The 108,316-nt window shown below is 60.0% G+C and carries 89 protein-coding genes and 1 tRNA gene; 48 read left to right on the top strand and 42 right to left on the bottom strand.

Going from position 1 to position 108,316, the window contains the following annotated elements:
- The 13 genes from ACIPZE_RS18670 to ACIPZE_RS18610 form a co-directional block, all read left to right on the top strand.
- On the top strand, positions 1-434 hold a 434-nt coding region (locus tag ACIPZE_RS18670; RefSeq protein WP_400774485.1), incomplete at its 5' end, for a sigma-70 family RNA polymerase sigma factor.
- A 126-nt stretch (positions 435-560) separates the two neighbouring features.
- The gene (locus tag ACIPZE_RS18665) at positions 561-4,307 is read left to right on the top strand and encodes a bifunctional diguanylate cyclase/phosphodiesterase (protein WP_129395772.1); all 3,747 of its coding nucleotides are present in this window, start codon (positions 561-563) and stop codon (positions 4,305-4,307) included.
- 15 nt (positions 4,308-4,322) lie between these two features.
- Positions 4,323-4,399, top strand: a tRNA-Ile gene (locus ACIPZE_RS18660).
- A 572-nt stretch (positions 4,400-4,971) separates the two neighbouring features.
- Positions 4,972-5,433 carry an Lrp/AsnC family transcriptional regulator gene (locus ACIPZE_RS18655; RefSeq protein WP_400774483.1) on the top strand — a complete coding sequence of 154 codons (462 nt, stop codon included), beginning with the start codon at positions 4,972-4,974 and terminating at the stop codon, positions 5,431-5,433.
- 403 nt (positions 5,434-5,836) lie between these two features.
- The gene (locus ACIPZE_RS18650; protein WP_283438569.1) at positions 5,837-7,519 is read left to right on the top strand and encodes an NAD(P)/FAD-dependent oxidoreductase; all 1,683 of its coding nucleotides are present in this window, start codon (positions 5,837-5,839) and stop codon (positions 7,517-7,519) included.
- A gap of 12 nt (positions 7,520-7,531) precedes the next feature.
- Positions 7,532-8,326, top strand: coding sequence for a carbon-nitrogen hydrolase family protein (locus ACIPZE_RS18645; protein WP_400774481.1), 795 nt, complete (start codon positions 7,532-7,534; stop codon positions 8,324-8,326).
- A 38-nt stretch (positions 8,327-8,364) separates the two neighbouring features.
- Complete coding sequence (pqqF, locus tag ACIPZE_RS18640; RefSeq protein WP_400774478.1) at positions 8,365-10,779, top strand: pyrroloquinoline quinone biosynthesis protein PqqF; 2,415 nt, start codon at positions 8,365-8,367, stop codon at positions 10,777-10,779.
- Positions 10,780-10,935: 156 nt separating this feature from the next.
- Positions 10,936-11,010, top strand: a complete 75-nt coding sequence (pqqA, locus tag ACIPZE_RS18635; RefSeq protein ID WP_003422658.1) for a pyrroloquinoline quinone precursor peptide PqqA — start codon at positions 10,936-10,938, stop codon at positions 11,008-11,010.
- An 81-nt stretch (positions 11,011-11,091) separates the two neighbouring features.
- Positions 11,092-12,003, top strand: a complete 912-nt coding sequence (gene pqqB / locus ACIPZE_RS18630; RefSeq protein WP_283438566.1) for a pyrroloquinoline quinone biosynthesis protein PqqB — start codon at positions 11,092-11,094, stop codon at positions 12,001-12,003.
- Between the two features lie 140 nt (positions 12,004-12,143).
- The gene (gene pqqC / locus ACIPZE_RS18625; protein WP_283438565.1) at positions 12,144-12,896 is read left to right on the top strand and encodes a pyrroloquinoline-quinone synthase PqqC; all 753 of its coding nucleotides are present in this window, start codon (positions 12,144-12,146) and stop codon (positions 12,894-12,896) included.
- On the top strand, positions 12,893-13,168 hold the full coding sequence (pqqD, locus tag ACIPZE_RS18620) for a pyrroloquinoline quinone biosynthesis peptide chaperone PqqD (RefSeq protein WP_129395779.1): 276 nt from the start codon (positions 12,893-12,895) through the stop codon (positions 13,166-13,168). The genes pqqC and pqqD overlap by 4 nt, the downstream gene beginning before the upstream one ends.
- On the top strand, positions 13,161-14,300 hold the full coding sequence (gene pqqE, locus ACIPZE_RS18615; protein ID WP_283438676.1) for a pyrroloquinoline quinone biosynthesis protein PqqE: 1,140 nt from the start codon (positions 13,161-13,163) through the stop codon (positions 14,298-14,300). Before pqqD ends, pqqE begins: the two co-directional genes overlap by 8 nt.
- Positions 14,266-16,077, top strand: a complete 1,812-nt coding sequence (locus tag ACIPZE_RS18610) for a S9 family peptidase (protein WP_400774475.1) — start codon at positions 14,266-14,268, stop codon at positions 16,075-16,077. The genes pqqE and ACIPZE_RS18610 overlap by 35 nt, the downstream gene beginning before the upstream one ends.
- Before the next feature lie 100 nt (positions 16,078-16,177).
- Here ACIPZE_RS18610 and ACIPZE_RS18605 read toward each other — a convergent pair whose 3' ends face one another.
- Both ACIPZE_RS18605 and ACIPZE_RS18600 read right to left on the bottom strand, forming a co-directional pair.
- Positions 16,178-16,336 carry a YqaE/Pmp3 family membrane protein gene (locus ACIPZE_RS18605; RefSeq protein ID WP_003228885.1) on the bottom strand — a complete coding sequence of 53 codons (159 nt, stop codon included), beginning with the start codon at positions 16,334-16,336 and terminating at the stop codon, positions 16,178-16,180.
- Between the two features lie 193 nt (positions 16,337-16,529).
- Positions 16,530-17,813 carry an aspartate aminotransferase family protein gene (locus tag ACIPZE_RS18600; protein WP_400774473.1) on the bottom strand — a complete coding sequence of 428 codons (1,284 nt, stop codon included), beginning with the start codon at positions 17,811-17,813 and terminating at the stop codon, positions 16,530-16,532.
- Between the two features lie 169 nt (positions 17,814-17,982).
- Between ACIPZE_RS18600 and ACIPZE_RS18595 the strand changes: the two genes are divergently transcribed.
- A complete protein-coding gene (locus tag ACIPZE_RS18595) occupies positions 17,983-18,897 on the top strand; it encodes a LysR family transcriptional regulator (protein ID WP_283438562.1) in 915 nt (304 codons plus the stop codon).
- A 227-nt stretch (positions 18,898-19,124) separates the two neighbouring features.
- Here the strand turns inward: ACIPZE_RS18595 and ACIPZE_RS18590 are convergent, their stop codons facing one another.
- The 11 genes from ACIPZE_RS18590 to bioB form a co-directional block, all read right to left on the bottom strand.
- Entirely contained in the window at positions 19,125-20,903 is a 1,779-nt protein-coding gene (locus tag ACIPZE_RS18590) for an acyl-CoA dehydrogenase C-terminal domain-containing protein (RefSeq protein ID WP_400774470.1), read from the bottom strand.
- 178 nt (positions 20,904-21,081) lie between these two features.
- Positions 21,082-22,878 carry an acyl-CoA dehydrogenase C-terminal domain-containing protein gene (locus ACIPZE_RS18585; RefSeq protein WP_400774467.1) on the bottom strand — a complete coding sequence of 599 codons (1,797 nt, stop codon included), beginning with the start codon at positions 22,876-22,878 and terminating at the stop codon, positions 21,082-21,084.
- A 90-nt stretch (positions 22,879-22,968) separates the two neighbouring features.
- On the bottom strand, positions 22,969-24,258 hold the full coding sequence (locus ACIPZE_RS18580) for a GGDEF domain-containing protein (RefSeq protein WP_129395786.1): 1,290 nt from the start codon (positions 24,256-24,258) through the stop codon (positions 22,969-22,971).
- A gap of 198 nt (positions 24,259-24,456) precedes the next feature.
- Positions 24,457-26,559 carry a cytochrome-c peroxidase gene (locus ACIPZE_RS18575; protein WP_400774465.1) on the bottom strand — a complete coding sequence of 701 codons (2,103 nt, stop codon included), beginning with the start codon at positions 26,557-26,559 and terminating at the stop codon, positions 24,457-24,459.
- A gap of 272 nt (positions 26,560-26,831) precedes the next feature.
- Positions 26,832-28,637: a phenylacyl-CoA dehydrogenase gene (locus ACIPZE_RS18570; protein WP_283438558.1), complete on the bottom strand. Its 1,806-nt coding sequence runs from the start codon at positions 28,635-28,637 to the stop codon at positions 26,832-26,834.
- 275 nt (positions 28,638-28,912) lie between these two features.
- Positions 28,913-29,209, bottom strand: a complete 297-nt coding sequence (locus ACIPZE_RS18565; protein ID WP_400774462.1) for a pyrroloquinoline quinone biosynthesis protein PqqE — start codon at positions 29,207-29,209, stop codon at positions 28,913-28,915.
- 108 nt (positions 29,210-29,317) lie between these two features.
- Positions 29,318-29,998, bottom strand: coding sequence for a dethiobiotin synthase (bioD, locus tag ACIPZE_RS18560; protein WP_038363263.1), 681 nt, complete (start codon positions 29,996-29,998; stop codon positions 29,318-29,320).
- Complete coding sequence (gene bioC / locus ACIPZE_RS18555) at positions 29,995-30,807, bottom strand: malonyl-ACP O-methyltransferase BioC (RefSeq protein ID WP_400774461.1); 813 nt, start codon at positions 30,805-30,807, stop codon at positions 29,995-29,997. The genes bioD and bioC overlap by 4 nt, the downstream gene beginning before the upstream one ends.
- Complete coding sequence (locus ACIPZE_RS18550; RefSeq protein ID WP_400774460.1) at positions 30,800-31,531, bottom strand: alpha/beta fold hydrolase; 732 nt, start codon at positions 31,529-31,531, stop codon at positions 30,800-30,802. The genes bioC and ACIPZE_RS18550 overlap by 8 nt, the downstream gene beginning before the upstream one ends.
- Complete coding sequence (bioF, locus tag ACIPZE_RS18545) at positions 31,524-32,702, bottom strand: 8-amino-7-oxononanoate synthase (RefSeq protein ID WP_400774457.1); 1,179 nt, start codon at positions 32,700-32,702, stop codon at positions 31,524-31,526. The genes ACIPZE_RS18550 and bioF overlap by 8 nt, the downstream gene beginning before the upstream one ends.
- 130 nt (positions 32,703-32,832) lie before the next feature.
- Positions 32,833-33,888, bottom strand: coding sequence for a biotin synthase BioB (bioB, locus tag ACIPZE_RS18540; protein WP_129395794.1), 1,056 nt, complete (start codon positions 33,886-33,888; stop codon positions 32,833-32,835).
- A 91-nt stretch (positions 33,889-33,979) separates the two neighbouring features.
- Here bioB and ACIPZE_RS18535 point away from each other — a divergent pair, with 91 nt between their 5' ends.
- The 5 genes from ACIPZE_RS18535 to rarD all read left to right on the top strand — a co-directional run bounded on the left by ACIPZE_RS18535 (position 33,980) and on the right by rarD (position 39,889).
- Positions 33,980-34,714, top strand: coding sequence for a ComF family protein (locus ACIPZE_RS18535; RefSeq protein WP_283438553.1), 735 nt, complete (start codon positions 33,980-33,982; stop codon positions 34,712-34,714).
- 175 nt (positions 34,715-34,889) lie between these two features.
- A complete protein-coding gene (locus ACIPZE_RS18530; protein WP_400774455.1) occupies positions 34,890-35,654 on the top strand; it encodes a TOBE domain-containing protein in 765 nt (254 codons plus the stop codon).
- Positions 35,655-35,724: 70 nt separating this feature from the next.
- Positions 35,725-37,626, top strand: coding sequence for a PhoX family protein (locus ACIPZE_RS18525; protein ID WP_400774452.1), 1,902 nt, complete (start codon positions 35,725-35,727; stop codon positions 37,624-37,626).
- Positions 37,627-37,819: 193 nt separating this feature from the next.
- Positions 37,820-38,794, top strand: a complete 975-nt coding sequence (locus tag ACIPZE_RS18520; RefSeq protein WP_008083831.1) for a serine/threonine protein kinase — start codon at positions 37,820-37,822, stop codon at positions 38,792-38,794.
- Between the two features lie 207 nt (positions 38,795-39,001).
- Positions 39,002-39,889, top strand: coding sequence for an EamA family transporter RarD (rarD, locus tag ACIPZE_RS18515; RefSeq protein ID WP_400774449.1), 888 nt, complete (start codon positions 39,002-39,004; stop codon positions 39,887-39,889).
- A 223-nt stretch (positions 39,890-40,112) separates the two neighbouring features.
- On the opposite strand, the gene ACIPZE_RS18510 is transcribed toward rarD, so the two are convergent.
- Positions 40,113-40,631, bottom strand: coding sequence for a glycine cleavage system protein R (locus ACIPZE_RS18510; RefSeq protein ID WP_129395799.1), 519 nt, complete (start codon positions 40,629-40,631; stop codon positions 40,113-40,115).
- 702 nt (positions 40,632-41,333) lie between these two features.
- Between ACIPZE_RS18510 and ACIPZE_RS18505 the strand changes: the two genes are divergently transcribed.
- Positions 41,334-43,511 carry a malate synthase G gene (locus ACIPZE_RS18505; RefSeq protein ID WP_283438550.1) on the top strand — a complete coding sequence of 726 codons (2,178 nt, stop codon included), beginning with the start codon at positions 41,334-41,336 and terminating at the stop codon, positions 43,509-43,511.
- Positions 43,512-43,923: 412 nt separating this feature from the next.
- Here the strand turns inward: ACIPZE_RS18505 and ACIPZE_RS18500 are convergent, their stop codons facing one another.
- Positions 43,924-44,370 carry a response regulator gene (locus ACIPZE_RS18500; protein WP_129395801.1) on the bottom strand — a complete coding sequence of 149 codons (447 nt, stop codon included), beginning with the start codon at positions 44,368-44,370 and terminating at the stop codon, positions 43,924-43,926.
- A gap of 252 nt (positions 44,371-44,622) precedes the next feature.
- Here ACIPZE_RS18500 and ACIPZE_RS18495 point away from each other — a divergent pair, with 252 nt between their 5' ends.
- The 8 genes from ACIPZE_RS18495 to ACIPZE_RS18460 all read left to right on the top strand — a co-directional run bounded on the left by ACIPZE_RS18495 (position 44,623) and on the right by ACIPZE_RS18460 (position 53,795).
- Positions 44,623-46,563, top strand: coding sequence for a DUF294 nucleotidyltransferase-like domain-containing protein (locus ACIPZE_RS18495; RefSeq protein ID WP_400774445.1), 1,941 nt, complete (start codon positions 44,623-44,625; stop codon positions 46,561-46,563).
- Positions 46,560-47,267 carry a PolC-type DNA polymerase III gene (locus tag ACIPZE_RS18490; protein ID WP_283438547.1) on the top strand — a complete coding sequence of 236 codons (708 nt, stop codon included), beginning with the start codon at positions 46,560-46,562 and terminating at the stop codon, positions 47,265-47,267. The genes ACIPZE_RS18495 and ACIPZE_RS18490 overlap by 4 nt, the downstream gene beginning before the upstream one ends.
- 246 nt (positions 47,268-47,513) lie before the next feature.
- Positions 47,514-47,990, top strand: a complete 477-nt coding sequence (locus ACIPZE_RS18485; protein ID WP_256661316.1) for an RNA polymerase sigma factor — start codon at positions 47,514-47,516, stop codon at positions 47,988-47,990.
- A complete protein-coding gene (locus ACIPZE_RS18480) occupies positions 47,987-48,961 on the top strand; it encodes a FecR domain-containing protein (RefSeq protein ID WP_283438546.1) in 975 nt (324 codons plus the stop codon). The genes ACIPZE_RS18485 and ACIPZE_RS18480 overlap by 4 nt, the downstream gene beginning before the upstream one ends.
- Positions 48,962-49,169: 208 nt before the next feature.
- Positions 49,170-51,608: a TonB-dependent siderophore receptor gene (locus ACIPZE_RS18475; RefSeq protein ID WP_400774442.1), complete on the top strand. Its 2,439-nt coding sequence runs from the start codon at positions 49,170-49,172 to the stop codon at positions 51,606-51,608.
- 74 nt (positions 51,609-51,682) lie between these two features.
- The gene (locus tag ACIPZE_RS18470) at positions 51,683-52,813 is read left to right on the top strand and encodes a PepSY-associated TM helix domain-containing protein (protein ID WP_400774439.1); all 1,131 of its coding nucleotides are present in this window, start codon (positions 51,683-51,685) and stop codon (positions 52,811-52,813) included.
- Positions 52,810-52,989 carry a hypothetical protein gene (locus ACIPZE_RS18465; RefSeq protein ID WP_283438543.1) on the top strand — a complete coding sequence of 60 codons (180 nt, stop codon included), beginning with the start codon at positions 52,810-52,812 and terminating at the stop codon, positions 52,987-52,989. The genes ACIPZE_RS18470 and ACIPZE_RS18465 overlap by 4 nt, the downstream gene beginning before the upstream one ends.
- A 176-nt stretch (positions 52,990-53,165) precedes the next feature.
- Positions 53,166-53,795 carry a glutathione S-transferase gene (locus tag ACIPZE_RS18460; protein WP_400774435.1) on the top strand — a complete coding sequence of 210 codons (630 nt, stop codon included), beginning with the start codon at positions 53,166-53,168 and terminating at the stop codon, positions 53,793-53,795.
- A gap of 181 nt (positions 53,796-53,976) precedes the next feature.
- Here the strand turns inward: ACIPZE_RS18460 and creD are convergent, their stop codons facing one another.
- The 4 genes from creD to ACIPZE_RS18440 all read right to left on the bottom strand — a co-directional run bounded on the left by creD (position 53,977) and on the right by ACIPZE_RS18440 (position 58,190).
- Complete coding sequence (gene creD / locus ACIPZE_RS18455; RefSeq protein WP_400774432.1) at positions 53,977-55,344, bottom strand: cell envelope integrity protein CreD; 1,368 nt, start codon at positions 55,342-55,344, stop codon at positions 53,977-53,979.
- A 171-nt stretch (positions 55,345-55,515) separates the two neighbouring features.
- Complete coding sequence (gene creC, locus ACIPZE_RS18450) at positions 55,516-56,934, bottom strand: two-component system sensor histidine kinase CreC (protein ID WP_283438540.1); 1,419 nt, start codon at positions 56,932-56,934, stop codon at positions 55,516-55,518.
- Entirely contained in the window at positions 56,934-57,614 is a 681-nt protein-coding gene (gene creB, locus ACIPZE_RS18445; protein WP_129395813.1) for a two-component system response regulator CreB, read from the bottom strand. The genes creC and creB overlap by 1 nt, the downstream gene beginning before the upstream one ends.
- 72 nt (positions 57,615-57,686) lie before the next feature.
- On the bottom strand, positions 57,687-58,190 hold the full coding sequence (locus tag ACIPZE_RS18440) for an ATP-dependent zinc protease (protein WP_053124525.1): 504 nt from the start codon (positions 58,188-58,190) through the stop codon (positions 57,687-57,689).
- Between the two features lie 257 nt (positions 58,191-58,447).
- Here ACIPZE_RS18440 and ACIPZE_RS18435 point away from each other — a divergent pair, with 257 nt between their 5' ends.
- Complete coding sequence (locus tag ACIPZE_RS18435) at positions 58,448-59,335, top strand: acyltransferase (RefSeq protein ID WP_400774429.1); 888 nt, start codon at positions 58,448-58,450, stop codon at positions 59,333-59,335.
- A 1-nt stretch (position 59,336) separates the two neighbouring features.
- Here the strand turns inward: ACIPZE_RS18435 and ACIPZE_RS18430 are convergent, their stop codons facing one another.
- Positions 59,337-59,894 (bottom strand): DUF2780 domain-containing protein, encoded by a 558-nt coding sequence (locus ACIPZE_RS18430; RefSeq protein ID WP_129395815.1) that lies wholly within the window; start codon positions 59,892-59,894, stop codon positions 59,337-59,339.
- A gap of 148 nt (positions 59,895-60,042) precedes the next feature.
- Between ACIPZE_RS18430 and ACIPZE_RS18425 the strand changes: the two genes are divergently transcribed.
- From ACIPZE_RS18425 to ACIPZE_RS18415, 3 genes are all read left to right on the top strand, one after another.
- Complete coding sequence (locus tag ACIPZE_RS18425) at positions 60,043-60,678, top strand: RNA polymerase sigma factor (protein WP_400774427.1); 636 nt, start codon at positions 60,043-60,045, stop codon at positions 60,676-60,678.
- Positions 60,675-61,349: an anti-sigma factor domain-containing protein gene (locus ACIPZE_RS18420; protein WP_400774424.1), complete on the top strand. Its 675-nt coding sequence runs from the start codon at positions 60,675-60,677 to the stop codon at positions 61,347-61,349. Before ACIPZE_RS18425 ends, ACIPZE_RS18420 begins: the two co-directional genes overlap by 4 nt.
- A 211-nt stretch (positions 61,350-61,560) precedes the next feature.
- Entirely contained in the window at positions 61,561-61,872 is a 312-nt protein-coding gene (locus ACIPZE_RS18415; RefSeq protein WP_283438537.1) for a hypothetical protein, read from the top strand.
- A gap of 57 nt (positions 61,873-61,929) precedes the next feature.
- On the opposite strand, the gene fdhA is transcribed toward ACIPZE_RS18415, so the two are convergent.
- The 8 genes from fdhA to ACIPZE_RS18375 all read right to left on the bottom strand — a co-directional run bounded on the left by fdhA (position 61,930) and on the right by ACIPZE_RS18375 (position 71,977).
- A complete protein-coding gene (gene fdhA, locus ACIPZE_RS18410; protein WP_008086916.1) occupies positions 61,930-63,129 on the bottom strand; it encodes a formaldehyde dehydrogenase, glutathione-independent in 1,200 nt (399 codons plus the stop codon).
- Between the two features lie 153 nt (positions 63,130-63,282).
- The gene (gene purU, locus ACIPZE_RS18405; protein ID WP_025108559.1) at positions 63,283-64,140 is read right to left on the bottom strand and encodes a formyltetrahydrofolate deformylase; all 858 of its coding nucleotides are present in this window, start codon (positions 64,138-64,140) and stop codon (positions 63,283-63,285) included.
- A 218-nt stretch (positions 64,141-64,358) separates the two neighbouring features.
- Complete coding sequence (locus tag ACIPZE_RS18400) at positions 64,359-64,991, bottom strand: sarcosine oxidase subunit gamma (protein ID WP_283438535.1); 633 nt, start codon at positions 64,989-64,991, stop codon at positions 64,359-64,361.
- A gap of 132 nt (positions 64,992-65,123) precedes the next feature.
- Positions 65,124-68,141 carry a sarcosine oxidase subunit alpha gene (locus tag ACIPZE_RS18395; protein ID WP_283438534.1) on the bottom strand — a complete coding sequence of 1,006 codons (3,018 nt, stop codon included), beginning with the start codon at positions 68,139-68,141 and terminating at the stop codon, positions 65,124-65,126.
- Complete coding sequence (locus ACIPZE_RS18390; RefSeq protein ID WP_400774420.1) at positions 68,138-68,467, bottom strand: sarcosine oxidase subunit delta; 330 nt, start codon at positions 68,465-68,467, stop codon at positions 68,138-68,140. The genes ACIPZE_RS18395 and ACIPZE_RS18390 overlap by 4 nt, the downstream gene beginning before the upstream one ends.
- A gap of 14 nt (positions 68,468-68,481) precedes the next feature.
- Positions 68,482-69,732: a sarcosine oxidase subunit beta gene (locus ACIPZE_RS18385; RefSeq protein ID WP_129395820.1), complete on the bottom strand. Its 1,251-nt coding sequence runs from the start codon at positions 69,730-69,732 to the stop codon at positions 68,482-68,484.
- A 20-nt stretch (positions 69,733-69,752) separates the two neighbouring features.
- The gene (locus tag ACIPZE_RS18380) at positions 69,753-71,006 is read right to left on the bottom strand and encodes a serine hydroxymethyltransferase (RefSeq protein ID WP_400774417.1); all 1,254 of its coding nucleotides are present in this window, start codon (positions 71,004-71,006) and stop codon (positions 69,753-69,755) included.
- A 260-nt stretch (positions 71,007-71,266) separates the two neighbouring features.
- Positions 71,267-71,977 (bottom strand): TraX family protein, encoded by a 711-nt coding sequence (locus ACIPZE_RS18375; protein WP_400774414.1) that lies wholly within the window; start codon positions 71,975-71,977, stop codon positions 71,267-71,269.
- 126 nt (positions 71,978-72,103) lie between these two features.
- On the opposite strand from ACIPZE_RS18375, the gene ACIPZE_RS18370 reads away from it, so the two are divergent.
- The 3 genes from ACIPZE_RS18370 (at position 72,104) to ACIPZE_RS18360 (ending at position 74,958) form a co-directional block, all read left to right on the top strand.
- Positions 72,104-73,144, top strand: coding sequence for a low specificity L-threonine aldolase (locus ACIPZE_RS18370; RefSeq protein ID WP_064119210.1), 1,041 nt, complete (start codon positions 72,104-72,106; stop codon positions 73,142-73,144).
- A 314-nt stretch (positions 73,145-73,458) separates the two neighbouring features.
- Positions 73,459-73,992: an REP-associated tyrosine transposase gene (locus ACIPZE_RS18365; RefSeq protein ID WP_102359030.1), complete on the top strand. Its 534-nt coding sequence runs from the start codon at positions 73,459-73,461 to the stop codon at positions 73,990-73,992.
- A 141-nt stretch (positions 73,993-74,133) separates the two neighbouring features.
- Positions 74,134-74,958 (top strand): SDR family oxidoreductase, encoded by an 825-nt coding sequence (locus tag ACIPZE_RS18360; protein WP_400774411.1) that lies wholly within the window; start codon positions 74,134-74,136, stop codon positions 74,956-74,958.
- Between the two features lie 205 nt (positions 74,959-75,163).
- On the opposite strand, the gene gbcB is transcribed toward ACIPZE_RS18360, so the two are convergent.
- Positions 75,164-76,264, bottom strand: a complete 1,101-nt coding sequence (gbcB, locus tag ACIPZE_RS18355) for a glycine-betaine demethylase subunit GbcB (RefSeq protein ID WP_283438530.1) — start codon at positions 76,262-76,264, stop codon at positions 75,164-75,166.
- 295 nt (positions 76,265-76,559) lie between these two features.
- Between gbcB and gbcA the strand changes: the two genes are divergently transcribed.
- Positions 76,560-77,855, top strand: coding sequence for a glycine-betaine demethylase subunit GbcA (gbcA, locus tag ACIPZE_RS18350; protein WP_008083155.1), 1,296 nt, complete (start codon positions 76,560-76,562; stop codon positions 77,853-77,855).
- A 96-nt stretch (positions 77,856-77,951) separates the two neighbouring features.
- Here gbcA and ACIPZE_RS18345 read toward each other — a convergent pair whose 3' ends face one another.
- From ACIPZE_RS18345 to ACIPZE_RS18300, 10 genes are all read right to left on the bottom strand, one after another.
- The gene (locus ACIPZE_RS18345; RefSeq protein WP_400774408.1) at positions 77,952-79,196 is read right to left on the bottom strand and encodes a metallophosphoesterase family protein; all 1,245 of its coding nucleotides are present in this window, start codon (positions 79,194-79,196) and stop codon (positions 77,952-77,954) included.
- Between the two features lie 24 nt (positions 79,197-79,220).
- Positions 79,221-81,089 carry a hypothetical protein gene (locus ACIPZE_RS18340; protein ID WP_400774405.1) on the bottom strand — a complete coding sequence of 623 codons (1,869 nt, stop codon included), beginning with the start codon at positions 81,087-81,089 and terminating at the stop codon, positions 79,221-79,223.
- A 131-nt stretch (positions 81,090-81,220) separates the two neighbouring features.
- Positions 81,221-84,673 carry an alpha/beta fold hydrolase gene (locus ACIPZE_RS18335; protein ID WP_400774401.1) on the bottom strand — a complete coding sequence of 1,151 codons (3,453 nt, stop codon included), beginning with the start codon at positions 84,671-84,673 and terminating at the stop codon, positions 81,221-81,223.
- A gap of 949 nt (positions 84,674-85,622) precedes the next feature.
- Complete coding sequence (locus ACIPZE_RS18330) at positions 85,623-86,189, bottom strand: GNAT family N-acetyltransferase (RefSeq protein WP_283438526.1); 567 nt, start codon at positions 86,187-86,189, stop codon at positions 85,623-85,625.
- A gap of 153 nt (positions 86,190-86,342) precedes the next feature.
- Positions 86,343-87,113 (bottom strand): electron transfer flavoprotein subunit beta, encoded by a 771-nt coding sequence (locus ACIPZE_RS18325; RefSeq protein WP_129395831.1) that lies wholly within the window; start codon positions 87,111-87,113, stop codon positions 86,343-86,345.
- Between the two features lie 9 nt (positions 87,114-87,122).
- On the bottom strand, positions 87,123-88,343 hold the full coding sequence (locus ACIPZE_RS18320; protein ID WP_283438525.1) for an electron transfer flavoprotein subunit alpha/FixB family protein: 1,221 nt from the start codon (positions 88,341-88,343) through the stop codon (positions 87,123-87,125).
- Positions 88,343-90,292, bottom strand: a complete 1,950-nt coding sequence (gene dgcB / locus ACIPZE_RS18315; RefSeq protein WP_283438524.1) for a dimethylglycine demethylation protein DgcB — start codon at positions 90,290-90,292, stop codon at positions 88,343-88,345. The genes ACIPZE_RS18320 and dgcB overlap by 1 nt, the downstream gene beginning before the upstream one ends.
- A gap of 164 nt (positions 90,293-90,456) precedes the next feature.
- Positions 90,457-92,517, bottom strand: coding sequence for a dimethylglycine demethylation protein DgcA (dgcA, locus tag ACIPZE_RS18310; RefSeq protein ID WP_129395834.1), 2,061 nt, complete (start codon positions 92,515-92,517; stop codon positions 90,457-90,459).
- A 15-nt stretch (positions 92,518-92,532) separates the two neighbouring features.
- A complete protein-coding gene (locus tag ACIPZE_RS18305) occupies positions 92,533-93,063 on the bottom strand; it encodes a DUF5943 domain-containing protein (protein ID WP_015886256.1) in 531 nt (176 codons plus the stop codon).
- Between the two features lie 106 nt (positions 93,064-93,169).
- The gene (locus ACIPZE_RS18300; RefSeq protein ID WP_400774396.1) at positions 93,170-94,147 is read right to left on the bottom strand and encodes a dipeptidase; all 978 of its coding nucleotides are present in this window, start codon (positions 94,145-94,147) and stop codon (positions 93,170-93,172) included.
- A 234-nt stretch (positions 94,148-94,381) separates the two neighbouring features.
- Between ACIPZE_RS18300 and ACIPZE_RS18295 the strand changes: the two genes are divergently transcribed.
- From ACIPZE_RS18295 to ACIPZE_RS18280, 4 genes are all read left to right on the top strand, one after another.
- Entirely contained in the window at positions 94,382-94,783 is a 402-nt protein-coding gene (locus ACIPZE_RS18295) for a lysozyme inhibitor LprI family protein (RefSeq protein WP_400774395.1), read from the top strand.
- Between the two features lie 212 nt (positions 94,784-94,995).
- Positions 94,996-95,250: a type II toxin-antitoxin system RelE/ParE family toxin gene (locus tag ACIPZE_RS18290; protein WP_400774393.1), complete on the top strand. Its 255-nt coding sequence runs from the start codon at positions 94,996-94,998 to the stop codon at positions 95,248-95,250.
- A complete protein-coding gene (locus ACIPZE_RS18285) occupies positions 95,234-95,557 on the top strand; it encodes a helix-turn-helix domain-containing protein (RefSeq protein WP_222834145.1) in 324 nt (107 codons plus the stop codon). The genes ACIPZE_RS18290 and ACIPZE_RS18285 overlap by 17 nt, the downstream gene beginning before the upstream one ends.
- A 29-nt stretch (positions 95,558-95,586) precedes the next feature.
- Entirely contained in the window at positions 95,587-96,003 is a 417-nt protein-coding gene (locus ACIPZE_RS18280) for a DUF3010 family protein (RefSeq protein WP_400774391.1), read from the top strand.
- Positions 96,004-96,119: 116 nt separating this feature from the next.
- Here ACIPZE_RS18280 and ACIPZE_RS18275 read toward each other — a convergent pair whose 3' ends face one another.
- A complete protein-coding gene (locus ACIPZE_RS18275) occupies positions 96,120-97,064 on the bottom strand; it encodes a GlxA family transcriptional regulator (RefSeq protein WP_400774389.1) in 945 nt (314 codons plus the stop codon).
- 207 nt (positions 97,065-97,271) lie between these two features.
- Here ACIPZE_RS18275 and ACIPZE_RS18270 point away from each other — a divergent pair, with 207 nt between their 5' ends.
- The 6 genes from ACIPZE_RS18270 to ACIPZE_RS18245 all read left to right on the top strand — a co-directional run bounded on the left by ACIPZE_RS18270 (position 97,272) and on the right by ACIPZE_RS18245 (position 103,042).
- On the top strand, positions 97,272-98,216 hold the full coding sequence (locus ACIPZE_RS18270; RefSeq protein WP_397482265.1) for a choline ABC transporter substrate-binding protein: 945 nt from the start codon (positions 97,272-97,274) through the stop codon (positions 98,214-98,216).
- Between the two features lie 120 nt (positions 98,217-98,336).
- Entirely contained in the window at positions 98,337-99,224 is an 888-nt protein-coding gene (locus ACIPZE_RS18265) for a 3-keto-5-aminohexanoate cleavage protein (RefSeq protein WP_090286996.1), read from the top strand.
- Positions 99,225-99,397: 173 nt separating this feature from the next.
- Complete coding sequence (locus tag ACIPZE_RS18260; RefSeq protein WP_400774386.1) at positions 99,398-100,363, top strand: L-carnitine dehydrogenase; 966 nt, start codon at positions 99,398-99,400, stop codon at positions 100,361-100,363.
- 340 nt (positions 100,364-100,703) lie between these two features.
- The gene (locus tag ACIPZE_RS18255) at positions 100,704-101,180 is read left to right on the top strand and encodes a thioesterase family protein (protein WP_400774383.1); all 477 of its coding nucleotides are present in this window, start codon (positions 100,704-100,706) and stop codon (positions 101,178-101,180) included.
- A 23-nt stretch (positions 101,181-101,203) separates the two neighbouring features.
- A complete protein-coding gene (locus ACIPZE_RS18250; RefSeq protein ID WP_400774380.1) occupies positions 101,204-102,367 on the top strand; it encodes a gamma-butyrobetaine dioxygenase in 1,164 nt (387 codons plus the stop codon).
- A 411-nt stretch (positions 102,368-102,778) separates the two neighbouring features.
- A complete protein-coding gene (locus tag ACIPZE_RS18245; RefSeq protein ID WP_400774377.1) occupies positions 102,779-103,042 on the top strand; it encodes a hypothetical protein in 264 nt (87 codons plus the stop codon).
- 163 nt (positions 103,043-103,205) lie between these two features.
- Here ACIPZE_RS18245 and ACIPZE_RS18240 read toward each other — a convergent pair whose 3' ends face one another.
- Together ACIPZE_RS18240 and ACIPZE_RS18235 are read right to left on the bottom strand one after the other, a co-directional pair.
- Complete coding sequence (locus tag ACIPZE_RS18240; RefSeq protein ID WP_007949927.1) at positions 103,206-104,309, bottom strand: GlxA family transcriptional regulator; 1,104 nt, start codon at positions 104,307-104,309, stop codon at positions 103,206-103,208.
- 513 nt (positions 104,310-104,822) lie between these two features.
- Complete coding sequence (locus ACIPZE_RS18235) at positions 104,823-106,199, bottom strand: L-serine ammonia-lyase (protein ID WP_400774374.1); 1,377 nt, start codon at positions 106,197-106,199, stop codon at positions 104,823-104,825.
- A 437-nt stretch (positions 106,200-106,636) separates the two neighbouring features.
- Between ACIPZE_RS18235 and ACIPZE_RS18230 the strand changes: the two genes are divergently transcribed.
- Positions 106,637-107,584: a choline ABC transporter substrate-binding protein gene (locus ACIPZE_RS18230; protein WP_129395845.1), complete on the top strand. Its 948-nt coding sequence runs from the start codon at positions 106,637-106,639 to the stop codon at positions 107,582-107,584.
- A 66-nt stretch (positions 107,585-107,650) separates the two neighbouring features.
- Positions 107,651-108,316, top strand: a 666-nt coding sequence (locus tag ACIPZE_RS18225; protein WP_400774371.1) for an ABC transporter permease subunit, incomplete at its 3' end; no start/stop codon positions are given.

Below are 108,316 nucleotides of genomic sequence, written 5' to 3'. Positions count from 1 at the left end.
TGTTGCAGGAAATGGGTCGCGAACCGACCCCGGAAGAGCTGGGCGAACGCATGGACATGCCTGAGGACAAGATCCGCACGGTATTGAAGATCGCTAAAGAGCCGATCTCCATGGAAACGCCGATCGGTGATGACGAAGACTCCCATCTGGGTGACTTCATCGAAGACTCGACCATGCAGTCGCCAATCGATGTCGCCACTGTTGAGAGCCTGAAAGAAGCGACTCGCGAAGTACTGTCCGGCCTCACTGCCCGTGAAGCTAAAGTACTGCGCATGCGCTTCGGTATCGACATGAACACCGACCATACACTCGAAGAAGTGGGCAAACAGTTTGACGTAACGCGTGAGCGGATCCGTCAGATCGAAGCCAAGGCGCTGCGCAAGCTGCGCCACCCGACGCGAAGCGAGCATCTGCGCTCCTTCCTCGACGAGTGATACCAGAACCCCCGGCCCAGGCCGGGGGTTTTGTTTATATGGCAGATTAAATTCCTCGCACCACCCCTCCCCCGCATACCCCGTCTACACTCGAAACAATCATCCCCGAGCCATAACGAGAGCGTTATGCCCAGACTGGCGTCCGTGCTTTTTTTGCTGTCACTGATGATCTGGACCGCAACGGCTGACGCGCTGACTCTGACCGATGAAGAACGTAGCTGGCTGGCGGCTCACCCGGATTTGCACCTTGGTGTGGACGCGTCGTGGCCGCCGTTCGAGTTCCGCGACGACCAAAACCGCTACCAAGGGCTGGCAGCCGACTATATCGACGTTATTCGTCAACGCCTCGCGATCAAACTCACGCCCATCGAACCCGTGAGCTGGACAGAAGTGCTGGAGCAGGTCAAACAAGGCAAGATCGATCTGTTGCCAGGGATCATGTCGACCCCGGAACGCCAGACCTACCTGTCATTCACCCGGCCTTACCTCGACTTCCCGATTGTCATCCTCGCCCACGTCGGAGGCGCGCAGCCGCGCAAACTCGAAGACCTCTACGGTCTGAAAATCGCCGTGGTGGAAAACTACGCGCCGCATGAGCTTTTGCGCACGCACCACCCGGATCTGAATCTGGTGGCCATGCCCAATGTCAGTTCCGCCTTGCAGGCCCTGGCCACCGACGAGGTCGACGCGGTGGTCGGCGACCTCGCTTCCAGCGTCTGGAGCCTGCGCCAGCTCAAACTCGACGGTTTGTACGTCAGCGGCGAAACCCCTTATCGCTATCAATTGGCGATGGCCGTACCCCGCGACAACAAAATGCTGGTGGGCATTCTGGATAAAGTCCTGGCCGACATGAGTCCGGACGAAATCAGCAGCATTCAGGAGCACTGGGTCGGCAACGTTCTCGATCATCGGACATTCTGGTCAGATCTATTGGTTTACGGCCTGCCCGGCTTGCTCCTGCTGGTGATCGTGCTGGCCGTGGTGATCCGCATCAACCGGCGCCTGAGTTCGGAAATCGCCCGGCGAATCGACCTCGAGCAGGAGTTGCGCAGCAGCGAGTATCACTATCGCGGGCTGGTGGAGAGCCTGTCGGCCATCGCCTGGGAAGCGCGGATGAGCGACTTCACCTACAGCTATGTGTCCCCGCACGCCGAAGATCTGCTCGGTTATCCACAATCGCACTGGCTGATTCCGGGTTTCTGGCGAAATATCATTCATCCGGCAGATCTGACCCGAGCTCAGGCCATCTGTGATGACGCCGTACGCGAGGGTCGCGATCACACGCTCGACTATCGGGTAATCACCGCCGATGGGCGCTGCCTGTGGGTGCGCGACATTGTCAGCCTGATCGAACACGGTCATGAGCCGGTGATGCGCGGCTTGATGATCGACATCAGTGAGACCAAGCGCACCGAAGAGGCTTTGCGCCTGTCCGAGCAGAAATTTGCTTCGGTATTCCAGCAATGCCCGGACATTCTGGTAATCGCGCGGCTGTCCGATGGCTGTTTGCTGGAGGTCAACGAAGCGTTTGAGGAACAGATCGGACTGAAGGCCGAAGAAGTCATTGGCCAGACCGCCACCGATCTGAATATCTGGGGCATTCCCGGGGTCGGTCCGGGACTGTTGCAGCGCTTGCAGGCCGGCAGCATCCGCAACCTGGAAATGCCCTTTCGCCGCAACAACGGCCAAGTATTTACCGGCCTGATTTCCGCCGAGCCGTTCGACCTCGACACCACTCCGGCACTGGTGGTGGTGGTGCGCGACATTACTCAGCTCAAGGAAACCCAGCAGCAACTGCAAACCTCGGAAGAGAAGTTCGCCAAGGCGTTTCATGCCTCGCCCGATGGCTTGCTGTTGTCACGCCAGAGCGATGGCCTGCTGCTGGAGGTCAACGAAGGCTTCAGCCGCATCACCGGTTTCAACAGCGCGATGTCGGTGGATCGCTCGGCGCTGGATCTGGGCATCTGGGTCAATCTCAACGAACGCAAACAGATGCTCGATCTGCTGCATCGTGACGGTTTTGTACGTGACTTCACCTGCCATATCCGCCGCAGCGACGGGCTGATCCGCCTTTGCGAAGTCTCCAGCCGACCTCTGCCAATCGGCGAAGAAGACTGCATGCTGACCATCGCCCGGGACATTACCGAACGCCATCTGATGCAGGAAAAATTGCAGCAGGCGGCTACCGTATTCGAGAGCACCGCCGAAGGCGTATTGATCACCGACACCCAGCAGCACATCAGCGCGGTCAATCGGGCCTTCACCGAAATCACCGGTTACAGCGAAAGCGAGGCGCTCGGCCACACGCCGCGTCTGCTCGCCTCCGGCCTGCATGACAGCGCGTTCTACGCGGCGATGTGGCATCAGTTGACCGACGAGGGGCATTGGCAAGGCGAAATTTCCAACCGACGCAAGAACGGCGAGTTGTACCCGAGCTGGCTGACCATCAGCGCCGTGCGTAACCGCGACAAATTCATTACCCACTTTGTCGCCGTGTTCGCCGACATCTCCAGTCTCAAGCATGCGCAGGCCAAGCTCGACTATCAGGCACACCACGACCCACTGACCGGCCTGCCGAACCGCACGCTGTTCGAAAGTCGTCTGCTCATGGCACTGAACAATCAGCAGGAAAACGGTGGTCAGGGCGCTGTGCTGTTCCTCGATCTTGATCGCTTCAAACACATCAACGACAGCCTCGGCCACCCGGTCGGCGACCTGCTGCTCAAGGGCATCGCCGTGCGCCTCAAAGAGCAACTGCGCGACATCGATACCGTGGCGCGACTGGGCGGCGATGAATTCATCATCCTGCTGCCCGGCCTGCAGCAGGCCAGCGACGCCGACAACATCGCCACCAAGCTGCTCAACTGCTTCGGCGCGCCGTTCCAGGCCGGTGAGCATGAGTTCTTCATCAGCGCGAGCATCGGCACCAGCTTGTACCCACGTGACGGTTGCGACGTCGCTACGCTGGTGAAAAACGCCGACGCGGCGATGTACCGCTCCAAAGCCAAGGGCCGCAACCGCGTCGAGAGCTATACCCGCGACCTCACCGCCCAAGCCAGTGAGCGTGTGGCGCTGGAGCACGAACTGCGCCGAGCCATCGAGCGCGATGAGTTGCACCTCTATTACCAGCCAAAAATCAGCCTCGACGACCACCGTCTGGTCGGCGCTGAAGCACTGATCCGCTGGCGGCACCCGACCTTCGGCGAAGTACCACCTGAGCACTTCATCCCGCTCGCCGAAGAGAACGGCATGATTCTGCAGATCGGCGACTGGGTGCTGGAGACCGCGTGCCGACAGATGTTCGAATGGAACCAAGTCTATGACAGCCTCGGTCCTCTGTCGGTGAACCTCGCCGGCGCACAATTGCGTCAGCCGAACCTGCTTGGCCGCATCGAACAACTGCTCAACGACAACGGCCTGATGCCGGATTTACTGCAACTGGAAATTACCGAGAATTTCATCATGAGTCAGGCCGAAGAGGCGCTGGCCGTGCTGCACCAACTCAAACACCTCGGCGTGCAACTGGCGATCGATGACTTCGGCACCGGCTATTCCTCGCTCAGCTACCTCAAGCGCTTGCCGCTGGACATCCTTAAAATTGACCAGTCCTTCGTCCGCGGACTGCCCGATGACCCCCACGATGCGGCGATTGTCCGGGCCATCATCGCACTGGGCCGCAGCATGCAATTCACCGTCATCGCCGAGGGTGTGGAAACCCAGGCACAGCAGCAATTCCTCGCCGCCGAAGGCTGCGAACAGATCCAAGGCTACATCGTCAGCCTGCCGCTGCCACCGGAAGAATTCGCGGCAACGTTTCTTCGTGTAACCGTATCGGATTATTCGGATAGCACAGCCGAGAAACCGTCGCTATAATCCGCGACCTACTGAGGGCCTATAGCTCAGTTGGTTAGAGCAGAGGACTCATAATCCTTTGGTCCACGGTTCAAGTCCGTGTGGGCCCACCAAATTGAAAGCCGCGCTAAATGCGCGGCTTTTTCTTGGGCGGTCGATCGGTAAACGTCAAAAAACATCAGTTATCCGAAACCGCGCAACTCACACCATTTTTCTCCTTCAGCCTTTTAACTTTTGGAAGCACTGGAAAGCAGAAAGCCCCGACGCTTTCGCATCAGGGCTTTCTGTGAATCTCTATCGGCTTGTTCTTTCACGGCTACCCGCATATCCCGCTCACTGGCTGGGAGTGACTTGCGCCACCGAAATCAACACCCCTTGCTACCAAGGTTCCGGTCAGTGCTGAGGTGGCGATGATAGTGCCCGCCCCTTACGCAGGCAAATAAAAAGGGCAGCATTAAGGCTGCCCCATGGGTATTCAAATCCTGATATCTGCATCCTCAGGAAATTGGATTAGAGGTCTCACCTTACACCGACGTAGCAGCATCGCTGAGGTACCTACGTCTGCTGAAGCCCTGCAAGGCAGCAGATTTCGCGCTCTTGCCCACATCTTTGACAAGGATCAGCGTCGTGTCAACTTGGTAGTCTTGTAACATGCGTAATTCACCCCCCCCCATGGAGCCGCCCCTTGCCAGACACCCGCCCGCCCGCACTCGATGAAATCGATCGTCAGCTGATCGCCGCACTGCAAATCAACGCCCGCGAAAGTGTGGCCATGCTTGCCCGGCAATTAGGCATTGCGCGCACCACCGTGACCTCTCGATTGGCGCGGCTGGAAAAGGCCAAGGTCATCACCGGTTATGGCGTACGTCTGGGCCAGCGCGTGGTCGATGGCGGCTTGCAGGCCTACGTCGGGATCAAGGTGCAGCCGCGTTCCGGCAAGGAGGTGGTGCGCCGGTTGAGTGCGATGGCGCAGGTGCAGCAATTGTGTGCGGTGAGTGGCGAGTTTGATTATGTCGCGTGGTTGCGCACCGATTCGCCAGAGCAGCTCGATCAGTTGCTGGATCAGATTGGCAGCGTGGATGGGGTGGAGAAGACGACGACCTCGATTATTTTGAGCAGCAAGGTTGATCGGGGGCAGCCGGTTTGAGTGTTGGCCATATCATTTCGGTTGGCTGATAAGGCCTCTTCGCGGGCAAGCCCGGCTCCCACATTTAACCGAGTTGCGCACAGAATCTGTGCCAAGCACAAATCCACTGTGGGAGCGGGCTTGCTCGCGAAGGCGGTAGACCAGCTACTACTGATAGCGACTGAATGAATGCCTTCGTGAGCAAGCCCACTCCCACATTTAACTGGGTTGCTCAAAAAATCTGCGCCAAGCGCACTCCCACATTTTGGTCGGTATGCAGGCAACAATCGTCATATTGATCATCTTATTGGCAAAACGACGACACTTTGCGTCTTATTAACGTGCTCTACGCTCCCTAGAATGGCTGGCATCTTTTCCTATACTCAGACGCGCATCCCGCGTCGGGTCGCCAGCAAGGTCAACCATGAACAAGAACAATCGCCATCCTGCAGACGGTAAGAAACCAGTCACCATTTTCGGCCCGGACTTTCCGTTCGCGTTCGACGACTGGATCGAACACCCGGCCGGCCTCGGCAGTATTCCTGAACATAATCACGGCGCCGAAGTGGCGATTGTCGGCGCAGGCATTGCCGGTCTGGTGGCCGCTTACGAGCTGATGAAGCTTGGCCTGAAACCGGTGGTTTATGAGGCGTCGAAGCTTGGTGGTCGGCTGCGCTCGCAAGCGTTCAACGGCACCGATGGCATCGTCGCTGAACTTGGCGGCATGCGCTTCCCGGTCTCTTCCACGGCGTTCTATCACTACGTCGACAAGCTCGGGCTTGCGACCAAACCTTTTCCGAACCCGTTGACGCCAGCCTCCGGCAGCACCGTGATCGACCTGGAAGGCAAAACCCACTACGCACAGAAACTGGCGGATCTTCCTGCACTGTTCCAGGAAGTGGCTGACGCCTGGGCGGATGCACTGGAAGCCGGCTCGCAGTTCGCCGATATCCAGCAAGCCATCCGTGACCGTGATGTGCCGCGCCTGAAAGAGTTGTGGAACACCTTGGTGCCGCTGTGGGACGACCGCACGTTCTATGACTTCGTCGCCACCTCGGAAGCCTTCGCCAAACTGTCGTTCCATCACCGCGAAGTGTTCGGTCAGGTCGGTTTCGGTACCGGCGGCTGGGACTCGGATTTCCCTAACTCGATGCTGGAAATCTTCCGCGTGGTGATGACCAACTGCGACGATCACCAACACCTGGTGGTCGGCGGCGTCGAGCAAGTACCGCAAGGCATCTGGCGGCATGTGCCGGAGCGCTGCGTGCATTGGCCAGAAGGCACCAGTCTGAAATCCCTGCACCGTGGCGCGCCGCGCTCCGGCGTGAAGAAAATCGCTCATGCGCCGGATGGCCGTTTCGCCGTCACCGACAACAACGGCGACACCCGCGAATACGCTGCTGTGCTCACCACTTGCCAGAGCTGGCTGCTGACCACGCAGATCGAGTGCGACGAAACCCTGTTCTCGCAGAAGATGTGGATGGCGCTTGATCGCACTCGCTACATGCAATCTTCGAAGACTTTCGTGATGGTCGACCGGCCGTTCTGGAAGGACAAGGACCCGGAGACCGGCCGCGATTTGATGAGCATGACCCTCACCGATCGCCTGACCCGTGGCACCTATCTGTTCGACAACGGAGACGACAAACCGGGCGTGATCTGCTTGTCGTACTCGTGGATGAGCGACGCCTTGAAGATGCTCCCGCACCCGGTGGAAAAACGCGTTGAACTGGCGCTGAACGCGTTGAAAAAGATCTACCCGAAAGTCGACATTGCCGCACGGATCATTGGCGATCCGATCACCGTTTCCTGGGAAGCCGATCCATACTTCCTAGGTGCGTTCAAAGGCGCACTGCCCGGCCACTACCGCTACAACCAGCGCATGTACGCGCACTTCATGCAGGACGACATGCCCGCCGAGCAACGCGGAATTTTCATCGCTGGCGACGACGTTTCGTGGACGCCGGCATGGGTCGAAGGCGCGGTACAAACCTCGCTCAACGCGGTGTGGGGGATCATGAAGCATTTCGGCGGTTCGACACATAAAGCGAACCCCGGCCCAGGTGATGTGTTCAAAGACATCGGCCCTATCGCCCTGCCCGAGTAAGAGGAATCCCTGATGCGTGTAGCCCTTTACCAATGTCCACCGCTGCCACTGGACCCCGCCGCCAACCTGCAGCGCCTGCATCAACTGGCGATGGAGGCCAAGGGTGCGGACTTGCTGGTGCTGCCGGAGATGTTCATGACCGGCTACAACATCGGGGCCGAGGCGGTCAGCACGCTGGCTGAGGTCTACAACGGAGAATGGGCGCAGCAGATCGGCCGGATCGCCAAGGCGGCGGGGCTGGCGATTGTTTACGGGTATCCGGAACGCACCGCTGACGGTCAGATCTACAACGCCGTGCAGTTGATCGATTCGCACGGTGAGCGCCTGTGCAATTACCGTAAAACGCATCTGTTTGGTGATCTGGATCGCTCGATGTTCAGCCCGGGTGAGGATGATTTCCCCATCGTCGAACTCAATGGCTGGAAGCTAGGTTTCCTGATCTGCTACGACCTGGAATTTCCGGAAAACACTCGGCGTCTGGCACTCGCCGGCGCCGAGTTGATTCTGGTGCCGACCGCGAACATGATCCCGTTCGATTTCGTCGCCGATGTCACCGTGCGTTCGCGCGCCTTCGAAAACCAGTGTTACGTGGCCTACGCCAACTATTGCGGCCACGAAGGCGACATCCATTATTGCGGGCAAAGCAGCCTTGCCGCGCCGGATGGTAGTCGCATCGCCCAGGCCGGACTCGACGAAGCGTTGATCATCGGCGAGCTTGATCGGCAGTTGATGCTCGACTCGCGCGCAGCCAATCGCTACCTCAGCGATCGTCGCCCCGAGCTTTACGGCGCGCTGAACCAGCGCTAATCCGCTAGCATTGGCACTTCACTGTTCTGGAAGTGCCCATGCCTGCGCCGACTCACCCCCGCCCCCATACTGAAACCCTGGCCAACGGCTTGCGTGTGACCCTGCGTCATGTGCCCGGTTTGAAGCGCAGCGCCGCCGCATTGCGCGTGGCTGCCGGTAGTCATGACGTGCCGCTGGCGTGGCCGGGGCTGGCGCATTTCCTTGAGCATCTGCTGTTTCTCGGCACCGAGCGTTTTCCTGCGGGCGAAGGGCTGATGGCCTACGTGCAAGGTCACGGTGGCCAGGTGAACGCCAGCACCCGGGAACGTACCACTGATTATTTCTTTGAGTTGCCGACTAAAGCGTTCAGCGCTGGGCTGGAGCGTCTGTCAGACATGCTCGCCCAGCCACGTATGAAACCGGAAGATCAGTTGCGGGAACGGGAAGTGTTGCAGGCAGAATTTATCGCCTGGTCGCAAGATCCTGCGGCGCAGCAGCAATTTGCCTTGTTCGAAGGATTACCGGCAGAGCATCCGTTGCGCGGGTTTCATGCGGGGAATCGGGACAGTCTGCAAGTCGAGCAGGCTGCGTTTCAACAGGCGCTCAACGATTTCCATCAGCAGTTTTATCAGACTGGGCAGATGACCTTGAGCCTGGTTGGGCCGCAGAGTCTCGAAGAATTGAAAGCGCTGGCTGAGCAGTTTTCACAGGCCTTACCGGCTGGGGATAACGTTGCGCAGGCGGCAACCGTGCCGCTGACGGTGAAAAGTTATCAACAGGTCAGTGAGCGACGCGGCAATTTTCTGTTTGCGTTTGATTACTTGCCTGAGTCGTCTGTCGAGGCTTTGGCGTTTCTTTGTCATTGGCTGAACAGCACCAAACCCGGCGGGTTGCCCGCACATTTGCAGCAGCAGAAGCTGGCAGATGGCTTGAAAGCCGCGCCGGTTTATCACTTCAACGGGCAAGCGTTGTTGCAGCTGGAATTCACCGCGCCACCGGAATCGTTAAATGCCATTCGCGAGCAGATCCTGGATTGGCTGAATTTCTTCGCTCAGCAAGATTGGGCGCCACTGCGCAAAGAATACGCGGCCCTGCTTGAACGTCAGCAGCAAGTCAGCGGCGCGCTGCAACTGGCGCGGCTCGACAGTGAGCAGCTTGAAAATGGCTTGTCCGATAGAGGCGCTGAAGCCCTCACACAGATCCTCAGCGAAATCGGCACTGTGGATAACTTCAGCGAGCACTGGCATCTGCCCGCCGCCAATCCATTCCTGCGAGCCAATGAGCCTTTGGCCAACGCCGGACTGATTCGCGGCCAGACCAGCGCCCACCGAGGCCTGCGTACGTTCGCTCAGGATCGATCGCGCGGCCGTCGTGAACGCTCGCCGATGCAGTTCAGCCAGGCGTTGCCGGACAGCACTGATGAAGGCGCGATTTATCTGCGCTGGCAGATGAAGGCCGCCGCCAGCACTGATCTGCACTCGCGGTTGCAGCGCAGTCTTCGGCAAACGCAGCAAGATGCGCGTGAGGCCGGCGTCGAGCTGACTTTCAGCGCCACTGGCAACCAATGGTTGCTGAAGCTCAGCGGTCTGCAGGAGCCAATGCCCGGCGTCCTCGAGCACGCGCTGAAATGTCTGATACAGGTTGACGCCGACTCAACGCTTGCTGAGCCGAAACCGCCGCTGATCCTCATTCGCCAACTGCTTGAACTGCTGCCGGAACATGTTCTGCCATCAGCCAAAACCGGGGACGATGCCAAGCACCTGTGGACAACTTCACGCTGGGACGGCCTTGCTCTGGGTCTTGATCAGCAGACGCAATCGGCCATGGGCCTGGCCCTGAGCCGTATTCCCGGGACCCCGGACAATCAGTTGCCAACGCCGGCGGCGATCACGGCGCACAAACACTGGAGCCACATCGATACCGCCTCCAGCGAACACGCCTTGTTGCTGTTCTGCCCAACCGCCAATCGCGATATCGCCGACGAAGCTGCATGGCGAATGCTCGCGCAGCTGTGTCAGACACCGTTCTATCAGCGTTTGCGCGTCGAGTTGCAATTGGGCTACGCCGTGTTCATTGCGCTTCGCCAGATTCAGGGGCAGACCGCCCTGCTGTTCGGCGTGCAATCGCCAAGTGCCAAACCTGCGGAGTTGCTCAAGCACATTCAACAGTTTCTCATCGCAATTCCCGCGCTGATCGAACAACTTGATGAAGCCAGTCTCAGCCAGCAACGGCAAAATCTCGCGGATCAATTCGGTGACGCCACACTGGCCAGCAGAGATGCCGCCGAACTGCTGTGGCAGGCCAGGCTCGCGGGCCACTCGTCGGATTATCTTGAGCAATTGATCAGCGCAATCGGCCAACTCGACCGCCAGACATTGCTCGCCGCTGCTCAGCGTGTGATCAACGCAGAAGGTGGCTGGCTCTGCCTCGCCAGCGATCCGGCGCCGCAAACCGCATGGCAAGCGACAAAATGATCATTACCAAGGCTGCAAGGAGCTTTCTCAAAGATTCACGGGCAAACCCGGTGACATTTTGAGTAACATAGCAGCCTAACTATTTGGAACATCTTTGCGCTGCCGTGGACTATACCTATGGACAGCGCTATCCCACCCACCCCGAGGAGACACATCATGTCCTGGACAAAACCTGCTTACACCGACCTGCGTATCGGCTTCGAAGTCACCATGTACTTCGCCAGCCGCTGAGTTCTGCTTACATAGAACTGCAGTGCAACGCCTCGGCTCGCCGGGGCGTTTTATTTTCCGCGTTGAAATGATGGAGTGTTCATGTTCGTCCAGATTCTGGGTTCGGCCGCTGGTGGCGGTTTTCCGCAGTGGAATTGCAACTGCGTCAATTGCGCAGGCTTTCGCGACGGCAGCCTGAATGCCAAGGCCCGCACCCAATCGTCCATCGCGATTTCCGATGACGGCGTGAACTGGGTGCTGTGCAACGCCTCGCCGGACATCCGCGCGCAGCTGCAAAGCTTCGCCCCGATGCAACCGGGCCGCGCCCTGCGTGACACCGGCATCAGCGCGATCATCCTGATGGACAGCCAGATCGACCACACCACCGGTCTGCTCAGCCTGCGCGAAGGCTGCCCGCATCAGGTCTGGTGCACGGACATGGTTCACGAAGACCTCAGCACCGGTTTTCCATTGTTCAAGATGCTTACCCACTGGAACGGCGGGCTTGCCTGGAACCGCATCGAACTCGACCAGAGTTTCACCGTGGCCGCCTGCCCGAACCTGCGTTTCACCCCGCTGCCATTGCGCAGCGCCGCGCCGCCGTACTCGCCGCACCGCTTCGACCCGCACCCGGGCGACAATATCGGTTTGATCGTTGAAGACCTGAACACCGGCGGCAAGCTGTTCTATGCGCCAGGACTGGGCAAGGTCGATGCGCCGTTGCTGGAAATCATGGCGAGCAGCGATTGCCTGTTGGTCGACGGCACGATGTGGGATGACGATGAAATGCAGCGTCGTGGCGTCGGCACCCGCACCGGACGCGAGATGGGCCATCTGGCACAGAACGGGCCTGGCGGCATGCTCGAAGTACTGGAGCAACTGCCTGAACAGCGCAAGGTGCTTATCCACATCAACAATACCAATCCGATTCTCGACGAGGATTCGCCGGAGCGTGCGGAATTGGCGCGGCGTGATGTTGAAGTGGCGTATGACGGCATGAGTATTGTGCTGTAAGCATTTGAGACCGCTGCGCGGTCTATCGCGAGCAGGCTCACTCCTACATTGGAATGCGATCACCTGTAGGAGTGAGCCTGCTCGCGATAAGGCCGGCACATACACTAGATATTTCTAGGGTTGTTCCCCGGAGAACCGCAATGACTGACACCCCGCTGTCCCCCACCGAATTCGAAGCGGCCCTGCGCGCCAAAGGCGCTTACTACCACATCTACCACCCGTACCACGTGGCGATGTATGAAGGCCGCGCCACTCGCGAACAGATCCAGGGCTGGGTCGCCAACCGCTTCTACTATCAGGTGAACATCCCTCTGAAAGACGCGGCGATCCTCGCCAACTGCCCGGACCGCGAAATCCGCCGCGAGTGGATTCAGCGCCTGCTCGACCACGACGGCGCCCCCGGTGAAGACGGCGGCATCGAAGCGTGGCTGCGACTCGGTCAAGCCGTCGGTCTCAACCCGGATCAACTGCGCTCTCAGGAGCTGGTGCTGCCCGGCGTACGGTTCGCCGTCGATGCCTACGTCAACTTCGCCCGCCGCGCCAATTGGCAGGAAGCCGCCAGCAGCTCACTGACCGAACTGTTCGCGCCGCAGATCCACCAATCGCGCCTCGACAGCTGGCCGCAGCATTACCCGTGGATCGACCCGGCCGGTTACGAATACTTCCGCACCCGCCTCGGTCAGGCCCGGCGCGATGTCGAGCACGGTCTGGCGATCACGCTCGAGCACTACAAGACGCGCGAAGGCCAGGAGCGCATGCTGGAAATTCTCCAGTTCAAACTGGACATTCTTTGGAGCATGCTCGATGCCATGAGCATGGCCTACGAATTGAACCGCCCGCCGTACCACAGCGTGACCGAACAACGCGTCTGGCATAAAGGAATCACCTTATGAGTTTCGATCGCAGCAAAGTCCCGAGCTGGCGCCCCGGCTACCGTTTCCAGTACGAACCGGCGCAGAAAGGCCATGTGCTGCTGTACCCGGAAGGCATGATCAAGCTCAACGAAACCGCTGCACTGATCGGCGGTTTGATTGACGGCGAACGCGACGTCGCGGCGATCATCGCCCAACTCGATGAGCAGTTCCCCGGCGTGCCCGAGCTCGGTGACGACATCGAGCAATTCATGGAGGTTGCCCGTGCACAGCACTGGATCGAACTTGCCTGATCTGCCGCCCAAGCCTGAAATCGGCCTGCCGCTGTGGCTGCTCGCCGAGCTGACCTACCGCTGCCCACTGCAATGCCCGTACTGCTCCAATCCACTGGATTTTGCCGAGCAGGGCAAAGAGCTGACCACAGAACAGTGGATCAAGGTCTTCCGCGAGGCGCGGGAGATGGGCGCGGCGCAACTGGGCTTTTCCGGTGGCGAGCCGCTGGTGCGTCAGGATCTCGCCGAGCTGATTCATGAAGCGCGGCAGTTGGGTTTCTACACCAACCTGATCACCTCCGGCATTGGCCTGACCGAGCAGAAAATCAGCGACTTCAAGAAGGCCGGCCTCGATCACATCCAGATCAGTTTTCAGGCCAGCGACGAGCAAGTGAACAACCTCCTCGCCGGCTCGAAAAAAGCCTTCGCGCAGAAGCTGGAGATGGCCCGTGCGGTGAAGGCCCACGGCTATCCGATGGTGCTGAATTTCGTCACCCATCGGCACAACATCGACAAGATCGACCGCATCATCGAGCTGTGCATTGCACTTGAAGCCGACTTCGTCGAACTCGCCACCTGCCAGTTTTACGGTTGGGCGCAGCTCAATCGTGTCGGCCTGTTGCCGACCAAAGAGCAACTGGTGCGCGCCGAGCGCATCACCAACGAATACCGCGCGAAACTGGAAGCCGAAGGGCATCCGTGCAAGCTGATTTTCGTCACCCCGGATTACTACGAAGAACGCCCGAAAGCCTGCATGAACGGCTGGGGAAGCATCTTTCTGACGGTCACGCCGGACGGCACCGCCCTGCCCTGCCACGGCGCCCGGCAGATGCCAGTGCAATTTCCCAATGTGCGCGATCACAGCATGCAGCACATCTGGTACGACTCGTTTGGTTTCAATCGCTTTCGCGGTTACGACTGGATGCCCGAGCCGTGCCGCTCCTGCGACGAGAAAGAAAAAGACTTCGGCGGCTGCCGCTGCCAGGCGTTCATGCTCACCGGTGATGCGAGCAATGCCGACCCGGTGTGCAGCAAATCCGAACATCACGGCGTGATCCTCAAGGCCCGCGAAGAAGCCGAGACCGCCACCCAAACCATCGAACAATTGGCCTTCCGCAATGAACGAAACTCGCGCCTCATCGCCAAGGGCTGAGCCTTTCAGCGCCTCGCAAGCCGTCGCCGCCGGCATGGATTTCGCCGAGTTGCAGCTCGGTGCCAATGGGCTGTTCTGGAATGAATATCGCCCGGAGGATGCCGCCTGCCGGATCTGGCAGTGGCGCGATGGCGTGGCGAAATGTCTGACGCCGAACGGCTTCAGCGTGCGCAGTCGGGTGTACGAATATGGTGGTGGCGCATTTTGTCTGACGCCGGATGGGGTGGTTTTCGTCGCGGAGGCAAATCAGCAGTTGTATCGGCAGACGCTGGATGGCGAGCCTGAGGCGCTGACGTCGGGTGAGTGTCGTTATGGCGATCTGCATTTTGCCAATGGCCAGGTGCTGGCGGTGGAAGAACAGCGTGATCAGCATCGGCTGGTGGCGATTGATTTGGCTGACGGCGCGCGGCATTTGTTGGCTGAGGGCGCGGATTTCTATGCTGCGCCAACTATCAGCCCGGATGGTCAGCGTTTAGCGTGGATCGAGTGGAGTCGGCCGCATCAGCCGTGGACCTCGACCCGGTTGATGGTGGCTGAACGCTTGGCTGCCGGCACATTCGGTTCGCCACGATGTGTTGCTGGCGATGAGATTGAAGAATCCATTCAACAACCACGATTTGATACTGAAGGTCGGCTGTATTGCCTGACCGATCGCGGTGGATTCTGGCAGCCGTGGGCTGAGACTTCCGATGGTCTGGAGCCTGTGTCCGCAGCGCCGGCCGATCATGCACCGGCGCCTTGGCAATTGGGCGGCTGCACTTGGTTGTCTGTCGAGGGTTCTTTTTTAGCCAGTTGGACCGAAGGTGGTTTCGGCCGTCTGACCCTCGGCGATGAAGATTTCACAGGCGACTACAGTCGCTTCCGTCATCTGGCGCTGGATGCACAAAACCTCTACTGCATCGCTGCCTCGCCGATCAGCCCTGCGGCGGTCATCGCCATTGATCGAACCACGCGCGAAGTGAAGGTGCTGGCCGGTGGCGTGGCGCCCCTGCCCGCCGAGCGCATCAGCCGCCCGCAAACCCTGCGTTACCCGAGCGGGTCGGGCGAGGCGCATGGGTTCTTCTATCCAGCCATGAGCGGCGAGACGAAACCGCCGCTGGTGGTGTTCATCCACGGCGGCCCGACGTCGGCCTGCTACCCGATGCTCGACCCGCGCATCCAGTACTGGACGCACCGCGGCTTCGCCGTCGCCGATCTCAACTATCGCGGTAGTAGCGGTTATGGCCGGGAATATCGGCAGGCACTGCACTTGAGCTGGGGCGAGGTGGATGTCGAGGATGCTTGTGCGGTAGTGAGCTATCTCGCCGAACAGGGTTTGATCGACGGCAATCGCGCTTTCATTCGGGGCGGCAGCGCAGGCGGTTACACCACTTTATGCGCATTGGCGTTCAAACAGGTTTTCCGTGCGGGCGCCAGCCTTTACGGCGTTAGCGATCCAGTTGCGCTGGCACGAGCGACACACAAGTTCGAAGGGGATTATCTGGACTGGCTGATCGGCGATCCCGAGCAAGATGCCGAACGCTACGCTGCCCGCACGCCGTTGCTGCACGCAAACAACATCCGCGTGCCGGTGATTTTCTTTCAGGGTGAACTGGACGCCGTGGTTGTCCCGCAACAAACCCGTGACATGGTCACGGCGCTGGAGCAGAACGCCGTCCCGGTCGAAGTCCATTACTACCCCGACGAACGCCACGGCTTCCGCCGCGCCGCCAATCAGGCGCATGCGCTGGAACATGAATGGAAGTTTTACCGCCGGGTGATGGGGCTCTCTGACTGAAACCCTCTCCCTGTAGGAACTGCGGCACGCTGCGATCTTTTGATCCTTGAAATCAAAAGATCGCAGCGTGCCGCAGTTCCTACAGGCTTATGCCGCTGACTCAGCGTTTGGCGATGATGTACACCGCATGCACGATCCCCGGAATATACCCGCACAACGTCAGCAGAATGTTCAACCAGAACGCCCCGCCAAACCCGACCTGCAGAAACACACCCAGTGGCGGCAACAGAATAGCGATGATGATCCGAATGAAATCCATGGGGCAGCTCCTGAATGGGGGTTGGCTCACTTGAGCCATACAAGCTAATCGACCCGCGCCGTTCGTCAGGGTTCAGTGCAACTGCCATTTGATCGCCATCACCGACAAAAAAACGCCCCACGCCAAAACAATCAGGCGTGGGGCGTGCGTTATACCGCGAGACGGTTCTTTAATTCGGGTAGGAAACTCCAGTTCAGACGGCAATCCCTTTGCGGCACTGCAGTTGGGCGGTGCGCACTCGCGAGAAGGCGCGGCCCAGGCGCAGGAGCATTTCGTCGATGTTGGTTTTGCTCACGGTGAGGGCCGGGGTGAACCGCAGGCAGTTGGCTTGCGGGGCGTTGAGCAGCAGGCCTTCGTGCAAGGCGGCGTGGACTACGGCGTCGGCGCAATCGTCTGACAGGGTCAGTCCGTAGAACAGGCCTTGGCCGCGCAGTTCGCCATGATCGTAGCGGTGTGCCAATCGGGCCAGACCTTCGCGCAGGTGCTGGCCGCTCTCGTTGACCTGCTGGAGGAAACTGCGGTCATGCACACTGTCGAGCACCACCAGCCCGGCGGCTGTCATCAGCGCATTGCCATGGTGGGTGCCGCCGAGCTCGCCAGGCTCGAAACAGCAAGCCTTGCCCCGCGCCAGCAGCGCCGCCAACGGCACACCGCCACCAAGCCCTTTACCGAGCACGACGATATCGGCGCGCACGCCGTAGGATTGTTCGGCGAGCAAAGTGCCGCAACGGCCGATGCCGGTTTGCACTTCGTCGAGGATCAGCAGAATGCCCAGTTCACGACAGAGTCGTTCGACACCTTTGAGGTAATGCTCGGTGGCCGGAACAACCCCAGCATCACTTTGGATCGGCTCAAGCATGATCGCCACGGTTTGCGCGTCGACTGCGGCGTGCAGCGCCGGTAAGTCGTTGAATGGCACCAGATCAAAACCCGGCAGCAACGGCGCGAAACGGTTGTGCAGGTTGCAGCTGTCCGAGGCGGAAATTGTCGCCAGGCTGCGGCCATGACAACCCTGCTTCGCGACGATGATCCGCGAGGCGCCGCCGCGATGCAGTTGGCCCCACTTACGTGCGAGTTTGATCGCTGCTTCACAGGCTTCGCTGCCGCTGTTGAGCAGGTATGCCTGATCGCTGGAGGTAGCGGTGCACAGGCGTTCGGCGAGGCTGAGCATGCCGCGATTGTGCAGATTGAAACCGGGATTGATCAGCGCCTGCGCTTGACTGCTGATGGCTTTCACCAGCGCCGAAGGGCTGTGGCCAAGGCTGTTGGCGCCACCGGCCTGAGAAAAGTCGAGATACGCACGATCGTTGCTGTCCCACAGCCATGAGCCTTGCCCGCGGACGAACACCTGCTGTGGCCGTTCGACGCTGGGCATCAACCGTTCGGCGCTGAGATTTTCGCTGTTTTCAGCGGGATTGGCCTCGAAGGCGAGGTCATCAAGACTCGGCGTCTGGCGCCGCAAACTGAACAGATTCATTGCAAAAAACCTCGTTCGAGGTTTTTTGAACTGCCTATGTAAACACTGTCGAAGCGAACGCTATTCATCGCGCTTTCTGGCCCTGTAAGCCTTGTGAATGCGGTTAGACTAGGCGCACTGACGGCTTCGGGCCATTTCGATTTCCCAGCATTTTCGATAAGCATTACTTATGGATTTCAAACAACTGCGTTATTTCGTCGCGGTCTACGAAGAAGGGCATGTCGGTCGCGCTGCGGAACGTCTGTCGATCTCGCAACCGGCGTTGTCGCAGCAGATCCGCCAACTTGAACAGAACCTCGACGTCACTCTGTTCGAACGCAGTAGCAAACGCCTGCTGCCAACCCTCGCCGCGCACACGTTGTATAACCACGCGTTGCCACTGCTCGACGGTTTGCAACGAGCGCGCGAGGCGCTGGGCAATTTCAAGGGGCAGGCCTTGCGTACGCTGGCGATCGGCGTGCTGCAAACGGTGCATACCAGTCTGGTGCCGCAAATGCTCGAACGGGTGCGCAAGGCGCAGCCGCATCTGGTGGTGCAGATTTATGAATTGACTGGACTTGAGATCGAGCGCCGCCTGCTCAACGGGTCGCTGGATATTGGCATCAGTTATCTACCGCCGCGCCAACCGGGCCTGCACGGTGTGATGTTGTACGAAGATGAACTGACGCTGGTGATTCCGGCAGATCATCCGTTGCGCGAATTCAAGAAGGTCTCGATGCGCCAGGCCGCCGAGTTGCCGATGCTGCTGTTGGGCGAAGAGTTTCAGATCCGCCAGATCTGGCAGGCGCAACTGACAGCTTTGGGGCGCCGCCCGCAGGTGCAAGCCGAGCTGAACAATATGGTGGGGATTCTCGACAGTCTGCCGCACACCAAACTGGCGACGGTGCTGCCCGGGCGTTCGCAAAAGGAATACGACGATCAGGATCTGCTGTGGAAACCGCTGAGCGAACCCCGAGTGCCGCTGAAAGTGGGCTTGGTCTGTCGCGATGTGCAACGTCAGCAGGCACCTTTGGCGCTATTGCAGACATTGCTGGAAGAGGTGATGGAGCGCGAGATAAGGCCGCCGCTCGACCCTTTGGTCTGAGCACTTTTCTGCAGGCAAAAGAAAACCCCGCCGAAGCGGGGCTTTGCAGACTGTTTCCCTGACATCCATTTCACTCCGCCACCCTGGCAGAATCCTACGTGTCCGTGTTGTTGCTTTGCGCTTCCTGCGCGACGTCCATGAAATGTAGATTAGCCGTGGATCCAATCCACGCATATGGGAGAACAGCAGCACGTCATGTAAGCAAATGCTTACATGACGCTATCTCATCAGAATTGCGCTGCATCCAGCAGGAACAACGACTCGCTACCAGCCTTCACCGACGCGCTCAACGAGTGAATGCGCGGCAGCAGACGGGCGAAGTAGAACCGTGCAGTGCCGAGCTTGCTCGCATAGAAATCGTCCTGCGCTTCTTTGCCCAGCGAAGCCTTGGCCATCAGTGCCCACATGTACGCGTAGGAAACGTAGCCGAACACTTGCAGATATTCGACCGAAGCCGCGCCGATTTCGTTCGGGTTGTTTTTCGCCCGATCCAGCAGCCATGAGGTCAGCTCGTCGAGGGTGCCGACGGCATCGTTCAGCGGTTTGGTGAATTCGCCCAGATCGGCGCCGGCGGTCGCGGTGAAGTGGCGGATCTCGTCAGCGAACAGCTTGTAGAACGCGCCGCCACTACCGACAATCTTGCGACCGACCAGGTCCAGCGCCTGAATGCCGTTGGTGCCTTCGTAGATCTGGGTGATGCGCACGTCGCGCACCAGTTGCTCCTGGCCCCATTCACGGATGTAGCCGTGGCCGCCGAAAATCTGCTGGCCGTGCACGGTGGTTTCCAGACCCAGATCGGTGAGGAACGCCTTGGCAACCGGCGTCAGCAGAGCCACCAGATCTTCCGCACGCTTGCGGGTGGTGGCGTCTTCGCTGAACTTGGCGGTGTCGAGTTGCATCGCCACGTAGGTGGAGAACGCACGGCCACCTTCGTTCGAGGCTTTCATTGTCAGCAGCATGCGACGCACGTCCGGGTGGACGATGATCGGGTCAGCGACTTTGTCTTTGTTCTGCGCGCCGGTCGGCGAACGGCTTTGCAGACGGTCGCGGGCATATTCAACGGCGTTCTGGTACGAACGCTCGCCGGTCGCCAGGCCTTGGATGCCGACGCCCAGACGCTCGTAGTTCATCATGGTGAACATCGCGTTGAGGCCTTTGTTCGGCTCGCCGACCAGATAACCCACGGCTTCGTCGAAGTTCATCACGCAGGTCGCGGAAGCCTGGATACCCATCTTGTGTTCGATCGAACCGCAGTTCGCCGGGTTGCGCGCGCCCAGGCTGCCGTCGGCATTGACCATGAACTTCGGCACCAGGAACAGTGAAATGCCTTTCGGGCCCGCCGGGGCGTCCGGCAGTTTCGCCAGCACCAGGTGAATGATGTTCTCGGTGAGGTCGTGTTCGCCACCGGTGATGAAGATCTTGGTGCCGCTGACTTTGTAGGAACCGTCGGCCTGAGGTTCGGCCTTGGTACGGATGATCCCCAGATCGGTGCCGGCGTGCGGCTCGGTCAGGCACATCGAACCGGCCCAGATGCCGGCGTACATGTTCGGCAGGTACGCGGCTTTCAGCTCTTCGCTGGCGTGGGCGTTGATCGACAGGCAGGCGCCGGCAGTCAGCATCGGATACAGACCGAAGGACAGGCTGGCGGAGTTGACCATTTCTTCAACCTGCGCCGATACGGCTTTGGGCATGCCCATGCCGCCATATTCGGGATCACCGCCGACGCCGACCCAACCGCCTTCGGCGTAAGTCTGATAGGCCTGTGGGAAACCGGCCGGAGTGGTGACGGCGCCGTCAGCCCAATGACAACCTTCTTCGTCAGCGGCACGGCTCAAGGGCGCGATGCTTTTGCTGGTGACCTTGCCGGCCTCTTCGAGAATCGCTTCAACGGTTTCGGCGTCGACGGTGTCGGCCAGAGCCGGCAGTTCGGCCCAGAGTTTGGCGACCTCGAACACTTCATTGAGGACGAAGCGCATATCGCGCAGCGGCGCTTTGTAGTCAGCCATGGCAAACCTCGCAAGATCTAAACAGGTTATTCGTGAAGGGTGTTTTCGTTGAGCCGGAGTGTACCTCAACAACTTTTGCGACACATAGGGTCAACCAGTGACTGATTTGTTATTTTTAGTCACCGAAAAAAGATCGTCCGAAGGCTCGGGCCGCGATCGGACGATCTTTTGATCTTCCTTAAAGCGCAAACACCTCCGCCGGCAACTTCATCAAACAATCACTCCCCGCCTCTACAGCCGCCCGATGCGCCGCCGTACGCGGCAACAGTCGCTTGAAGTAAAACTCGCACGTCGCCAATTTCCCCCGCAGATAGTCCGCCTCCCCTTCGCCCGCCTCCAGTTGCGCCTGCGCTACCAACGCCATGCGCAACCACAGATAACCGAGAATGATGTAACCGCTGTACATCAGGTAATCCACCGACGCCGCGCCCACTTCATCCGGATTCTTCATCGCCGCCATGCCGACCTTCATGGTCAGCTCACCCCACTGTTGATTCAGCACATTGAGCTGCGCAACGAAACTGCCCAGCTGCGGATGCTCAGCGTTGGCCGCACAGAACTTGTGGACGATCTTGGTAAACCCGCGCAGCAACTTGCCCTGACTACCCAACACTTTGCGCCCGAGCAGGTCCAGCGCCTGAATGCCGTTGGTGCCCTCGTAGATCGGCGCAATCCGGCAATCGCGCACCAATTGCTCCATGCCCCATTCGCGAATAAAACCGTGGCCGCCAAACACCTGCATGCCATGGTTGGTCACTTCCAGCCCGGTATCTGTCATGAACGCTTTGCAGATCGGCGTGAGGAACGCCAACAGGTCTTCAGCCTCCAGACGCGCCTCGGCATCGTTGCTCAGGTGTGCGACATCGAGCAGTTGCGCAGTGAAGTAGGTCAGTGCGCGATTGCCTTCGTTGAAGGCTTTCATGGTCAGCAGCATGCGCCGCACATCCGGGTGGACGATGATCGGGTCGGCGGCTTTGTCCGGGGCTTTGGCGCCCGTCAGCGAGCGCATCTGCAAACGATCGTTGGCGTATTTGATCGCGCCCTGAAAACTTGCCTCGCCCAGACACAAACCCTGCATGCCGGTACCGAGCCGTGCGTGGTTCATCATGGTGAACATGCAATTGAGGCCCTTGTTCGGCTCGCCGATCAGGTAACCCGTGGCACCGTCGAAGTTGAGCACGCAGGTGGCCGAGGCCTTGATGCCCATCTTGTGCTCGATTGAACCGCAGGACACGCCGTTGCGCTCGCCCGCTTCGCCCGCCGTGTCCGGCAAGAACTTCGGCACGATAAACAGCGAAATGCCTTTGGTGCCGGCCGGCGCGTCCGGCAGTTTCGCCAGCACCAGATGGATGATGTTGTCGCTCATGTCATGCTCGCCGGCGGAGATGAAAATCTTGCTGCCGGTGACCGCGTAACTGCCGTCGGCCTGGGGCACGGCGCGGGTCTTGATGATGCCCAGGTCGGTGCCGCAATGGGCTTCAGTCAGGCACATGGTGCCGGTCCACTGGCCGGCGGTGAGTCTGCTCAGATAGGTTTCTTTCTGTTCAGCGGTGCCATGCGCGTGGATCGCCGACATCGCGCCGTGGGTCAGGCCCGGGTACATGCCCCAGGACGTGTTGCTGGAACCGACCATTTCGCTGATCACCAGCCCCAGCGAACTCGGCAAGCCTTGGCCGCCATGCACCGGATCTGCCGCCAGACCGTGCCAGCCACCTTCGACATATTGTGCGAACGCTTGCTTGAAGCCTGTAGGCGTTGTCACCACGCCGTTGTCGAAATGGCAGCCTTCTTCGTCACCGCTGCGATTGAGCGGTGCCAGCACGTTCTCACAGAACTTCGCGCCTTCTTCGAGGATCGCGTTGATCATGTCCGGGCTGGCATCGTCGGCGCCGAGCGCGGCGTAGTTGGTGTGGAAGTCGAAGACGTGGTCAATCAGAAAACGCATGTCGCGCAGGGGGGCTTTGTACTCGGGCATGGTGGCTTCTCCGTCAGCAGATTTCCTCAACCTACTGCCGGCCACCACGCCTCACAATCACTGTGCAGACGCTGAATGCGCCGTCATCACTCAACCCGCAGCAGCGTCCATGCGTACGGCGCCACGGCGGTTCTGACCGAACGCAACCACGCAGTTACGCCCTGCGCCCTTGGCACTGTAGAGCGCCTCGTCGGCAGATTTGAGAACTTGCTCTGGCGTTCGTTGTTCCAGACGTTCGGCGACGCCGATGCTCACCGTCACCGACACACTTGATGCGCCGGAACCAGCACGACGCTGACGACCTTGCTGGTCATCCTGCGGGCGGTTTTCCTGATTGCGCAGCTGGATGTTGTAAGAGGCGATCGACTCGCGGATCACTTCCAGATGCGGCATGCATTCCTCAAGGGTTTTGCCTGCGAATACCAGGGCAAATTCCTCGCCGCCATAGCGATATGCCCTACCGCCACCGCTGATTTTCGACAGTTTGCTGGCGACCAGGCGCAACACTTGGTCACCGACATCGTGGCCGTGGGTGTCGTTGAATTTCTTGAAGTGGTCGACGTCGCTCATCGCCAGCACATAGTTGCGCCCGAGGCGCTGCATGCGTTCGTTGAGTGCGCGGCGTCCCGGCAGGCCGGTGAGTTCGTCGCGGAAGGCCATTTGATAAGCCTCGTGCGCCACGGCCGCCGCGATCATCAACATTACCTGGCTGCACATGATGTTCAGGGTGAACGGCAGGATGAAGGTTTTCGGCAGCATCCAGAACACACCGAGCAAGCCGACCAGTTGCGCCGCGTGCAAGGGGCGCGGGTTGCGCCAGTATTGCCAGGCCAAGAGCAGGAATGCCGAGATAAACACCGGATAGGACAGCTGGATCAGGCTCATCCATGCGCCGTGCAGCGCCGGCCAGCGTATCTCTGACAGCCAGATCAGCAGCGCCTGGGGATAACTTTGCTCAAGTCCCAGCGCGACACTGCCGAATGCCAGCAACACGGCAAACCGCGCAACCATGTCCTGAAACAGGTGCGTGCGCTCCTGCCACGCGGCGAAGAGGCCGAACAACAACGGCAGCAGCAGGCAGACCAGATGAAACACCACCGCGGCGTCTTCGCGCACCTTGCCGTTGTCACGGTAATAGTCGGTCTGGGTGTCGAGCAGAAAATAGGCGATGTACACCGTGAGCATCAGAAACAGTTCACGCTGGCGTCGGTAAACCGCGCAGTAAGCGCCACCCAGCAGCAGAACCAGAGTCGGCAACACGTTGAACAGAGAAGTGAAGAACACGTTGAGGTCTTTGACGTACGCAGCCGCCAACCCCGCGAGTAACAACAGCAGTGAAGGTAGGAAATGGCTGAAACGTACAGCGGAAGAACGCGGCAAGGGTAAAGCTCCGACCCGTCATGGCAAAGAGGTGGCATTGTGCCTGCAATGCATGCAGTTAAGCACACACAATGTGATCCAGATCACACGCAGTCTCTTTAACGGCAGAAAACCTGACTATCTGAGCGATTTGCCAAGTTTTTTGCCTTCGACCAGCCGCTGGCCACCATCAATGGTGGCCAGGCTGGGAAATTCCCCTCAAAGATCGTTGTAAAACGGCAGCAGCGGCCCCTCCGCCGGGCTCCGTCCTTCGGCACCGTAAGGCTTGAGATTGAGCGATGCATCCGCTGCCTGACGAGTCGTGACCTTCGGACTGGCCGGGCGCTGGGTCACGGCGTTTTCATCGCCGATATGGCCCTGCGGGATAACCAGCGATGGATGATCGAACGGCGCCCGCTCCCAGGCCACGCGTGGGTCGGTCAGGCCGACTTCCATGAATTTCACCAGCGCATCGATCTCATCCGGGGTCAGGTTGAGGTTGGTCATGTCCGGATCGAGGTTCGAGGTGTTGTGCTGATTGGCCGACGGGTGTTCGAAACCGCTGGTGTTGTTGGCATCCTCACCACGGCGGTCGCCGCCACGGTTGTAGAACTCCATCACTTGCTTGAGCGTCGCGCGGCTGCCGTTGTGGAAGTACGGCCCGGTCAGGGCGATGTTGCGCAGGGTTGGAGTCTTGAAGGCACCGTCGACCGAATCGCGGAAGTTGACGTTGGGTTTGAGCGTCGCATCGCACGGAATCGCTGCGCTCAGCGGTGCCTCGAAGGTGCAGACATCGACGTCCAGCGGATCGGGAATGCTGCCACCCTGCAGCAACTTGTTGTATTGCCGGCTGAACGACCACGGATTACCCCAGGCATCGGTGCCGCCAAGGGCCAGGTCTTCGGACGTCGGACGCACGCCGGTGTTGTAGAAGCCGTTGTCGTAAAGAGTGGTGAGGTTGTCGGCCATGACCATACGTTCGATGCGCTCACGCGGATGCATCAACAGGCGGCTGGCAGCGTTGGTCAGCTCCGCGCCGCCATGGCAACTGACGCATTTGCCTTTGCCGAGAAACAGGTTCATGCCCAGCACTTGCTGCGCGTTCATGGCGGTCGAATCGCCCTGCAGGTAAGCATCGATCGGCGCTTGGTCTGATATTAGCGTGGACTCGTACATTTGAATTGCCAGCCCGAAGAAGAGCGGGAAGTTGGCCTCAATCTGCGTGTACGGTGCGCCGCCAACCAGCACGTTTTGCGTAGCGTTCCACAGGCGTGGCTGGAAGGCGTTCTTGATCAGTTCACGATAGGTCGGACGCCGCGCGCCGGATACCGAGGCGAGTACAGAGTCGTTGGAGGAAATCCGCTGCTGCTTGAGCATCAACTGATCGAGCATGCGCCGGCCGATGTCGGCAAAGGTGCGGCCGCCGCAGGACATTTCCACCGCGCTGCCGGGCGGACCCACCGCTTGCGACGCGGCGGAGGCATCGTTGAGCGCCAGCCTGACTCTGGTCGCCACGGTGCTGCGCTCGGCGGTCACGTAAATCCCTGCATCGGGATCACGATTGCCGAACGGCGAGAATCCGTTGAACACGTTATTCGCGCGGCCATCCCAGAAGTTACGCACATTGAACGCGGCGTTGATTACCGACGGCGCATTACGTCCGGTGCTGCGCCGTACGTTGATGCCACCGACCTGGAAAATGCCGTCCGGTTGCTGGGTGCATTTGTCGAAACGCGGCTGGTTGGGTTTGACGAAGTTGGCGTCGAACACGCCTTGCGAGCCGACGACATCATCGCTTGAGTAAACGATTGGCGAATTACGCTCCAGTGGATTGCTCAGCACGTGAGTCGGGAAGTCGGTTTTCTTCAGTGTGTAGTTCGGCCCGCCCTTGCCGCCAGACAGTGTCGCGTAGGACGCCACGTCCCCGGGAATGTCCGACGCTAGGAAAGGTTTGTTGAAGATCGAGGCGACGTTGGCGTTGGTGTGCGCCTGGCCGGGGTTGAGCTGGTTGGTGCTGCGGTGATCGACGCCAGCGTGGTAGTGGCAGGACGCGCAAGCGGTAGCGCCATCGCTGCCGACTTCCATGTCCCAGAACAGCGCTTTGCCCAGCAGGATCGCGGCGGAGCGGTTGAGCACGTAGTCGGTCATCAAGTCGACTTTGCGTCCGCCTTCTGTCCCGGAGGGATCGGGCGGCACCATGCCACGCAGCGATTGCAGGCTCGGCACTTCCGGCACGGGCGGATCTACTTCGGCGGGCGTCGCGGCCATCGCGCCAGAGACCGCAAATGCAAGGGCTAACCAGACAAGTCGGCAGATGTTCATGTGCTTCACCCTGAGGGTTGTTGTTATGAGTTTTGCCGGGCGAGAGGCGTCGTGAAACAGCGGTGGATTTCTCGTGAGCGCCGGTTAATCTGCGCAGTGCAATTAATTGGCCAGCTCTTGTAGAAACATTTTGCATCAATAAACGCGGGGCCGCGCGCTGGCAGCCACCGTTTCTGCTGGGGAATCGCCCCCGGAGTTGGGGAAAAATCCAACGCAAAAAAAACCGCTGCACCCGAAGGCGCAGCGGTTTTTTCAAGCGACCGCGTTAAGGCTTAGTAGCCCAGTGCGAAGTCTTCTTCTTTCATGTCCATCAGGTTGTTGGCGCCCGACAGCATGGTGACCACATGAGTACGGGTACGCGGCAGGATACGCTGGAAGTAGAAGCGCGCAGTTTGCAGTTTGGCGGTGTAGAACGCTGCGTCGCCGGTGCCTTCTGCCAGCTTTTCAGCGGCCAGACGCGCCATGTCGGCCCAGAAGTAAGCCAGGCAGGCATAACCGGAGTACATCAGGTAGTCCACGGACGCCGCGCCGACTTCTTCGCGATCTTTCATCGCGGCCATACCGACCTTCATGGTCAGCTCGCCCCATTCCTTGTTGATCGCAGCCAGCGGTGCAACGAATTCTGCAACGGCTTCGTTGCCTTCGTGGGTCTGGCAGAACTTGTGGACGATCTTGGTGAAGCCTTTCAGGGCCTCGCCTTGAGTCATCAGCACTTTACGGCCGAGCAGGTCGAGTGCCTGGATACCGGTGGTGCCTTCGTACAGCATCGAAATACGGCTGTCGCGAACGTTTTGCTCCATGCCCCACTCGGCGATGAAGCCGTGGCCGCCGTAGATCTGTACGCCGTGGTTAGCGGATTCAAAACCGACTTCGGTCATGAACGCTTTGGCGATCGGGGTCATGAAGGCCAGCAGTGCGTCGGCTTTCTTCTTCTCTTCTTCATCGACGCCGTATTTGACGATGTCGACCTGTTTGGCGGTGAAGTACACCATCGCGCGGTTGCCTTCGGCGAAAGCCTTCATGGTCAACAGCATGCGACGTACGTCAGGATGCACGATGATCGGGTCAGCGGCTTTTTCCGGCGCTTTCGGGCCAGTCAGCGAGCGCATTTGCAGACGATCGCGAGCGTATTTCAGGCCACCCTGGAAACCGATTTCGGCGTGGGCCAGGCCTTGCAGCGCGGTACCCAGACGTGCGGTGTTCATAAACGTGAACATGCAGTTCAGGCCTTTGTTCGCCGGGCCGATCAGGAAACCGGTAGCACCGTCGAAGTTCATCACGCAGGTGGCGTTGCCGTGGATGCCCATCTTGTGTTCCAGCGAACCGCAAGTCACTGCGTTGCGCTCACCGATGCTGCCGTCAGCATTCGGCATGAACTTGGGAACGATGAACAGCGAGATGCCTTTGGTGCCAGCCGGTGCGTCCGGCAGGCGAGCCAGCACGATGTGGACGATGTTGTCGGCCATGTCGTGTTCACCGGCCGAGATGAAGATCTTGGTGCCGGAGACTTTGTAGGAACCGTCGGCCTGAGGTTCGGCCTTGGTGCGCAGCATGCCCAGGTCGGTGCCGCAGTGCGGTTCGGTCAGGCACATGGTGCCGGTCCATTCGCCGGAAACCAGTTTGGTCAGATAGGCTTCTTGCTGCTCTGGCGTGCCGTGCTCGGAGATGGTGTTCATCGCGCCGTGCGACAGGCCTGGGTACATGCCCCACGACCAGTTGGCTTCGCCAACCATTTCGCTTACGGCCAGACCCAGCGACTCCGGCAGGCCTTGGCCGCCGTGCTCAACGTCGTGCGCCAGGCTTGGCCAGCCGCCTTCGACAAATTGCTTGTAAGCCTCTTTGAAGCCCGTCGGGGTTTTCACGCCGGACTCGCTCCAGGTGCAACCTTCGAGGTCGCCCACGCGGTTCAGCGGTGCCAGTACCTGCTCACAAAACTTGGCGCCTTCTTCGAGAATGGCGTCAACCATGTCCGGAGTTGCGTCTGCGCAAGCCGGAAGGCTCTGATAGTGCGCTTCGTAGCCGAGCAGCTCGTCACGAACGAAGCGAATATCACGCAAGGGGGCCTTGTAGTCAGGCATAGCGATAAACCTCTGCTGATGTAACCGGGAATGAACGACCGTGTTGATTTGTTGTGACGGTCAAACAGTTGTTTGAAACATACGTTTACGCCGAAATCTTGTCAAGCATCGATGTTTTGCCGTTCGTCCCCGCCTCTTTCAAACGGCGGACGCAGCGAACCGCCATGGACTCGAACGAGCCACGGGCGCTGAAAAAAGATTAGTTGAGGGAGAAGGACTTACAACGAAAAACGCCGCGACAAGGCGCGGCGTTCAACAGGCGGACGGCGAAAAACTCAGGCGAAAGTATCGATGATCGTACCGAGCACTTCGTCGGATGCCTTGGCGACTTTCGTGCCCAGCTCTACTTGGAACTTGCCTTGGGCCATCTGCACCATGTCACTGCCCAGGTCCATTTGCTGGCTGCGATCCACGCCACGCAAACGATCAATCTGTGCTTCCGAAGACTGGCTGGTGACCGAACGCTCGATCGTGTTGTTGGCGATCTGGCTGGCAGCTTGATCGACGCGGTTCTGCCCGGTCTGAATGGTGCTCAAACCCGCATAAAAAGCTGTGTTACCGGAGATTTCCATAACGGTTCTCATCCTTGGGAAGGATCAATAGTCGCCATTGAAGCAGAGGCGCCAGAAAAACACCCGTCAAAAACACTAATGGCACAGTGCCTGCCCATAGAGAAAAGCTTAGTCGAGCAAATCCAGTTGCAGATGATCCGCCACCGCCTCGGCACTCAGCGCTTTCAGTTTCGGTACGCGCCCAAGACACGGCGCCGGAATCCGCTCGGCCAATGTCGCGAGGTTTTCCTCCAGCCGCGATGTCTTCGGATCGATGATATTCGCCACCCACCCCGCCAACTGCAGACCATCGCGGGCGATCGCCTCAGCGGTCAGCAAGGCATGGCTGATGCACCCCAACCTCACCCCCACGACCAGAATCACCGGCAGCTTCAACGCAATTGCCAGGTCGGACAAATTATCCTGATCCGCCAGCGGCACCCGCCAGCCACCCGCGCCCTCAATCAAGGTGAAATCGGCATTCATCGCCAGAATCTCGCGCATCGGTGCCAGCAACGATTGCACCGTCAACGCCACACCCGCCTCGCGCGCCGCGAGATGCGGAGCGATTGCAGGCTCAAAGGCAACCGGATTGACCTGTTGATAACTCAGCGGCAACGAACATTCGGCCAGCAACGCCAGCGCATCGGAATTTCGCAACCCCTTCGGCGTCACTTCGCACCCGGAAGCGACCGGCTTGCCCGCCGCCGTACTCAGCCCGGCGGATCGTGCCGCATGCAGCAATCCGGCGGCGACGGTGGTCTTGCCGACATCAGTGTCCGTTCCGGTAATGAAATAGGCTGCGCTCATACGGGTTTCTCCAACACGGCGTAGACCACCTGATAAGTCGCTGGCAATCCCGACGCCTCACGGAACTGCTCGTAAGCTTCGACCAGCCCGAGGATTCGTGCACGCCCGGTCAACCCGCCCGGCCGCCCGGGATTCAGATTGTGCGCACCCAAGGCTTTCAATTCGTGGGTCAGACTGCGCACATCCGGGTAATGCAGCACATGCGCCTGATTCTCCAGACTCAACGTGCGCAAGCCACTGGCTGCACACAACTGCTCATAACGGGCGAACTCGCGGAAGCGGTTGACGTGCACCAGCCCGTCGACCTGCCGCCAGCTATCGCGCAACTCAAACAACGTCCCTACACAAAGACTAGCAAATGCGAAAATCCCGCCCGGTTTCAGTACGCGAAAGGCTTCGCTGAGCACCGCATCGAAATCCGCGCACCACTGCACCGCGAGGCTGGAAAAGATCAGATCGCAGGTCGAATTCTGCAACGGCAGCCGCTCGGCATCGCCAGCAATGAAATACTCAGCGCCACCCAATGGACGCGCGTGATTGAGCATGCCCTCGGCGATGTCCAGCGCCAGCCCGTGGCTCCCGGCCAACCGCGAAGCCAACGCGCGAGTGAAATAACCCGTGCCACAACCCAGATCCAGCCAACGCGCAGGCACGAACTCCTGCGGCAAACGCTGGATCAACTGTGTACCGACATCACGTTGCAACTCGGCGACGCTGTCATAACTGGCCGCCGCGCGAGAAAAAGAAGCCGCGACCTGACGCTTGTCAGGCAAGCCGCCAGGCAGCGCAACAAGAGACAAATCAGTCATCACCGCACTCATGTAAAAAAGCCTGGATCGCACCGGCCACTCCGTGGGGGTCCTCCAGAAGAAACGCATGGCTGGCCTGTTCGATCAGGCCAATTTCGATATCCGGCAACAGGCTGAACAAGGCCCCCGCCGCCTCCGCAGGTACCAGCCCGTCGAGGCCGGCAAACAGATGAAACTGCGGCCCACGAAACGCTTGCAACGCTTCGCGAGTGTCCAGTTGTGCGAGCAATTCCAGTCCCGCCATCAACGACGCGGGCGTGGTGTGCGGTGCGCCGCCGAGCATCAGCCGCGACAAGCCGCGCGCGTCATCTGCGCCCTGGGCACACAGCAGCGAGAAACGCTTGAGGATCATGCGCGGATCGGCCTGGCAACCGGCGAGAAACGCGTCGAAAGTCTCGGCGGGCATCGCGTTCGGCCACTGTTCATGGGCGACAAACGCAGGATTGCTCGCCAGCGTCAGCAACCCGCAGCAACGTTCGCCACGGCGCGCCGCCAACTCCGACGCGAGCATGCCGCCCAACGACCAGCCACCGAGCCAGACATCCTCAGGAATGCGTTCATCGAGTTCATCCAGCCAGTCCTGCAAGTCGCTGGAATCGATCTCCGGCAACGGCTCGATTTCAACCTTCAGATGCTCATCGAGGCCTTGCAATGCGGCGGCCAAAGGCTCCATCGGCGAAACACCGAGGCCCCAGCCAGGCAGCAGAATCAGGCGATCACGCATGGCTTGGCTCCGGCGACAGGTGGGCAAAGCAATCGGCCAGTCCTTCCAACAATAGCTGCACCTGCGCCTCGCTGTGGGCAGCGGTCAGGGTCACCCGCAGTCGTGCGCTGCCAGCGGGCACGGTAGGCGGGCGGATTGCCGTGACCAGCAAGCCGCGCTCGCGGAGCATTTGCGACAGGCGTACGGCGCGCCCGGCATCGCCAATCATGATCGGTTGAATCGGGGTGAAGCTGTCCATGAGTTGCAGTCCGATCTGCTCGGCCCCTTGGCGAAATTGACGGATCAGCAGATCAAGATGCTCGCGCCGCCAATGCTCGGTACGCAGTAATTCCAGACTTTTCAGCGTTGCACACGCCAGTGCCGGCGGTTGGCTGGTGGTGTAGATGTACGGGCGGGCAAACTGGATCAGACTCTCGATCAGTTCCTCGCTTCCGGCAACAAAAGCACCCGCCGTGCCGAACGCTTTGCCGAGGGTGCCGACCAGAACCGGCACATCCTCCTGACTCAAACCGAAATGCTCGACGATCCCGCCACCGTTGGCACCCAACGGGCCGAAGCCGTGAGCATCGTCGACCATCAGCCACGCGCCTTTGGCCTTGGCCTCGCGGGCCAACGCCGGCAGATCAGCGAGGTCGCCGTCCATGCTGAACACGCCATCGGTGACCACCAGCGTATTGCCGGAGGCTTTCTCCAGGCGCTTGGCCAGGCTCACCGCGTCGTTGTGCAGATAACGATTGAAACGCGCGCCGGACAGCAGGCCGGCATCCAGCAGCGAGGCGTGATTGAGACGGTCTTCCAGCACCGTATCGCCCTGCCCGACCAGCGCCGTGACGGCGCCGAGATTGGCCATGTAACCGGTGGTGAACAGCAGCGCGCGTGGTCGACCGGTGAGATCGGCCAGTGCTTCTTCAAGCGCGTGATGCGGGCCGCTGTGACCAATCACCAAATGCGACGCACCGCCGCCGACACCCCAGCGTTCGGCGCCGGCGCGCCACGCTTCGATGACTTGCGGATGATTGGCCAGACCGAGGTAATCGTTGTTGCAGAAGGCGAGCAACGGCTGACCATCGACCACCACGTACGGCCCCTGCGGAGACTCGAGCAGCGGTCGCTGGCGATACAGATTTTCAGCACGACGGGCAGCAAGGCGTGCGGCGAGATCGAAAGACATGCAGGCCTCGACAGTAAAAAACAACTCTGTAGGAGCCGCCGCAGGCTGCGATCTTTTGATCTTGTCTATTTAAAAACAACAGCAAAAGATCGCAGCCTGCGGCAGCTCCTACATGGGATGCATGGGGCGGTTAGACGGCGGCGTTGTAGAACTGCTCGCTGCTTTTCTGCTCGACCAGCGCCTGCTCGATCGCGGCTTGATGAACTTCGTCGGAATGCTCTTCACGCGCTTCCGGCTGAATGCCCAGACGTGCAAACAGTTGCATGTCCTTGTCGGCCTGCGGGTTGGCGGTGGTCAGCAGTTTGTCGCCGTAGAAAATCGAGTTGGCACCGGCGAAAAAGGCCAGGGCCTGCATCTGCTCGTTCATCGCTTCGCGGCCAGCGGACAGGCGCACGTGGGATTGCGGCATGAGGATGCGCGCCACGGCGAGCATGCGGATGAAGTCGAACGGGTCGATGTCTTCGGCGTTTTCCAGCGGCGTGCCGGCGACTTTCACCAGCATGTTGATCGGCACCGACTCCGGGTGTTCCGGCAGGTTGGCCAACTGGATCAGCAGATTGGCGCGGTCATCCAGCGACTCGCCCATGCCGAGAATACCGCCGGAGCAGATCTTCATCCCCGACTCACGCACGTAGGCCAGCGTTTGCAGACGCTCGCTGTAAGTACGGGTGGTGATGATGCTGCCGTAGAACTCCGGCGAGGTGTCGAGGTTGTGGTTGTAGTAATCGAGGCCAGCCTTGGCCAGTGCTTCGGTCTGATCCTGATCGAGACGGCCCAAGGTCATGCAGGTTTCCAGCCCCATGGCTTTCACGCCTTCGACCATCTTCAGCACGTACGGCATGTCTTTCGCCGACGGATGTTTCCACGCCGCACCCATGCAGAACCGCGTCGAGCCGATCGCCTTGGCACGTGCCGCCTCTTCGAGGACTTTCTGCACTTCCATCAGCTTTTCTTTTTCAAGGCCAGTGTTGTAGTGACCGGACTGCGGGCAGTACTTGCAGTCTTCCGGACAGGCGCCGGTCTTGATCGACAGCAGCGTCGAAACCTGCACGCGGTTGGCGTTGAAATGCGCGCGGTGCACCGTTTGCGCCTGGAACAGCAAGTCGTTGAAAGGCTGTACGAAGAGTGCTCTGACTTCGGCCAGAGACCAGTCGTGACGCAGGGTGGCGGTGGTGCTCGCGCTCATGGGTAATTCCTTGGTTATGCTTGGCTCGCGACTGCGGAAATGGAATACCCACAGGCGCTACACGGATGTTCGGCATATTTAAGGAAGAGACATGCGCTGTCAACCACCATGCAAAGAGTCGGTTTACATCTGTTTAAAAAACGTACAGACCTGTTTGTTGTGCGATGAGCCCGCAGACGCAGAATTGCCAATCTGCGTCGCCTGCGAAACCGATCTGCCGTGGCTTGGCGAGCATTGCGTCACCTGCGCTTTGCCGCAGACCGCAGCGGGACGCACGTGTAGCGAGTGCCTGCTAGAGCCGCCGGCGTTCGAACAGGTGGTCGTGCCGTGGCTGTATGGCTTCCCGCTCGACAGTTTGATTACACGGTTTAAACACAACGCGAAATGGCCGTTTGGCCACCTGCTCGCCGACGTTCTCGGGCAATACCTGCAACATCGCTTCGAAGAGGGTTTGCCAAGGCCTGATGCGTTGTTGCCGGTGCCACTGGCGAAACAACGCTTGCGTCAGCGCGGTTTCAATCAAGCGGCGCTGTTGGCGCGTTGGCTGGGCAAGTCGCTGGATTTACCTTGCGAGGAAGATGTTCTAGACAGGGTTCATAACACCAGCGCGCAGCAGGATCTCGACGCCAAGGCGCGTAAACGCAATCTGCTGCAAGCCTTCAGCCTCAATCCCGATGCACAGGTGAAGGGCCGACATCTGGCGTTGATCGATGATGTGCTGACGACCGGCGCCACCGCCCAAGCGTTGGCCCGATTGTTAATGAAAGCTGGCGCAGCAAGAGTTGACGTCTATTGCCTCGCCCGCACGCCAAAACCCGGAACCTGAAGCCTACATAACCCCTGTAGGCGCTGCGGCACGCTGCGATCTTTGGATCTCTGGAAACAAGATCAAAAGATCGCAGCGTGCCGCAGCTCCTACAGGGGATTGGGTTTGGCTTGACTCTCGCGTCGCGAGCGGCCAACTTCACTCCCCACCGCCACAGCTAAAAAGCACCCCATTCATGCCCATGCCTTCCCTGTTGTCCCAGCACATCGTCCGCCGTCCGCAGCGCATCGCCCTGCTGCAACACATCGCCGAACAGGGTTCGATCACCCGCGCGGCAAAAAGCGCAGGCCTGAGTTACAAAGCGGCGTGGGATGCGATCGATGAGCTGAACAATCTCGCGCTGAAACCGCTGGTCGAACGCGCCGTCGGCGGCAAGGGCGGCGGCGGCGCAAAACTGTCCAGCGAAGGCGAACGGGTGTTGCGCCTGTATCAAAAGCTGCAAGCCTTGCAGGCGCAGGTGCTGGAAGCGGCGGAAGACGCTAGCGATCTTGACCTGCTTGGTCGGCTGATGCTCCGAACCAGCGCGCGCAATCAGTTGCACGGCAAGGTCGTGGCGATTGACAGTCAGGGCCGCAATGACCTGATCCGCCTCGAACTGGCTGAAGGCCTGCACCTCGACGCGCAGATCACCCACGACAGCACCGTGCACCTGGAACTGCAGTCCGGCACCGAAGTGGTGGCGTTGATCAAGGCTGGCTGGCTCGAACTGCTGACCGTCGAGCAACCTGCAACGTCTGGTCACAATCTTCTGAAGGGCACCATCGAAGCCATTCTCGATGCCGAGGACGGCCCCAGCGAAGTGCGCATTACCCTGCCCAACGGCCATACCCTCTGCGCCCTGGCCGAGCCGCTGGACTTGCGCACCCGTGGTCTGACCGTTGAACAACCGGTGCAGGTGCAGTTTTCAGCGTCCAACGTGCTGATCGGTACTCCGCTGTAGTCGGGCGCTGCAACGAAAGCGTCATCGACGCTCATTAAGGTGGCTGCCAAAACCAAGCAGGGAGCCTGATGTGAGCCTATTAGAAGAAAACCAATCGACTGACCTGGAAAAAATGGTCGGCCTCAGCCGTCGCGGTTTCATCGGCGCCGGTGCGCTGTGCGGCGCAGCGATGTTCCTCGGCGGCAGCCTGTTGAGCCGTAGCGCGCTGGCCAACGGTATTAGCGTCGGCAACAGCCGTTTGCTCGGTTTCGAAAGCATTCCGGCGGCGACCACCGACGTGATCAGCCTGCCCAAAGGCTACAAATCCTCGGTGCTGATCAGCTGGGGCCAACCGTTGCACAAAAACGGCCCGGCCTTCGACCCGAGCGGCAACGGCACCGCCGCTGCACAGGAAGTGCAGTTCGGCGACAACAATGACGGCATGAGCCTGTTCGCTTTCCCCGACGACCGCAACCGCGCGTTGATGGCGATCAACAACGAATACACCAACTACCGCTATCTCTACCCGCACGGTGGCATGCCGAAATCGGCCGAGGACGTACGCAAGGCGCTGGCCTGCGAAGGCGTTTCGGTGATCGAGGTGCAGCGCAAGAACGGCCAGTGGCAGTTCGTTCAAGGCTCGCGTTACAACCGCCGAATCCACGGTAACTCACCGCTGCGCATCGGCGGCCCCGCTGCCGGTCACGCCTTGATGAAAACCGCCGCCGACAAACACGGCAAACAAGTCCTCGGCACCTTCCAGAACTGCGCCAACGGTAAAACCCCGTGGGGTACTTACCTGACCTGCGAAGAAAACTTCACCGACTGCTTCGGCAGCAGCAACGCCCAGCAGCAGTTCGATCCGGCGCAGAAGCGCTACGGTGTGTCGGCCGCCAGCCGCGAGATCAACTGGCATCCGTATGACCCGCGCTTCGACATGGCGAAGAACCCCAACGAACTCAACCGTCACGGTTGGGTGGTCGAGATCGATCCGTTCGATCCGCAATCGACCCCGGTCAAGCGTACGGCGCTGGGTCGTTTCAAACATGAAAACGCCGCACTCGCCGAGACCGACGACGGCCGCGCTGTGGTGTACATGGGCGACGACGAGCGTGGCGAGTTCATCTACAAATTCGTCAGCCGTGACCGCATCAACCATCGCAACGCCAAGGCCAACCGCGACATCCTCGATCACGGCACCCTGTACGTGGCCAAGTTCGACAACGGCGACAGCAACCCCGACCATCCGAAAGGCCAGGGCCAGTGGATCGAACTGACCCACGGCAAAAACGGTATCGACGCCAGCAGCGGTTTCGCCGATCAGGCTGAAGTGCTGATCCACGCGCGCCTCGCCGCCAGTGTTGTTGGTGCCACGCGCATGGACCGCCCGGAATGGATCGTCGTCAGCCCCAAGGATGGCCAGGTTTATTGCACCCTGACCAACAACGCCAAGCGCGGCGAAGACGGGCAACCGGTGGGCGGACCGAACCCTCGTGAAAAGAACGTTTACGGGCAGATCCTGCGCTGGCGCACTGATCGCGACGATCACGCGGCGAAGACGTTTGCCTGGGATCTGTTTGTGGTCGCCGGCAACCCGGGCGTACACGCCGGGACGCCGAAGGGCGGCTCGAAAAACATCACCGCGCAGAACATGTTCAACAGCCCCGATGGTTTGGGCTTCGACAAGGCCGGACGCTTGTGGATTCTCACTGATGGCGACTCCAGCAACGCCGGCGACTTTGCCGGGATGGGCAATAACCAGATGCTCTGCGCCGATCCGAAGACCGGTGAAATTCGCCGCTTCATGGTCGGGCCGATTGGTTGTGAAGTTACCGGGATCAGCTTCTCGCCGGATCAGAAGACCCTGTTTGTCGGGATTCAGCATCCGGGGGAGAACGGCGGTTCGACGTTCCCTGAGCATTTGCCGAATGGCAAACCGCGCTCGTCAGTGATGGCGATTACCCGTGAGGATGGCGGAATAGTCGGCGCCTGATAAACCGCTTTCGCGAGCAGGCTCGCTCCCACAGGGTCTTCAGTGTGCCAACTATCTCAGGCACACAGACAATCCAATGTGGGAGCGGGCTTGCTCGCGAAGAGGCCCTCCCAGACACCAACCACCTCCCCCGCTGCCATCTGCGCTACCATGCTGGGCCGGACGCGGCAGCCTGCTGCGCGCAGGAGTCAGCATGGCCCACCCGTTTGAAACCCTCACACCCGACCTCGTCCTCGATGCCGTTGAAAGCATTGGCTTCCTCAGTGATGCGCGCATTCTGGCGCTCAACAGCTACGAGAACCGCGTCTATCAGGTCGGCATCGAAGACTCCGAACCGCTGATCGCCAAGTTCTACCGCCCGCAGCGCTGGACCAACGAAGCCATCCTCGAAGAACACAAGTTCACCTTCGAGCTGGCCGACGTCGACATCCCGGTGGTTGCACCAATGATCCACAACGGCGAAACCCTGCACGAGCATGCCGGTTTCCGCTTCACCTTGTTCCCGCGTCGTGGCGGCCGGGCGCCGGAGCCGGGCAATCTCGATCAGCTGTACCGCCTCGGCCAGTTGCTCGGGCGGATTCACGCGGTCGGCGCGACCAAGCCGTTCGAACATCGCGAGGCCCTCGCCGTGCAGAACTTCGGCCACGCCTCGCTGAACACCCTGCTTGAAGGCAACTTCATCCCCAAGAGCCTGCTGCCGGCCTACGAGTCCGTCGCCCGCGACCTGCTCAAACGCGTGGAAGATGCCTACGCCAACACGCCGCACCAGAACATCCGCATGCACGGCGACTGCCACCCCGGCAACATGATGTGCCGCGACGAGATGTTCCACATTGTCGACCTCGACGACTGCCGCATGGGCCCGGCCGTGCAGGACATATGGATGATGCTGGCCGGCGACCGTCAGGAATGCCTCGGCCAACTGTCTGAGTTGATGGACGGCTACAACGAATTCCACGATTTCGACCCGCGCGAACTGGCGCTGATCGAACCGTTGCGCGCGCTGCGCCTGATGCATTACAGCGCTTGGCTGGCACGGCGTTGGGATGACCCGGCGTTTCCGCACAGTTTTCCGTGGTTCGGTACTGAACGTTACTGGGGCGATCAGGTGTTGGCGTTGCGCGAGCAACTGTCCGCACTGAATGAAGAGCCACTGAAACTCTTCTGACCCGCCTTCATCCTCTGTAGGAGTGAGCCTGCTCGCGATAGCGTTTTATCCAGTCAACGAAAATGTTGAATGTCAGAGCGCTATCGCGAGCAGGCTCACTCCTACATTTGTTCGGTGTTCACAATTTCCCGACCATTGCGCTACGACATTCGTAGACAAATCTCCTTACAATCCCCCCTTTGTCAGCTGCCTGAGCAAGGATTCTGCATGCAAGCCGCCAACCCGCGTCGCGGGTACATTCTGGGCCTGAGTGCCTACATCATCTGGGGCCTGTTCCCGATCTATTTCAAAGCCATTGCCGAGGTTCCGGCGGTCGAGATCATCATCCACCGGGTGTTGTGGTCGGCGTTGTTCGGCGCGCTGTTGCTGATGGTGTGGAAGCACCCGGGCTGGTTGCGCGAACTGCTCGACAACCCGAAACGCCTGGCGATCCTCGCGTTGAGCGGTACGTTGATCGCCGCCAACTGGCTGACTTACGTATGGTCGGTGAACAACGGGCGCATGCTCGAAGCCAGCCTCGGTTACTACATCAACCCGCTGGTCAACGTGCTCTTGGGGATGTTGCTTCTTGGCGAGCGTCTGCGGCGGATGCAGTGGGTCGCAGTCGCCTTGGCGGCGGTGGGCGTGGCGCAGCAGGTGTGGCAGGTCGGCAGCTTGCCGTGGGTGTCGCTGGTGCTGGCGTTGACCTTCGGCTTCTACGGCCTGATCCGCAAGCAGGCGCCGGTCAAGGCGTTGCCGGGGCTGGTGGTGGAAACCTGGATGCTGGTGCCGATTGCCATTGCCTGGCTGCTCCTCAACCAGACCGCGACCAGCGCACAACCCGAGTTCTGGACCACGTCGCAAGCGTGGTGGCTGGTAGCCGCCGGGCCGGTCACCTTAGTCCCGTTGGTGTGCTTCAACGCCGCTACGCGACACTTGCCTTACACCACGATCGGCTTCCTGCAATACCTCGCACCGACACTGGTGCTGTTGCAAGCGGTGCTGCTGTTCGGTGAGCACTTGTCGTCCAGCACACTGATCGCATTCATCTTCATCTGGGCCGGTCTGGCCGTTTACAGCGTCGACGCCGTGATCAGTTTGCGTCGCCGCGCCTGATCAAAAAACGTACAAACCTCCGCAGGCCACGGTTCTCGTGGCCTGCCACGTTCCTTCCCAAGGTTATCCACAGCGTGATCCCCGCCGTTTGTGTGCAAGTCACTGAATGCTGGCGGTTTTTTGATCAATTAGCGCAAAGCCGCAGTCTGTATGGCGCTGCGGCTGGTCTCTACAGGTTATCCACAGGCAGGTGCACGTTAAAACTGGATAACCCGGACGGTGTTCAAAGGTCTGTGCGTAACACCAACTCGACCATCAGATCATCGGCCAGGGTTTCCAGGCGTGACTGCAAGACGTCGAGCGACAAGGTTAGCGGCACCGCGAGAATCGCCTCGGCGTGAAACAGCGGTTCGCTGCTCATCGGTGCCGGACGCACCTCAGTCACCAGCCGTTCGAGGTTGACGCCCTGCTCGCTCAACAGCCGCGTGATGTCGCGCACAATCCCCGGCCGGTCGTTGCCTACCAGCTCCATGGCGATCGGTTTCCAGGTACAGGACTGTTCGATACCGCTTTCGGCAATCAGCACGCGAATGCCATGCGTCGACAAGGCTTGTAGGGAATCGACTAATTCGTCGTAAGCCTCCGCCGGCACGCCCACCCGGAGAATTCCGGCGAACTGCCCGGCCATCCGCGACATCCGGCTTTCCAGCCAGTTTCCGCCATGGTCGGCGATGCATTGGGCAATGCGCTCGACCTGCCCGGGCTTGTCCGGGGCGAACACGGTGAGTACGAGATGGTCCATGGCGCCGCCCTCTTGTCATGACTTTTGTTATAGAAGGGCAAGTATAGGCAAGCACGTCAATTCAGCCCGACCCGACCTGCCTTGCTGAAAAACTGTGCCTGGGTTTGGGTTTGGGTTTGGGTTTGGGTTTGGGTTTGGGTTTGGGTATCAATTTGTGGCGAGGGGATTTATCCCCGTCCGGCTGCGCAGCAGTCGTAAATCCTGCCAATTCGGTTTATCTGCCAGAAACGCTGGGGGCGGCTTCGCCACCCAACGGGGATAAATCCCCTCGCCACAAATCCACTCGCCATCAAGGTGCGCACCACAAAAACTGCGCCATAGCAGCCAAATAGTATTTATGTGTACAACTTTTGATATTTAGCTGGAACAATCCAATGGTTTTTTGAGAACATCCCGTTCCGCGATGTGACCGCAATGCGACATGAGGTCGCAGAACGACGTAATTAGTCTGATTTTCACAAGCGCAACTCATCATGTAGTATGCCGCAGCGCGCACTACATAACGCTGAACCGATGTCTGCCCAAGGCACGTTCGCAACCCTGAAAGCCCCGTCAGCAAGGCCCCAAGCCTTTGATTGGTCCCAGCCCAGCCGCCAGCAATGGCATGTACTGGTCGGCAGGTTTGTGGTTTAAATGGCCAGAGGCTTCATTGTCAAATTGAAGAGCTGAAAAGCGAAATAGCTGAGCAGAGTGAGGCAAGCAATGACTGAACACGTTCAAGTCGGTGGCCTGCAGGTCGCCAAAGTCCTGTTCGACTTCGTGAACAACGAAGCCATTCCCGGTACCGGCCTCACCGCCGACAAATTCTGGGAAGGTGCCGACAAGGTCATTCATGACCTGGCGCCGAAGAACAAAGCCCTACTCGCCAAACGCGATGACTTCCAGGCACGCATTGACGCCTGGCATCAGGAACGCAACGGTCAGGCGCACGACGCCGTAGCCTACAAAGCGTTCCTGCAAGAAATCGGTTATCTGCTGCCAGAAGCGGCTGATTTCCAGGCAACGACACAAAACGTCGATGATGAAATCGCCCGTACCGCCGGCCCGCAACTCGTTGTGCCGGTGATGAACGCCCGCTTCGCTCTCAATGCCTCGAATGCCCGTTGGGGTTCGCTGTATGACGCCCTCTACGGCACCGACGCGATCAGCGAAGACGGTGGCGCGGAAAAAGGCAAAGGCTACAACAAGGTGCGTGGCGACAAAGTCATTGCCTTCGCCCGTGCCTTCCTCGACGAAGCCGCGCCATTGGCCGCTGGCTCCCACGTTGATTCGACCGGCTACAAAATCGCTGACGGCAAACTGCTGGTCACCCTCAAGGATGGCAGCAACGCTGGCCTGCGCGACAATGCGCAACTGATCGGTTTCCAGGGCGACGCCAACGCGCCAATCGCGATCCTGCTGAAACACAACGGTCTGCATTTCGAAATCCAGGTCGACGCCACCACCCCGGTCGGCCAGACCGATGCGGCCGGCGTCAAAGACATCCTGATGGAAGCGGCCCTGACCACCATCATGGACTGCGAAGACTCCGTGGCGGCCGTCGATGCCGACGACAAAGTGGTGATCTACCGAAACTGGCTCGGCCTGATGAAGGGCGATCTGTCGGAATCCGTGTCCAAGGGCGGCCAGACCTTCACCCGCACCATGAATCCGGATCGTACCTACGCCGCGCCGAATGGCGGTGAAGTGACGCTGCACGGTCGTTCGCTGTTGTTCGTGCGTAACGTTGGCCATCTGATGACCATCGACGCGATTCTCGACAAAGACGGTAACGAAGTGCCGGAAGGCATCCTCGACGGTCTGGTCACTTGCCTCGCGGCGATGCACAACCTCAACGGCAACACCTCGCGTCGCAACACCCGCACCGGTTCGGTCTACATCGTTAAACCGAAGATGCACGGCCCGGAAGAAGCAGCGTTCACCAACGAGCTGTTCGGTCGCATCGAAGACGTGCTGGGCCTTGCGCGCAACACGCTGAAAGTCGGGATCATGGACGAGGAACGCCGTACCACGGTCAACCTCAAGGCCTGCATCAAGGCAGCCAGCGAGCGCGTGGTGTTCATCAACACCGGTTTCCTCGACCGCACTGGCGATGAAATCCACACCTCCATGGAAGCCGGCCCGGTAGTACGCAAGGCCGACATGAAGGCAGAGAAGTGGATCGGCGCCTACGAAAACTGGAACGTTGATATCGGTCTGAGCACCGGCCTGCAAGGTCGCGCACAAATCGGCAAAGGCATGTGGGCGATGCCGGACCTGATGGCGGCGATGCTCGAGCAGAAAATTGCGCATCCACTGGCCGGCGCCAACACCGCCTGGGTTCCATCGCCGACCGCTGCTGCACTGCACGCGCTGCACTACCACAAGGTCGACGTGTTCGCCCGTCAGGCCGAACTGGCCAAACGTGCTCGCGCTTCGGTGGACGACATCCTGACCATCCCGCTGGCGGTCAACCCGAACTGGACCCCGGAGCAGATCAAGAACGAACTGGACAACAACGCCCAGGGCATTCTCGGTTATGTAGTGCGCTGGATCGACCAAGGCGTTGGTTGCTCCAAAGTGCCGGACATCAATGACGTCGGCCTGATGGAAGACCGTGCCACGCTGCGTATTTCCAGCCAGCACATCGCCAACTGGCTGCGCCACGGCGTGGTCACCGAAGCGCAAGTGATGGAAAGCCTCAAGCGCATGGCGCCGGTGGTTGACCGTCAGAACGCCAACGATCCGCTGTACCGTCCGCTGGCCCCCAACTTCGACAGCAACATCGCCTTCCAGGCGGCGGTCGAACTGGTGGTCGAAGGCACCAAGCAGCCGAACGGCTACACCGAGCCGGTCCTGCACCGTCGTCGTCGCGAGTTCAAGGCAGCCAACGGCCTGTAAATTTGCGTAGATGCCGGATATGAAAAAGCCCTGATCGAGAGATCAGGGCTTTTTTGTTTATGCTGCGGGGCTGGGTTTTCTGGTCGGCTTAAGATCCATCCCCCTCACCCCAGCCCTCTCCCCCATGGGGTAGAGGGGAAAGGGAGCAGATCTATATGCTTTTCAAAATCTGAGCTCGGCTCAGGAATTGCCACGGGTAGAGGGGAAAGGGAGCAGATCTGTATGCTTTTCAAAATCTGAGCTCGACTCAGGAATTGCCAAGGGTAGAGGGGCAAGGGAGCTGATCTTGGTGCTTTTCAAAACCTGAGTTCGACTGGGAATCTCAAGTCGGTGTACCTCGAACATCCACCGCGGTCAGTCCCCTCTCCCTCCGGGCGGTCCGACGTTTCGGGAGGGCTAGGGTGAGGGGCTTCTAAAGCTCAATCCCCAATTCATGTTTCACCAATGCCAACAACTTGCCCGTATCAATCGGCTTGAGCAGAAAATCCACCACGCTCAAATGCATCGCCGCAATTGCGTCTTTCACATCGGCATCGCCCGAGACAATGATGATCGGCATCGCCGCCCGCACCGACTCGCGCACCTGGCGAATCAGATCCAGGCCATCGACATTGCCCATGCGCAGATCGGTGATCACCAGGCCGATCGAAGGTTTCTCGGCGAGCATCTTCAGTGCCGTTTCGCCACTGGCCGCGGTCATGCAACGAATGCCGTCCAACGCGAGAATCTCCGATAGCAGTTCCCGCGCATCCTTGTCGTCATCGACGATCAGGACACGCTGCGGCGGCAGATCGGGTTCGAGCATCACTGCGCTGAGCGCTTCACGCTCGGCATCGCTCAAAATATCGTGGTCGGACATAGCGTTCTCTAAGTGTGCAAATCAATCACCTGGCATGTGGTCAGACATCGCTGGGCAGAGCTTCAATGTGCACTTCGTCGGATTTTTTTCCAAGGGGGTAACTGCGGGAATTTCCGACTGTTTGCGTAGGGCATCTCCGAAACTGCGCCAATGGTGGCAAAACCTAGACTTACGTCCAATGGGCACCCTGCGCGCAGGGGTCGACCATGGCCGCAACGATCCGACAACAACAATTCAAAAAAGACTGCGGTAATGGTTATGAGTAAAGCGGACGCCTTCACCCAGGCAGGGAAAACCGCGGTATTGCAGAACATTCAGGGCACCCTGCAATTCCTCCAGCGCTTCCCGCCCTTCAATCAGATGGAACACGCTCACCTGGCTTATCTGGTGGAGCAATGTCAGCTGCGGTTCTACGGTCAGGGCGAGAGCATCATCAAACCCACCGACGGCCCGGTCGAACACTTCTATGTCGTCAAGCAAGGCCGGGTGGTCGGCGAACGCCAGCACATCACCAAACCTGGCACCGAGACCACGTTTGAAATCACTACCGGCGAATGTTTTCCGCTGGCCGCATTGCTCGGCGAACGCGCGACGCGCACCGAGCACCTGGCCGGCGAAGACACCTTCTGCCTGCAACTGAACAAACTGGCGTTCATCAAGTTATTCGCGCTCTCCAACAGCTTCCGTGATTTCGCCTTGCGCGGGGTCAGCAGCCTGCTCGATCAGGTCAATCAGCAAGTGCAGCAGAAAGCCGTGGAAACCCTCGGTACCCAGTACTCGCTGAACACCCGCCTCGGCGAACTGGCGATGCGTCACCCGGTGACGTGCAGCCCGCAAACGCCACTGCGCGAAGCGGTGAAGCTGATGCATGAGCAACAGGTCGGCAGCATCGTCGTCGTGGATCAGCACAAGGCGCCGCTGGGGATTTTCACCCTGCGTGATCTGCGCCATGTCGTGGCTGAAGGCATCGGCGATTTCGGCGAAGCCATCGAGCGCCATATGACCCACGCGCCCTTCTACCTTTCACCGGACCACAGCGCCTTCGATGCGGCGATTGCCATGACCGAACGGCACATCGCCCACGTCTGTCTGGTCAAGGATCAACGCCTGTGCGGAGTGGTCTCGGAGCGTGATCTGTTCTCGCTGCAACGGGTCGATCTGGTGCATCTGGCGCGGACCATTCGCAGCGCGCAACGCGTCGAACAATTGGTGAGCCTGCGCGGCGAGATCGGCCAACTGGTCGAACGCATGCTCGCTCACGGCGCGTCTTCGACGCAGATCACCCACATCATCACCCTGCTCAACGACCACACCGTGTGCCGGGTGATCGAACTGACCCTCGCCGAAAAAGGCGACCCCGGTGTGCCGTTCAGTTGGCTGTGTTTCGGCAGTGAAGGCCGCCGCGAGCAGACACTGCACACCGATCAGGACAACGGCATTCTGTTCGATGCCCGCGATGCCGCGCATGCGGCGGAGATTCGCGGCAAGCTGCTGCCGATTGCCCAACAGATCAATCAGAGCCTGGCGCAGTGCGGCTTCACCTTGTGCAAGGGCAACATCATGGCCGGCAACCCCGAGCTGTGCTTGTCGCGGGCGGAATGGGCACGGCGCTTTGCGGCGTTTATTCGTGAGGCGACGCCGGAGAACCTGTTGGGGTCGAGCATTTACTTCGATCTGCGCGTGGTCTGGGGCGATGAACAAGGTTGCGCGCAACTACGCCGGAGCATTCTCGATCAGGTCGGCGACAACCGCTTGTTCCAGCGCATGATGGCCGACAACGCGCTACGCAATCGTCCGCCGGTCGGGCGCTTCCGCGAGTTTGTACTGGCGCGCAAGAATGGCGAGAAAGCCACGCTCGATCTCAAGGTTCAGGGCCTGACGCCGTTCGTCGATGGCGCGCGACTGCTGGCGCTGGCCAACGGCATCGACGCCAACAACACCCTCGAACGTTTCCGTCAGTTGGTCGACAAGGAAGTCATCGAACGGCTCGACGGCGCGGCCTATGAAGAGGCGTATCACTTCATCCAGCAGACGCGCATGCAACAGCATCAACTGCAGACCCGCGAGAATCTGCCGTACTCCAACCGCGTCGATCCGGACAGCCTCAACCATCTCGATCGGCGCATTCTGCGTGAGTCGTTGCGACAGGCGCAGCGCCTGCAAAGCAGCCTGACCTTGCGGTATCAGCTATGAGCCTGTTTTCGTGGCTGCGTCCGGCCAGCCCGGTGCTGTCAGTGGATTTACAGCAACGCCTGGCAAAACTGCCCGCGATCACCGAGCTGGGTGAATGCAGCCTGCGTGAGCAGCGCTGGGTGGTGCTGGATCTGGAAACCACCGGGCTCAACCTGAACAAGGATCGGGTGTTGTCGATTGGCGCGGTGGTGATCGAGGATGGCGCGATCGATTTCAGCCAGCAGTTCGAACGCACGCTGCAATGCACAGAGTTGAAGCTCAGCCCCAGCGTATTGATTCATGGCCTGGGGCCGAATGCGATTGCCGCCGGCAGTGACCCGGTCGAAGCGTTGCTGGAATTGCTGGAGTTTATCGGCGACAGCCCGGTGTTGGCGTTTCATGCGCCATTCGATCAGCACATGCTTGGACGCGCGTTGAAGGAGCATCTGGGGCACAAGTTGCAGCAGGTGTTTCTGGATGTCGCCGACATCGCCCCGCTGCTGTGCCCACAGGCGAACATTCGCGAAGCCGGGCTGGATGAGTGGATCGACTGGTTCAAGCTTGAGGTGTTCGAACGGCATAACGCCAGTGCCGATGCGTTGGCCACGGCGGAACTGGCGTTGATTTTGTTCAGTCGCGCGCGTCAGCAACAGATGCACAGCCCGCTGAACCTGCAGCAACGCCTGAGCCAATGGAAGCGCCGCCAGCAAGCGCCGTCCTTCTAAAAGCCCCCCTGTAGGAGCTGCCGCAGGCTGCGATCTTTTGACCTTGATCTGCAAAAACAAGATCAACAGATCGCAGCCTGCGGCAGCTCCTACAGGGTTGTCCAAACGTGTCATCTGACCAGTGGCCAATTGCTAACCATTCCCACCTCTGCCAGAATCGCGAACAATTCGCGTTAGTTAACATTTCCCAATCGGTGATGTCCGGTGTCGTCAGCCCCAAGCCCTCACAGTCAGCTCGTCGGTGCGATGTATCGCGACCATCGCGGTTGGCTGCTGGCGTGGCTGCGGCGCAATGTGGCCTGTCCGCAACGCGCCGAAGACTTGAGCCAGGACACTTTCGTGCGCCTGCTCGGCCGCGATGAATTGCTGACGCCGCGTGAGCCACGGGCCTTTCTGGTGGCGATCGCCAAAGGCCTGCTGTTCGACTATTTCCGTCGCGCCGCGCTGGAGCAGGCCTATCTCACCGAATTGATGCTGATCCCTGAAGGCGAACAACCTTCTATAGAAGAACAGCAACTGATCCTCGAAGACCTCAAGGCCATCGACCGCTTGCTCGGCAAACTGTCGACCAAGGCCCGCGCCGCTTTCCTGTACAACCGCCTTGATGGCCTCGGCCATGCCGAGATCGCCGAGAAGCTCGGTGTTTCGGTGCCGCGCGTGCGTCAGTATCTGGCGCAAGGCATTCGTCAGTGCTACATCGCCCTGTACGGTGAGCCGACATGAGTCCCGCCAGTTCCCGCCCCGTACCGGCGCATGTGCTGGACGCGGCAATTGCCTGGCAACTGACCCTCGATTCGAGCAGCCCGCTGGAACGCGAAGAGTTCGCCAAATGGCACGCAGCGCATGAGGAACACGCGCGCGCCTGGCGTCAGTTGGGCATGCTCGATCAGCGTTTCAGCGTGGCCAAAGGTCCGGCGCGCAGTGCCTTGTTGCAATCGCGCGAGGGCATTCGCCGGCGCGTGCGCAGGCTTGGCAGCGGTTTGGCCAGCGTCGTCGTGGTCATCGGCCTGGGCCTGTTCCTGAGTGAGCGTTATCTGCCGCTGGATTACTGGCTCGCCGATCAGCGCACAGCCACCGGTGAACAACGCACCCTGCACCTTGCCGACGGTACCGTGCTCAACCTCAACACCCACAGCGCGGTGGATGTGCGTTTCGATGACAAGCGCCGGCTGATCGTTTTGCAGGAAGGCGAGATTCTCGTCGAAACCGGTCATGGCGATGCGCGGCCGTTTATCGTCGAAACCCGCGAGGGCAGCATGCGCGCCCTCGGCACGCGGTTCCTGGTCAAGCGCGAGGAAGATGGCACGCGCCTGAGCGTGTTGCAGTCGGCGGTGGCGGCACACACGCCAACGAACCCTGAAGAACAGATCCTCCGTGAAGGCCAGCAAGTGCTGCTGCGTAGCGACGGGCTGGACCCGATTGTCGCGCTCAATCCCGGCGCCGACGCGTGGACGCGCGGCATGCTGGTGGTCGACAACGCGCGGCTGGGCGATCTGGTGCATGAACTCGGGCGTTATCGACGCGGGCACCTGGGCGTCGCGCCGGACGTGGCTGATCTGCGGATTACCGGCAGCTTTCCGCTGCATGACACCGACAAAGCGCTGAACGCCCTGCTGCCGACCCTGCCGGTACAGATCGAGCAGCACACGCAGTATTGGGTGACAGTCGCGAAGGCTGATTCCAAGCCTGAATGATCGGGTGGCTGAGCGGTTGCTATCGCGAGCAGGCTCACTCCTACAGTTGAAATGCGTTCCCCTGTAGGAGTGAGCCTGCTCGCGATGGCGTCATCCGCCACACCGCTGTTTTCCGCAAATCGAAATTATTTTCATCCAGCCCTATCACTTTTCGAGTTTCATCCGGCACACAGGCAATTGAGAAATATTTCCATTCAGGAGCCGCCGTATGTCCCGTTCGCTAGACACCTTGTTGCGCCCCAGCCTGCTGGCCGTCGCCATTGCTCTCAGCGCGCCGCTGATCAGCAACCCGTTGCTCGCCGCTGAACAAGCGTCCAGCGTTCGCGCCTACAACCTGCCCGCCGCGCCGCTGTCGACCACGCTCAACCAGATCGCCAGCCAGGGCGGCCTCGCGCTGTCGCTGAACCCGGCGCTGGCAGCCGGCAAGACCTCGGCACCGGTGAGCGGTCAGTACGACGCGGCCGGCGCCTTGCGTGCAGCCCTGCGTGGCTCCGGTCTGCAACTGGAACAAAGCAACGCCGGCACTTACAGCCTGGTCGCCGTGCCTGAAGGTACGCTGGCCCTGCCGGAGACTTCGGTCATCGGCGTGGAAAACAGCGAAACCGCCTGGAGCCCGGTCGAGGGCTACACCGCCACCCGCACCGCCGCCGGCACCAAGACCGACACCGCGCTGGTCGAAGCTCCCCGCTCGATCTCGGTTGCGACGCGCCAGCAAATGGAAGATCGTGGCGTGCACAGCCTCGACGACGCCGTGCGCTACATGCCGGGCATCACCGCCAGCAGCTACGGCAGCGACACCCGCATCGACTGGCTGCGCGTGCGTGGTTTCGAGCCGACCCAGTTCCTCGATGGCCTGCCGCTGCCACGCGGTGTCTACGCCAACCCGAAACCGGAAACCTGGAACCTCGATCGCCTCGCCCTGCTGCGTGGCCCGGCGTCGTCGGTATACGGCCAGACGCCTCCGGGCGGCTTGCTGGACATGGTCAGCCGCCGTCCAAGTGCCGAAGCCAGCAGCGAAATTCAGCTGCAATACGGCAGCGACAACCATCGCCAGATCAACTTCGCCAGCACCGGCAAGATTGATGAGGCTGGTCAGTTCCTGTACGGCATCAGCGGCGTCGTGCGCGACAGCGACACGCAGATCGACCACATCGAAAACAAGCGCTACAACATCGCGCCGAGCATGACCTGGAATATCGACGACGATACCAAGCTGACCCTGCTCACGCAGTTCACCCGTGACGATACCGGCGTCACCAGCCAGTTCTACCCGATCCAGGGCACCAAGATCGACATGCCGTTCGGCAAGATCTCCCACCACAAGAACCTCGGTGATCCTGACTACGACTACTACGACCGCACCTACTACGCGCTCGGTTACGCCTTCGAACATCGCCTGAATGACGTCTGGCAGTTCAAGCAGAACCTGCGTTACACCAAGTCGGATCTGGCCTTCCAGACCGTCACCGTCAACAGCTACAACCCGTCGTTCGCCGGGTTCACCGTCGACGATCAGGGCAATGTCGGCCGCGGCACCACCAACGTCGATGAAGACATCAGCCAGTTCGCCGTGGACAACAACTTCCAGGCCGATTTCGCCACCGGCGACATCCGCCATACGCTGCTGCTGGGTCTCGATCATCAACGCAGCAACACCAACTACACCTCGATCTTTGGCTCCGCGCCGGACATCAACGTCAACAACCCGATCTACGGCCAGACCATCGTGCGTCCACCGCGCTCCAGCGCGTTTTACGATTACGACCAGAAGACCACCCAGACCGGTCTCTACGTGCAGGACCAGATGGCCCTCGACCAGTGGCGCCTGACCCTCGGCGGGCGTGAAGACTGGGTGCACACCAGCACGCAGTTCATCAACAAGGGCGACGCGACCAATACTCAGCGTGACAAAGCGTTCAGCGGCAACGCGGCGATCAGCTACGTGTTCGACTCGGGCTTCGTGCCGTACCTGTCGTACGCCGAATCGTTCCAGCCAACCAGCGGCGCTGACGCGACCTCGACCGACTCGTTCAAACCGACCGAAGGCAAGCAGTGGGAAATGGGCATCAAGTACCAGCCACCGGGCAGCAAAACCCTGCTCAGCGCTGCGGTGTATGACCTGACCCAGAAGAACGTCTCGGTCAACAGCATCGTCAACAACGTGACGATCACCAGCCAGACCGGCGAAGTGAAAGTCAAAGGCCTGGAGCTGGAAGCGGTCTCCGACGTGACCGATAACCTGAAAGTCATCGCCGCCTACACCCTGGCCAAGTCCGAGGTGCAGAAAGGCGTCGACAAAGGCAATCGCCTGCAACTGATGCCGAACCAGCAAGCCTCGCTGTGGACCGACTACACCTGGCACACCGGCCTACTCGACGGCTTCGGCATCGGCGGCGGCGTGCGCTACACCGGCAACACCTACGGCGACAAAGGCAACACCTGGCTGGGCAAGGCTGACGCCTACACCGTGTTCGACGCGGCCGTGCATTACGACCTCGGCCGTCTGGACAACAGCCTCAAAGGCGCGTCGCTGGCACTCAACGCGACCAACCTGTTCGACAAGGACTACATTTCCACCTGCGACGGTTTCTACTGCTACTACGGCGACCAGCGCAGCGTCGTCGCCAGTGCCACTTACAAGTGGTAAGCAACTGAGCTGAAACAGGCCCTGTGACCAGGCCGTCCCTCGTGGACGGCTTTGGTGTTTTTGAAGGTCATGAAATGAAAAGTAAAACAATTCGTCGCTGGTCGTTTATCCACACCTGGACCAGTCTGATCTGCACCGTGTTTTTGCTGATGCTGGCATTGACCGGTTTGCCACTGATTTTCCATCACGAGATCGAGCACCTGCTCGGCGATGCCCCCGAAGTGCGTGAGATGCCCGCCGACACGCCGCGGCTGAATCTGGCGCAACTGGTCGAGGCCGCAGAAAAACATCGCCCTGACGACGTCGTGCAGTACTTCGGCTTCGACGACGATGAGCCGAATGCCGTGCTGACGATCATGGCGAAAACCGCCGGCACCGAGCCGAACTCCTCGCACACCTTCATGCTCGATGCGCGCACTGGTGAAGCGATGGAAACCCCGTCGGCCAACGGCGGCTTGATGCTGTTCATCCTGCGCCTGCATGTCGACATGTTCGCCGGGCTGCCGGGCAAGTTGCTGCTGGCGTTCATGGGTTTGCTGTTTGTCGTGGCCATCGTCTCCGGGACGGTGCTGTATTTGCCGTTCATGCGCCGGCTGAAATTCGGCACGGTGCGCCAGGATAAATCCACCCGGTTGCGCTGGCTTGACCTGCATAACCTGATCGGCGTAGTCACCCTGACGTGGGCGCTGGTGGTGGGCGTCACCGGTGTGATCAGCGCCTGCGCCGATCTGTTGATCGCCGCTTGGCGCAACGAAGCACTGACTGCGCTGATCGAGCCTTATCGCGACGCCCCGCCACTGACCCATCTGGCGCCGGCCACGCGGTTGCTCGATATCGCCGCTGAAGTTGCACCGGGCATGAAGCCGGATTTCATTGCCTTCCCCGGCACACGGTTTTCCAGCGAACACCATTACTCGGTGTTCATGAAGGGCGGCACGCACCTGACCTCGCATCTGCTGACGCCGGTGTTGATCGACGCCACTACCCTGAAGGTCACCGCCGTGGCCGAGCGGCCGTGGTACATGGACGCCATGGGCATGTCGCAGCCGCTGCACTTTGGTGACTACGGTGGCATGCCGATGAAAATCCTCTGGGCCACGCTCGATGTGCTGACCATCATCGTTCTTGGCAGCGGCGTGTATCTGTGGGTGGTGCGGCGCAAGGCCGCCAAGCCTGTGCCGGAAGCGGCGGAGGCCTCTGCATGAAGCCGCGTCAGTCGAATTTCTGGAAAGTCTTCAGCACGCCGATCGTGATTGCGTTGCTGAGTGCGGCGGGGTTGTTTGCGGCGTTGCTGGGGGACGGGGTCTGGGATGCGTTGAGCTGGGTCGGGCTGGGTGTGCCGGCGGTTCTGGCCATAAGAGGTCTACTGCTGCGAAGCTGAAAAACCTTTGTAGGAGTGAGCCTGCTCGCGATAACGGTGGGTCAGCCAACATTGATGTTGAATGTTATTGCGCTATCGCGAGCAGGCTCACTCCTACATTGGGTCCGGCGTCAGGCTTGAGCTCGTGCGCTGACGCGCTATGCTGCTCCCTCATCGTTCTGATCGAGACCCTGCCAATGTCCGCCCCCAGCATGACCCTGTACCACAACACGCTTTCCCCGTTCGTACGCAAAGTGATGGTGTTGCTGCACGAGACCGGCCAGCAGGATCGCGTCGCGTTGCAAGACTGTGTGCTCAGCCCGGTCAGCCCGAGTGCCGAGCTCAACGCCGACAATCCGCTGGGCAAGATTCCGGCCCTGCGCCTGGCCGATGGCAACGTCATCCATGACAGCCGCGTGATCCTCGAATACCTCGACCACCAACACGTCGGCAACCCGTTGATCCCGCGTGAAGGCGCGGCCCGCTGGCGTCGTCTGACTCTGGCCTCGATGGCTGACGGGATCATGGACGCCTCGGTGATGGTGCGTTATGAACTGGTCTTGCGCGCGCCAGAGAAACATTGGGACGAATGGCTCGAAGCCCAACGCGAGAAGATCCGTCGCGCGTTGAATCTGTTGGAAAACGATGCAATCGCCGAGCTGACCAGCCACTTCGATGTGGCCGCGATCAGCGTGGCGTGTGCGCTCGGTTACCTCGACCTGCGCTTCCCGGACCTGGGCTGGCGTGACGCCAACCCGCAATTGGCCAACTGGTTTTTTGAAGTGAGTCAGCGACCGTCCATGATCGCAACCATGCCCAAGCCTTAGTTTTTTGGCGCCTGCTCCGGCATCATCGCGAGCAGGCTCACTCCTACAGTTGAGCGCATTTCCCTGTAGGAGCGAGCCTGCTCGCGAATGCACCACCTCGGTTCCACAGGCAAATAGCCGATAATCCGCGTCACCAACTCATCCTTCCAGCGCTGATCCTCGCGCAACCCCAACGACCGGCTCATTCCACCACCCCGATATCAAACGCCAACGGCTTGGCCGGTTTCTGCCCAATCCCGTACCAATCCAGTTTGCGCGTCAGCACCATGAACACCCCGAGCAAACCGAACAGCAACAACGAGCCCATCAACAGCGCGTAATCCTCGGCACTCAGCAACCCATACAGCAGGCCATACAACGCCGCCAACCCCGCCGAAAAACTCAAGCCGTGGCGCACGCTGTGCAACACGTGGCAGACATAAAAGCCGATCAACAACACACAACCACTGGCCGACAGCAGATACGCGAGGGCAAAGCCGATGTGCTCGGACAACGACAGCAACAACAGATAAAAGAACGCCAGCGCGACACCGACCAACGCGTACTGCACCGGGTGCACCGCCAGGCTCTTGAGCACTTCGAAGAGGAAGAAACCGGCGAACGTCAGGACGATGAACAGCAAGGCATATTTGATCGCCCGGTCACTCTTCAGATACTGATCCACCGGGTCGATGAAACTCACCCCGAAACTGCGCCCGTTGAACGCCTCGCAGTCGCCGAGCACGCAGCGCTCCATCGCCTCTTGCAGGTTGGTGGAGAAAAACGAAGTCTGCCAATCGGCGCTGAAACCCTGATCGTTGATCTCGCGCTTGGCCGGCAGAAAGTTGCCGACGAAACTCGGATGCGGCCAGTTGGCGGCGAGGCTGACGCTGCTGGTCTTGCCCACCGGCAACACCTGCAACGAACCCGTGCCCTGCAGGCGCAGGTCGAAAGCGAAGGCCATTTCCACAGGTTTGCTGGTGTCGAGCACTGGCAGTGCTACCCGCACACCTTGACCGAGCCAGCCGACCTCGGTACCTGGCACAAAGTCCAGGCGCTGACCGTCGAGTTCCAGTTTCAGCGCGTTTTCGATCCCGCGAATATCGCTGATGCCCACGGCGAGAAACGGCGCGTCGAACTGGTAGTCGGCGAAGTTTTCCTTGATGCCCAACTGGGCCGGCAACGAGAAATGCCCATTGATACGGTTATCCGCGTGGAACAGCCGCGCCTCGTAAATGCCACGCTTGCGCAGCTCGGTTTGCACCTGCCCGTCGAGTTCGAAACGCTCCGGCAAGAAATACAGACGTCCGCGCTCTTCGCCGATGTCTTCATAACGCTGATTGGTTTTTTCGTTGGTTTTCCACGTGCGTACCACTTTGCGATACGGCACCACCATCACCGGCCCGCTCAGTTGCTGGCTGTAACTGGAACTGCGGGCAATGTCTTCGAGTACGCCGTCGCGCAGTTGTTGGCGCTCATCGATAACGCCATCAATCATCAGCAACGGGATCAACAGCAGCAGGATCAGCAGGGCAATGGCGCCGAGCTTTATTGTCAGATTCTTGTTCATGGGACTCTCCCTGTTTGGATGGGCAGAGTCTGGTGATTGGTTGTGGGAGGAATGTGGGGAGATTGTGGAGTTTGTGTGGGGATCAAAAGATCACAGCCTTCGGCAGCTCCTACAGGGGAACGCATTCCAAACTGTAGGAGTGAGCCAGCTCGCAATAGCCGCACCTCGGTATCAAGGCAAGCGCAATCTCACTTCAACCCCGTTCTCGACATTGCGAATCCGCATCACCCCACCATGCAACTTGACCACTTCTTCAACGAAGTTAAGCCCCAACCCCGTGCTTTTGCGCCCACTGTCCGGACGCGGCAACGAGTAGAAGCGCTCAGTCAGACGCGGCAAAGCGTAGTCAGGAATCGGCGCAGTTTCATTGAACAGACGAAACTCGATCTGCTCGTCAACCCGCTCGGCACTGAAACGCAACAACCCCTCTCGAGGGGTGAAATCGAGGGCATTCTCCAGCAGATTGCCCAGCGCCTGGCGCAACAGAAACGGCTCGCCCGTCAACAGCAGATCCGCCGCAATCATCTGCTCGATCCGCAGCTGTTTACCTTCAATCCGCGCGGCCTGCGCCTGCAACAACTCATCCACCAACACCGCCAGTGGCACCGCGACCCGTTCTTCCAGGCCTTGGCGTTGTTCGACTTGCGCCAGATTCAGCAACCGCTCGATCAACTGCTGCATCCGCGCGCTTTCACTGTCGATGTTGCCGACAAACCGCAGGCGCTGAACCGGCTGCATTTCCCCTTGCAGCAACTCGGCGGCGCCACGAATCGCCGCCAGCGGGCTCTTCAATTCATGGGTCAGTGTGTGCACATAACGCTCGACGTAGGCCTTGCCTTCCAGTTGCGTGCGCATCTGTTCCACAGCGGTGGCGAGTTGTTCCAGTTCACCGCCGCGATAATGCGGCACTTCCACCCGCCGACCTTCGCTGACGGCTTGGGCGTAACCGGTCAAACGATGCAGCGCACGGCTCAGCCACCACGACAGTAATGCACCGAAGAGCAGACCGAGGCCGATCAGACCCGCGCCGTAAAACAGCAAGCGCCGCTCGGTGCGATCGACATAAGGCTGCAATGAACTGTTGGGCTTGGCCACGGTGACCACGCCGATGATTTTGCCGTTATCGCGAATCGGCGCGCCGACGTGCATTACCGAAGAGTTGGCGTCATTCGGATCGCTGCGGCTCGAGCGCGCGCCGTACTCACCGCGCAGGGTCAGGTAGACGTCGTTCCAGCGCGAGTAATCCTGACCGACCGCCACCCCGCTGGAGTCGAGGACGACGATGCCCTTGGCGTCAGTTACGTAGATGCGGTGGTTGACCTGATTTTTCGGCAAGCCCCAGATCGTCGCTTGCGGCTGGCGTTCGCCATAGGCGCGCAGCAACTGCGGCCAGCGATTCTCGCTGAGGGTGCCGGCCTTGAAGTCGTCACGAAGGATTTCCGCCATCAGGTTCGCGGTGTCCACCAGGGTTTCTTCGGTGGACTGACGCACGCCGGGACGGATTTCTTCCATTACCGTATTGAGCACGAAATAACCGGTGAGGCCGATAAACAGCACATACACCAGAAATATCCGCAGGCCCAACGACATCAGCTGTGCCCCGGACTATAGCTGTAGCCGAGGCCGCGATGGGTCTGGATCGGCTCGGCGGCGGCACGCACCAGCCGCAACTTGGCGCGCAGGCTCTTGATGTGGCTGTCGATGCTGCGCTCGTAACCGGCATCGGCCGCCACGCCCAGCGCGTCGAGCAATTGTTCGCGGCTGAACACCCGCTCGGGTTGTTCGAGCAGGCATTGCAGCAGACGGAATTCGTGGCGGGTCAGGCTCAGCGGCTGGCCTCGATAGCTGATCTGCACGCGCTCGGGATCAATGCGAAACAGCGCCGAAGCGGCCTCGATGGCGGGACGTGGCGCCATGCGTTTGAGGATCGCCTTGACCCGCGCCGCGACTTCGCGCGGGCTGAACGGCTTGACCACGTAGTCGTCAGCGCCGATCTCCAGCCCGACCACGCGATCAATCTCGGCATCACGGGCGCTGAGGAACAACACCGGCACTTCGCTGAAACGCCGCAGCTGTTTGCAGGTCTCGAAACCGCTGATGTCCGGCAGGCCGATGTCGAGGATGATCAGATCGGCCGGGGTCTGTCGCTGATGCTCCAGCGCCGCTGCGCCAAGGCTCAGCCACGTGGTGCTGAAACCCTCGCCCTGCAAGGCAAAAATCAGCGTGTCGGCAATCGCCGCTTCGTCTTCGACAATCAGGATATGAGGCATGGCGTCCGAGCCCGTGGTTGAGTGCGCGAACGGTGCCCCAAGCCTGACGTTACGTCAATGAGACCACTTGGCTCAGCAGTCCGGTTTGTCAGCCGTGAAGCGCCGCGCCGGGTTGACTGCCGCACCGAACTCGCGCAAGGCTTTGGCACCGATCAGCAGCGGATAATTGAAGTTGCTGCGGTCGGTCAGGTTGACCTCTACGGTACGCTTGACGTCGCCCAGGCACAGCTCCAGGTCGACCACCGGGCGCTTGGCGACTTCGGTGCTTTCGCCCTCGTCCTCTTCATCCGAGCGGCTCTTGATCTTGCTGATCCGCGCGACCTTGTGTTCGTAGACCTTGTTGCTGGCGTCCTTGGTGCCGAGGCGGAAACGCACCCAATCCTCGCCATCGCGGGTGAAGGTTTCGATGTCCTTGGCCGACAGCGAGGCAGTCAGCGCGCCGGTGTCCATCTTGGCCTTGAGCACTTCGCCGCCGATTTCCGGCAGCGCGATGTATTCGTAGCGCCCGTACAGGGTCGGCTCGGCGGCCATGACCGGCAGGGCGACGAGGGCAAACAGTGCAAGGAGGGATTTCACGTAAGGGGCTTCCTTGGGGAGTTAGGCAACGGAATTTTAGACCGTTGCGCGCTTGATCGTTCCCACGCTCTGCGTGGGCATGCATCCAGTGACGCTCTGCGTCACAGGGACGCGGAGCGTCCCGGGCGGCGTTACCACGCAGAGCGTGGGAACGATCAGGTTAACGCGACTAAAGTGAAACATTCGTCAGCGTTGATTTGGCCTGCCGCGCGAAGCTGCTTATCATGGCGCGCCCATCCGTTTGCAAAGAGTTGCTTATGCGCCGCCTGCTCACCGGCTGTTTCGTCACCTTGCTGCTGTTGCTCAACACCCTGATCCTGATCGGGCCGTTGCTGGTGTTTGCCCTGCTCAAACTGGTCGCCCCGGGCCGCTGGCGCGACTATGCGTCGTCGGCGGTGATGTGGATCGCCGAGACCTGGGCCGAGATCGACAAGCTGATTTTCCGCCTGTGCATCCCCACTCAGTGGGACATTCGCGGTGGCGAGGATCTGCGTGGCGACACCTCGTACCTGGTGGTCAGCAACCACCAATCGTGGGTCGACATCCCGGCGCTGATCCAGACGCTGAACCGGCGCACGCCGTTCTTCAAATTCTTCCTCAAGAAAGAACTGATCTGGGTGCCGTTTCTGGGGCTGGCGTGGTGGGCGCTGGATTACCCGTTCATGAAGCGCTACACCAAGGCCTTTCTGGCGAAGAACCCCGAGCTGGCGGGCAAGGATCTGGAGATCACCAAACAGGCCTGCGAGCTGTTCAAGCGACAGCCGGTGACCGTGGTGAATTATCTGGAAGGCACGCGCTACACGGCGGCGAAAAGCGCCGAGCAACAATCACCGTTCAACCACTTGCTCAAGCCCAAGGCTGGCGGCGTGGCGTTTGTCTTGGCGGCGATGGGTGAACAGCTGGATGCGATTCTCGATGTCACTGTGGTTTATCCACAGGAGAAAATTCCGGGGTTCTGGGATTTGATCAGCGGCGCCGTGCCGCGCGTGATCATCGACATCCAGACCCGCGAACTCGACCCGGCGCTGTGGCAGGGCGATTACGAGAACGATCCGGCGTTTCGCCAGACGGTCCAGAACTGGGTCAACCAGCTCTGGAACGACAAGGATCGACGCATCGCCGAGTTGCACAGCGAGCGGCGCTGAATCAGCTACCGGTGCCGGCGCCCCAGATGCTGCCAAGGCTTTGCAGCAGCGGGCCGCCGACGCCTTGGTCACCCAGATACTTGAGCAACACCGGGGCAAACTGGCCGACCATGCCGCTGTCCATGCCCAACGCGCCGAAGGCGTTGTTCAGGTCACTGGTGTTCTTGACGTTGCCCAGTGCGTTTTCCAGACCGGCCGACTTGCCCGACGAACCCAACAACCCGCTCAACGCTGCCAGGTTGCCGCTACCGCCCGACAGCTTGTCGATGCCCGGCACTTCTTTGGCCAACTGCGAATAATCGGTGCTGCTCAACTGGTTCTTGGCCAGGCCAAGCATTGCACTGGTGCCGCCGACGGCTTGCTGAGGGGTAACCCCCAGACCGGTGACCGCTTGCAGCAGGCCAGCGGTTTCCGATGTCGGTGCCGCAGCAGTGGCCGCGTTGCCGCCCTGCATGCTTGAAGCTGCCTTGGTCACATCGTCCAGGCTGAAACCGGCAAACACCGGGCTGGCCGCAAGGGTCATCAGCGAAGCCATGGCAATACCGCGTGAAATCTTCATTCAGACATCCTCTTGCGCTGTGAAAACCGTCCGTCGATGGACGATAAAACTGCCGGTTTGACCGGGGACTCGCGGGCATGTTCCTCGCCTGCGCATCCATTTTCATCATACCCACGTATATGAATCGTGAAACCCTGGAATTGCCGCGATGAATGGCACAACCGCTATCGCTGAACTAGCCTGTGAACAGCCCGAGCTGCGCCCTCGTCGCCCGACATTTGCCTGGAGAGTCGCTATTTCCACCGCCGACACCGATCAGTTGCGACAGCTGTTGGCCCAGTGTTCACTGGGTGACCGTCGCGCCTTCGAAACCCTCTACCGCAGCGTCGGCCCGCGCCTGCACGGCGTGGCCCTGCGTTTCATGGGCCGCGCGGATCTGGCTGAAGAAGTGTTGCAGGAAGCCTTCGTGCGCATCTGGAACAACGCCTCGCGCTATCAAGCGCACTTGTCGGCGCCGCTGACATGGATGATCAACATCACCCGCAATCAGGCCATCGACCAGTTGCGCAAACAGCGCGAGCGCCCGCTGACCGATGTGGAACAGGACGCGCTGCCGGACGCCAGTCCTTCGGCTCACGAACAACTGGACAGCGCCCGTGAGGCTCATGCGTTGAACCGTTGCCTGGAAACGCTTGAAAGCATGCAGCGCCAGTCGATCACTGTGGCCTACTTTCAGGGATTGTCGTGTACGGAACTCGCCGAACACCTCGCGACACCGCTGGGGACGGTCAAATCATGGATCCGCCGCGGCATGGAACGCTTGCGCCGGTGCCTTGAATCATGAACTACCAGACCCCCGCCCTGCGCCGCGCCCTCGCCGCCGATTACGCCATCGGCCTGATGCCTGCGCCTGCACGTCGGCGTTTTGAACAATTGCTGCTGGATGACCCTGCGTTGCGTGCCGAACTGGCGCAGTGGCAGGAAGCGCTGGTCAGCCTCACCGAATCCGTGCCGGAACATCCGGTGCCGGACCGCGTGTGGCAAGGCATCACCGCGCGCATCGAACCGCAAGTGCTGCATGTCCCCGAGAAACGTCCGTTCTGGAATTGGCTACGACTCTCGGCGGCAGCTTGCTCGATTGTCGTGCTGGTGTTCCTCGGTTCGCTGTACAACCGCGACGACACCCGCTACAGCGCCACCCTGCTGACCGCCGAGGCGCAACCGGCGCTGAAGGTCGAGGCGCATGCGGATTATCTGCAAGTGGAGCCGCTGACACTGGCCTCCGTCGCGCCTGATCGCAGCCTGGAACTGTGGGCAATCCCTGCCGACGGCAAACCGATCTCGCTGGGTGTGATCCCGGCGGGTGGCAAGGGCAAGGTCGAGTTGAGCGAGGCGCAGAAGACTCTGATCGGGAAGCCGATTGCGCTGGCGGTGAGTCTGGAACCGAAGGGTGGTTCGCCGACCGGGCAGCCGACTGGACCGGTTCTTTATCAGGGTGCTTTGGCAGCCCTCTAATTGCGGAAGATCAAAAGATCGCAGCCTTCGGCAGCTCCTACATAGATTGGTGTAGGAGCTGCCGAAGGCTGCGATCTTTTAGCCCCTTTAGTTGCACGCCATGTGAATCGATATTTCAAAACGAACTATAAACCTGTCAGATCTGACAGTAGGCGACAACCATCATCCACGCGAGTATTGCGGCTCCCATTTATGTAACGGAGTACAAATGATGAAGCTGAAAGTTATCACGGGTGTCCTGATGAGTCTGGCCATGATGAGTACCGCCTATGCCGCTACTTGCCCGACAGTCTCGGTGAGCCAATCTCAAGACGCCGACGATCTCACCTTCACTTCCGCACGCCTTAAAGACAAAGACACACCAAAATCGGTGGTTATTTGCCGGTATGAAGGTAAGGGCGATCGCGGCGCCTCGATCAGTTATCGAAACGAGACCCCGGTTAAAGCCACCGGGAGCAACTGGAAAGGTGATGACTGTGCTACTGCTGACGGTGACGCCAGCAAATGCTCGTTCAAAGAATAAAAACCAACGTAAAAAAAGGGCAACCCGACAGGTTGCCCTTTTTCATGGGAGCGAAACTTACGCCGCACTAAACAATTTGTGCGGATCAATCACAAACTTCTTCGGCACGCCCGCATCGAACTCGCCGTAACCTTCTGGCGCCTGATCGAGGCTGATCACCTGCACGCCCACCACTTCGGCAATGTTGATGCGATCCCACATGATCGCCTGCATCAGTTGGCGGTTGTACTTCATCACCGGGGTCTGACCGGTGTGGAAGCTGTGCGACTTGGCCCAGCCCAGACCGAAGCGAATGCTCAGGCTGCCCATTTTTGCCGCAGCGTCGACGGCACCCGGATCTTCGGTGACATACAGGCCCGGAATACCGATCTTGCCCGCCACGCGGACCACGCCCATCAGCGAGTTGAGTACGGTGGCCGGTGCTTCCGATTTGGCACCGTCATGGCCGTGACCGCGGGCTTCGAAACCGACGCAGTCCACCGCGCAATCTACTTCCGGTTCGCCCAACAACGCGGCGATCTGTTCGTGCAAAGGTGCGTCTTTCGACAGGTCAACAATTTCAAAACCTTGAGCCTTGGCGTGAGCCAGGCGGATGGTGTTGACGTCGCCGATGATCACCACCGCCGCACCCAGCAGACGCGCAGAAGCTGCGGCTGCCAGACCGACCGGGCCGGCACCGGCAATGTACACGGTGCTGCCCGGGCCGACGCCCGCTGTCACGGCGCCGTGGTAACCGGTCGGGAGGATGTCGGAGAGGCAAGTCAGGTCGCGGATTTTCTCCATGGCCTTGTCCCGGTCCGGCAGTTTCAGCAGGTTGAAGTCGGCGTACGGCACCAGCACGTATTCGGCCTGGCCACCGGTCCAGTCGCCCATGTCGACGTAACCGTAAGCACCGCCGGCTCGGGCCGGGTTGACGGTCAGGCAGACGCCGGTGTGTTGCTCTTTGCAGGAACGGCAGCGCCCGCATGCAACGTTGAACGGTACCGAGACCAGATCACCGATTTTCAGGTTTTCGACGTCGGAGCCTTTTTCGATCACCTCGCCGGTGATTTCGTGGCCCAGCACCAGACCGGTCTGCGCCGTGGTACGGCCGCGCACCATGTGTTGGTCGGAGCCGCAGATGTTGGTGGAAACCACTTTGAGAATGACCCCGTGCTCGATCTTGCGACCGCGCGGGTCCTGCATTTTCGGATAGTCGATTTTCTGTACTTCGACCTTGCCCGCGCCGAGATACACCACACCACGATTGCCAGACATGCTTTCACCTCGCTGTTGTTTTTATGGAACCGCGTTGCCCAGGCAGGCAGCGCGTTAAATGCTCGGTAAATCAAAAGATCGCAGCCTTCGGCAGCTCCTACATGAATCGCACCCTCCTGTAGGAGCTGCCGAAGGCTGCGATCTTTTAGCGATCTAGAGAACGACGGTGCGATTGGCGTTCAGGAACACGCGCCGCTCAATGTGATAACCCACGGCCCGCGCCAGCGTCAGGCCTTCGATATCGCGCCCCTTGGCAATCAAATCCTCAGGGTAATGACTGTGATCCACCGCCTCGACGCCTTGGGCAATGATCGGCCCTTCATCGAGATCGTTGTTGATGTAATGCGCCGTCGCGCCCACCAGTTTCACGCCCTTGTTGTAGGCCTGGTGATACGGCTTGGCGCCCTTGAAACCCGGCAGCAACGAGTGATGAATGTTGATCGCCTTGCCATCGAGCTTGCGGCACAACTCCGGCGACAGCACCTGCATGTAGCGGGCGAGGATCACCAGTTCGGCGCCGGAGTCTTCGATCACCTGCCACACCTGACGCTCCTGCGACGGCTTGTCGTTGGGGTCGAGGGGGAAATGGTAGTAGGGAATCTGGTGCCAGTCGGCCAGCGGCTTGAGGTCAGGGTGATTGGAGACCACCGCCGCAACGTCCATCGACAACTGGCCGATGCGCTGGCGGTAGAGCAAGTCGTTGAGGCAGTGATCGGCTTTGGAAACCATGATCACCACTTTCGGCCGGTAGTTCGGCGCCGTCAGTTCGAAGATCATGCCGAAGGCCTGGCCACGTTCGGCGAGGCCTGCGCGGAAGGATTGCTCGTCGAAACCGTCAGGCTGACGGAATTCCACGCGGATGAAAAAACGCCCGGAGAGGCGGTCATCGAACGAATGGTGCTCGGTGACGTAGCAACCCTGCTCGAACAGAAAACGCGTCACCGCGTCCACGGTGCCGAGGACGCTGGGGCAGTCGGCGGTCAGAATCCATGTGTCTGGGGCGCGGCTCATGGTGCGGTGGCTCCTGTTCTTTGTGCGGGGTGTCAGGTTTTTCCCTCACCCTAGCCCTCTCCCAGAGGGAGAGGGGACTGACCGTGGTGTTGGTTCGAGCTACGCCGACCTGAAAATCTGAAGGTGAATGCAGATCGCAAAAACACCCGAGATCGGCTCCCTTTCCCCCTCTCCCCCCTGGGGGAGAGGGCTGGGGTGAGGGGGTGGCTCTTGATCTATCAGGCCTGGACGCTGAGGCCGTACTCAGCCGAAGCATCCTGCAACCACAACCACCAGTAATCCGAGAAGCTACGACGAATCAGCAGTTCCCAGGTGTCTTCAGCGGTATGTCGAATCATCAACTGCGACTTGGCGAACACCGTGCCGACCGCTTTACCCACCGGAAAACTGTTCGGGTGCACGTCATAGCTGGTCGATTTCATCAGCACCTGACGCACATTCGGCCCGCTCAGTTCGAGCACTTGCTGGCCGCCACTGACGTTGACGATCGCGATGTGCAGATCGCCCAGCGCTTCACGCAGTTTCTGTTCAGCAGCGAATTCCTCACCGCTTGGCACGATCAGCAGCCATTCGTCCGGGCCCATCCATTGCAGGCTGGTTTCACCTTTGACGATGACGCTGAGGGCGCCAGGCAGTTCGATGCCCAAGGCCTTGTGCACACCGGCGGCGAACGCGGCATCGTGGCCGTCGCCACGAATGGTCAGATGGCCGAGGAGTTTCTTTTCCCGCACGATCACGCCGGCGTTTTTGCGGCCCTTGCCGACCAGGCTGGCGAGGTCGGCATGCTGCAGCGACGACTCGGCCTTGGCGCCGGTAGTCGGGCGTTGTTGGTAAATATTGGCTGTGGTCATAAAGCACCTTCCTGAATTCTTGATCGTTCCCACGCTCTGCGTGGGAATGCCGCCATGGACGCTCGGCGTCCGCTCTTGGGACGCAGAGCGTCCCGGGATGCATTCCCACGCAGAGCGTGGGAACGATCAGTGTCAGATGTTCTGGCGATCACCCTTCGGGTCGAAGAACACCGAAGAAACAATCTCCGCCTCGATCACGCTGCCATCCGCCAGCGGTGCAAACACCCGCTCACCGAGGCGCTTCAGACCGCCCTTGACCACACCCATGGCAAACGAATAACCGAGGGAGTTGTGCGCGTAGCTGGAGGTCACGTGGCCGACCATGGTCATCGGAATCGCCTGCTTGGTGTTGAACACCAACTGCGCACCTTCCGGCAGCCACACGTTCGGATCGATCGGCTTCAAGCCGACCAGTTGCTTACGCTGATCCTTCACGCAGTCTTCACGGTTCATGCCACGCTGGCCGATCCACGAGAACGGTTTGGTGCGACCGACGCACCAGCCCATGTTCAAGTCGTCCGGGGTCATCGAACCGTCAGTGTCCTGACCGACAATGATGAAACCCTTCTCGGCGCGCAGGACGTGCATGGTTTCAGTGCCGTACGGGGTCAGGTTGTACTGCTTGCCGGCCTCGACGATTTTCTCCAGCACGCCCATCGCATAGTCGGCCTGCACGTTGACTTCGTACGACAGTTCACCGGTAAACGAGATGCGGAACACCCGCGCCGGCACACCGCCGACCAGACCTTCTTTCCAGGTCATGAACGGGAACGCTTCGTTGCTTAGATCAATGTCGGTCACGGCGCTGAGCAGCTTGCGGCTGTTCGGCCCGGACAGGGTCATGGTCGCCCAGTGGTCGGTGACGGAGGTGAAGTAAACCTTCATGTCCGGCCATTCGGTCTGGTGGTACAGCTCCAGCCATTGCAGCACGCGCGCCGCGCCGCCGGTGGTGGTGGTCATGACGAAATGGTTGTCGGCAAGACACGCCGTGACACCGTCGTCGAAGACCATGCCGTCTTCTTTGCACATCAAACCGTAGCGAGCCTTGCCCACGTCAAGTTTGGTCCAGGCGTTGGTGTACACGCGGTTGAGGAACTCGCGGGCATCCGGGCCTTGAATGTCGATCTTGCCGAGGGTCGAGGCGTCGAGCAGGCCGACGCTGTCGCGCACGGCTTTGCATTCGCGCTTCACGGCGGCATGCAGGTCTTCGCCGTTTTTCGGGAAGTACCAAGGACGCTTCCACTGACCGACGTCTTCAAACTCGGCGCCGTTCTTCACATGCCAGGCGTGCAGCGCGGTATGACGCACCGGCTCGAAAATGTGCCCACAGTGACGACCGGCGACGGCGCCGAAAGTCACCGGCGTGTAGTTCGGGCGGAACATCGTGGTGCCCATCTGCGGGATGGTCACGTTCAGCGAGCGGGCCGCGATGGCCAGACCGTTGACGTTGCCGAGCTTGCCCTGATCGGTGCCGAAGCCCAGCGCGGTGTAGCGTTTGACGTGCTCGACCGACTCGAAACCTTCGCGGGTCGCCAACTCGATCGCTGCAGCGGTCACGTCATTTTGCAGGTCGACGAATTGCTTCGGCGCCCGTGCGGTGTTCTTTTCATGCGGCACCTGGAACAGCGCCAGCGTCGGTTCTTCATGACGGCTCAGGGCTTTCGGCAGCACGCCTTCAACAGTCTGGAAACCGGCTTCAGCGGCAGCACGTACGCCGCCTTCAAAACCGTCAGCGAGCGAATCGCCGAGACCGTATACGCCGTTGATGCCACCGACGCACACACGTTTCTGCGGGGCTTCGCCCGGTACGAAACCGAGGATGTCTTCACGCCAGGTCGGCTTGCCACCGAGGTGCGAGGCCAAGTGAACGACCGGGCTGTAACCGCCGGAACTGGCGATCACGTCGCAGTCGAGCCATTCGCCCGGGCTGGTCACGGCGTGCGCTTTGACATCGATCGCGGCAACGCGGGCAGCGGTCACACGCTTGCTGCCACGGGCTTCGATCACGGCACTGCCAGTCAGAATGCGGATGCCTTTGGCACGCGCCTCTTCCACCAGCGCACCACGAGGATTACTGCGCGCATCGGCGATGGCCACCACTTGCAGACTGGCGTCGAGCCAATCCAGAGCAACGCGATAAGCGTGATCGTTGTTGGTCGATAGAACGAGCTTCTTGCCCGGTGCCACGCCATAACGACGCACGTAAGTCGACACCGCTCCGGCAAGCATGTTGCCCGGCACGTCGTTGTTGCCGTAAACCAGCGGACGCTCGCAAGCGCCGGTCGCTAGCACCACACGCTTGGCGCGGACACGGTGAATACGCTGACGCACCTGACCGATTGGCGCACGGTCACCGAGGTGATCGGTAAGACGCTCGTGAATGGTCAGGAAGTTGTGGTCGTGGTAACCGTTGACCGTGGCGCGCGGCAACAGCAGCACGTCCGGGGTGTTCTTCAGTTCAGTGATGACACTGGTGACCCAATCCATCGCCGGTTTGCCATCGAGGCTTTCACGCGAGTCGAGCAGGCTGCCGCCGAATTCTTCCTGCTCATCGGCAAGAATCACTCGGGCACCGCTGCGCGCCGCTGCCAATGCAGCCGCGAGACCGGCAGGGCCAGCACCGACGATCAGCACGTCGCAATGCTGGTTCATGTAGTCGTAAGTGTCCGGATCGACTTCGGTCGGCGAACGGCCCAGACCGGCAGCCTTGCGAATGTACTTCTCGTAGGTCATCCAGAACGATTGCGGGTACATGAAGGTTTTGTAGTAGAAACCCGGCGGCATCAGCTTGCCGCCGACCTTGCCGAGAATGCCCATCATGTCGTTGTTGACGCTCGGCCAGCCGTTGGTGCTGGTCGCAACCAGACCTTGATACAGCGCCTGTTGCGTGGCGCGCACGTTGGGGATCTGCGTAGCTTCTGTCGCGCCGATCTGCAGCACCGCGTTCGGCTCTTCGGCACCGGCGGCGAAGATCCCGCGCGGACGCGAATACTTGAAGCTGCGACCAATGATGTCGACGCCGTTGGCGATCAGCGCGGCGGCCAGCGAGTCACCCTCGAAGCCTTTGTAGCTCTGACCGTTGAAGGTGAAGCTCAGCACTTTGTTGCGGTCGATCCGTCCACCGTTGGACAGGCGATTGGTCTGGCTCATACCTTCTCTCCCAGCGCCGTCGTGGCTGTTTTCGCAGAATCAGCCTTGTCGGTGAATTGCGGCTTGGTGCCGATCTTGTAGGTCTCGAGAATCTCGTAGGTCACAGTGTCGCGAGTGACGTTGAAGTACTGACGGCAACCGGCAATGTGATCCCACAGTTCGTGGTGCAGACCGCGCGGGTTATCGCGGAAAAACATGTAGTCGCCCCACTCCTCGTCGGTGCAGGCGCCAGGGTCGAGCGGGCGCGGAATGTGCGCCTGACCGGATGCGTGGAATTCCTCTTCGGAGCGCAGTTCGCCGCAGTGAGGACAGAAGATATGCAACATGGGGATTTCTCCTGTTAGTGGGCGACGGCAGCAGCGCCGTGTTCGTCGATGAGTGCGCCGTTGTGGAAACGGTCGATGGAAAACGGTGCGGCCAACGGGTGCATTTCACCCTTGGCCAGACTCGCGGCAAACACGTTGCCCGAGCCAGGTGTGGCTTTGAAACCACCGGTGCCCCAACCGCAGTTGAAGAACATGTTCGGTACCGGGGTTTTCGAAATGATCGGGCACGCGTCCGGCGTGGTGTCGACGATGCCGCCCCACTGACGGTTCATGCGCACGCGCGACAACACCGGGAACATCTCGACGATGGCCTGAATGGTGTGTTCGATCACCGGGTACGAACCGCGCTGGCCGTAGCCGTTGTAGCCGTCGATACCGGCGCCGATCACCAGGTCGCCCTTGTCGGACTGGCTGATGTAACCGTGCACGGCGTTGGACATGATCACGCTGTCGATAATCGGTTTGATCGGTTCGGACACCAACGCTTGCAGCGGGTGGGATTCGATCGGCAGACGGAAACCGGCGAGCTTGGCCATGTGTCCGGAGTTACCGGCCGTGACCACGCCGACGCGCTTGGCGCCGATGAAACCCTTGTTGGTTTCAACACCGATGCACACGCCGTTTTCCTTGCGGAAACCGATCACTTCGGTCTGCTGGATCAAGTCCACGCCGAGCGCATCGGCGGCACGCGCGAAGCCCCAGGCCACGGCATCATGACGGGCGACGCCGCCGCGACGCTGAACGGTCGCACCCATCACTGGGTAGCGGGTGTTTTTTGTGCAGTCGAGGTACGGAATCTCGTCAGCGACTTGCTTGGCGTTGAGCAGTTCGCCATCGACGCCGTTGAGGCGGTTGGCGCTGACCCGACGCTCGGAATCACGGATGTCCTGCAGGGTGTGGCACAGGTTATAGACGCCGCGCTGGGAGAACATCACGTTGTAGTTGAGATCCTGCGACAGGCCTTCCCACAGTTTCATCGCGTGTTCGTAGAGGTGCGCCGACTCGTCCCACAGGTAGTTGGAGCGAACGATGGTGGTGTTGCGCGCGGTGTTACCACCGCCCAGCCAGCCCTTTTCGACCACGGCGACGTTGGTGATGCCGTGTTCTTTCGCCAGATAGTAAGCAGTCGCCAGACCGTGCCCGCCGCCGCCGACGATGACCACGTCGTAGACCTTTTTCGGCGTCGGCGTGCGCCACATGCGCTGCCAGTTTTCGTGGTGGCTGAGGGAGTGTTTGAAGAGGCCGAAGCCCGAATAGCGTTGCATAGTCAGTTACTCCAGAACACTCAGCGATAAACCGGGAAGTCTGCGCACAGGGCCGACACTTGCTGGGCAACATTGGCCTCGACATCGGCATCACCGAGGTTGTCGAGGATGTCGCAGATCCAGCCAGCCAACACTTCGCACTGAGTCACCTTGAAACCGCGCGTAGTGACGGCCGGGGTGCCGATGCGCAGGCCCGAGGTCACGAACGGCGATTGCGGGTCGTTCGGCACGGCGTTCTTGTTGACGGTGATGTGCGCACGGCCGAGGGCGGCGTCGGCGTCTTTGCCGGTCAGGCCCTGACGGATCAGGCTGACCAGGAACAAATGGTTGTCGGTGCCGCCGGACACTACATCGTAGCCACGTTTGATAAATACGCTGGCCATCGCCTGAGCGTTTTCGATCACTTGTTGCTGATAAGCCTTGAAGCCCGGCTCCAGCGCTTCCTTGAAGCACACGGCTTTACCGGCGATAACGTGCATCAGCGGGCCGCCCTGAGCGCCGGGGAAGACGGCGGCGTTGAGCTTCTTCTCGATTTCTGCGTTGGACCTGGCCAGGATCAGCCCGCCCCGTGGACCGCGCAGGGTTTTGTGCGTAGTGGTGGTGACCACGTCGGCGTACGGCAGCGGGTTCGGGTACAGACCGGCGGCGACCAGACCGGCGACGTGGGCCATGTCGACAAACAGCAGCGCGCCGACCTTGTCAGCGATCTGACGGAAGCGCGGGAAATCGAGAGTCTTCGAGTAAGCGGAGAAACCGGCGACGATCATTTTCGGCTTGGATTCGACGGCGAGACGCTCGACTTCGTCGTAATCGATCAGCCCGGTGTCGGTGTTGATGCCGTACTGCACAGCGTTGTAGAGCTTGCCCGAGGACGACACTTTGGCGCCGTGGGTCAGGTGACCGCCATGGGCCAGGCTCATGCCGAGGATGGTGTCGCCCGGCTGGATCAGCGCCAGGTAAACAGCGCTGTTGGCCGAGGAACCGGAGTGCGGCTGGACGTTGGCGTAATCGGCGCCGAACAGTTGCTTGGCGCGTTCGATGGCCAGCGCTTCGACTTTATCCACATGCTCGCAACCGCCGTAGTAGCGCTTGCCCGGATAACCTTCAGCGTATTTGTTGGTCAGGCCGCTGCCTTGCGCTTGCATCACGCGCTTGCTGGTGTAGTTCTCCGACGCGATCAGCTCGATGTGATCTTCCTGACGTTGCTCCTCGGCATTCATCGCCGCCAGCAGTGCATCGTCGTAACCCTGGATCTGGTCTTGCTTGCTGAACATCGCGTCTCTCCCAGCGGCATCTGTGCGCCATTCGTCTCGGTAAGGCACTGGCAATCACGGCAGTGCCCTTTGATGCCGATGGTATGACCGGCGCAGACAGCTCAAATGCCTGCGCGCGCCACGCAAAGGTGCGTTTACGACATGGCTGGAAATGACTAGAAGGATGCATTCCCCTGTAGGAGCTGCCGAAGGCTGCGATCTTTTGACTTTGGCTTTTTCAAGATCAAAAGATCGCAGCCTTCGGCAGCTCCTTCAGGGGGTTAGACGAGCAACTGGCGGATGGCGAGCAGCAGGAGGAAATGCGCGGGATAAAGGGCGTAGGCCCAGCGCCGCATCGGCATTGGCTGAAGGTGTCGCACATGTCGCAACAGGAACATTCCGAGCACTGGCGCAAACAGACATGTGGCAATGCCAAGAATGGCCACGCTACTGCCAAACCTCGCCGACTCATACAGCACCTGCCACTGATTGGCGGCCAGACATACCAAACCCGGCAACAGGCTGAAATACCACGGCCGGCGAAACACCAGCAGCATCGCCAACGGCAGCAGAACGCCGAAGAAGCCGAACATCAGCCGCTCCGGGAATACAGCGGCCAGTGTCACTGCACTTACCGCCAGCAGTCGTGAAACCCAAACCGGATCCTGCCACCCCCGCGCCACCAGCAAACCCAACGCCAACGTCGGCAGCACATTCAACGTATCCGGCTCCGGAATGTACACCCGATACGGAATCTCGCTCACCGCACTGAACAGCATCAACCACCCCAGATACCGCCACTCCATCCTCCGCGACCCATCGCGCGCCAGATTTGCCGCCATTGCCAGACAAAACCACGGAAACGCCAGCCGTCCCGGCACATACAGCCAATCGGCGGAGAACCCGACATATCGCAGGTGATCGAGCAACATGCTCAGCAGCGCCAGCCACTTGAGCAGATCCAGCGCGCCGTCGCGTTTAGTCAGGTGCATAATCGGCCTGCGTCCATGTAATGTTCTGCCAGCGACATCCCGTGTGCTCCCCGGAAGATCTTCGGTAAAGTGCGCACCCTCATTGACCACGAGCCTTCACAAGAGTCTCGACCACGGAAGCCGGCCATGACCGACAAGAGCCAACAATTCGCCAGCGACAACTACTCCGGTATCTGCCCTGAAGCCTGGGCTGCCATGGAGCAGGCCAACCACGGCCACCAACGCGCTTATGGCGACGATGAATGGACCGCACGCGCGTCCGATCATTTCCGCAAACTGTTCGAAACCGACTGCGAAGTATTCTTCGCCTTCAACGGCACCGCCGCCAACTCGCTGGCCCTGTCGTCACTGTGCCAGAGTTACCACAGCGTGATCTGCTCGGAAACCGCCCACGTCGAAACCGACGAATGCGGCGCGCCGGAATTCTTCTCCAACGGCTCGAAACTGCTGATCGCCGGCACTGAAAACGGCAAGATCACCCCTCAGTCGATCCGCGAAGTCGCGCTCAAGCGCCAGGACATCCACTACCCGAAACCGCGCGTGGTCACCCTGACCCAAGCCACCGAAGTCGGCAGCGTCTACACGCCGGAAGAAGTCCGCGCCATCAGCGCCACCTGCAAAGAACTCGGCCTGCACCTGCACATGGACGGCGCGCGCTTCTCCAACGCCTGCGCCTTCCTCGGCTGCTCGCCAGCCGATCTGACTTGGAAGGCCGGCGTTGACGTGCTGTGCTTCGGCGGCACGAAAAACGGCATGGCCGTGGGTGAAGCGATCCTGTTCTTCAACCACAAACTGGCGGAAGATTTTGATTACCGCTGCAAACAGGCCGGGCAACTGGCGTCGAAAATGCGCTTCCTATCGGCACCATGGGTTGGCATTCTCGAAACCGACGCCTGGCTGAAATATGCGCGCCACGCCAACCACTGCGCGCAATTGCTGGCCGAGCTGGTCAGTGACATTCCGGGCGTTGAACTGATGTTCCCGGTGCAGGCAAACGGCGTGTTCCTGCAACTCTCGGAACCGGCCATTGCCGCGCTGACCGCGAAGAACTGGCGCTTCTACACCTTCATCGGCAAGGGCGGCGCACGCTTCATGTGCTCGTGGGACACCGAAGAAGAACGCGTCCGCGAACTCGCCCGCGACATCCGCGAAGTCATGTCCGCCTGACCTGACGCCACCGCACTGATCGTTCCCACGCTCCGCGTGGGAATGCCTCCTGGGACGCTCCGCGCTCCTGCTCCACCACAGATGTAAAGCTGAGCACCGCTATGACGCTGAGCGTCAGTGGCTGCATTCCCATGCGGAGCGTAGGAACGATCTTCGGCCGGGAATGACTTTTCCCACCGTAAGACCAGACTTCTCTTCTAGCGAGAAAATGCCACCCGGCTCATCCTGATCGTTCCCACGCTCCGCGTGGTAACGCATCCCGGGACGCTCCGCGTTCCATTCCCGTCGCACCGCAAGATTCAAGGAAGAATCCCATGGGCCGCAGCCGCTACACCATTACCGAAACCGACAAACCGCATTTTCTGACCTGCACGATCATGGAATGGTTACCGCTGTTCATCCGCCCCTACATCGTCGACCACCTGCTCAACTGCTGGCGATATCAACAGACTCATCACGATCTGAAACTGTACGGCTACGTGATCCTGGAAAACCATCTTCACTTCGTCGCCCAGGCGCCCGACCTGAGCAAATGTCTCAGTCAGTTCAAATCTTTCACCGCTCGACAGATTATTGATGACCTGCAAAGCAAAGGCGCTGATAAAGCACTGCAACGGCTTCGCTTCAGCAAACGCGCACACAAGCAGGATCGCGTGTATCAGCTGTGGCAGGAAGGCTCCCACGCAGAGATGGTTTATAGCGAATCGGTCATGCGCCAGAAACTTGAATACATTCACAACAACCCGGTCAAACGCGGGTATGTGGATTTGCCGGAGCATTGGCGTTATTCGAGCGCCAGCAACTACGTGGGAATGCCGGGACTGATTGAGGTTCAGTGCTGGTACTGATAAGGGACGCGGAGCGTCGACGGCTGCATTCCCACGCAGAGCGTGGGAACGATCAATGGCGTAGACAGTGTTACCTGATCTGCTTGGTCTACATTGTCTGTCGAGCCCTCCGCTCACATTACAATAAGCAGGAGCATCGGCATGTCGTTACAAGGCAAAACCCTGTTCATCACCGGCGCCAGCCGTGGCATTGGCCGTGAGATTGCGCTGCGTGCCGCGAAGGACGGGGCCAACATCGTCATTGCGGCGAAGAGCGCCGAACCCCACGCCAAACTGCCCGGCACCATTCACAGCGTCGCCGCCGAAGTCGAAGCGGCGGGCGGCAAGGCCTTGGCATTGCAGTTGGATGTGCGTGATGAAGAGGCGGTGCGTCAGGCTCTGGCCCAGGCCAACGAACATTTCGGCGCGATCGATGCGCTGGTGAACAACGCTGGGGCGATCAAGTTGACCGGTGTGCAGCACATCGAACTCAAGCGTTTCGACCTGATGCACCAGATCAACACCCGCGCGGTGCTGCTGTGCAGCCAGGCCGCCCTGCCCTATCTGAAGAAATCCGCCGGGCACATTCTCAACCTGTCGCCGCCGCTGAATATGGCGAACAAATGGTTCGCACAGTTCAGCCCGTACACCGTGACCAAGTACGGCATGAGCATGCTGACGCTGGGGATGAGCGAGGAATTTGCCGGTTACGGCATCAGCGTCAATTCGCTGTGGCCGCAGACGATGATCGCTACGGCGGCGATTGAGTTTCAGTTGGGGAATCGGGAGTCGTTCAAGCAGGCGCGCCTGCCTTCGATCATGGCGGATGCGGCGCATGTGATCCTGGCTAGCCGCGAGCGACAGATCACCGGCCGGTTGTTGATTGATGAGGAGATTTTGCGCGAGAGCGGCGTGACGGAGTTCGGTCAATATCGCTTTGATCGAGAAAGCGACGCGGCGTTGATGCCGGATTTGTTTATCGACTGAAAAGCCCCTCACCCTAGCCCTCTCCCGGAGGGAGAGGGGACTGAATGGGGGATATTTGAGGATTTCGCCGACCTGAAACTGTTTTACCGAATCCATAGTCGACTCGATATCTCAAGTCGGTGTACCTCGTGAGAACAACTCGGTCAGTCCCCTCTCCCTCTGGGAGAGGGTTAGGGTGAGGGGCAGCTTGAGTCTGGCGCGGACTTCAGAACTCGATCCGCACATCCCCCTTCGGCACGCTGCAGCAAGACAGAATGTACCCCTCGGCTTCGTCATCCTCGGTAATCCCGCCGTTGTGCTCCATCTCCACTTCGCCCCCCAGCTTAAGCACCTTGCACGTCCCGCAAATGCCCATGCCGCACGCTTTCGGAATCATCAGCCCCAGCTTGGCCGCCGCCGCATGCACGGTTTCACCCGGGGCCACACGAATGCTCTTGCCGGACGAGGTGAATTCAACCTGATGCAGATCCGCCGCATCGATTTCCGGCGCATCGGCTGCCTGTTCGGCCTGTTCCACTGCATCGGCACGGGCTTCCGGCGGCGTGGCGCCAAAGGATTCCTCGTGGTACCGCGACATGTCGTAACCGGCCACTTCCAGCAGGCGCTTGACCGCGTTCATGTACGGCGTCGGACCGCAGCAGAACACCTCGCGTTCAAGGAAGTCCGGCACCATCAGCTCAAGCATCTTGTGATTGAGGTAACCGCGATACCCAGCCCACGGCTCACCCAAGCCGTGCTTCTCACAAATCAGGTGCAAGCTGAAGTTGTCGATCCGCGACGCCATATGCTCCAGCTCGCGGTGATAGATGATGTCTTTCGGCGAACGCGCGCTGTGGATAAAGGTCATGTCGACGTTGGCGTTGGTGTCGTAAAACCAGCGCGCCATCGACATGCACGGCGTGATGCCGACGCCGCCACTGAGGTACAAGACTTTCGGGCTCGGAAAGTCGATGGCATTGAACAGCCCGACCGGCCCGTGCACCGCCAACTCTTGCCCCTCGTGAAGCGTGTCGTGCAGCCAGTTGGAAACCTTGCCACCCGGCACGCGCTTGATCGTCACCGAAAAGCTGTACGGCACCGACGGCGAACTGGAGATCGTGTACGAGCGCATGATCGGCTGGCCTTCGATTTCCAACTCCAGGGTGACGAACTGCCCGGGTTTGAAGAAGAACAGGATCGGCTGATCAGCCATGAAGCAGAAGGTGCGCACGTCCCAGGTTTCCTGGATGACTTTGACGCAACGGACGATGTGTCGGCCATTGGCCCAGGTCTGGGTGGTGACCGGATTCAGGAAGCTGTTGGACATGCTGTTCTCCACGGCCGACTGTCGGCCTCATGTCGGCGATTCTGCGTATAGCGCAGACCGTCCGTTTACCTATCCGCGACATCGGCATACTTATCGCGACCAGCCCCCAACCACCGGGGGTTGCGCGTCGGGAACAGATTGCACCATGTCGCCCATGGATAAGGTTGCGCCCTGCGCCGGGCCCACACTCGCCCCAACACCAAGACAGCTTCTTTACACCTTGCGTAGCACCCGTTGCAGCACACCTGATCAGCCACTTTCGCCGGCCACGCAGATGGCCTTGAGGATTACATCGATGGACGTCACCGCAAAAATCAGCCTGGGCGATCCGCTGGAACCCGCACGCAAGGCCACCGCACAAATGCTCCAGGAGCGCGAGCGGACGTTTTCGCTGCCACAGCCGTTCTATAGCGACGAGCGGCTGTTCGATATCGACATGCAGGAGATCTTCCAGAAAGAGTGGTTGATCGCCGGCATGACCTGCGAGATCCCGGCCAAGGGCAACTACCTGACCCTGCAGATCGGCAAGAACCCGATCATCGTCATCCGAGGCGCCGAGGGTGTGGTGCATGCGTTCCATAACGTCTGCCGCCACCGTGGCTCGCGCCTGTGCACCAGTGAAAAAGGCAAAGTCGCCAAACTGGTCTGCCACTACCACCAGTGGACGTACGAGCTGGACGGCCGCCTGCTGTTCGCTGGCACCGAAATGGGCGCCGACTTCGACATGAAGCAGTACGGTTTGAAACCGGTGAACGTGAAGACCGCCGGCGGCTACATCTTCATCAGCCTGGCCGAGAACCCGCCAGCCATCGATGACTTCCTGTCGACACTGAACCACTACATGGAACCGTACGACATGGAAAACACCAAGGTGGCGATCACCACCACCTTGATGGAAAAGGCCAACTGGAAACTGGTGCTGGAAAACAACCGCGAGTGCTACCACTGCAACGCGTCGCACCCGGAATTGCTGAAAACCCTGCTGGAATGGGACGACGTCACCGACCCGCGCGCCGATCAGGCGTTCAAGGATCACGTCGCCGCCTCCGCTGCAGCGTGGGAAGCCGAAAAGATTCCTTATGCCCACGCCAGTTTCGGCCTGCGCAACCGCATCGTGCGCATGCCGCTGCTCAAGGGCACCGTGTCGATGACCCTCGACGGCAAACAGGGCTGCGCGAAACTGATGGGCCGGATCAAGAATCCGGATCTGGGCTCGATGCGCATCCTGCACCTGCCGCACTCGTGGAACCACTGCATGGGCGATCACATCATCGTCTTCACCGTGTGGCCGATCAGCGCGCAGGAAACCATGGTCACCACCAAGTGGATCGTGCACAAGGACGCGGTCGAGGGCGTGGATTACGATGTCGAGCGCATGCGCCAGGTGTGGGATGCGACCAACGATCAGGATCGGCGTCTGGCTGAGGAGAACCAGCGCGGGATCAACTCGACGGCGTATCAGCCAGGGCCTTATTCGAAGACCTATGAATTTGGCGTGGTCAACTTCGTCGACTGGTACAGCGAGCGCTTGCTGAACAACCTCGGCGCCGAGCCTGCGCCGTACCTCAAAGGCGTCCCCGTCCAAGGCTAAAAGCAAAGGCTTCGCGAGCAGGCTCACTCCTACAGGGGAACGCATTCCAACTGTAGGAGTGAGCCTGCTCGCGATGGCGTCAGAACAGTCACCGCCTCATTTGGATGACCACCTCACCGATCCATCCTCACCAATAAACTCCTCAAATATCTCCTCCCCCACCAAGCGGATCTTCGCGTACCCGTTCAACACCCGCAGCGGATACGCCGGATCCTTGGCATCCTGCGTCTCCGACCACAACACCCGCGAATGCCCGTTCAGCTCACTGGAACTGCCATAGGGAATCGCCCCGTGCCCTGCGCAACGCGCGTGCAAACCGCCCTGCTGCGCATAAACGATGCCGTTGTGCAGATGCCCCCAATACCAATAGTCCGGCTCACGCCCCAGTGCATCGCACACCGGTTGATACAACGCAGTCTCGTTGTGCCCGGAAATATCGAAGCCCTGATGATGGCTGAACACCATGATTTTTTTGCGTTTCGGCAGGCCTTTCATCCACTCGATCTGCGGCTCGTTCAACGTGCCGTCCATGTACAGGTTCATCGCGTCCGAGGCGTAGGCGGAATCCAGCCCGACCACCAGCCAGTCGTCGTTGATCAAGGCAAAATAACTGGTGCCCTGCTGCCCCGGAAAACGCTTGGCCAGTTCCTTGAAATAGCCGTGGGCGCCGCTGTACATCTCGTGGTTCGAGTTGAGGGTGAACGAGCCGTGCGTCCCCATCGGCCAGCCCGCCATGTCGACGTCTTCCTGGGAATGACTGCCGGCGTAATACACATCGCCCAGATGAATGGTGAAATCGGCCTGAGCCAGTTGCATCTGATTGGCCACCGACACCGCTGGTGCGTGGCTGTCGAACGGCCCGGTGCCCCAGTCACCGGCAATCGCCAGGGTCACCTCACGGTCCATTTGCACCACCGCCGGGTCAGTGCCGAACGTCGCGTGATGGCGCAGGTTCTCGATCCACTTCAGCAGCGCCTCACTCCACAGCAGATCGAGCAGTTCCCACTTGCGACAGCCAAGCATCGTGCCGTCCTTGAGCACCCGGGTCGCCAGTTGATCCGGCGATTGCGGCAGCGGTGTGGCGTTACCAATACGCAGGATCGACAGACCATGGGACAACTCCCACGGTACGGCGGGTTCGTCGTCCGGCAACTCGCCATTTTTCAGCACGTACTGCGCCTGATCATGGCCGCGCTGCAGCAACTTGATGATCGCTTGAAACTCCTGCGGCTCCAGCTCGCTGATGAGTTTCATCCAGGCCATTTCCATGCGCGTGAACAAGCCGTGAATGCGCACTTTGACCTTGTCGTACTCGTGTTCCCAATGACTGACCAGTGACATGGCGTAATCCTCTCTCCGTAAGGTTCACAGGGTTTTCATGAATTCGATGAGCGCGCGTTTGTCGTCGTCCGACAGGGTTGTGCCGTACAGGTGACCGCTGTTGTGGTTACCCTCCAGCCGCGTGTCGTATTTGAAGTCGGCCGAGGCTTTGGCTTGGGCGCCGCTGGTGACAAAACCAACGTTGACCGGATCGTAGATGTCGGAACCGGTGATGAACGTCTGCGGACGTTTTTCCGCTGGTTGCAGCAAGTCCCACAGCGTCGGTACCGAGCCGTTGTGCAGGTACGGCGCGCGCAACCAGACGCCGTCGGTGGGCGTGTTGCTGTAGCTCTGAGTTTTGCGATACGCGCCGAAATCAAACGGCGGTTTCTTGAAGGAATGGAACGCGGCCACCAGACCGGTGGTAAACGAATCGAGCCGGTGCGGATCGGTGCCGAGCTGGTCGATGTTGGTCGTGACCTGCCCGGTATCGGCGCGGCCGAAGTCATGACAAGCGGCGCAGTTGGCCTCCCAGATCGGTTTGCCCTGCGCGACTTTTGCTTGATCCAGCGCCCACGGCCACGCCGGCGCCTTGTGCCCGAGCAGCCAGTTGGTCACGCGATTGAAGCTCGGCGGCAACACCGATTCCGGCGTCGCACCGACGGCCATTGCCGCGGCGTAGTTGCGTTCGTGGATCTTGTTGTTATTGCCATCCCAGTGCAGGTACATCGATTCGCGCGGTTGCTGGTTCCACACCTGCGGCAAATCGACAGTGCCGATGGTCGAGTCATCCGGGAAGCCGAACACGACCATTTTCGTCGGGTTGAAGGTATCCGTGCGGCCCGGGCCCTGTTGCGGACGCAGTTTCTGCCAGGCGTAGGCCTGTTTCTGCTTGAGCAGTGCGCTTTTTGCCATCGGCATGATCAGGTAGCGGTTGTAGAGTTTTTCGAAGAAGCCCAACTGAAACTTGCTGTTGATCGCCGCCATCACCGCGTCGGTGGTGAATTTCGGGTCGCTGGCGCAATCGTAGGCGAACCACTGGAAGGCTTGCAGTTGCAGGGTATTGGCCGGTGCACTGGGTACATTGACGGCGACGTCACTGGCATTGGCGCGGTAGGAACCAGTGTGGCACAGCGCGCAATTCGGCTCGACCGTCGGGTAGCCGATCTGTCGCTTGGCCATGCCGATCGGCAGGTCCTTGCCGTTTTCAAAAAGGAAGCCGAAGACTTCCCAACCACCGGGTTTGGGCATTTTCTCCGGGCACATCTGCGGCAGCACCGCGAACAGGTAATACGGAATACGCGCTTCGATACCGAGGCCAATGGCGGCGTACTTGTAGTGGTCTTCGTCGGAGGCATATTCCTGCTCGGGAACGACGCGGAGCATCTGATACCAGGTTTCGTAGCCGATAAAACCGAGCACCGCGACCACCACCAGCGTGCCGACCTTGAAGGCGTGACTCTGCCATTGCCGCGCCCACGCCGCGCGCCACTCGCGCCAGCCATCGCAGAGCAGCGCCCATGGCCGGTTTTCCGGCGTGGTGCCCAAGTACAGCAAAATGCCGAGAATCAGAAAGAAGCTCAGATCGCCCATCAGCATCGGCACGAATACTGAGCCTTGAATGCTGGTGTTGATCAGGTAAATCCAGAAGATCACCGCGATCAACCGCGTCAGCACACACAGCCAGGAATGCACCACGTATCGCGGTGCGTTGAAACCCGACGGCATGTAAAACACGCTGATGCCGACCAGCAGCATCCCGGCGTTTTCCAGCCATGGGTCGGAGAGTTGCGGCGGCAGCCCGACCACCGATGTCAGCAACCCCGGCGCAAACAGCGCGGGGATGGCGAACACCATGTTCATGGCAATGCCGATCCAGATGAAGCGTTGAAACCAGCGGATGTAGCTGTCCATATCAGTTCCCCAGATCGTTCCCACGCTCCGCGTGGGAATGCCGCCATGGACGCTCTGCGTCCGCTCTTGGGACGCAGAGCGTCCCGGGATGCGTTCCCACGCGGAGCGTGGGAACGATCAACGATCGGCGGTTACCCGAGGGCAGTTTTCTCCAGGTGTTCAAGGATGATCGGATAGACATCGACCACCGCGTTCTTGCCGAACATGCAGTCGATGTGGCCGTAGCCCGGCACCACTTGTCGGCTGTAACGCGCAGGCCCATGCATGTCGCACAAACGCTGGTAGGTCTTGAGGGTGCTTTCCGGTAGGTAGCACTGGTTGTCGGCGCCGCTGATAAAGCAGATCGGCATGGTCAGCCGGTCAAAGTGCGGCATGTACACATCGTTGCCTTTGAAATCCACCAGATGCCCTTTGCGCACGATCAGCGCCAGATGCTCGAAGGTCTCGATGTTCGACTCGCCGAACAACTCGTGCAGGTTGTCGTGCAGGGTTTCGTTGAGGGTGTCGTGGCGATACAGCGACGCGTACATGAAGGTGATGCGGTGGCACACCGGATTGGTGCAATAACCCTGCGCTTCGATCCGCGCATAACCGTTGAGGGCCTTGTCGTAGAGTTTGTTGAACCAGTTTTCCTTGCTGTCGGCGTAAGCGGTCATCGACTTGATGCCGATGGCATCGAGCATCCCCGGCAAATGCAGACCGGCTTTCAATCCGGTGGCGGTAGCGACCACGGTGTCCGCAGCAATCTGCGAGCAGACCACCGAACGCACGCCCTGCAAACCGGCGAGCAGCGACATGAAGAACGTCGTCGCGCCGTAGCAATGCACCACGCACTGCACATCGCGGGCGTTGGTTTGTTGCTGAATCTGCGCGATGGCAGCCTTGAAGTCGTATTGCGCGATCTGGTCGCCGTTCCACTCCTTCTTGCTCGCCGGCAGCAGAATGCTCACGCGAAAATCCAGCAGCCACACGTCATAATCGTGCTTGCACAGGTATTCGAGCAGGTTGGTTTGAATGGTATCAGTGGAGAAGATGTTCGAGCCCACACCCAAGCCATGCACCAGCATCACCGGGCCTTTGCTGCCGGCCTGATAACGCGTCAGGCGCAATTCGACGCCATCTTCGGTGGGGAAAAAATGCACTGCCGGAACCGGTGCATCCAGCGGCCGCTTCAACCGTGGCGGTGCATCCGGATTGAAGTAGATATCGCCGGCAAACACGCCGCCGTAGCTTTCCCAGAGAATCCCGGCGAAGAACTTGCCGAACCGCGCCAGCCCTTCGATGCGCTCACGTTCGTTACGCGCATTGAGGACCTTCATGGTGGTCATCTGCTTGGCGAAATCGGTCGGATGAATGTGCATCACCCCGGAACCGATCACCTCGCCGGATTTGTCCGGGCCGCGATACAGCGTCACGTACAGCGTGCTGGTGTCGTGCCAGATGTTCAGCACGCCGTTGTCTTCCGGCACGGTTTTGAAGGCGCTGAAGAAATAGTCGTTGCCGTCCTCGGCAGTCAGTTTCATGTCGTATTTCATGTGGCGTGTATCGACCTGCTGCTCGAATTGTTCGAACAGGTTGAACACGCCGTTACTCGCGGTCAGCGGCTGTGCTGACAACGCCGGCGCGATGACGGTGCCGACAATCGTGGCCGCGTGCTCGGGTTCCTTGATCATGCGGTTGAGGTCGTTGGCGGTGATCGTCAGGGTGAAATCGATCGGCGAGTTATCCGCCTCGCCGCGTTTGGCTGCCGCTTCGTAGACTTTCAGATCGGTGATTTGCGCCGCGGTGAAGGCGCGGGAGAAGTAACCTTTCATGGTTTCGGTGAACTGCACACCAAGGGTCGGCGGCGCCACCGCTTTGCGTGGCGCCGAGGGCAGCGTGTAGTCGATCTGCCAGCCACGATCAGCGGCAAGCAGGCCCATGTTGCGCTCGCTCACGGCGGAAATCGTCAGCAACGGATTCACCGCCAATGACGTCGGAATCACCGCGCCGTCAGTCACGTACAAATTGGTGTAGACATCGGTGCCACTGGCGCCGCTGAACACCTGGCCTTTGTGATTGACCACGCCTTGCGCGGCGTCTTCAGCCATCACGCAACCGCCCAACGGATGCACGGAGACGATGCTGTGCTTGAGCAGCTTGGTCCAGATCGGATTCTCCACCCACACGCCGCCCAACGCCTTGGTGCTCTGCTGCAAACGCTGGTTACCGAGTTTGAAGTTCTCCTGCTCGCCAACGCCGGGCCAATCGATGCGCAGTTGATCTTTGTTGTCGAGGACCATCCGCCCCTGACCGCTGTCGTGGCTCATGATCAGGTAGGTCTGCATGTTGTGCAGCGCGCCGTAATACGGGCCGCGCAGGAAGCTTTCGGCTTCGCGCTCCTTGTATTTCACCTTGCCGCTGAAGCTGTCATCGGTGGCCACGCCGATCATCTCGGCGAAACCCGCCATGCTCGGCACCATCGGCCGGCCGAGCGCGCCGGGGATCGAGCCTTCTTCGATGACCATGCGGCTGCGCCAGTCGCCTTCGGTGCGCATGTCGATGACCGAGGTGATGCACGGGCCGACCGGGTGCAGTTCCTTGGCCGAATGTGCGCCGAAACCGATGCCGTTGATGACCTGCTCGCAGTTGTGGCCGAAGCCGAGGATATCGCCGTTGCCGCTCATGTTCTCGCCGAGTTGGCCGGACATCACCACGCCTTTGTCGCGCGAACGCAGGAGGATTTCGGTCGAGCCAAGTGTGCCGGCGGAGACCACGACGATATCGGCCTTCACGAACAATGTCGGCGCGCTGAACATTTCACGCCCGCTGTCGAGGTACTGGAAATGCACGATCCAGCCGTCACCGTCGCGCTCCAGATGGCGCACCTCGGCCTGACAGAAAATCTCTGCGCCGTGGTTCCAGGCGTCCGGCAGATAGTTCATCAACGTGGTGTTCTTGGCTTTGTTGTTACAGCCCGAGACGCAGTCGCCGCACTGATTGCACGGCAGCTGCTCGACACCGACGTGGTTGAGGTTATTCGGCAACTTGTCGAAGGTCACGTTGATCGGCGGCTTGTAGAAATGCGCACCTTGCTTGAGAAAATCAGCCGATTTCTTGTTGGCGTCGAGCTTGGGCAGGTTCGGCGAAGTGCTCGGATAAGGAGTGGGTTTGAGCATCTCGCGAGCGCGGGCATAACCGTCCTTGAGCAGCGTGTCGCGGTGTTCACGCACCGCTTGCGGCCAGCGCGGGTCGTCGAACACACCAGGCTCGGGCTCAAGGGCTACGTTGGCATTGATCAGCGACGTGCCACCGAGGCCGCAACCGACCACGACGTTTTGCTGGGCGTTGATGTGCAAGTCGAACAGGCCGGTGCGCGAACCGATATGACCATCAGGGTCATGCACCTGCAGCTCTTCGGTGGCGGCGATCATGGTGTTGGGGTATTCGCCGGGCTGGATTTCCCGGCCGCGCTCGAGCAGGCACACACGTTTGCCGGCACGGGACAGGCGCGACGCGGCAATGCCGCCGCCGTAACCCGAGCCAATGACAATCACATCGTAGTGTTCCTTGATCTCGCTGGTGGGCGTTGCGATCCGTGTCATGGGGTGCATCCTCTAATCAGGCAGATGGGGCAACTCTGCGGTTGCCTGCAATCGATGGGCGAACGGACACCTGGCCACCGGATCAAGTCCGGCGACAGCACAGCGGTCTGGCAGGTTGGCGCGCTACAGGCGAGCGTGCTGATTGGCGGCACGACGCAGCGTGCGCTTGCGGGGAAAGGGCGGGGAGCGGTGTGAGCGACTATCCATCATGCGTTCTCCCAGAACCTGATGTGGATAAGTGACGGCTGTCCTTGTGCCATTGCAGTGAAGACAGCAGCGGATTCGAAGTCAAGGCAACGCCTTAGAACTGTATGAAATGTGATCAAGTGCCGTTTGCACTATGGCGGGCGGGGCTTATCGGGTTCGACGAACAAGTTATCCACATAGCCACCCACAGCAAATGGGGGTAACTGTGGATGAGTGGGAAAATAACTCGCTGATTTGCGAAGAAAAATCGTGACTTATCCAGAAGGACGGTTTGCGAGGCGCATTGGTCGTTTTTTGATCATATCCTCGTAAGCCCCGGCCTGCATGGCCTGTAGCAGATGGCGAACACGTTATCCACAGAAGCGCCAACAGAGATCGGGGGTAACTTTGCCTTGTCTGTGGAAAAACCCGCAAGGCTGTGAAAAATCACTCTTCGATAGACAATTTGTCGAACACAACCGTAAATTGAACAAATATTGACCAATACTCTGTAAGCCACGTTTTATAAGGCTCGCAGCGGATAGCGAACATCTTATCCACAGAAGCGCCAACAGAGATTGGGGGCAACTTACGCCGTTATCCTGAGGAAAACCCTCGGAAAAACCGTCACTTAGGCTGGTCGTTTTTTGATCTGCGGGCTGCAAGCCACGATTGACGTGACTTGCAGTGAGGCGCGAACACCTTATCCACAGACTGACCAACAGGGATTGTGCGTAAACGCTGCCCGGTGGATAACCGAACGTTAAGCGCGGTGCATCAGATAAGCCGCACCGGTCACCCGAATCAGCGGATGCGGTGCCACCTGGCAGGTTTTGATGATGCCGAAGCCATGGCGCTCGTAGAAACGCCGCGCACCGGTATTGGCCGCATAGTCGATGAGGCTCAAACCGTTGAGCGCCAACTGATCGGCGCGCGCCTGGGCATGCTGGAGGAACTGCACGCCCAATCCCTGATTGCGCCAGCCTTCGTGCAGCGCCAGGCTGGAGATGTACAACGAATCCGCTACTTCCATATCGGCATACGGCGCCAGCACCGGATCGGTGGGCGGCGTCGGATCGGGATCTTCGCGCATGGCATAGCTGTGCATCATGCCAACGACCCGCCCATTGGCCTCAGCGATCAGGCAGTTCTGCCAAGAGAAATCCACGTCGTCGCGGGCATAACGCCGTTCGCCGACATCCAGCAGCGCTTCCCCAGGCTCGGCCAACTGACTCCAGATGTAATCCGCAGCCCCCTCCGAGGAAATCTGAAACAAGCGGGCAATCTCACGCGCATCCGTACGCCGCGCAGGTCGAAACTCAACAGTCATTCACATTATTCCTTTGGCGAACCCACTGACCTGTAGGAGCTGACGAGTGCAACGAGGCTACGATCTTTTGATTTTGTTTTCAAAGATCAACGTCAAAAGATCGCAGCCTCGTTGCACTCGTCAGCTCCTACAGAGATTTTGGGGGGGGCGGGGCTAGCGGACGACGCCTTCTTCAATCAACAACTTGAGGATGGCTTCGGCACCGGCCTGCGGGGTGACGCCTTTGAGCACTTGTCCACCGCCGCCACTGGCTTTGGCGGTAGCGGCTTTCATGCGGTCGGCGCCGCTTTTGGCTTTGATCACTTTCAAGCGTTTAGGCCGTGGTTTGGCCGATTGCAGGGTGGCAACCGCGAGGAGTTCATCGTCGACAACCTCGACATCAGCAGCCTCCAGAATTCCGCGTCGCGCCGGGCCGTAAGCGCTCTGCCGAGGCTTCGGCGCGGCGTTATCCACAGTCGCGAGGAACGGCAGCTTCACCTTCAAGCGCCGCCGTTGCCCGCGCGGTAACGCTTGCAGCACCAGCGCCGAGCCGTCGTTGATCGATTCGACCTGCGCCAATCCGACCACCAGCGGCCAGCCCAGACCTTCGGCCAGCAGGAACGGCAACATCCCCGAACCTTCACCGGTTTCCGCCTGGCTGCCGGTCAGTACAACTTGGGCGCCCGCTTCGCGCAGGTACGCGGTCAGCGCCGGCAAAGCATCGGCGCCAGCAGGCTGCTCGAGCACATGCATCTGCTCCAGGCCCATGCCCAGATAAGCGCGCAACGCCGGTTCCGCAACGTCGCCGGCATGCAGCACTTGCAGGTTATCCCCAGCCAGTTGCAGACCGAGTTCCACGGCGCGCGCGTCCTGATCGGCGCGGCGCGGCCGCCCGGAGGTCGGGTGGGCGCCAATTGAAACCAGACTGATAATCTTCGTGTTCATAGCGTTTCCTTAAGCCGCATCGCGCTTGGCTTCATTGCGGTAAGCCGCGACCGCCGCAATCAGGGCCTGCAGGATCTCGGCGCTCTCGCCAATCACTGAGAGGTCAGCACGCTTGATCATGTCGCAACCCGGATCGAGATTGATCGCCACGACTTTGTCGCAGGCGCCGATGCCCTGCAGGTGCTGGATCGCACCAGAGATACCCACAGCCACATAAACCCGCGCGGTAACCCAGGTGCCGGACGCGCCGACCTGGCGATCACGCGCCATGAAGCCATCGTCCACCGCCACCCGCGACGCGCCTTCGGTGGCGCCGAGTGCGGCGGCTGTTTCGTGGAACAGTGCCCAATCCTTGACCCCGTTACCGCCGGAGAAAATGAACTCCGCTTCGGCCATCGGAATCGCTGCCGGATCGACCGCCACCGCGCCGAGATCTTCGATCCGCGACAGGCTGCGCGCGACGCTTGTGGATAACTCCACCGACAACGCTTCGTGACGGGTTTCGCTGACCGGCTCGGCGCATTCGGCCGCAGCCAGAATCAACCGTGCAATCGGACGGGCGAGGTCTTGCAGCCCAGCGCCAGCGCGGCCGATGCATTCCTGATCCTTGACCTGCCAGACCCGCGTCGCCGGGCGTTCACCCAGTGCAGCGGCAAAGCGCCGACCGAGTTCGCCGCCACCGCTGCGGCTGTCCGGCAGCAGCCAATGACGCGGGTTGAACTGGTTATCCACAGCGCGCAAACCTTGCACCCGCTGTTCCGGTGCATAACCGCTGAACTGTTCGCCTTCGAGCACCAGCAAGCGATCGACGCCGGCGGTGGCGAAAGCGTTTTCCTTGTGCTCGCCAAAGACCACCGCCAACACCGCGCCATCCTTGCCGGCAAGTTGATGGGCGAGACCAAGCAAGTCGCGATCATGGCTGCTCAAGCGGCCACCGACCATGTCCGGCACCACGCTGATATAAAACGCGGGCGCGGGCACCTGATGCAGCGGCAATTGCACTTCCACAGCCGCCGAACGTTTGACCGCCCCGCCCTGCTGCGCGCCGCTGCGGTCGATCCGCTTGATGCCGTTGGGGCCGATAAAACCGATGCCGTGCAGGTTCTTGCGGATGATGCCGTTGGGGCCCATCCAGCTGTGTTGCGCCGGTTGCATGGCCGCGTGCAGCGGATGCAGACGGTTACGCGCAATCCATTCGGCGCGTGGGTCGCGGCGGATAATGTCGCTCATCAGTGGGCCTCCGCAGGTTCACGTTTGGCCGGGGTCGCAGGCTTGTTCGGCGCGGCGTCTTCGAGCAGTGCGTCGGCGACCAGCTCGGCAATGTCCTTGATCAGCGGACGCGGTTCGACCACGCCTTCAAGCATCGCCGTGCACTGTGGACAACCCACGGCCACCAGTTCGGCGCCGGTCTCGCGGATGTCTTCCATGCGCATATCGGGAATCCGCTGCTTGCCCGGAATGTCAGTGATCGGTGCCCCACCGCCACCGCCGCAGCAGCGCGAACGGAAGCCGGAACGTTGCATCTCTTTGACCTCAATGCCGAGGGCACGCAGCACTTCACGCGGCGCTTCATACTCGCCGTTGTAGCGACCGAGGTAGCACGGATCGTGATAGGTCACGCTGTTGCCTTTGTGCTGACCGAGATTGAGCGCACCGGCCTGAATGATTTCGGCCATGTAGGTGCTGTGGTGCTGCACCAGGTAGTTGCCGTCGAACGCGCCGTACTCGTTTTTCAGCACATGGAAGCTGTGCGGATCGCAGGTGACGATTCGGTTGAAGCTGTACTTGGCCAGGGTCTGGATGTTGCGTTTGGCGAGCAACTGGAAGGTCGCTTCATCGCCAAGACGCCGCGCGACGTCACCGCTGTCACGCTCTTCGAGCCCGAGTACGGCGAAGTCGATTTTTGCCGCTTTCAGCACTTTGACGAACGCGCGCAGGGTGCGCTGGTTGCGCATGTCGAACGCACCGTCGCCAACCCAGAACAGCACGTCGGTGGATTTCTTTTCGCTGAGCAGATTGAGGTTCAAGTCCGCCGCCCAGTTCATCCGCCCGCCCGGGGCGAAACCGCCGGGGTTGTCGGTGGCAATGAGATTTTCGAGGACTTCGGCGCCCTTGTTCGGGGTCGCGCCTCTTTCCAGAGTCAGGTGACGGCGCATGTCGACGATGGCATCGACGTGCTCGATCATCATTGGGCATTCCTCGACGCAGGCGCGGCAGGTGGTGCACGACCACAGGGTTTCGGCGTCGACCAGACCATTGACGATTGGTTGATGCGGATTGCCTGAGTGTTCGCCGATGGGTTTGCCAGGATAAGGACTGCCGGCGAACTTCGCATCGGTGCCGCCAGCGAGGCCGACGACCATGTCCTGAATCAGTTTTTTCGGGTTCAGCGGCTGGCCGGCGGCGAACGCCGGGCACGCGGCTTCACACTTGCCGCACTGCACACAGGCGTCGAAACCGAGCAACTGGTTCCAGGTGAAATCCTTGGGTTTCTCAACACCCAGCGGAGCACTCGGATCGTTCAAATCCAAAGGCTTCAAACCGGTGGAACGACCGCCGCCAAAACGTTCGGCGCGACGGTGCCAGGCCAAATGCAGCGCACCGGCGAAGGCGTGCTTCATCGGTCCGCCCCAGGTCATGCCGAAGAACAGCTCCGACACGCCCCACAACACACCGATTCCCAGAATCACTGCGAGCACCCAGCCGCCAAAGTTCTCCGGCAGGATTCCGGCCACGGGCAATGTCAGCAGAAAGAACGACGCCGAGAACGCCAGCAGGCTTTTCGGCAGGCGCATCCACGGGCCTTTCGACAGCCGCGCTGGCGGGTTGAGTCGACGCCGATAAACGAAGATCGCGCCGACGAACATCACCGCTGTCATCAGCAGCAAGGCGTAACCGAGAATGCGGTTATGCAGGCCGAAACCGTGCACCAGCAGCGCCAGCACGATCGACGCCACCGCACCGCCGGCCGTGGCCACGTGGGTGTTGGCGATGTATTTGTCCCGCGCCACCACGTGGTGCAAGTCGACCATATAGCGCTTGGGCATGGCCAACAGGCCGCCGATCAGATCGACCTTCGAGGCCCGGCCCTGACGCCACATGGCCACCCGCCGCAACGCGCCGAGGACACCAAGGCCCAAAGCGGCGAACAACAGGATTGGAAGAAGGGTGTTCAACATGGTGAAGCTCCCACCAGTACAACCTGGAGAAACACGGCGTTCAATGATCGTTCCCACGCTCTGCGTGGGAATGCATCCCGGGACGTTCCGCGTCCCAAAGCGGACGCAGAGCGTCCATTGCGGCATTCCCACGCAGAGCGTGGGAACGATCGGTTCACTAGCTTTTAGAAATCCTTGCAGAGCCGCAGGGCGTCGTAGATCGCGGCGTGCGTGTTGCGCTGCGCCACGCAGTCGCCGATGCGGAACAGCAAGTAGCCGTCGCCCGCCTCGCTCAGCGAAGGTTGCGGCTGGATCGCGAACAACGCTTCGACGTCGATCTGGCCCTTGTTGCGCGAACCCTCTTTGAGCGCGTAGTAGATTTCCTCATCCGGACGCACGCCGTTTTCCACCACCACCTGATCGACCACCCGCTCCTCTTTGGCGCCGGTGTATTCGTTCTCCAGCACTGCCACGAGTTTGTCGCCCTCGCGGTAGACCTTCTCGAGCATCATGTCGCCGGTCATGATCACTTCTTTCGGGTACATGCTGCGGTAGTAGGTCGGGAACGACGTACCGCCAATGGCCACGCCCGGCTTGATGTCGTCCGTGACGATCTCGACCTGGCTGCCTTTGTCGGCGAGGAAGTCGGCGACCGACATCCCGGTGAACTCGCAGATGGTGTCGTAGACCAACACGTTCTTGCCCGGTGCGACCTTGCCGTCGAGCACATCCCAACTACTGACCACCAGCCCTTCGGCGGCGCCCCAGTGTTCGTTCTGTTCCAGATACGGATGCCCGCCGACCGCCAGCACCACTACGTCCGGACGCAAGTCCATGATGGTGTCGGCATCGGCCGCCGTGCCCAGTCGCAGATCGACTTTCAGCCGCGCCAGTTCTAGCTGGAACCAGCGGGTGATACCGGCAATCTGGTCGCGCTGCGGCGCTTTCGACGCGGTGGTGATCTGCCCGCCGATGAATTCCTTTTTCTCGAACAAGGTCACGTCGTGGCCACGCTCGGCGGCCACGCGGGCCGCTTCCATCCCGGCCGGGCCGGCACCGACGATCACCACTTTGCGTTTGACGCCGGTGGATTTCTCGATGATGTGCGGCACGCCCATGTATTCACGGGACGTTGCGGCGTTCTGGATGCACAGCACGTCGAGGCCTTGGTACTGACGGTCGATGCAATAGTTGGCGCCGACGCACTGTTTGATCTGATCGATCTGGCCCATCTTGATCTTGGCGATCAGGTGCGGGTCAGCGATGTGCGCGCGGGTCATGCCGACCATGTCGACGTAACCGCCTTCAAGAATCCGCGTGGCCTGGTTCGGGTCCTTGATGTTCTGTGCGTGCAGCACCGGCACCTTGACCACTTCCTTGATCCCGGCGGCCAGATGCAGGAACGGCTCCGGTGGATAACTCATGTTTGGAATCACGTTGGCCAGGGTGTTGTGGGTGTCACACCCCGAGCCGACCACACCGATGAAATCGAGCATGCCGGTGTCGTCGTAATACTTGGCGATCTGCTTCATGTCCTCGTGGGACAAGCCATCCGGGTGGAACTCGTCACCGCACAGACGCATGCCCACGCAGAAGTCGTCACCGACCTCGGCGCGTACGGCTTTCAACACTTCCAGGCCGAACTTCATCCGGCCTTCGAAGGTGCCGCCCCATTCATCGGTACGCTTGTTGACGCGCGGGCTCCAGAACTGGTCGATCATGTGCTGGTGAACGGCAGACAGTTCAACGCCGTCGAGGCCACCGGCCTTGGCCCGGCGCGCCGCCTGGGCGTAGTTGCCGATCACGCGCCAGATTTCTTCCGGCTCGATGGTTTTGCAGGTGGCGCGGTGCACCGGCTCACGCACGCCGGACGGCGACATCAGGGTCGGCCAGTTGAAGCCGTCCCAGCGCGAGCGTCGGCCCATGTGGGTAATCTGAATCATGATCTTGGCGCCGTGCTTGTGCATGGCGTCGGCCAGGTTCTGGAAATGCGGAATGATCCGGTCGGTGGACAAGTTCACCGAGCTCCACCATTCCTGCGGGCTGTCGACGGCCACCACGGAGGAACCACCACAGATCGCCAGGCCGATACCGCCCTTGGCTTTCTCTTCGTAATACTTGACGTAGCGGTCGGTGGTCATGCCACCGTCAGTCGCGTAGACCTCGGCGTGTGCGGTGCTGAGCACGCGGTTGCGGATGGTCAGTTTGCCGATCTGGATCGGCTGGAACATTGCTTCGAAAGCCATGGCACGGTCCTCGGCTTACAACGGCTTGACGGTGAACAGGCCGTCATCGTGGCCCTCTTCGGAGCCTCCGTAGACTTGTTCGGCGACAGTACGAATTTTGCTTCCACGCGCCTCAAGAATCTGATCCATGGCACCGGCAAACCAACCGGTGAACATGTAGTCGACCTTGCGCCCGACCTTGCCGTAGACGTAGACGAACGCCGAGTGTTCGAGCTTGACGCTGGCGGTGCCTTTGTCGAGGTCGATGTCCTGGATCTTGAACAGGCCCCAGCCGCGCTGCGACAGGCGCTTCATGTAGTGCTCGAATACGGCGACGCCTTCCAGGCCGTGGCATTCAGCTTCTTTTTCGCACCAGTGCCAGGCGGATTTGTAGCCGGCCTTGTAGAGGATCTCGGCGTAGGCGTCAGCGCCCAGCACTTCCTCGATGCCGATGTGGTTATTGACGAAGAAATGCCGCGGCACGTAGAGCATCGGCAGGGCGTCAGAGGTCCAGACACCGGTCTCGCTGTCGACTTCGATTGGCAATTGCGGGGCGATCTTGGCCATGGAAACTTAACTCCAGAAAATTTTAGATTCAGTGTTGGCCGCGGCCCTCACCCCAGCCCTCTCCCAGAGGGAGAGGGAGCAGATCGGCGGCGGTCTTGAGAAAGCGTTACTCGCCCCAGACGTCTTTCAAGACGTTGACCCAGTTATCGCCCATGATCTTGCGCACCACGCGCTCGGAATGGCCGCGCTTGAGCAGGGTTTCGGTCAGGTTCGGGAACTCGCCGACGGTGCGGATGCCCAGCGGGTTGATGATCTTGCCGAAGCTGGTCAGACGGCGGGCGTAGCCCTTGTCGTGGGTCAGGTATTCGAAGAAGTCCTGACCGTGACCCTGGGTGAAGTCGGTGCCGATGCCGAAGCCGACTTCGCAGACGAAGGTCGAGCTCACTTCTATAGAGCCGGCGTAGTCGTCGATGGTCGAATCGATGCCCTTGGCGAGGAACGGCGCGAACATGGTCACACCGACAAAACCGCCGTGATCGGCAATGAACTTCAGTTCTTCATCGGACTTGTTGCGCGGGTGCTCTTTGAGACCCGACGGCAGGCAGTGGGAATAGCAGACCGGTTTTTTCGATTCGAGGATGACTTCTTCGGAAGTCTTCGAACCGACGTGGGACAGATCGCACATGACGCCAACGCGGTTCATCTCGGCGACGATCTCGCGACCGAAACCCGACAGGCCGCCATCACGCTCGTAGCAACCGGTGCCGACCAGATTCTGGGTGTTGTAGCACATCTGCACGATGCCGACGCCGAGTTGCTTGAACACCTCGACATAGCCGATCTGGTCTTCAAACGCGTGGGCATTCTGGAAGCCGAAGAGGATGCCGGTTTTGCCCTGTTCCTTGGCGCGACGGATGTCGGCGGTGGTGCGCACCGGCATCACCAGGTCGCTGTTTTCGCGGATCAGCTTCTGGCTGGCGGCGATATTGTTCACGGTCGCCTGAAAGCCTTCCCACACCGACACCGTGCAGTTGGCTGCCGTCAGACCGCCCTTGCGCATGTCTTCGAACAGCTCGCGGTTCCATTTGGCAATGATCAGACCGTCGATAACGATGCTGTCGGCGTGTAATTCGGCTGGGCTCATCAGGCGTCCCCTTATTGGCGATTCATGCGCCGAATCGTCTGCCGGCGCTTTGGGGCCAGCATATGCCTCGGTGCCGGGGCGACCGGGTGCAAAAACGACAGGGGAATTGCCGAAAGCGTCAATCCGCGACAAAGGGTCGCCCGACGCTCCGATCAGCTACCTGTTCAAGCCCGCAAGCTTGAGCCAGAATCTTGCGCATCTTGGATACACCACTGGATTAGAGCGGCGACAACAATGAAATCGATCTTCCTGGCTTTGGCTTTGCTTGCGACCGGCGTACACGCCGCCGAAGAATCCGACAACAACCCCTGCGACGCCGTCGAAAACGACGTCCAGACCCTGGAATGCTCGACCTACAGCCGCACCACTGCTGAAGACCTGCTCAAGGACAACTACGCCAGCCTGAGCGAACGCATGCAGACCGCGTACGGCAAAAACGCCACGCAACTGGCGGACATCACTGCCAAGATGAAGACGGCTCAGCAGCAATGGCTGAAGACGCGGGATGCGGATTGCGCTGTGGAAGCGTTCCCGGCTACCGCGGGGAGCAAAGCATTCACGATTGCGCAGAATGATTGCGTAGCGCGGATGAGCGATGAGCGGTCGGAGTTTTTGGAGTCGATTGGGCAGGAGTGATCCTTAAAGCTCGGAGGAAAGCTGGAATCGTTTTCTGCTTTCATCGCGTCAATCTCCTCTTCCTACAAAAGATACCGTACATGCCTACACGTATTGCGTGAACGCCTTTATCTGCGGGGTTTTCACGCAATACGCTGACATCTGTTTTCAGTTGGCCAAGCGAAAAATATAAGTAAAGATTCGATAATCTTATAAAAGACTTATATTCTTCCATGAACAGCATCCACTGGACTCGAAAGGCCGTTAAGCAACTCTTGAAATTGCATTCTGTGCATCAGGTACAGGTTCGGGATGCCGTTACGGCGCTTGCCGACATGCCTGATGTGGGCAATGTCAAAGCACTGATCGGCCATGACTACGCCTACCGCCTGCGTGTCGGCAATTATCGAGTGATGTTCGATTGGGACGGCGCAATCAAAGTGGTCAGTATTCAAGGGGTCAAAAAACGCGATGAACGCACCTACTGACATCCAAATCATCAACGATGCCGAGGGCAAACCGGCCTTCGTGGTCATTCCCTATGCGCAATACGTCGCACAGAAAATGCAACCAGATCTGATCCCCCATGAGGTAGTTAGCCGCATGGTCGACGGGGCAACACCGATCCGAGCCTGGCGCGAACACCTCAACCTGACTCAGGAAGAAGTCGCCAAACGCATGGGCATTTCGCAACCGGCGTTTGCCCAGCAGGAAACCGTCGCCAAGCCTCGCAAGGCTACGCGTGAGAAAATTGCAGCAGCGTTCGGCATCACCGCCAATCAGCTAGAGCTGTAAGCTGCCCCCTTCACTTCAAGGAATTTCCCATGAACATCTGCGGCATTGAAATCAAAGGCAGCGAAGCGATCATCGCCGTGGCCGCTCTCGACGGTTCGGCTTTGAGCCACGTCCCCCTTGCCACCAAGAAGATCGCCTTGGACGAAGATGACGAGGCGGCCAACGTGAAGCTGTTCGCGGCGCAAGTGGCGTCGTTTGTGCGCGAGAACTCGATTGATCGGATTGCGATCAAGAAGCGCAGCAAGAAGGGTGAGTTTGCCGGTGGGCCGACGACGTTCAAGATTGAAGGGATTTTGCAGTTGCTCGATGGTTGTGAGGTGACGTTGTTGTCGCCGCAGACGATCAATGCGCAGGCGAAGAAGCATAATTTCGAGCTGCCGGGGACGCTGAACAAATATCAGCATGAGGCTTATAAAGCGGCGTGTTCGGCGTTGGTGAAGAAGTAACGCGATCAAACTGTAGGAGTGAGCCTGCTCGCGATAGCGGTGTATCAGTCAACAAAGATGTTGCATGTGATGCCGCTATCGCGAGCAGGCTCACTCCTACAAGGGTTCTGTGTGTTTCAGGCTTGGGCGGTACGCCGGTCTTCACGCGGGCAGCGGGCGAAGCGCGCGCGGTAGCTGCGGGTGAAGTACGACGGGGATTCAAAGCCGCAGGCGATGCTGACTTCGAGCACGCTCATGTCGGTCTGGCGCAGTAGCTGCCGGGCCTTTTCCAGGCGCAGGCGCAGATAGAAATTGCTCGGCGTATCGTTCAAGTGCAGCCGGAACAAGCGCTCCAATTGCCGCCGCGTAACCTTGATCGATTCCGCCAATTGCAGTGTGGTCAGCGGCGGTTCGCTGTGCTGCTCCATCTCGCCGATCACTTGCACCAGTTTCTTGTTGTTGATGCCGTAACGCGTGGCGACTTCCATGCGCTGGTGATCTTTGCGCGGACGAATACGCCCCAGCACAAACTGCTCGCTGACCTGAATCGCCAGTTGCGGGCCATGAGCCTGGGCGATCAGATCGAGCATTAAATCGATGGACGCGGTGCCGCCCGCCGAGGTGATGCGCCGACGGTCGATCTCGAACAGCTCCTGAGTGACGCTGAGCTGTGGATAAGATTCCTTGAACGCATCGATGGCTTCCCAGTGTAGGGTCAGGCGATAGCCGTCGAGCAGGCCAGCCTCGGCGAGTACAAAACTGCCGGTGTCGATTGCACCAAGGGTGACGCCGTCGTTATCCAGACGCCGTAACCAGTGTTCAAGGGTTGGCGTGGCGAACTTCAGCGGTTCAAACCCGGCCACCACCAACAACGTCGCACCTTTCTTCAGCGGCTCCAACGCCGCATCGGCGTTGACCGACATGCCATTGCTCGCCAGCACCGCCCCGCCATCAGCGCTCAATACATGCCAGCGATACAACTCGCCACGAAAGCGGTTGGCCACGCGCAGCGGTTCGATAGCAGAAATAAAGCCAATGGCGGAGAACCCCGGCATCAGCAAAAAGTAGAAATCCTGAGACATGTGCGCACTCGATTCGCGGGTAACGAGAGGGAGGGGAGCGTGGATCGTTGATACGCCGATTGTCGCCAGCGTTCAAGCGCACAGGTCGCTACAGTGCAAATGCCAGTCGCCGTAGTGCGCTTTCATGGGCGTATAGCTGCGTAACTTTGCATCACCGGCACGACAGATGCCGGAACTCACAATAAACGACCTGCCGAGGAACCCGACATGAAACGACTGATCAGCAGCTGTGTTCTTGCACTCAGCGGTACCGCTTTCTTGAGCGCCAGCGTCATGGCGGCCGACCCGGCAGCGTGCCAGAACGTGCGCATGGGCGTGGTCAACTGGACCGACGTGATCGCCACCAGTGCCATGACCCAGGTCCTGCTTGACGGCCTCGGCTACAACACCAAACAAACCAGCGCCTCCCAGCAAATCATCTTCGCCGGGATACGTGATCAGCGGCTGGACCTGTTCCTCGGTTACTGGAACCCGCTGATGACCCAGACCATCACGCCGTTCGTCGACGCCAATCAGGTCAAGGTTCTCGAAGCGCCAAGCCTGAAAGACGCCCGCGCAACCCTCGCCGTGCCGACCTATCTGGCCGACAAGGGCCTGAAAACCTTCGCCGATATCGCCAAGTTTGAAAAAGAGCTGGGCGGCAAGATCTACGGCATCGAGCCAGGCTCGGGCGCCAACACGCAGATCAAGGCAATGATCGCCAAGAATCAGTTTGGCCTCGGCAAATTCCAGCTGGTCGAGTCCAGCGAGGCCGGCATGCTTGCCGCCGTCGATCGCGCCGTGCGCCGCAAAGAGGCCGTGGTGTTCTTCGGCTGGGCGCCGCACCCGATGAACGTCAATGTGAAGATGACTTATCTGACCGGCAGCGACGACGCCCTCGGCCCGAACGAAGGCATGGCCACGGTGTGGACGGTCACTGCGCCGAAATACGCCGAGCAGTGCCCGAACGTGGGCCGTCTGCTGACCAACCTGACCTTCACCGCCGAGGACGAGAGCCGGATGATGCAACCGCTGCTCGATCACAAGGACGCTTTCGAATCAGCCAAGCAATGGCTCAAGGATCACCCCGAAGACAAGCAGCGCTGGCTTGAAGGTGTGACTACTTTCGATGGCAAACCGGCCGCCGAAAACCTCCAGCTGACCAGCAAATAACCCTCTCATTTAAAAGCCCCTCACCCTAGCCCTCTCCCGGAGGGAGAGGGAACTGGACGAAGCTTCGCAGCCCCGAAAAGGGCTGCGGACAGACCCATCACGCCTGAAGGAAACCGCACCATGAACCACGACGTCATCATCACCTGCGCACTCACCGGTGCTGGCGACACGACCGCCAAGAGCCCGCACGTGCCGGTCACCCCGAAACAGATCGCAGCGGCAGCCGTTGAAGCGGCCAAGGCTGGCGCCACGGTTGTGCACTGCCATGTGCGCGATCCGCAGACCGGCAAGTTCAGCCGTGACGTGGCGCTGTACCGCGAAGTGATGGAGCGCATCCGCGAGGCGGACGTCGACATCATCGTCAACCTCACCGCCGGCATGGGTGGCGACCTCGAAATCGGTGCTGGCGAGAACCCGATGGAATTCGGCCCCAACACCGATCTGGTCGGCCCGCTGACCCGACTCGCCCACGTCGAAGCACTGCTGCCGGAAATCTGCACCCTCGATTGCGGCACGCTGAACTTCGGCGATGGCGACACCATTTATGTCTCCACCCCGGCGCAACTGCGTGCGGGCGCCAAGCGTATTACCGAGCTGGGCGTGAAGGCCGAACTGGAGATTTTCGACACCGGTCACCTGTGGTTTGCCAAGCAGTTGATCAAGGAGGGTTTGCTGGATAACCCGCTGTTCCAGTTGTGCCTGGGCATCCCGTGGGGTGCACCGGCAGATACCACCACGATGAAAGCCATGGTCGATAACTTGCCAGCCGACGCGGTGTGGGCCGGTTTCGGGATTGGCCGGATGCAGATGCCGATGGCCGCACAAGCGGTGTTGCTCGGCGGCAACGTGCGGGTCGGGCTGGAAGACAACCTGTGGCTGGACAAAGGCGTGCTGGCGACCAATGGCCAACTGGTCGAACGCGCCAGCGAGATCCTCAGCCGCCTCGGTGCCCGCGTACTCACGCCGGCGGAAGGCCGCAAGAAAATGGGCCTGACCCAGCGCGGCTAACCCCTACACCTATTCCCGTTTGGAACCGGATTTGTGTCGAGGGGATTTATCCCCGTTCGGCTGCGCAGCAGTCGCAAAATCTTGGGGCCGCTGCGCGACCCAACGGGGATAAATCCCCTCGCCACAAGGGCCGGTTTCACAAGGGATCACCGAACACATTCAGGAATGTCGTCATGAGCTTTATCACCGAAATCAAAACCTTCGCAGCTCTGGGCAGCGGTGTCATCGGCAGTGGCTGGGTAGCCCGTGCCCTCGCCCATGGCCTCGACGTGGTCGCTTGGGATCCGGCGCCCGGCGCCGAAGCGGCGCTGCGTAAACGTGTGGCCAATGCCTGGGGCGCGCTGGAGAAAAACGGCTTGGCGCCCGGCGCTTCGCAGGATCGCCTGCGCTTTGTCGCGACCATCGAAGAGTGCGTACGTGATGCCGATTTCATTCAGGAAAGCGCCCCGGAACGTCTGGAGCTGAAACTCGATCTGCACAGCAAAATCAGCGCAGCGGCCAAGCCCAACGCATTGATTGGTTCGAGTACCTCTGGCCTGCTGCCGAGCGAGTTCTACGAGAGTTCGACGCACCCGGAACGCTGCGTGGTCGGTCACCCGTTCAACCCGGTTTATCTGTTGCCGTTGGTCGAAGTTGTCGGTGGCAAAAACACCGCGCCGGAAGCCGTTCAGGCAGCGATGAAAGTCTACGAGTCCCTCGGCATGCGTCCGTTGCATGTGCGCAAGGAAGTGCCGGGGTTCATCGCCGATCGCTTGCTCGAAGCGCTGTGGCGTGAGGCGCTGCATTTGGTTAACGACGGCGTGGCAACCACTGGCGAGATCGACGATGCAATCCGTTTTGGCGCCGGTTTGCGCTGGTCGTTCATGGGTACGTTCCTGACTTATACGCTGGCGGGTGGTGATGCGGGCATGCGCCACTTCATGTCGCAATTCGGCCCGGCGTTGCAGTTGCCGTGGACGTATCTGCCGGCACCGGAGCTGACTGACAAGTTGATTGATGATGTGGTGGATGGCACCAGCGATCAGCTTGGTCGCCACAGCATTGCGGCGCTGGAACGCTATCGTGATGACTGCTTGCTGGCAGTGCTCGAAGCGGTGAAGACGACCAAGGAAAAGCATGGCATGAGTTTCAGCGAGTGAAGTGCCTGGCATGACATCGCTGCCCTCACCCGAACCCTCTCCCGGAGGGAGAGGGGACTGACCGAGTTGATTGATCGAATTACGCCGACTTGCACCACCGAGCCGAACTTGAGTTTTGAAAGGCCCCCGATCTGCTCCCTTTCCCCCTCGCCCCCTGAGGGAGAGGGGACTGACCGTGTTGATTGTTCGAGTTACGCCGACTTGCACCACCGAGCCGAACTCAGGACTTGAAACGCTTGAAGATCGGCTCCCTTTCCCCCTCGCCCCCTTGGGGGAGAGGGCTGGGGTGAGGGGGTAGCTCTTGATCTTAAAAACCCGCCAAATGCCCGGAACCCAAACCATGCCCCACCTCACCACCTACCAGACCAAAATCATCCCCGACTGGGTCGATTACAACGGCCACCTGCGCGACGCCTTCTACCTGCTGATTTTCAGCTACGCCACCGACGCCCTGATGGACCGCCTCGGCATGGACAGCAACAACCGCGAAGCCAGCGGGAATTCGCTGTTCACCCTAGAGCTGCACCTCAACTATCTGCACGAAGTGAAGCTCGATACCGAGGTCGAAGTGCGTACGCAAATCATCGGCCACGACAGCAAACGTCTGCATCTCTATCACAGCCTGCACAAGGTTGGAGAAGATCAGGAACTGGCCGGCAATGAACAGATGTTGCTGCATGTCGACCTCGCCGGCCCGCGCTCGGCGCCGTTCAGCGCGAACACTCTGAGCCGCCTGCAAAACATCGTCACCGAGCAGAAAGACTTGCCCGCCCCCGCTTACATCGGCCGCGTTATCGCGCTGCCACCCGCCCGGTAATCCATCGATCGCAAGGAGCCGCCATGAACACCGCTACCGCCGTTGCCGACTTCCGTACTTATCCGTTGATCAGCGCGCTAAGCGGCGTGCAAAGCTTCGCGGATCGCGTTGCCATCGAATGGGCTGACGGCAGAGCCAGCCCGTTTCATCACGTCTGGCTGCGGGACAATTGCCCGTGTGAACGTTGCGTCTACAACGTCACCCGCGAACAGGTTTTCGAGATTGTCGATGCCGCTGAAGAGCTCCAACCTACAGCTGCACATATCGATGCAGATGGCTGCCTGCGCATCGACTGGCAAGACGGCCATCTCAGCCGCTTCGATCCCGGCTGGCTGCGCGCTCATGCTTATGACGATGAATCTCGCGCCGAACGTCTGGAAGCCAAACCGAGAAGCTATTTGTGGCGCAGCGATTTGCAGTTACCGGTGTTCGAGTACGCGGCGCTGATGAACGACAACGCCGCTCTGCTGCAATGGATGATCGCCGTGCGCGACATCGGTCTGACGCAGGTACGCGGCGTGCCCACCGAACCTGGTTCGCTGAAGCTCATCGCGCAACGTATTTCGTTCATCCGTGAAAGCAATTTCGGCGTGCTGTTCAACGTGCAATCCAAGACCGATGCCGACAGCAATGCCTACACCGCTTTCAACCTGCCGTTGCACACCGACCTGCCGACTCGCGAGCTGCAACCGGGCCTGCAATTTCTGCATTGCCTGGTGAATGACGCCGAGGGTGGCGAGAGTATTTTTGTCGATGGCTTTGCGATTGCCGACGCACTGCGCAGTGAAGACCCGGCGGCGTTTCAGGCGTTGTGTGAAATCCCGGTGGAGTTTCGCAACAAGGATCGCCATAGCGACTATCGCTGCCTGGCGCCGATCATTGCCTTGGACGCTCTGGGCAGAGTCGCCGAAATTCGCATGGCGAACTTTTTGCGCGGGGCGTTTGATACGTCGGTGGAGCAGATGCCGGTGTTGTATCGGGCGTATAGGCGGTTTATTTCGATGACTCGCGAGCCACGGTTTCGCCTGATGCAGCGACTCAATGCGGGCGAATTGTGGTGCTTTGATAATCGCCGCACGTTGCATGCGCGCAATGCGTTTGATCCGGCGACCGGAGCGCGGCATTTTCAGGGCTGCTATGTCGACAGGGATGAGTTGTTGTCGCGGATCCTGGTGTTGCAACGCTAGACCGCGTCATCGTTCATCGCGGGCAAGTCGAATCGTCGCACCGCCGCTCCCACAGGGTTCAGCGGCGTTTCACAAATATGCGACCAGACTCGAAACTTGTGGGAGCTGGCTTGCCAGCGATGACGTCGGCAGGAACAACAAATCTCTAACTGATTCACAGCCAAAAAAAGCCCCGATACCAGCCGTGACAGGATCGGGGCGCAAGCTACTGTTGAGGAGCTGCCGTGCGAGGGTGACCAAACCTTCGTGAAGCGAGCTGAGACCAGTGTGCCCACTCCCCTTTCTATCGAGTTAGCCGAAAACGACCTGTTCATAGTCGTCCCAGCCACGCTGACAAAACGCTCTTGCCGTGCCCGCCCCAGCCTTACAGAATCAAACCAAGACCTCCGTTGCCACAGAAGGATTTGCGTGATGATGTACGCCGATTTGATTGACCAGGAAGATCTGTTGGGCCAGCTCAAGGCATTGGGTATTCAAGTGCCCAGTGGCACGACCGCCGATCAGGCTTGCGAGTGCGCAGTGCGCGGTCTGGATAATGTTCGTGCGTTTGAACTGCGCAAAATGGTCAAGGACATGTACACCAGCGGCGCCAGCATCCAGCCAGCGGTGCGGCAGGCGATCGACAAACAGTTGTTGCCGGCACTCGCCAATTTCCAGCAAAGCCACAGCGCCTGACAGCAGATCAAAAGATCGCCGCCTTCGGCAGCTCCTACATTGGAACGCATGATCGTTCCCACGCTCTGCGTGGGAATGCCTCAACGGACGCTCCGCGTTCGGTTTTTTGGGACGCAGAGCGTCCCGGGCTGCGTTCCCACGCAGAGCGTGGGAACGATCCTTATCAGAGCCTTACGCTGGCAAACGTCGACTCATTGCGCGCCTGACTCAACGCCGACATCGGCCCCGACAGCGGCGACATCACGATCGCTTGCGGCAGCGGCAGCATCGCCACTTGTTGGGTGGTATTGGAACCTACGCGCTCGTCACGCGGCGGAATGCCGAAGTATTCGCGGTAGCACTTGGAGAAGTGCGGCGTCGAGACGAAACCACACACCGACGCCACTTCGATGATCGACATCGGCGTTTGCTTGAGCAGTTGCCGGGCGCGGATCAAACGCAGCTTCAAGTAGTAACGCGACGGCGAGCAATGCAGGTATTTCTGGAACAACCGCTCCAGCTGTCGACGCGACACGGCGACGTACACCGCCAATTCATCCAGGTCGATCGGCTCTTCCAGATTGGCTTCCATCAGCGCGACGATTTCCTGCAGTTTCGGCTGATTGGTGCCGAGCATGTGCTTGAGCGGCACGCGCTGGTGATCCTGCTCGTTGCGGATGCGCTCGTAGACAAACATCTCAGAGATCGCGGCGGACAGTTCACGGCCGTGATCGCGGCTGATCAGGTGCAGCATCATGTCCAGCGGCGCGGTGCCACCAGAGCTGGTGAAACGGTTACGGTCGAGTGTGAACAGACGCGTGCTCATGGCCACGCGCGGAAAAGCTTCCTGCATCGCCGCCAGACATTCCCAGTGCACGCTGCAATCGAAACCGTCGAGCAGGCCGGCGCAGGCCAGTGCCCAACTGCCGGTACACACGGCGCCGAGGCGCTTGGACTGACGCGCCTGGCTTTGCAGCCACGAGACGTGTTCACGGGTAACGGTGCGTTGAATGCCGATGCCGCCGCAGACGATCACGGTATCCAGTGGCGGGGCTTTGTGCATGGAAGCGTCGGGAGTGATTTGCAGACCGTCACTGGCCCACACTTGGCCGCCATCGACGGTAAGAGTGCTCCAGCGATACAGCTCGCGACCGGACAATTGGTTGGCCATGCGCAGGGGTTCTACTGCGGAGGCCAGAGAAATCAGCGTGAAATTGTCCAGCAGCAGAAAGCCGATGGATTGAGGCGCACGGTTCTGGGGTTGGGCCCCGGAGTTGAACGACGTCATCGCGGTATCTCCTCACACAAAGCGGGTGATGGCCTCAGGCGGAGGCTCTTGTTATTGCCATCGTTCTCGCGTGGGAGACGGGCTTTGTTATGACAGAGCAATTGCCATGCCTAAAATTGGATGGCCGTTCAATAACTCCTGAAAACGACGTCGCGACGTGTCTATACGAGCCGTCCGACGAAAGGTATTTCGAAGTGCCATCAGCGGCGAGGAAAGCGCGGTTCAGGAGGGTGTGAGCAAATCGGTAGCACTTGTGGGAACTGGCCTGCGCGCGGTTTACGGGGAGTGTCACCGCAAGCACGGGTGACGGACGGTAGGGGCGCGGATCGTATGTAACAGGTGGGAAAGACTCTTATCTGTTTGCGACGCGCTAAAAGGTGGCGTGATTGATCGCGCGTGTTCACTTGATGAGCAATTTTGACTGGTCTGACGCTATCGCGAGCAGGCTCACTCTACATTTGGAATGCGTTCCCCTGTAGGAGTGAGCCTGCTCGCGATTGAGGCGACTCGGTCTCAGCATTCAACCGCACTGACCGCCAACCCACCGCGCGAGGTCTCTTTATATTTGTCATGCATGTCGGCACCGGTATCGCGCATGGTGCGGATCACCCGGTCCAGCGAGATAAAGTGCTGACCATCGCCACGCAACGCCATCTGCGCCGCATTGATCGCTTTCACCGCCGCAATCGCATTGCGCTCAATACACGGCACTTGCACCAGACCGCCGACCGGATCGCAGGTCAGCCCAAGGTTGTGTTCCAGGCCAATCTCCGCCGCGTTGCACAACTGCTCCGGCGTAGCACCGAGAATCTCCGCCAGCCCCGCCGCCGCCATTGCGCACGCCGAACCGACTTCACCCTGACAGCCGACTTCGGCACCCGAGATCGAAGCATTCTTCTTGCACAGAATCCCCACCGCCGCCGCACTCAGGAAGTAGTCGACCACGTTGGCGTCCGTCACCGCTTCGCTGAACTTCATAAAATAGTGCAACACCGCCGGAATGATCCCCGCCGCACCATTGGTCGGCGCCGTCACCATGCGCCCGCCCGCCGCGTTCTCTTCATTCACCGCCAGCGCAAACAGGTTGACCCACTCCATCGCGCTCAGCGTCGAGCCAATCACATTGGGCTTGCCCAACTCCTGCAGACTGCGGTGCAACTTCGCCGCGCGCCGACGCACATTCAAACCGCCGGGCAGGATGCCCTCATGTTTCAGCCCCTGTTCGACGCAATCCTGCATCGCCCGCCACAGCTTCATCAGGCCGGCGCAAATCTCTTCCTCACTGCGCCAGACTTTTTCGTTGGCGAGCATCAGTTCGGCGACGCGCAGGTTGTTCTCTTTGCACAGCTCCAGCAGCTCGACCGCGCTGGAAAAGTCATAAGGCAATTCAGTGCGATCCAGATCAACGACACCGCTGGACGCCTGCGCTTCATCCACGACAAAACCGCCGCCGACTGAATAGTAGGTATCGCGATGCAGTTCACCGTGATCGCCCTCGGCAACGATCGTCATCGCATTGGGGTGGAACGGCAGGTTTTCATCGATCAGGCGCATGTCCCGTGCCCAGACAAACGGCACCGACAAACGACCATCCAATAAAAGTGTGTGTGTTTCGCGCAGCGCCTGAATGCGCGGGCCGATTTGCGCCGGGTCGATTGCGTCTGGCCACTCGCCCATCAGGCCCATGATCACCGCGTTATCGCTGCCGTGACCGATACCGGTGGCCGACAGCGAACCGAACAACTGCACCTCGATCCGCCGCACCTGCTCCAGTTGATGCTTGTCCCTTAGCGACTCGACGAACAACGCCGCCGCGCGCATCGGCCCGACGGTGTGGGAACTGGACGGGCCGATGCCGATTTTGAACAGGTCGAAAACGCTGATAGCCATTGCTGCAGAGCTCCTGAGGATGCCGGTCCGGGACGCGAAAGCGCCCGCTGGCGGAGCTGCTACGCTCAAGCTGCGATCCGCCGGAATGCCCGCATCATCAGGCTTTTGTCGGAACGCACGGCGTCTGGCACCGACGCACTCATGTCCACCAGCGCCGCGCCGTTTTCGTCCCGGTTTTTCGCCGTTTTTGTGCGGCTCAGAGGGCTGATCGGGGCAGAAAAAAGCTGTAAACGACGTCACTGACACTAGATGCGACCATCCCTGTACTGGATACGACCCCCCCTGTAGGCGTCAGATTTTCACTGGTACATGATCGTTATGACTCGATTGCAAGGCGCCGTGGTAGAGCTGTCTCCAGAACGCCATCCAACCGCAACCTATAAGTGCGGTGGTCCACAGTCGGAACACTGCCAAAAAAAACACCAAGGAGTCCATCCATGAAAGGTTCCCCGTCGTTGTTGTTGGCCGCCATGCTGAGTCTGCCGTTACTGGCGCAAGCTGCAGAACCGGCGCAGTGCAGTACCGTTAACTTCTCCGATGTCGGCTGGACCGACATCACCGCCACCACCGCGACCACCTCGGTTGTCCTCAACGCCCTCGGCTACAAGACCAAGACCACCATGATCTCCGTGCCCGTGACCTACAAGTCGCTGGCCGACGGCAAAAACATGGACGTGTTCCTCGGTAACTGGATGCCGACCATGGAAAACGACATCAAGGCCTACCGCGACGCCGGCACCGTGGAAACCGTGCGCACCAACCTCAAGGGCGCCAAGTATACCCTCGCCGTGCCGCAAGCCCTTTATGACAAAGGTCTGCACGACTTCGCCGACATCGCCAAATTCAAGAAAGAACTCGACGGCAAGATCTACGGCATCGAGCCTGGCAACGACGGCAACCGTCTGATCCAGAGCATGATCGACAAGGACGCCTTCGGCCTGAAATCCGCCGGTTTCAAAGTCGTCGAATCGTCGGAAGCGGGCATGCTCTCGCAGGTTGACCGCGCGCAGAAACGCGACACCGCCGTGGTCTTCCTCGGCTGGGCGCCGCACCCGATGAACAAGCGCTTCAAGATTCAATACCTGACCGGTGGCGATGATTTCTTCGGCCCCGATTTCGGTGCTGCAACCGTGGCGACCAACACCCGCAAGGGTTACGCCGAGGAATGCAGCAACGTCGGGCAGTTGCTGAAGAACCTGGAGTTCAACGTCGACATGGAAAGCGAACTGATGGGCAACATCCTCGACGACAAGATGAAGCCTGACGCGGCCGCCAAGGCCTGGCTGAAAAAGAATCCTCAGGTGCTCGATACCTGGCTCGCTGGCGTGACCACCATTGACGGTAAACCAGGCCTGGAGGCCGTGAAAGCCAAGATTGCCCAGTAATCGCTTATGCCGAGGGAGCTTGCTCCCTCGGGCTGTTTATTTCCTTGCATGCGGACGTTCACTACCATGCTGATTGATCAGAAAATACCTCTAGGCCAGTACATCGCGGGCTTCGTTGAATGGTTGACGCAACACGGCGCCAGCACTTTCGACGCAATCGCCGTGACCCTGGAAACGATGATCCACGGCGTGACGTTTGCGCTCACCTGGTTCAACCCTTTTGTCTTGATCGGCCTCATCGCCCTGCTCGCGCACTTCATCCAGCGCAAATGGGGATTGACCGTTTTCGTCATCGCCTCCTTCCTGCTGATCCTCAATCTGGGGTACTGGCAGGAAACCATGGAAACCCTCGCACAGGTGCTGTTCGCAACCCTGGTCTGCGTGGTCATCGGCGTGCCGTTGGGCATCGTCGCCGCGCACAAACCGATGTTCTACACGTTAATGCGTCCGGTACTCGATCTGATGCAGACCGTACCGACCTTCGTTTACCTCATTCCTACCCTGACCCTCTTCGGGCTGGGTGTGGTGCCGGGCCTGATCTCCACGGTGGTGTTCGCCATCGCTGCGCCGATCCGCCTGACCTACCTGGGCATCCGCGATGTCCCGCAAGAACTGATGGACGCCGGCAAGGCCTTCGGCTGCTCGCGTCGCCAATTGCTCTCACGGATCGAACTGCCTCACGCCAGGCCGAGGATCGCGGGCGGCATCACCCAGGGCAGCTGGCTGTCGCTG

This window comes from Pseudomonas sp. NPDC089741 (assembly GCF_044748825.1).
GTDB lineage: Bacteria > Pseudomonadota > Gammaproteobacteria > Pseudomonadales > Pseudomonadaceae > Aquipseudomonas > Aquipseudomonas helmanticensis.
Note: the sequence above shows the minus strand (reverse complement) of the source record. Positions and strands in the feature narration are given on the sequence as shown.

What these genes read in the sequence shown, in the direction of transcription:
- ACIPZE_RS18240 (WP_007949927.1), bottom strand. Translation starts at nt 104,309, where the DNA reads ATGACGTCGTTCAACTCCGGGGCCCAACCCCAGAACCGTGCGCCTCAA.
- bioB (WP_129395794.1), bottom strand. Translation starts at nt 33,888, where the DNA reads ATGAGCGCGAGCACCACCGCCACCCTGCGTCACGACTGGTCTCTGGCC.
- ACIPZE_RS18415 (WP_283438537.1), top strand. Translation starts at nt 61,561, where the DNA reads ATGAAGCTGAAAGTTATCACGGGTGTCCTGATGAGTCTGGCCATGATG.
- ACIPZE_RS18530 (WP_400774455.1), top strand. Translation starts at nt 34,890, where the DNA reads ATGCCCATGCCTTCCCTGTTGTCCCAGCACATCGTCCGCCGTCCGCAG.
- bioC (WP_400774461.1), bottom strand. Translation starts at nt 30,807, where the DNA reads ATGACTGATTTGTCTCTTGTTGCGCTGCCTGGCGGCTTGCCTGACAAG.
- bioF (WP_400774457.1), bottom strand. Translation starts at nt 32,702, where the DNA reads ATGTCTTTCGATCTCGCCGCACGCCTTGCTGCCCGTCGTGCTGAAAAT.
- pqqF (WP_400774478.1), top strand. Translation starts at nt 8,365, where the DNA reads ATGCCTGCGCCGACTCACCCCCGCCCCCATACTGAAACCCTGGCCAAC.
- ACIPZE_RS18265 (WP_090286996.1), top strand. Translation starts at nt 98,337, where the DNA reads ATGAACCACGACGTCATCATCACCTGCGCACTCACCGGTGCTGGCGAC.
- ACIPZE_RS18520 (WP_008083831.1), top strand. Translation starts at nt 37,820, where the DNA reads ATGGCCCACCCGTTTGAAACCCTCACACCCGACCTCGTCCTCGATGCC.
- ACIPZE_RS18235 (WP_400774374.1), bottom strand. Translation starts at nt 106,199, where the DNA reads ATGGCTATCAGCGTTTTCGACCTGTTCAAAATCGGCATCGGCCCGTCC.
- ACIPZE_RS18325 (WP_129395831.1), bottom strand. Translation starts at nt 87,113, where the DNA reads ATGAACACGAAGATTATCAGTCTGGTTTCAATTGGCGCCCACCCGACC.
- ACIPZE_RS18485 (WP_256661316.1), top strand. Translation starts at nt 47,514, where the DNA reads ATGTATCGCGACCATCGCGGTTGGCTGCTGGCGTGGCTGCGGCGCAAT.
- gbcA (WP_008083155.1), top strand. Translation starts at nt 76,560, where the DNA reads ATGGACGTCACCGCAAAAATCAGCCTGGGCGATCCGCTGGAACCCGCA.
- ACIPZE_RS18535 (WP_283438553.1), top strand. Translation starts at nt 33,980, where the DNA reads ATGCGCTGTCAACCACCATGCAAAGAGTCGGTTTACATCTGTTTAAAA.
- ACIPZE_RS18420 (WP_400774424.1), top strand. Translation starts at nt 60,675, where the DNA reads ATGAACTACCAGACCCCCGCCCTGCGCCGCGCCCTCGCCGCCGATTAC.
- pqqB (WP_283438566.1), top strand. Translation starts at nt 11,092, where the DNA reads ATGTTCGTCCAGATTCTGGGTTCGGCCGCTGGTGGCGGTTTTCCGCAG.
- ACIPZE_RS18230 (WP_129395845.1), top strand. Translation starts at nt 106,637, where the DNA reads ATGAAAGGTTCCCCGTCGTTGTTGTTGGCCGCCATGCTGAGTCTGCCG.
- ACIPZE_RS18645 (WP_400774481.1), top strand. Translation starts at nt 7,532, where the DNA reads ATGCGTGTAGCCCTTTACCAATGTCCACCGCTGCCACTGGACCCCGCC.
- ACIPZE_RS18570 (WP_283438558.1), bottom strand. Translation starts at nt 28,637, where the DNA reads ATGCCTGACTACAAGGCCCCCTTGCGTGATATTCGCTTCGTTCGTGAC.
- ACIPZE_RS18300 (WP_400774396.1), bottom strand. Translation starts at nt 94,147, where the DNA reads ATGAGCCCAGCCGAATTACACGCCGACAGCATCGTTATCGACGGTCTG.
- ACIPZE_RS18340 (WP_400774405.1), bottom strand. Translation starts at nt 81,089, where the DNA reads ATGGACAGCTACATCCGCTGGTTTCAACGCTTCATCTGGATCGGCATT.
- ACIPZE_RS18600 (WP_400774473.1), bottom strand. Translation starts at nt 17,813, where the DNA reads ATGAATCTGTTCAGTTTGCGGCGCCAGACGCCGAGTCTTGATGACCTC.
- ACIPZE_RS18665 (WP_129395772.1), top strand. Translation starts at nt 561, where the DNA reads ATGCCCAGACTGGCGTCCGTGCTTTTTTTGCTGTCACTGATGATCTGG.
- ACIPZE_RS18590 (WP_400774470.1), bottom strand. Translation starts at nt 20,903, where the DNA reads ATGGCTGACTACAAAGCGCCGCTGCGCGATATGCGCTTCGTCCTCAAT.
- ACIPZE_RS18465 (WP_283438543.1), top strand. Translation starts at nt 52,810, where the DNA reads ATGAAGCCGCGTCAGTCGAATTTCTGGAAAGTCTTCAGCACGCCGATC.
- pqqD (WP_129395779.1), top strand. Translation starts at nt 12,893, where the DNA reads ATGAGTTTCGATCGCAGCAAAGTCCCGAGCTGGCGCCCCGGCTACCGT.
- ACIPZE_RS18260 (WP_400774386.1), top strand. Translation starts at nt 99,398, where the DNA reads ATGAGCTTTATCACCGAAATCAAAACCTTCGCAGCTCTGGGCAGCGGT.
- dgcB (WP_283438524.1), bottom strand. Translation starts at nt 90,292, where the DNA reads ATGTTGAACACCCTTCTTCCAATCCTGTTGTTCGCCGCTTTGGGCCTT.
- ACIPZE_RS18425 (WP_400774427.1), top strand. Translation starts at nt 60,043, where the DNA reads ATGAATGGCACAACCGCTATCGCTGAACTAGCCTGTGAACAGCCCGAG.
- ACIPZE_RS18285 (WP_222834145.1), top strand. Translation starts at nt 95,234, where the DNA reads ATGAACGCACCTACTGACATCCAAATCATCAACGATGCCGAGGGCAAA.
- ACIPZE_RS18335 (WP_400774401.1), bottom strand. Translation starts at nt 84,673, where the DNA reads ATGACACGGATCGCAACGCCCACCAGCGAGATCAAGGAACACTACGAT.
- ACIPZE_RS18295 (WP_400774395.1), top strand. Translation starts at nt 94,382, where the DNA reads ATGAAATCGATCTTCCTGGCTTTGGCTTTGCTTGCGACCGGCGTACAC.
- dgcA (WP_129395834.1), bottom strand. Translation starts at nt 92,517, where the DNA reads ATGGCTTTCGAAGCAATGTTCCAGCCGATCCAGATCGGCAAACTGACC.
- ACIPZE_RS18585 (WP_400774467.1), bottom strand. Translation starts at nt 22,878, where the DNA reads ATGCCCGAGTACAAAGCCCCCCTGCGCGACATGCGTTTTCTGATTGAC.
- ACIPZE_RS18400 (WP_283438535.1), bottom strand. Translation starts at nt 64,991, where the DNA reads ATGACCACAGCCAATATTTACCAACAACGCCCGACTACCGGCGCCAAG.
- ACIPZE_RS18460 (WP_400774435.1), top strand. Translation starts at nt 53,166, where the DNA reads ATGTCCGCCCCCAGCATGACCCTGTACCACAACACGCTTTCCCCGTTC.
- ACIPZE_RS18320 (WP_283438525.1), bottom strand. Translation starts at nt 88,343, where the DNA reads ATGAGCGACATTATCCGCCGCGACCCACGCGCCGAATGGATTGCGCGT.
- ACIPZE_RS18245 (WP_400774377.1), top strand. Translation starts at nt 102,779, where the DNA reads ATGATGTACGCCGATTTGATTGACCAGGAAGATCTGTTGGGCCAGCTC.
- ACIPZE_RS18365 (WP_102359030.1), top strand. Translation starts at nt 73,459, where the DNA reads ATGGGCCGCAGCCGCTACACCATTACCGAAACCGACAAACCGCATTTT.
- ACIPZE_RS18490 (WP_283438547.1), top strand. Translation starts at nt 46,560, where the DNA reads ATGAGCCTGTTTTCGTGGCTGCGTCCGGCCAGCCCGGTGCTGTCAGTG.
- ACIPZE_RS18360 (WP_400774411.1), top strand. Translation starts at nt 74,134, where the DNA reads ATGTCGTTACAAGGCAAAACCCTGTTCATCACCGGCGCCAGCCGTGGC.
- rarD (WP_400774449.1), top strand. Translation starts at nt 39,002, where the DNA reads ATGCAAGCCGCCAACCCGCGTCGCGGGTACATTCTGGGCCTGAGTGCC.
- ACIPZE_RS18390 (WP_400774420.1), bottom strand. Translation starts at nt 68,467, where the DNA reads ATGTTGCATATCTTCTGTCCTCACTGCGGCGAACTGCGCTCCGAAGAG.
- ACIPZE_RS18550 (WP_400774460.1), bottom strand. Translation starts at nt 31,531, where the DNA reads ATGCGTGATCGCCTGATTCTGCTGCCTGGCTGGGGCCTCGGTGTTTCG.
- ACIPZE_RS18255 (WP_400774383.1), top strand. Translation starts at nt 100,704, where the DNA reads ATGCCCCACCTCACCACCTACCAGACCAAAATCATCCCCGACTGGGTC.
- ACIPZE_RS18290 (WP_400774393.1), top strand. Translation starts at nt 94,996, where the DNA reads ATGAACAGCATCCACTGGACTCGAAAGGCCGTTAAGCAACTCTTGAAA.
- ACIPZE_RS18480 (WP_283438546.1), top strand. Translation starts at nt 47,987, where the DNA reads ATGAGTCCCGCCAGTTCCCGCCCCGTACCGGCGCATGTGCTGGACGCG.
- ACIPZE_RS18375 (WP_400774414.1), bottom strand. Translation starts at nt 71,977, where the DNA reads ATGCACCTGACTAAACGCGACGGCGCGCTGGATCTGCTCAAGTGGCTG.
- ACIPZE_RS18330 (WP_283438526.1), bottom strand. Translation starts at nt 86,189, where the DNA reads ATGACTGTTGAGTTTCGACCTGCGCGGCGTACGGATGCGCGTGAGATT.
- ACIPZE_RS18345 (WP_400774408.1), bottom strand. Translation starts at nt 79,196, where the DNA reads ATGTCACTGGTCAGTCATTGGGAACACGAGTACGACAAGGTCAAAGTG.
- ACIPZE_RS18565 (WP_400774462.1), bottom strand. Translation starts at nt 29,209, where the DNA reads ATGGAAATCTCCGGTAACACAGCTTTTTATGCGGGTTTGAGCACCATT.
- creB (WP_129395813.1), bottom strand. Translation starts at nt 57,614, where the DNA reads ATGCCTCATATCCTGATTGTCGAAGACGAAGCGGCGATTGCCGACACG.
- gbcB (WP_283438530.1), bottom strand. Translation starts at nt 76,264, where the DNA reads ATGTCCAACAGCTTCCTGAATCCGGTCACCACCCAGACCTGGGCCAAT.
- ACIPZE_RS18380 (WP_400774417.1), bottom strand. Translation starts at nt 71,006, where the DNA reads ATGTTCAGCAAGCAAGACCAGATCCAGGGTTACGACGATGCACTGCTG.
- ACIPZE_RS18605 (WP_003228885.1), bottom strand. Translation starts at nt 16,336, where the DNA reads ATGGATTTCATTCGGATCATCATCGCTATTCTGTTGCCGCCACTGGGT.
- ACIPZE_RS18275 (WP_400774389.1), bottom strand. Translation starts at nt 97,064, where the DNA reads ATGTCTCAGGATTTCTACTTTTTGCTGATGCCGGGGTTCTCCGCCATT.
- ACIPZE_RS18495 (WP_400774445.1), top strand. Translation starts at nt 44,623, where the DNA reads ATGGTTATGAGTAAAGCGGACGCCTTCACCCAGGCAGGGAAAACCGCG.
- creD (WP_400774432.1), bottom strand. Translation starts at nt 55,344, where the DNA reads ATGAACAAGAATCTGACAATAAAGCTCGGCGCCATTGCCCTGCTGATC.
- pqqC (WP_283438565.1), top strand. Translation starts at nt 12,144, where the DNA reads ATGACTGACACCCCGCTGTCCCCCACCGAATTCGAAGCGGCCCTGCGC.
- ACIPZE_RS18475 (WP_400774442.1), top strand. Translation starts at nt 49,170, where the DNA reads ATGTCCCGTTCGCTAGACACCTTGTTGCGCCCCAGCCTGCTGGCCGTC.
- ACIPZE_RS18595 (WP_283438562.1), top strand. Translation starts at nt 17,983, where the DNA reads ATGGATTTCAAACAACTGCGTTATTTCGTCGCGGTCTACGAAGAAGGG.
- ACIPZE_RS18250 (WP_400774380.1), top strand. Translation starts at nt 101,204, where the DNA reads ATGAACACCGCTACCGCCGTTGCCGACTTCCGTACTTATCCGTTGATC.
- ACIPZE_RS18510 (WP_129395799.1), bottom strand. Translation starts at nt 40,631, where the DNA reads ATGGACCATCTCGTACTCACCGTGTTCGCCCCGGACAAGCCCGGGCAG.
- ACIPZE_RS18610 (WP_400774475.1), top strand. Translation starts at nt 14,266, where the DNA reads ATGAACGAAACTCGCGCCTCATCGCCAAGGGCTGAGCCTTTCAGCGCC.
- ACIPZE_RS18575 (WP_400774465.1), bottom strand. Translation starts at nt 26,559, where the DNA reads ATGAACATCTGCCGACTTGTCTGGTTAGCCCTTGCATTTGCGGTCTCT.
- ACIPZE_RS18430 (WP_129395815.1), bottom strand. Translation starts at nt 59,894, where the DNA reads ATGAAGATTTCACGCGGTATTGCCATGGCTTCGCTGATGACCCTTGCG.
- ACIPZE_RS18280 (WP_400774391.1), top strand. Translation starts at nt 95,587, where the DNA reads ATGAACATCTGCGGCATTGAAATCAAAGGCAGCGAAGCGATCATCGCC.
- ACIPZE_RS18500 (WP_129395801.1), bottom strand. Translation starts at nt 44,370, where the DNA reads ATGTCCGACCACGATATTTTGAGCGATGCCGAGCGTGAAGCGCTCAGC.
- ACIPZE_RS18435 (WP_400774429.1), top strand. Translation starts at nt 58,448, where the DNA reads ATGCGCCGCCTGCTCACCGGCTGTTTCGTCACCTTGCTGCTGTTGCTC.
- fdhA (WP_008086916.1), bottom strand. Translation starts at nt 63,129, where the DNA reads ATGTCTGGCAATCGTGGTGTGGTGTATCTCGGCGCGGGCAAGGTCGAA.
- ACIPZE_RS18370 (WP_064119210.1), top strand. Translation starts at nt 72,104, where the DNA reads ATGACCGACAAGAGCCAACAATTCGCCAGCGACAACTACTCCGGTATC.
- purU (WP_025108559.1), bottom strand. Translation starts at nt 64,140, where the DNA reads ATGAGCCGCGCCCCAGACACATGGATTCTGACCGCCGACTGCCCCAGC.
- ACIPZE_RS18305 (WP_015886256.1), bottom strand. Translation starts at nt 93,063, where the DNA reads ATGGCCAAGATCGCCCCGCAATTGCCAATCGAAGTCGACAGCGAGACC.
- ACIPZE_RS18385 (WP_129395820.1), bottom strand. Translation starts at nt 69,732, where the DNA reads ATGCAACGCTATTCGGGCTTCGGCCTCTTCAAACACTCCCTCAGCCAC.
- ACIPZE_RS18505 (WP_283438550.1), top strand. Translation starts at nt 41,334, where the DNA reads ATGACTGAACACGTTCAAGTCGGTGGCCTGCAGGTCGCCAAAGTCCTG.
- bioD (WP_038363263.1), bottom strand. Translation starts at nt 29,998, where the DNA reads ATGAGCGCAGCCTATTTCATTACCGGAACGGACACTGATGTCGGCAAG.
- ACIPZE_RS18650 (WP_283438569.1), top strand. Translation starts at nt 5,837, where the DNA reads ATGAACAAGAACAATCGCCATCCTGCAGACGGTAAGAAACCAGTCACC.
- ACIPZE_RS18270 (WP_397482265.1), top strand. Translation starts at nt 97,272, where the DNA reads ATGAAACGACTGATCAGCAGCTGTGTTCTTGCACTCAGCGGTACCGCT.
- creC (WP_283438540.1), bottom strand. Translation starts at nt 56,934, where the DNA reads ATGTCGTTGGGCCTGCGGATATTTCTGGTGTATGTGCTGTTTATCGGC.
- ACIPZE_RS18470 (WP_400774439.1), top strand. Translation starts at nt 51,683, where the DNA reads ATGAAAAGTAAAACAATTCGTCGCTGGTCGTTTATCCACACCTGGACC.
- ACIPZE_RS18395 (WP_283438534.1), bottom strand. Translation starts at nt 68,141, where the DNA reads ATGAGCCAGACCAATCGCCTGTCCAACGGTGGACGGATCGACCGCAAC.